General features: G+C 72.1%; 92 protein-coding genes, 1 tRNA gene and 1 pseudogene (1 of these 94 running past the window's edge). 41 read left to right on the top strand and 53 right to left on the bottom strand.

From position 1 onward, the window contains the following. The 6 genes from scy to ACGF2V_RS13720 all read left to right on the top strand — a co-directional run. Nucleotides 1–1,348 carry the final stretch of a polarized growth protein Scy gene (scy, locus tag ACGF2V_RS13745; protein ID WP_362705331.1) on the top strand. 2,564 nt of this gene lie to the left of the window's left edge, so 1,348 of the gene's 3,912 nt are visible here — the last part of the coding sequence; the start codon falls outside the window, past its left edge; its stop codon occupies nt 1,346–1,348. Between the two features lie 467 nt (nt 1,349–1,815). Next, nucleotides 1,816–2,754 (top strand): cellulose-binding protein, encoded by a 939-nt coding sequence (locus ACGF2V_RS13740; protein WP_362621818.1) that lies wholly within the window; start codon nt 1,816–1,818, stop codon nt 2,752–2,754. A 95-nt stretch (nt 2,755–2,849) separates the two neighbouring features. Further along, entirely contained in the window at nt 2,850–3,911 is a 1,062-nt protein-coding gene (locus ACGF2V_RS13735; protein ID WP_362705334.1) for an ATP-binding cassette domain-containing protein, read from the top strand. Nucleotides 3,912–3,916: 5 nt separating this feature from the next. Next, nucleotides 3,917–4,696, top strand: coding sequence for an ABC transporter permease subunit (locus ACGF2V_RS13730; RefSeq protein ID WP_362705337.1), 780 nt, complete (start codon nt 3,917–3,919; stop codon nt 4,694–4,696). A 236-nt stretch (nt 4,697–4,932) separates the two neighbouring features. Further along, entirely contained in the window at nt 4,933–6,117 is a 1,185-nt protein-coding gene (locus tag ACGF2V_RS13725; protein ID WP_362705340.1) for an ABC transporter ATP-binding protein, read from the top strand. Next, nucleotides 6,114–6,992, top strand: coding sequence for an ABC transporter permease subunit (locus ACGF2V_RS13720; RefSeq protein ID WP_362705343.1), 879 nt, complete (start codon nt 6,114–6,116; stop codon nt 6,990–6,992). Before ACGF2V_RS13725 ends, ACGF2V_RS13720 begins: the two co-directional genes overlap by 4 nt. Before the next feature lie 58 nt (nt 6,993–7,050). On the opposite strand, the gene ACGF2V_RS13715 is transcribed toward ACGF2V_RS13720, so the two are convergent. Next, nucleotides 7,051–7,380 (bottom strand): ATP/GTP-binding protein, encoded by a 330-nt coding sequence (locus ACGF2V_RS13715; RefSeq protein ID WP_362621827.1) that lies wholly within the window; start codon nt 7,378–7,380, stop codon nt 7,051–7,053. A 289-nt stretch (nt 7,381–7,669) separates the two neighbouring features. On the opposite strand from ACGF2V_RS13715, the gene ACGF2V_RS13710 reads away from it, so the two are divergent. Then, entirely contained in the window at nt 7,670–8,728 is a 1,059-nt protein-coding gene (locus ACGF2V_RS13710) for an LLM class flavin-dependent oxidoreductase (protein ID WP_362705346.1), read from the top strand. Nucleotides 8,729–8,860: 132 nt separating this feature from the next. Here ACGF2V_RS13710 and ACGF2V_RS13705 read toward each other — a convergent pair whose 3' ends face one another. Further along, entirely contained in the window at nt 8,861–9,253 is a 393-nt protein-coding gene (locus ACGF2V_RS13705; RefSeq protein ID WP_362621830.1) for an SCO5389 family protein, read from the bottom strand. A gap of 398 nt (nt 9,254–9,651) precedes the next feature. Here ACGF2V_RS13705 and nucS point away from each other — a divergent pair, with 398 nt between their 5' ends. Then, nucleotides 9,652–10,323: an endonuclease NucS gene (gene nucS, locus ACGF2V_RS13700; RefSeq protein ID WP_362621832.1), complete on the top strand. Its 672-nt coding sequence runs from the start codon at nt 9,652–9,654 to the stop codon at nt 10,321–10,323. 109 nt (nt 10,324–10,432) lie between these two features. Here the strand turns inward: nucS and ACGF2V_RS13695 are convergent, their stop codons facing one another. From ACGF2V_RS13695 to ACGF2V_RS13685, 3 genes are all read right to left on the bottom strand, one after another. Beyond that, a complete protein-coding gene (locus ACGF2V_RS13695) occupies nt 10,433–13,072 on the bottom strand; it encodes an ATP-binding protein (protein ID WP_362705350.1) in 2,640 nt (879 codons plus the stop codon). Between the two features lie 503 nt (nt 13,073–13,575). After that, on the bottom strand, nt 13,576–13,899 hold the full coding sequence (locus ACGF2V_RS13690; protein WP_362705353.1) for an STAS domain-containing protein: 324 nt from the start codon (nt 13,897–13,899) through the stop codon (nt 13,576–13,578). 228 nt (nt 13,900–14,127) lie between these two features. Continuing rightward, nucleotides 14,128–14,976 carry a 3-hydroxyacyl-CoA dehydrogenase family protein gene (locus ACGF2V_RS13685; RefSeq protein ID WP_362621837.1) on the bottom strand — a complete coding sequence of 283 codons (849 nt, stop codon included), beginning with the start codon at nt 14,974–14,976 and terminating at the stop codon, nt 14,128–14,130. Nucleotides 14,977–15,526: 550 nt separating this feature from the next. Here ACGF2V_RS13685 and ACGF2V_RS13680 point away from each other — a divergent pair. Then, nucleotides 15,527–16,099, top strand: a complete 573-nt coding sequence (locus tag ACGF2V_RS13680) for a cob(I)yrinic acid a,c-diamide adenosyltransferase (RefSeq protein WP_362621839.1) — start codon at nt 15,527–15,529, stop codon at nt 16,097–16,099. A gap of 228 nt (nt 16,100–16,327) precedes the next feature. On the opposite strand, the gene ACGF2V_RS13675 is transcribed toward ACGF2V_RS13680, so the two are convergent. Then, nucleotides 16,328–16,909 carry a hypothetical protein gene (locus tag ACGF2V_RS13675; RefSeq protein WP_362705356.1) on the bottom strand — a complete coding sequence of 194 codons (582 nt, stop codon included), beginning with the start codon at nt 16,907–16,909 and terminating at the stop codon, nt 16,328–16,330. 151 nt (nt 16,910–17,060) lie between these two features. Here ACGF2V_RS13675 and ACGF2V_RS13670 point away from each other — a divergent pair, with 151 nt between their 5' ends. The 3 genes and pseudogenes from ACGF2V_RS13670 to ACGF2V_RS13660 form a co-directional block, all read left to right on the top strand. Further along, complete coding sequence (locus ACGF2V_RS13670; protein ID WP_362705438.1) at nt 17,061–18,290, top strand: histidine kinase; 1,230 nt, start codon at nt 17,061–17,063, stop codon at nt 18,288–18,290. Then, nucleotides 18,287–18,937 (top strand): response regulator transcription factor, encoded by a 651-nt coding sequence (locus tag ACGF2V_RS13665; RefSeq protein WP_362621840.1) that lies wholly within the window; start codon nt 18,287–18,289, stop codon nt 18,935–18,937. The genes ACGF2V_RS13670 and ACGF2V_RS13665 overlap by 4 nt, the downstream gene beginning before the upstream one ends. Nucleotides 18,938–19,212: 275 nt before the next feature. Further along, nucleotides 19,213–19,728, top strand: a pseudogene (locus tag ACGF2V_RS13660) (cellulose binding domain-containing protein); the annotation flags it as partial. A 167-nt stretch (nt 19,729–19,895) separates the two neighbouring features. On the opposite strand, the gene ACGF2V_RS13655 reads toward ACGF2V_RS13660, so the two are convergent. The 25 genes from ACGF2V_RS13655 to ACGF2V_RS13535 form a co-directional block, all read right to left on the bottom strand. Further along, nucleotides 19,896–20,342, bottom strand: a complete 447-nt coding sequence (locus ACGF2V_RS13655) for a DUF2550 domain-containing protein (RefSeq protein ID WP_362621938.1) — start codon at nt 20,340–20,342, stop codon at nt 19,896–19,898. A gap of 140 nt (nt 20,343–20,482) precedes the next feature. Continuing rightward, nucleotides 20,483–20,857: a F0F1 ATP synthase subunit epsilon gene (locus ACGF2V_RS13650; protein ID WP_073789163.1), complete on the bottom strand. Its 375-nt coding sequence runs from the start codon at nt 20,855–20,857 to the stop codon at nt 20,483–20,485. 110 nt (nt 20,858–20,967) lie between these two features. Further along, nucleotides 20,968–22,410, bottom strand: a complete 1,443-nt coding sequence (gene atpD, locus ACGF2V_RS13645) for a F0F1 ATP synthase subunit beta (RefSeq protein WP_362621842.1) — start codon at nt 22,408–22,410, stop codon at nt 20,968–20,970. Further along, on the bottom strand, nt 22,410–23,324 hold the full coding sequence (locus tag ACGF2V_RS13640; protein WP_362621844.1) for a F0F1 ATP synthase subunit gamma: 915 nt from the start codon (nt 23,322–23,324) through the stop codon (nt 22,410–22,412). Before ACGF2V_RS13640 ends, atpD begins: the two co-directional genes overlap by 1 nt. Nucleotides 23,325–23,327: 3 nt before the next feature. Next, the gene (gene atpA / locus ACGF2V_RS13635; protein WP_351520206.1) at nt 23,328–24,899 is read right to left on the bottom strand and encodes a F0F1 ATP synthase subunit alpha; all 1,572 of its coding nucleotides are present in this window, start codon (nt 24,897–24,899) and stop codon (nt 23,328–23,330) included. A 138-nt stretch (nt 24,900–25,037) separates the two neighbouring features. Continuing rightward, entirely contained in the window at nt 25,038–25,853 is an 816-nt protein-coding gene (locus ACGF2V_RS13630; protein ID WP_362621846.1) for a F0F1 ATP synthase subunit delta, read from the bottom strand. After that, on the bottom strand, nt 25,850–26,395 hold the full coding sequence (locus tag ACGF2V_RS13625; RefSeq protein ID WP_389044137.1) for a F0F1 ATP synthase subunit B: 546 nt from the start codon (nt 26,393–26,395) through the stop codon (nt 25,850–25,852). The genes ACGF2V_RS13630 and ACGF2V_RS13625 overlap by 4 nt, the downstream gene beginning before the upstream one ends. A gap of 47 nt (nt 26,396–26,442) precedes the next feature. After that, nucleotides 26,443–26,670, bottom strand: coding sequence for an ATP synthase F0 subunit C (atpE, locus tag ACGF2V_RS13620; RefSeq protein WP_030386954.1), 228 nt, complete (start codon nt 26,668–26,670; stop codon nt 26,443–26,445). Between the two features lie 72 nt (nt 26,671–26,742). Beyond that, nucleotides 26,743–27,579, bottom strand: coding sequence for a F0F1 ATP synthase subunit A (atpB, locus tag ACGF2V_RS13615; protein WP_362705441.1), 837 nt, complete (start codon nt 27,577–27,579; stop codon nt 26,743–26,745). A 210-nt stretch (nt 27,580–27,789) separates the two neighbouring features. Next, complete coding sequence (locus ACGF2V_RS13610; protein ID WP_362705359.1) at nt 27,790–28,227, bottom strand: hypothetical protein; 438 nt, start codon at nt 28,225–28,227, stop codon at nt 27,790–27,792. Nucleotides 28,228–29,009: 782 nt separating this feature from the next. Next, the gene (locus ACGF2V_RS13605; protein WP_362621851.1) at nt 29,010–30,404 is read right to left on the bottom strand and encodes an MraY family glycosyltransferase; all 1,395 of its coding nucleotides are present in this window, start codon (nt 30,402–30,404) and stop codon (nt 29,010–29,012) included. Between the two features lie 174 nt (nt 30,405–30,578). Then, nucleotides 30,579–31,898: a serine hydroxymethyltransferase gene (gene glyA, locus ACGF2V_RS13600; RefSeq protein ID WP_362705362.1), complete on the bottom strand. Its 1,320-nt coding sequence runs from the start codon at nt 31,896–31,898 to the stop codon at nt 30,579–30,581. 252 nt (nt 31,899–32,150) lie between these two features. Further along, the gene (locus ACGF2V_RS13595; RefSeq protein WP_362621854.1) at nt 32,151–32,792 is read right to left on the bottom strand and encodes a protein-tyrosine-phosphatase; all 642 of its coding nucleotides are present in this window, start codon (nt 32,790–32,792) and stop codon (nt 32,151–32,153) included. Further along, nucleotides 32,789–33,436 carry an L-threonylcarbamoyladenylate synthase gene (locus ACGF2V_RS13590; protein WP_362621856.1) on the bottom strand — a complete coding sequence of 216 codons (648 nt, stop codon included), beginning with the start codon at nt 33,434–33,436 and terminating at the stop codon, nt 32,789–32,791. Before ACGF2V_RS13590 ends, ACGF2V_RS13595 begins: the two co-directional genes overlap by 4 nt. Nucleotides 33,437–33,566: 130 nt before the next feature. Continuing rightward, nucleotides 33,567–34,412, bottom strand: coding sequence for a peptide chain release factor N(5)-glutamine methyltransferase (gene prmC, locus ACGF2V_RS13585; protein ID WP_362705365.1), 846 nt, complete (start codon nt 34,410–34,412; stop codon nt 33,567–33,569). An 85-nt stretch (nt 34,413–34,497) separates the two neighbouring features. Continuing rightward, a complete protein-coding gene (prfA, locus tag ACGF2V_RS13580) occupies nt 34,498–35,574 on the bottom strand; it encodes a peptide chain release factor 1 (protein ID WP_362621859.1) in 1,077 nt (358 codons plus the stop codon). A 153-nt stretch (nt 35,575–35,727) separates the two neighbouring features. Further along, a complete protein-coding gene (gene rpmE / locus ACGF2V_RS13575) occupies nt 35,728–35,952 on the bottom strand; it encodes a 50S ribosomal protein L31 (protein WP_362621861.1) in 225 nt (74 codons plus the stop codon). Between the two features lie 227 nt (nt 35,953–36,179). Further along, complete coding sequence (locus ACGF2V_RS13570; protein ID WP_362705368.1) at nt 36,180–37,283, bottom strand: LCP family protein; 1,104 nt, start codon at nt 37,281–37,283, stop codon at nt 36,180–36,182. A gap of 440 nt (nt 37,284–37,723) precedes the next feature. After that, nucleotides 37,724–39,727, bottom strand: a complete 2,004-nt coding sequence (gene rho / locus ACGF2V_RS13565; RefSeq protein ID WP_362621865.1) for a transcription termination factor Rho — start codon at nt 39,725–39,727, stop codon at nt 37,724–37,726. 405 nt (nt 39,728–40,132) lie between these two features. Further along, entirely contained in the window at nt 40,133–41,050 is a 918-nt protein-coding gene (thrB, locus tag ACGF2V_RS13560; RefSeq protein ID WP_362705371.1) for a homoserine kinase, read from the bottom strand. A 461-nt stretch (nt 41,051–41,511) separates the two neighbouring features. After that, nucleotides 41,512–42,582: a threonine synthase gene (gene thrC, locus ACGF2V_RS13555; protein WP_362621870.1), complete on the bottom strand. Its 1,071-nt coding sequence runs from the start codon at nt 42,580–42,582 to the stop codon at nt 41,512–41,514. 6 nt (nt 42,583–42,588) lie between these two features. Continuing rightward, on the bottom strand, nt 42,589–43,917 hold the full coding sequence (locus tag ACGF2V_RS13550) for a homoserine dehydrogenase (RefSeq protein ID WP_362621872.1): 1,329 nt from the start codon (nt 43,915–43,917) through the stop codon (nt 42,589–42,591). Between the two features lie 95 nt (nt 43,918–44,012). Next, complete coding sequence (gene lysA, locus ACGF2V_RS13545; protein WP_362621873.1) at nt 44,013–45,404, bottom strand: diaminopimelate decarboxylase; 1,392 nt, start codon at nt 45,402–45,404, stop codon at nt 44,013–44,015. 27 nt (nt 45,405–45,431) lie between these two features. Further along, a complete protein-coding gene (gene nrtL, locus ACGF2V_RS13540; protein WP_362705374.1) occupies nt 45,432–46,661 on the bottom strand; it encodes an ArgS-related anticodon-binding protein NrtL in 1,230 nt (409 codons plus the stop codon). A gap of 70 nt (nt 46,662–46,731) precedes the next feature. Further along, nucleotides 46,732–47,151, bottom strand: coding sequence for a response regulator (locus tag ACGF2V_RS13535; protein WP_362621876.1), 420 nt, complete (start codon nt 47,149–47,151; stop codon nt 46,732–46,734). A 215-nt stretch (nt 47,152–47,366) separates the two neighbouring features. On the opposite strand from ACGF2V_RS13535, the gene ACGF2V_RS13530 reads away from it, so the two are divergent. Continuing rightward, a tRNA-Arg gene (locus tag ACGF2V_RS13530) sits at nt 47,367–47,438 on the top strand. A 454-nt stretch (nt 47,439–47,892) separates the two neighbouring features. On the opposite strand, the gene ACGF2V_RS13525 is transcribed toward ACGF2V_RS13530, so the two are convergent. After that, a complete protein-coding gene (locus ACGF2V_RS13525) occupies nt 47,893–48,351 on the bottom strand; it encodes an ATP-binding protein (RefSeq protein WP_362621878.1) in 459 nt (152 codons plus the stop codon). A 161-nt stretch (nt 48,352–48,512) separates the two neighbouring features. Between ACGF2V_RS13525 and ACGF2V_RS13520 the strand changes: the two genes are divergently transcribed. Continuing rightward, a complete protein-coding gene (locus ACGF2V_RS13520; RefSeq protein ID WP_362621880.1) occupies nt 48,513–49,385 on the top strand; it encodes a helix-turn-helix transcriptional regulator in 873 nt (290 codons plus the stop codon). Further along, nucleotides 49,382–49,627 carry a DUF397 domain-containing protein gene (locus ACGF2V_RS13515; RefSeq protein WP_362621882.1) on the top strand — a complete coding sequence of 82 codons (246 nt, stop codon included), beginning with the start codon at nt 49,382–49,384 and terminating at the stop codon, nt 49,625–49,627. The genes ACGF2V_RS13520 and ACGF2V_RS13515 overlap by 4 nt, the downstream gene beginning before the upstream one ends. Nucleotides 49,628–49,760: 133 nt before the next feature. On the opposite strand, the gene ACGF2V_RS13510 is transcribed toward ACGF2V_RS13515, so the two are convergent. From ACGF2V_RS13510 to ACGF2V_RS13500, 3 genes are all read right to left on the bottom strand, one after another. Then, nucleotides 49,761–51,443: a DUF6880 family protein gene (locus ACGF2V_RS13510; RefSeq protein ID WP_362705377.1), complete on the bottom strand. Its 1,683-nt coding sequence runs from the start codon at nt 51,441–51,443 to the stop codon at nt 49,761–49,763. A 178-nt stretch (nt 51,444–51,621) separates the two neighbouring features. Beyond that, nucleotides 51,622–51,999, bottom strand: coding sequence for a hypothetical protein (locus tag ACGF2V_RS13505; RefSeq protein ID WP_362621885.1), 378 nt, complete (start codon nt 51,997–51,999; stop codon nt 51,622–51,624). A gap of 265 nt (nt 52,000–52,264) precedes the next feature. Further along, nucleotides 52,265–53,356, bottom strand: a complete 1,092-nt coding sequence (locus ACGF2V_RS13500; protein ID WP_362621886.1) for a Ku protein — start codon at nt 53,354–53,356, stop codon at nt 52,265–52,267. A 111-nt stretch (nt 53,357–53,467) separates the two neighbouring features. Between ACGF2V_RS13500 and ligD the strand changes: the two genes are divergently transcribed. The 6 genes from ligD (at nt 53,468) to ACGF2V_RS13470 (ending at nt 65,047) form a co-directional block, all read left to right on the top strand. Beyond that, entirely contained in the window at nt 53,468–54,364 is an 897-nt protein-coding gene (ligD, locus tag ACGF2V_RS13495) for a non-homologous end-joining DNA ligase (protein ID WP_362621887.1), read from the top strand. A 611-nt stretch (nt 54,365–54,975) separates the two neighbouring features. Next, nucleotides 54,976–57,171 carry a PBS lyase gene (locus tag ACGF2V_RS13490; RefSeq protein WP_362705380.1) on the top strand — a complete coding sequence of 732 codons (2,196 nt, stop codon included), beginning with the start codon at nt 54,976–54,978 and terminating at the stop codon, nt 57,169–57,171. Continuing rightward, nucleotides 57,168–57,497: a zinc-ribbon domain-containing protein gene (locus ACGF2V_RS13485; RefSeq protein ID WP_362705383.1), complete on the top strand. Its 330-nt coding sequence runs from the start codon at nt 57,168–57,170 to the stop codon at nt 57,495–57,497. The genes ACGF2V_RS13490 and ACGF2V_RS13485 overlap by 4 nt, the downstream gene beginning before the upstream one ends. Before the next feature lie 321 nt (nt 57,498–57,818). After that, nucleotides 57,819–61,118 carry an ABC transporter permease gene (locus ACGF2V_RS13480; protein ID WP_362621940.1) on the top strand — a complete coding sequence of 1,100 codons (3,300 nt, stop codon included), beginning with the start codon at nt 57,819–57,821 and terminating at the stop codon, nt 61,116–61,118. 4 nt (nt 61,119–61,122) lie between these two features. After that, a complete protein-coding gene (locus ACGF2V_RS13475; RefSeq protein WP_362705386.1) occupies nt 61,123–63,879 on the top strand; it encodes an FtsX-like permease family protein in 2,757 nt (918 codons plus the stop codon). A gap of 211 nt (nt 63,880–64,090) precedes the next feature. Continuing rightward, nucleotides 64,091–65,047, top strand: coding sequence for an ABC transporter ATP-binding protein (locus tag ACGF2V_RS13470; RefSeq protein ID WP_362621893.1), 957 nt, complete (start codon nt 64,091–64,093; stop codon nt 65,045–65,047). Nucleotides 65,048–65,238: 191 nt separating this feature from the next. Here the strand turns inward: ACGF2V_RS13470 and ACGF2V_RS13465 are convergent, their stop codons facing one another. Beyond that, nucleotides 65,239–65,940, bottom strand: a complete 702-nt coding sequence (locus ACGF2V_RS13465; protein WP_362621895.1) for an ABC transporter ATP-binding protein — start codon at nt 65,938–65,940, stop codon at nt 65,239–65,241. A gap of 352 nt (nt 65,941–66,292) precedes the next feature. On the opposite strand from ACGF2V_RS13465, the gene ACGF2V_RS13460 reads away from it, so the two are divergent. The 6 genes from ACGF2V_RS13460 to ACGF2V_RS13435 all read left to right on the top strand — a co-directional run bounded on the left by ACGF2V_RS13460 (nt 66,293) and on the right by ACGF2V_RS13435 (nt 74,161). Further along, complete coding sequence (locus ACGF2V_RS13460) at nt 66,293–67,078, top strand: hypothetical protein (RefSeq protein ID WP_362621897.1); 786 nt, start codon at nt 66,293–66,295, stop codon at nt 67,076–67,078. Further along, nucleotides 67,075–68,607: a HAMP domain-containing sensor histidine kinase gene (locus tag ACGF2V_RS13455; RefSeq protein ID WP_362705388.1), complete on the top strand. Its 1,533-nt coding sequence runs from the start codon at nt 67,075–67,077 to the stop codon at nt 68,605–68,607. The genes ACGF2V_RS13460 and ACGF2V_RS13455 overlap by 4 nt, the downstream gene beginning before the upstream one ends. Nucleotides 68,608–68,897: 290 nt before the next feature. After that, entirely contained in the window at nt 68,898–70,319 is a 1,422-nt protein-coding gene (locus tag ACGF2V_RS13450; protein ID WP_362621900.1) for an FtsW/RodA/SpoVE family cell cycle protein, read from the top strand. Next, the gene (locus ACGF2V_RS13445) at nt 70,316–71,773 is read left to right on the top strand and encodes a penicillin-binding protein 2 (RefSeq protein ID WP_362621902.1); all 1,458 of its coding nucleotides are present in this window, start codon (nt 70,316–70,318) and stop codon (nt 71,771–71,773) included. The genes ACGF2V_RS13450 and ACGF2V_RS13445 overlap by 4 nt, the downstream gene beginning before the upstream one ends. Before the next feature lie 130 nt (nt 71,774–71,903). Continuing rightward, complete coding sequence (locus ACGF2V_RS13440) at nt 71,904–73,139, top strand: amidase (protein ID WP_362705443.1); 1,236 nt, start codon at nt 71,904–71,906, stop codon at nt 73,137–73,139. Between the two features lie 140 nt (nt 73,140–73,279). Then, entirely contained in the window at nt 73,280–74,161 is an 882-nt protein-coding gene (locus ACGF2V_RS13435; protein ID WP_362621904.1) for an alpha/beta fold hydrolase, read from the top strand. Between the two features lie 129 nt (nt 74,162–74,290). On the opposite strand, the gene ACGF2V_RS13430 is transcribed toward ACGF2V_RS13435, so the two are convergent. Then, nucleotides 74,291–75,409 (bottom strand): ferritin-like domain-containing protein, encoded by a 1,119-nt coding sequence (locus ACGF2V_RS13430; RefSeq protein ID WP_362621906.1) that lies wholly within the window; start codon nt 75,407–75,409, stop codon nt 74,291–74,293. Nucleotides 75,410–75,674: 265 nt separating this feature from the next. On the opposite strand from ACGF2V_RS13430, the gene ACGF2V_RS13425 reads away from it, so the two are divergent. From ACGF2V_RS13425 to ACGF2V_RS13405, 5 genes are all read left to right on the top strand, one after another. Continuing rightward, nucleotides 75,675–76,610: a diiron oxygenase gene (locus ACGF2V_RS13425; RefSeq protein ID WP_362621907.1), complete on the top strand. Its 936-nt coding sequence runs from the start codon at nt 75,675–75,677 to the stop codon at nt 76,608–76,610. 130 nt (nt 76,611–76,740) lie between these two features. After that, nucleotides 76,741–77,499 carry a TetR/AcrR family transcriptional regulator gene (locus tag ACGF2V_RS13420; protein ID WP_362621908.1) on the top strand — a complete coding sequence of 253 codons (759 nt, stop codon included), beginning with the start codon at nt 76,741–76,743 and terminating at the stop codon, nt 77,497–77,499. Nucleotides 77,500–77,778: 279 nt separating this feature from the next. Further along, nucleotides 77,779–78,045, top strand: a complete 267-nt coding sequence (locus tag ACGF2V_RS13415; protein ID WP_362621910.1) for a hypothetical protein — start codon at nt 77,779–77,781, stop codon at nt 78,043–78,045. A gap of 82 nt (nt 78,046–78,127) precedes the next feature. Continuing rightward, a complete protein-coding gene (locus ACGF2V_RS13410; protein ID WP_362621911.1) occupies nt 78,128–80,752 on the top strand; it encodes a PQQ-binding-like beta-propeller repeat protein in 2,625 nt (874 codons plus the stop codon). A gap of 189 nt (nt 80,753–80,941) precedes the next feature. Continuing rightward, nucleotides 80,942–82,141: an NlpC/P60 family protein gene (locus ACGF2V_RS13405; protein ID WP_362621913.1), complete on the top strand. Its 1,200-nt coding sequence runs from the start codon at nt 80,942–80,944 to the stop codon at nt 82,139–82,141. Between the two features lie 85 nt (nt 82,142–82,226). On the opposite strand, the gene ACGF2V_RS13400 is transcribed toward ACGF2V_RS13405, so the two are convergent. From ACGF2V_RS13400 to ACGF2V_RS13380, 5 genes are all read right to left on the bottom strand, one after another. Continuing rightward, nucleotides 82,227–83,474, bottom strand: coding sequence for a styrene monooxygenase/indole monooxygenase family protein (locus ACGF2V_RS13400; RefSeq protein ID WP_362705391.1), 1,248 nt, complete (start codon nt 83,472–83,474; stop codon nt 82,227–82,229). 66 nt (nt 83,475–83,540) lie between these two features. Continuing rightward, nucleotides 83,541–84,188, bottom strand: a complete 648-nt coding sequence (locus tag ACGF2V_RS13395) for an ATP/GTP-binding protein (protein ID WP_362621917.1) — start codon at nt 84,186–84,188, stop codon at nt 83,541–83,543. Then, nucleotides 84,169–84,579, bottom strand: coding sequence for a DUF742 domain-containing protein (locus ACGF2V_RS13390; protein ID WP_362621919.1), 411 nt, complete (start codon nt 84,577–84,579; stop codon nt 84,169–84,171). The genes ACGF2V_RS13395 and ACGF2V_RS13390 overlap by 20 nt, the downstream gene beginning before the upstream one ends. After that, nucleotides 84,563–85,054 (bottom strand): roadblock/LC7 domain-containing protein, encoded by a 492-nt coding sequence (locus ACGF2V_RS13385; RefSeq protein WP_362621921.1) that lies wholly within the window; start codon nt 85,052–85,054, stop codon nt 84,563–84,565. Before ACGF2V_RS13385 ends, ACGF2V_RS13390 begins: the two co-directional genes overlap by 17 nt. Continuing rightward, the gene (locus ACGF2V_RS13380; RefSeq protein ID WP_362705394.1) at nt 85,051–88,122 is read right to left on the bottom strand and encodes a nitrate- and nitrite sensing domain-containing protein; all 3,072 of its coding nucleotides are present in this window, start codon (nt 88,120–88,122) and stop codon (nt 85,051–85,053) included. The genes ACGF2V_RS13385 and ACGF2V_RS13380 overlap by 4 nt, the downstream gene beginning before the upstream one ends. A 366-nt stretch (nt 88,123–88,488) precedes the next feature. On the opposite strand from ACGF2V_RS13380, the gene ACGF2V_RS13375 reads away from it, so the two are divergent. After that, nucleotides 88,489–89,274 carry a hypothetical protein gene (locus ACGF2V_RS13375; protein WP_362705397.1) on the top strand — a complete coding sequence of 262 codons (786 nt, stop codon included), beginning with the start codon at nt 88,489–88,491 and terminating at the stop codon, nt 89,272–89,274. Between the two features lie 28 nt (nt 89,275–89,302). Here the strand turns inward: ACGF2V_RS13375 and ACGF2V_RS13370 are convergent, their stop codons facing one another. Then, nucleotides 89,303–89,800 carry a MarR family winged helix-turn-helix transcriptional regulator gene (locus ACGF2V_RS13370; RefSeq protein ID WP_389043730.1) on the bottom strand — a complete coding sequence of 166 codons (498 nt, stop codon included), beginning with the start codon at nt 89,798–89,800 and terminating at the stop codon, nt 89,303–89,305. Between the two features lie 225 nt (nt 89,801–90,025). Between ACGF2V_RS13370 and ACGF2V_RS13365 the strand changes: the two genes are divergently transcribed. Both ACGF2V_RS13365 and ACGF2V_RS13360 read left to right on the top strand, forming a co-directional pair. Continuing rightward, nucleotides 90,026–90,874, top strand: coding sequence for a lysozyme (locus ACGF2V_RS13365; RefSeq protein ID WP_362621929.1), 849 nt, complete (start codon nt 90,026–90,028; stop codon nt 90,872–90,874). Nucleotides 90,875–91,147: 273 nt separating this feature from the next. Continuing rightward, complete coding sequence (locus ACGF2V_RS13360; RefSeq protein WP_362621944.1) at nt 91,148–91,897, top strand: polysaccharide deacetylase family protein; 750 nt, start codon at nt 91,148–91,150, stop codon at nt 91,895–91,897. A gap of 184 nt (nt 91,898–92,081) precedes the next feature. Here the strand turns inward: ACGF2V_RS13360 and ACGF2V_RS13355 are convergent, their stop codons facing one another. Then, the gene (locus ACGF2V_RS13355) at nt 92,082–92,219 is read right to left on the bottom strand and encodes a hypothetical protein (RefSeq protein ID WP_362705400.1); all 138 of its coding nucleotides are present in this window, start codon (nt 92,217–92,219) and stop codon (nt 92,082–92,084) included. Nucleotides 92,220–92,562: 343 nt separating this feature from the next. Between ACGF2V_RS13355 and ACGF2V_RS13350 the strand changes: the two genes are divergently transcribed. The 5 genes from ACGF2V_RS13350 (at nt 92,563) to ACGF2V_RS13330 (ending at nt 99,786) form a co-directional block, all read left to right on the top strand. Further along, complete coding sequence (locus ACGF2V_RS13350; RefSeq protein WP_362705402.1) at nt 92,563–92,772, top strand: hypothetical protein; 210 nt, start codon at nt 92,563–92,565, stop codon at nt 92,770–92,772. Between the two features lie 249 nt (nt 92,773–93,021). Further along, entirely contained in the window at nt 93,022–93,714 is a 693-nt protein-coding gene (locus tag ACGF2V_RS13345) for a spermidine synthase (RefSeq protein ID WP_362629509.1), read from the top strand. A 221-nt stretch (nt 93,715–93,935) separates the two neighbouring features. Continuing rightward, nucleotides 93,936–94,673 carry a response regulator transcription factor gene (locus tag ACGF2V_RS13340; RefSeq protein ID WP_362705405.1) on the top strand — a complete coding sequence of 246 codons (738 nt, stop codon included), beginning with the start codon at nt 93,936–93,938 and terminating at the stop codon, nt 94,671–94,673. Continuing rightward, nucleotides 94,670–95,749 carry an ATP-binding protein gene (locus ACGF2V_RS13335; protein ID WP_362629515.1) on the top strand — a complete coding sequence of 360 codons (1,080 nt, stop codon included), beginning with the start codon at nt 94,670–94,672 and terminating at the stop codon, nt 95,747–95,749. Before ACGF2V_RS13340 ends, ACGF2V_RS13335 begins: the two co-directional genes overlap by 4 nt. 257 nt (nt 95,750–96,006) lie before the next feature. Then, complete coding sequence (locus tag ACGF2V_RS13330) at nt 96,007–99,786, top strand: multifunctional oxoglutarate decarboxylase/oxoglutarate dehydrogenase thiamine pyrophosphate-binding subunit/dihydrolipoyllysine-residue succinyltransferase subunit (RefSeq protein ID WP_362629518.1); 3,780 nt, start codon at nt 96,007–96,009, stop codon at nt 99,784–99,786. Between the two features lie 103 nt (nt 99,787–99,889). Here the strand turns inward: ACGF2V_RS13330 and fxsT are convergent, their stop codons facing one another. The 8 genes from fxsT to ACGF2V_RS13290 form a co-directional block, all read right to left on the bottom strand. After that, entirely contained in the window at nt 99,890–102,883 is a 2,994-nt protein-coding gene (fxsT, locus tag ACGF2V_RS13325) for an FxSxx-COOH system tetratricopeptide repeat protein (protein WP_362705407.1), read from the bottom strand. A gap of 69 nt (nt 102,884–102,952) precedes the next feature. After that, a complete protein-coding gene (locus tag ACGF2V_RS13320; protein WP_362705410.1) occupies nt 102,953–104,356 on the bottom strand; it encodes an aKG-HExxH-type peptide beta-hydroxylase in 1,404 nt (467 codons plus the stop codon). Next, nucleotides 104,353–105,564: an FxsB family cyclophane-forming radical SAM/SPASM peptide maturase gene (locus ACGF2V_RS13315; protein WP_362705446.1), complete on the bottom strand. Its 1,212-nt coding sequence runs from the start codon at nt 105,562–105,564 to the stop codon at nt 104,353–104,355. The genes ACGF2V_RS13320 and ACGF2V_RS13315 overlap by 4 nt, the downstream gene beginning before the upstream one ends. A gap of 192 nt (nt 105,565–105,756) precedes the next feature. Beyond that, a complete protein-coding gene (fxsA, locus tag ACGF2V_RS13310) occupies nt 105,757–105,942 on the bottom strand; it encodes an FxSxx-COOH cyclophane-containing RiPP peptide (protein WP_362629526.1) in 186 nt (61 codons plus the stop codon). 571 nt (nt 105,943–106,513) lie between these two features. Further along, nucleotides 106,514–110,017 (bottom strand): SAV_2336 N-terminal domain-related protein, encoded by a 3,504-nt coding sequence (locus ACGF2V_RS13305; RefSeq protein WP_392912092.1) that lies wholly within the window; start codon nt 110,015–110,017, stop codon nt 106,514–106,516. 149 nt (nt 110,018–110,166) lie between these two features. Beyond that, a complete protein-coding gene (locus ACGF2V_RS13300; RefSeq protein ID WP_362705416.1) occupies nt 110,167–111,249 on the bottom strand; it encodes a MoxR family ATPase in 1,083 nt (360 codons plus the stop codon). 127 nt (nt 111,250–111,376) lie between these two features. Next, on the bottom strand, nt 111,377–113,530 hold the full coding sequence (locus ACGF2V_RS13295; RefSeq protein ID WP_362705419.1) for a trypsin-like peptidase domain-containing protein: 2,154 nt from the start codon (nt 113,528–113,530) through the stop codon (nt 111,377–111,379). Further along, the gene (locus ACGF2V_RS13290) at nt 113,527–114,033 is read right to left on the bottom strand and encodes a CU044_2847 family protein (protein ID WP_362629539.1); all 507 of its coding nucleotides are present in this window, start codon (nt 114,031–114,033) and stop codon (nt 113,527–113,529) included. Before ACGF2V_RS13290 ends, ACGF2V_RS13295 begins: the two co-directional genes overlap by 4 nt. A 186-nt stretch (nt 114,034–114,219) precedes the next feature. Here ACGF2V_RS13290 and ACGF2V_RS13285 point away from each other — a divergent pair, with 186 nt between their 5' ends. Continuing rightward, the gene (locus tag ACGF2V_RS13285) at nt 114,220–114,402 is read left to right on the top strand and encodes a DUF6104 family protein (RefSeq protein WP_128381182.1); all 183 of its coding nucleotides are present in this window, start codon (nt 114,220–114,222) and stop codon (nt 114,400–114,402) included. 755 nt (nt 114,403–115,157) lie between these two features. Here ACGF2V_RS13285 and ACGF2V_RS13280 read toward each other — a convergent pair. Then, the coding region (locus tag ACGF2V_RS13280; protein WP_362618974.1) for a zinc ribbon domain-containing protein at nt 115,158–115,343 on the bottom strand (186 nt) is incomplete at its 5' end.

The following is a 115,343-nucleotide window of genomic DNA, read 5'->3' as shown; positions in this document are numbered from 1 at the left end:
CACCGTCGCGGAGGCGATCGCCGAGTCGGAGCGGCTGCGCGCGGACGCGGCGGAGTACAGCCAGCGGATGCGTACCGAGGCGTCCGACTCGCTGGCGTCGGCCGAGCAGGACGCGGCGCGCAGCCGGGCCGAGGCCCGCGAGGACGCCAACCGGATGCGCTCCGAGGCGGCGGCCCAGGCCGACCGGCTGGTGGGCGAGGCGACGAGCGAGGCCGAGCGGCTCCGTACCGAGTCCACGCAGCAGGCCACCGACCTCGTCGACCAGGCGACCCAGCAGGCCACGCAGCTGGTCGAGGACGCGACGGGACGGGCCACGCAACTGGTCGACGACGCGACCCAGCAGGCCACGCTCCTCGTCGACGAGGCGAAGCAGCGGGCGCAGCGGGTGACGGGCGAGGCGGCGGACGAGGCGGAGCGGCTGCGCGCGGAGGCGGCGGCCACCGTCGCATCGGCGCAGGAACACGCGGCGCGTACCCGCGAGGAGGCGGAGCGGGTACGCGCCGAGGCGGAGGCGGCGGCCGAGCAGATGCGCGAGGAAGCTCGCGCGGAGGCGGACCGGCTGCTCGACGAGGCGCGGGAGGCGGCGGCGAAGCGCCGCGCCGATGCCGCCGAGCAGGCGGACCAGCTCGTCGACAAGGCCCGGGAGGAGGCACTGCGCACCGCCACGGAGGCGGAGAAGCAGGCCGACACGATGGTCGGCGCGGCCCGCAAGGAAGCCGTGCGGATCACCTCGGAGGCGACCGTGGAGGGCAACTCCCTGGTGGAGCGGGCCCGTACGGACGCCGACGGGCTGCTGGTCGGCGCGCGCCGGGACGCCACGGCCATCCGGGAACGGGCCGAGGAGCTGCGGGCCCGGATCGAGGGCGAGATCGAGGAACTGCACGACCGGGCCCGGCGGGAGACCGCCGAGCAGATGAAGATGACGGGCGAGCGCGTCGACAAGCTGATGAAGGCGGCGACCGAGCAGCGGGAGGACGCCGAGGCCAAGGCCAAGGAGCTGTTGGCGAACGCGAATTCGGAGGCGAGCAAGGTCCGGATCGCCGCGGTGAAGCGGGCCGAGTCGCTGCTGAAGGAGGCCGAGCAGAAGAAGGCCACGCTGGTCCGCGAGGCCGAGAAGCTGCGGGCCGACGCCGAGGCCGAGGCCAAGCGCATGGTCGCCGAGGGCAAGCGCGACCTCGACGTGCTGGTGCGCCGACGCGAGGACATCAATACCGAGATCTCCCGCGTGCAGGACGTGCTGGAGGCCCTGGAATCGTTCGAGACGCCGTCGAGCGGCAAGGGTTCGGGCGGCGTCAAGGCCGGTGCCTCCGCGGGCTCCCGCTCGAACGGCAAGTCGTCCGGCGGCTAGGGCGTGTTTCGAAAGGAGCGTCGTCCGCCCGCAGGGCGGGGTCCCCGACCAGACGGGACTTTCGAAACACGCCCCAGACGGTGTCCTCGAATGGCGGCGTTCGGCCGGAGACCGGACTGTGCGGCGTGTGGCGCGTGCGACCACGAGCCGGCCGGAAGCCCTCGGACGGGGTCTCCGCCGCTCGAACGGAGCCCAGAACGCGTGGAGTTCTGGGCGGCGCGATGCGGCGGACGTCGTACGTCCCGGACTCCGGCCGCACGACGGCAGTGTGAAGACAGGGCCTGGCATGACGTCATGTCCGCGCTGAGAAAGGGAGGTTCGACCCTCCGAGTGGCAAACGTTACGGGGGCCGGCCACTCAAATGGGGCGTCATTCTCCAGATCAAACCTGCATCCACTCGATGACACGCCGTTCCGGCGCCTAGGATTCCCCCTAACACCTCACCGGTCTCTTTCGACAGGAACCCCATGAGCGACCCTTCCTCCCCCTTCGGCTTCGAGCTCGTGCGACGCGGATACGACCGCGGTCAGGTGGACGACCGCATCACCAAGCTCGTCGCCGACCGTGATAGCGCTCTCACCCGCATCACGTCTCTGGAAAAGCGCATCGAGGAGCTGCACCTCGAGACGCAGAACGCCCAGGCCCAGGTGAGCGACGCGGAGCCGTCGTACGCCGGTCTCGGCGCGCGTGTGGAGAAGATCCTCCGCCTGGCCGAGGAGGAGGCGAAGGACCTGCGCGAGGAGGCCCGTCGCGCCGCCGAGCAGCACCGCGAGCTCGCCGAGTCGGCCGCCCAGCAGGTGCGCAACGACGCCGAGGCGTTCGCCGCCGATCGCAAGGCGAAGGCCGAGGACGAGGGTGTGAGCATCGTCGAGAAGGCCAAGGGTGAGGCCAGCACGCTGCGCGCGGAGGCCCAGAAGGACGCCGCACAGAAGCGCGAGGAGGCGGACGCCCTCTTCGAGGAGACCCGCGCCAAGGCCGCCCAGGCCGCCGCGGACTTCGAGACCAACCTGGCCAAGCGCCGCGACCAGTCGGAGCGCGACCTCGCGTCCCGTCAGGCCAAGGCCGAGAAGCGCCTCGCCGAGATCGAGCACCGCGCCGAGCAGCTCCGCCTGGAGGCCGAGAAGCTCCGCACGGACGCCGAGCGCCGGGCCCGTCAGACGGTCGAGACCGCGCAGCGTCAGTCCGAGGACATCGTGGCCGACGCGAACGCGAAGGCCGACCGGATCCGCAGCGAATCGGAGCGCGAGCTGGCGGCGCTCACCAACCGCCGCGACTCGATCAACGCCCAGCTGACGAACGTCCGCGAGATGCTGGCGACGCTCACGGGTGCCGCGGTGGCCGCCGCGGGCTCCCCCTCCGACGAGGAATCGTCCGGCCGCGGCGTCCCGGCCCAGCAGACCCGCTGATCCGTACGCCCTCGACCGTACCTCCGCGTACGCCTGACGCGCCCGGTCCCACCACTCCGGTGGCGCCGGGCGCGTGGCCGTTCTAGCGTGAGCCCATGATCGAGCTCGATGGCCTCACCAAGCGCTTCGGGACCAAGGTCGCCGTCGACCGGCTCTCGTTCCAGGTGCGCCCGGGGATGGTGACGGGTTTTCTGGGGCCGAACGGGGCGGGCAAGTCGACCACGATGCGGATGATGCTCGGTCTCGACAACCCGACGAGCGGTTCGGTGCGCATCGACGGCAGGCACTACCGCGACCTCGACGAACCCCTGAAGCACGTCGGCGCGCTGCTGGACGCCAAGTCGATGCACGGCGGGCGCAGCGCGTACAACAACCTGCTCTGTCTCGCGCAGAGCAATCGCATCCCGGCGGGCCGGGTCGCCGAGGTGCTGGAGACCGTCGGTCTGACCGCCGTCGCGAAGAAGAAGTCGAGGGGGTTCTCGCTCGGCATGGGCCAGCGGCTCGGGATTGCGGCGGCGCTGCTCGGCGACCCCCAGGTGCTGCTCTTCGACGAACCCGTCAACGGACTCGACCCCGAGGGCATCCACTGGATCCGCAACCTGATGAAGGCGCTGGCAGGGGAGGGCCGGACCATCTTCGTCTCGTCGCACCTGATGAGCGAAATGGCCCTCACCGCCGAGCATCTGATCGTGATCGGTCAGGGCCGGCTGCTCGCCGACACCTCGATGGCCGATTTCATCCACCAGAACTCCCGGAGCTACGTACGGCTGCGCTCCCCCGAGCAGGAGCGGTTGCGGGACGTGCTGCAGGCGGAGGGGCTGGTCGTGGTCGAGGACGGGAGCGGCGTGCTGGAGATCGACGGCGCCACCACCGAGGCGCTGGGCGAGCTGGCCGCCCTGCACCGGATCGTGCTGCACGAGCTGAGCGCCCAGCGGGCCTCCCTGGAAGAGGCGTTCATGCGGATGACGGCGGATTCGGTGGAGTACCACGCGCGCTCGGAGCCGGGTGCCGCGCCACCGCCCCCGGGCCCTCGCTGGGGCGAGCAGTACGACCGGCCGACCGCCGACGCCCCCGGCCGCGGCCCCGCGCGCACCGAGGACATCCCCGACACGACCGGCCTCACCGGCACGGCCGGCCCGACCGGCAAGGAGGTCTGACGACGATGGCATCGGTACCCGCGGTCCTGACCTCCGAATGGACCAAGATCCGGACGGTCTCGTCGACCGTCTGGACGCTCATCGCCGCGTTCGGCGTCACCGTCGCGATGAGCGCGGCGATCTGCGCCCTGATGAACGCTCAGTTCGACAACCTCCCGCCCGCGGAGCGGGCCGTCTTCGACCCGACCCCGATCAGCTTCTCCGGCCTGACGCTTGGACAGCTCGCCATGGTCGTCTTCGGTGTTCTGGTGGTCGGTACGGAGTACGGCTCGGGCATGATCCGCACCTCGCTGGCGGCCGTGCCCCGGCGCGGCACGTTCCTCTTCAGCAAGATCGCGGTGGCCGGTGCGCTGGCGCTGGCGGTCGGCGCCGCCACCGCCTTCGTCTCGTTCTTCCTCGGTCAGGCCCTGCTCGGTGACCTCGGCACGACCATCGGAGCGCCCCATGTGCTGCGCGCGGTCGTCGGCGGCGGGCTGTACATGGGCCTGATCGGGATCTTCTCCATGGGCGTGGCGACGATACTGCGCAGTTCGATGCTGTCGCTGGGCATCCTGATGCCGTTCTTCTTCCTGGTCTCCCAGATCCTGTCGGTGGTGCCGGTCGCGAAAGAGGTCGCCCGCTACTTCCCGGACCAGGCCGGGCGCAAGATCATGCAGGTGGCTCCCGACGCCCTGAACGGCGACCCGAGCCCCTACGGGCCGTGGGGCGGGCTCGGCATCCTGGTGGCGTGGGTGGCGGCGGCGCTGGTGGGCGGGTATCTCCTGCTGAGGAGGCGCGACGCGTGAACGAGGGGCGGGACGCCCGTACCCGGGGAACGTGGTCCGACCCGGGGGGCGCCGCCCGCACCCTCAGGCGTGACGTCCGGTCCCCGCGGGCGTTCCGTCCGCACGGTCGCTCGGGCGACACCCGCCGGAACGACTTGGCCACGACCGTCAAGGGCTGGATATCCTCGTAACCCTTACGGGGGTGTGCGGCCGACGGCCCGGCCCCGACGACGGACAAAAGTCGATGGGGCTGAAGCATGATCGAGGCAGTCGGCCTGACCAAGCGTTACGGCGCTGTGACGGCCGTGCACGACCTTTCCTTCCAGGTGCGGCCCGGTACCGTCACCGGGTTCCTCGGCCCCAACGGGTCGGGCAAGTCCACCACCATGCGCATGATGCTGGGCCTGGACCGGCCGACCTCCGGTCACGTCACGATCGGCGGCCACCCCTTCCGCCACCTGCCGAACGCTCCGCGCCAGGTCGGCGCGCTGCTCGACGCGAAGGCGGTGCACGGCGGGCGCAGCGCCCGCAACCACCTCCTCTCGCTCGCCCAACTCGCGGGCATCCCGGCGGCGAGGGTCGACGAGGTGCTCGGGGTCGTCGGTCTGCACGAGGTCGCGCGGAAGCGGACCAAGGGCTTCTCCCTCGGGATGGGCCAGCGGCTCGGCATCGCGGCGGCGCTGCTCGGCGACCCCCAGGTGCTGCTCTTCGACGAACCCGTCAACGGACTCGACCCCGAGGGCATCCTCTGGGTCCGCAACCTGATGAAGGCGCTGGCAGCGGAGGGGCGCACGGTCTTCGTCTCGTCGCACCTGATGAGCGAAATGGCCCTCACCGCCGACCATCTGATCGTGATCGGACGGGGCCGGCTGCTCGCCGACATGAGCGTGAAGGACTTCATCGCCGCCAACTCCGCGGACTTCGCCCGGGTACGTGTCGCGGACGGGGCCCCGGAGCGGCGGGAGAAGCTCACCTCCTCGCTCATCGAGGCGGGCGGCCAGGTGCTGTCGGAGCCGGACGGGGCCCTGCGGATCACCGGCCTGGCACTGCCGAGGATCAGTGACGTGGCCCACGAGGCGGACGTCCGGCTGTGGGAGCTCTCGCCGCACCAGGCGTCGCTGGAGGAGGCGTACATGCGGATGACGCAGAGCGTCGTGGACTACCGTTCGACGGCGGACGAGAAGGCCGGGCTGCACCAGCTGGTGCCGGACGACGGACCCGAGCGGCAGCAGATCCCCGAGGTGCCGCAGCAGGGCTGGTACGCCCCGCCGCCGCCCGGACAGGACCTGTCCGCGACACCCGCCGGGAACGCGGGGACCACCGGGAGCGCCGAGACCGTGGCAGCTCCCGCCCCGGCCCAGGCCGCGCCCGCCGAGACCATGGCACCGGCGCCCGCGCCCACGGACCCGACCAGGAGCGAGACCAGCGAGGAAGCCCGATGACGACACCGCCGACGCCGACACCGCAGGCACCGGGCCGGCAGCAGACGCCCCTCCCCCGCCCGACCGCGCAGGAGGCACCGGCCGGGTTCTACGCCTCCCCGATCCCCATGCGGCCCGCCACCCTCACCGACGCGCTCGCCTCCGAGTGGACCAAGATCCGCTCGGTGCGCTCCACCATGTGGACGCTCGGCGTCATGCTCGCCCTGGTCCTCGGCCTCGGCGTACTGGTGGCCTTCATGGTCACGCTGACCGACTCCGATCTGGGCGACGTCCCGGAGCTCAGCTTCGGCTTCTTCGGGGTGCTCCTGGGCTCGATCTGCGTGATCACGCTCGGCGTGCTGACCATCACGTCCGAGTACGGGACGGGCCTGATCCGGCCGACGCTGACGGCCTGTCCCGACCGTTCCCGGGTGCTGACCGCCAAGGCGGCCGTCTTCTTCCTGCTCACCTTCGCCGTCACCACCGTGTCGGCCACGGCGGTCGGCGTGGTGCACACGGCGCTGCTGGACGGCAAGGAAGCGGACACGGACGACTGGCTGCGCGCCACGATCGGCGTCGGGCTCTACATCGCGCTGCTGGGGCTGCTCTCGCTCGCGGTCGGCGCACTCGTCCGGCACTCCGCGGGCGCCGTGACGATCATGATCGGTGTGGTGCTGCTGCCCCTGGTGCTGGGAATCTTCATGTTCTCGCGGTCCCTGACCGGCCTGCGCGAGGCATTCCTCGTGTACTCGATTCCCAGCCAGCTCAGCGTGCTCTACGACGCCTCGTTCACCGGCTCCGGCCCCGCCGGCTGGGACTCGCTGTGGATCATGCTCGGGGTGACGGCCGTGGCGATGGGCGCCGCCTACGCGACGCTGGAGCGCCGGGACGTCTGACCGGCCGACGGTCCGTGCGGCCCTCCGGGACAGGCACCCGGGGCCGGCGGGGGGACGGTCAGTAGCGGGGAGCGTTCCTGGACCGCTGCACCTGTGTGGTGCGGCGGTCCTTCGCGTTCCAGCACGCCTTGTGCCAGTGCCTGCGGTCGTCGATGCCGCCGTACTCGGACCAGGCCACCAAGTGCGGGACGCCGGGCGGGATCTCCTGGTCGCAGCCGGGGCAGCGGTACCGCTTGCCGGCCGCGCTCGCGCCGCTCACCGGGCGCACCGACCACTCCTCCCCGCGCCACTCCTCGACGCGTCCGCCGCCGCCGTAGCGTACCCCCGGCTCCGCTGCTCGCTCCTGGAAACTCTCGCCGCCTCGGGGGCGGTTGCGGCGCGGGGACACGTGACACCTCACAAACGGGCCGGGCGGCTTTCCTCCAGGGTCTGTCCGGAACCTCCTGTCTCCGCCCGAAAGGCGGGCGGTGAACTCCGGACAGGCCGTGCGGGACAGCCCTCAGCGTAGGCCCATTCGGCCCAGCCCTGCTCCCCGCGCCATGAGGGAACGTTCCGTCCGACTTTGGCGACTTGCCGGACAATCCGAACAACTTGCCGCTGCGCCGTGCCCTTGGCACGTGTCAGACGTTGTTGCCCATGGGGGAGAGACCACGTCGGCCGCAAGGAGGCAATTGGCGATGCGCGTGGGGACGTTCGTACTGGCAGCACAGTTTCCGGGACAGGGGCCGGGGGAGGCACTGCATCGCGCGATCCGGTCCGCCGAGGTCGCGGAGGAGTCCGGGCTCGACTCGGTCTGGCTGGCGGAGCACCATTTCGTGCCGTACGGGGTATGCCCGTCCGCCGTCACCCTGGCCGCGCTGCTGCTCGGCCGCACCCGCAGAATCCGGGTGGGTACGGCGGTGAGCGTGCTGCCGACCCAGCACCCGATCGCGCTGGGCGAACAGGCCGCGCTGCTCCATCTCACCAGCGGCGGCAGGTTCACGCTCGGCGTCGGCCGGGGCGGCCCCTGGGTGGACCTGGAGGTGTTCGGCGCGGGGCTGGAGGCGTACGAGAAGGGCTTCCCGGAGTCCTTGGACCTGCTGCTCGACTGGCTGACCCGGCCGAGGGTCGCGGGGAAGGGGCCGCGGTACGACTTTCGCGAGGTGGCGGTGGTCCCCCGGGCCGACGAACCGCTCGCCGGGTTCGACGGCGCCGCCCCCGGGGACGACGGGCCCGGGGGCCCCGAGGTGGTCGTCGCGTGCACCTCGCCCCGAACGGTACGACTCGCCGCGGACCGCGGGCTGCCGATGCTCCTCGGCATGCACTGCGGGGACGAGGAGAAGGCGGAGATGATCGCCCTGTGGCGCACCACCGCCCTGGCCGCGGGCCGTTCACCGGAGAGCGTCCGGGCGGCCGGGCACGTGTCCGCCGGGGTGGTCCAGATCGCCGACCGCGCCGAGGACGCGGTGGAGTCCCTCGTCAAGGCGATGCCCGGCTGGCTGCGGGTGGGACTGGGCGCCCATGTGACGGTCGACGGCCGGCACCGGGTGATGCGCGACCCGGTCGCGTACACGGAGCTGCTCTGCGCCCTTCATCCGGTGGGTCCGCCCCGGTCGGCCGCCGACCGGCTCGCCGCCACCGCCGAGCGGACGGGCATCACCCGCTTCGCGCTCCTCGTGGAGGGCTCCGGAGATCTGGCGGCCACGGAGGAGAACGTGGCGCGGCTGGGCACGGAGGTGCTGCCGCTCCTCGCCTGAGCCGCCGCGGGGTACGGCTGCCGCCCCGGTCCGGGTCGCACCTCCCGCGGCCCGCAACAGCACAGCGTCGTGCACGCGCTCAGGGCCTGCCCGACGGCTCATGGCCGGGCAGGCCCTGCCGCCGAACGGGCCTCAGCAGTCCCGGAGTTCGGGCGACTGGTTGAGCAACTGGCCTCTCACCGAAGTGAAGCGGGCCAGCCGCTCGTCGGCCGAGGCGTCCAGCGGAAACACCGCGACGCGGTGGCAGTTCTGGAATGCCAGACGCACCCCGAAGTGCCGTTGCAGAGCGCCGCGTATCGCATCACTCGCGAGCGCACGCAGCAGCTGACCACGAGCCTGCTCGTTGGGCGGCGGCGTCTGGTTGTCGGCGAACTCTCCGCCGTCGACCTCCAACTGAGCCACCAACGAGCTGATCATCTCCCACGCGTAGGGCAGGGAGGTTCGGACGCAGTCGACGAAATCGGCTTCGTCGACCTCGCCTCGCTCGGCCTGTTCCAACAGCGCCGGTGAGACGTCGAGCGACATGGGTTCTCCTCTCGCGGCCCCGGCACCGGGCCGGGGCCTTACGGGCAGAGCAAGGAGGAACGCGACGCAGCGTGCACACACGGCGACCTCCTGATTACACCGTAAGGGTGAGGTCCGGGCCGCACCAGGAGATTGGGAACACAACCGGCCAACAACGAAGGGGAGCAAAGAGGGGCAAGCCCGAAAAGAGCAGGTCCGGTCACGTCGGTTCCGGTCGCATCCAGTCCGGACAGGGGGCGGTCCGGACACGGACGGTCCGGTCGCATCCGGTCCGGACGGGGGCGGTCCGGTCATCTCCGGTCCTCACGTCCCCACCGGAAGCGGACACCTCCCGTCCGGTCGCGGGCGGACGGGGGAGAATCGCGTGGAGCGCCGGTCGTCGAGTAGCGTTGCCGACCATGCGTCTCGTCATCGCCCGCTGCTCCGTGGACTACGCCGGCCGGCTCACCGCCCACCTGCCCTCCGCTCCCCGCCTGATCCTCGTCAAGGCGGACGGGAGCGTGTCGATCCACGCCGACGACCGGGCGTACAAACCCCTCAACTGGATGTCGCCGCCCTGCACCCTCAAGGAGGGCACCGGCGACGCCACGGACGTCTGGACCGTGGTGAACAAGGCGGGCGAGAAACTGATCATCACGATGGAGGAGATCCTCCACGACTCGTCCCACGAACTGGGCGTCGACCCGGGCCTCATCAAGGACGGTGTCGAAGCACACCTCCAGGAGCTCCTCGCCGACCGGATCGAGACTCTCGGAGAGGGCTACACCCTGATCCGCCGCGAGTACTTCACCGCGATCGGCCCCGTCGACATCCTCTGCCGAGACGCCGACGGCGGGACCGTCGCCGTGGAGCTGAAGCGGCGTGGCGACATAGACGGCGTGGAGCAGCTGACCCGCTATCTGGAGCTGCTCAACCGCGACCCCCACCTGGCCCCGGTGAAGGGCGTCTTCGCGGCTCAGGAGATCAAGCCGCAGGCCAGGGTGCTGGCGACGGACCGCGGGATCGACTGCGTCGTCCTCGACTACGACGCGCTGCGCGGCATCGAGGACGACAAGCTGCGCCTGTTCTGACCGACCTGCCCCTTCCCGGATTCCTCCGCAGACCCCCGACGCCGGACGCGCCTCGCGCGTCCGGCGTCGGGGGTCTGTATGCCGGAGGTCTGCCGGCGTCCGGTGCGACTCAGACCACCGCCGGTCCCTCGTCCATCCCCTGCGCCGACGACCAGAGGCGCGACGACGGGAGGGAGGACGAGGACGGCCCGCTCGCCGAGTCGGAAGTGTCCTGCGGCGGGGACGGCGAGGGTTCCTCCGTGGGCGGATCCGTCGGTTCCGGGGAGTTGTCCTCCGTCTCGCTCGGGCTCGGGCTCACCGGCGGCGTCGGCGTGGCCGGCTTCGTGGGAACGCCCGGCCCGGTCGGAGTGCCCGGCGAGGAGGCTGCGTCGGTCGGCGTGCCCGACGAAGGGCTGCCGCTCGGCTCCGTGGCGCCGGGGGACGGCGTGCCGCTCCCGCTCGGCGCGACCCCGCTGCCGGACGGGCCCGGCGTCACCGTGCCGCCCCCGGACGTCTCGTCCCCGTAAGGGGATCCGTCCACCGGTCCGTCGTCCGAGGCCCCGTTCCCGCCGTCGTCGGGGCCCGCCGATTCCTCGGACGTGACGCCGGGATGGTTCCCCCGGGCGCCGCCGCCGTCGGACGTCACGCCCAGCACCACGACGGTGCCGAGCACGGCGGCGAGAAGCGCTGCCGCGCCCACCGCGACGACGTTGCGCCGGGCGCCTCCCAGCAGGGCGGAACGGCCCTTTTGCGCCCCGGCTCCCGGGGCGGTCGCGGAGTTGCTCCGCAGATGGATCACCGCGGTGGTGTCCACGCCGGAGCCCCGCGCCGGTTTCTGCGTCGCCGCGGTCACCGGTCCGGTGGGCAGCGGAGCCGTCTCCTCGTGCCGCGAGGCCGACGCCGACCGGCCCACCGGCACCGGGCCACCGGGCACCGGTCCCCCGGGGACGGGACCGGCCGACGGCGGCCGGCCGGGAACGGGAGCACCGGGCGGCGTCGCGCCGGACCGGTCCGCGACCAGGGCGAGCGCGCGCCGCCCGACCACCATGCCCGGCTTGTCGGCGAGCGCCCCGCGCATGCCGATCGATGTCTCCAGCTCCGTCCTGGCCCGGTCCGGATTCCCGGAGCAGAGCGCCAGGATTCCCAACTCGTGGTGGAAGTACGCCTCTTCGGCGATCTCACCGGCGAGCCTGGCCGCCTCCTGGCCGATCCGCAGGGCCTTCTCCCAGGCGCCCCAGTGCAGTCCCGCCGCGAAGGCCGGGGACGCGCTGCGGGCCAGCAGCACGGCCGCGTCGGCCTGCCCGTCTCCTTCTCCGCCGGGGACGAGCCGTGTCATGGCGGCGATGACCGCGTCGGCCTCGGCGGTGACCCGCGCCGGGGTGACCGAGGGGTGCCCGGCCCACCAGGCGTAGTGCCGGGCCGCGGTACGGCCCCGCTCGGCACGGTCGTCGCCGTAGCCCGCGGCCTCCAGTTGGGCGAGGGCCCCCGCGGCCAGGCGGTAGCGGGAACCGGCCGGGGAGAGCAGTCCGCAGCCGGCCAGTTCGCCGAGCGCGGCGTCCGCGTGGGTGTCCCCGACCAGGGCCGGAAGGTGCGCCTGATGCGGCACCTCGCCGCCGAGCGCGACCGCGAAGCGCAGGGTGTCGCGGGCGGCCCCGCTGAGCTCTGAGGCGAGCAGCGCGGCGGGCGCCGCGGCCTCGCCGAGGTTGGGCAGTGGAATGTGGACGCCGTCGGTCGCCTCGTCGTGTCCGAAGGGCGGTCGTGCGGACGGGCCTCCCATGCCGTCGTCCGGGTCCGAGGCACCGCGGGCGTCGGGGTCGGCGCGCAACTGGTCGCGTCGACGCAGCAGGGCGGCCGCCTGGACGAAGCGCAGCGGCAACCCCTCCGACTCGAACCAGAGGTCTCCCGCCCAGTTCTTCTCCTCATCGGTGAGCGGACGCTCGGCGACCCGTTCCAACAGCTCGACCGAGGAACTCCGGCCGAGACCGGGGAGGAAGACCTCTTCGACGTACGAGTCCGCGCCGGGCGCGGGGACGTCCGGGGTGGCCGCGAAGAGGAAGGCGCACTCCGGTGTGGCGTCGAGCAGTTCCTCCAGGGCGGCCCCGCCGAACTCCAGGTCGTCGAGCACGACGACGGCGCCGATGCCCCGGACGTGGTCGAGGAGCGCGGCGCGGTCGGGCCGGTGCAGCGGAGCGTCGTACACGGCCTCGAAGAGCGCGTACAGCAGGTCGGCGGCGGACCTGTTGTGGCCGAAGAGCCGTACGACACCGTCCGGCGCCAGACCGGCGCAGTCGGCGGCGACGGCGTTCAGCAGGGTGGTACGGCCGGAACCGGCCGGTCCGGTGAGCCGCACGGAGCGTCCGCGGGTCAGCAGCCGCACCAGCCGTTCCCGCTCCTCCGTGCGCTCCAGGAGGGGCGGCTGCGGGGCGGGCGGCCCCGGCGGCACGGGAGGCGCGGCGGCGCGCTCGCGGTCGGCGCGGTCGGCCGCGGTGCGCCGTACCGGGGGCGCGGGCTGCTCCCCCGGCGGGTACAGCTCGACCTCGCTGCCGTCGACCGGGTTGACGGTGAGGAGGTAGTCGCCCGATATGACGCGGACGACACGGGCCGGGTGCGATGTCTGCTGACCGTGGTCCGGGGCGGTGGAAATTCCCCTACCCGGACGGGGCGCGGCGCCCGGGGACGGGGCGGGGACGGGCTTTCGTCCGCCGGCCGTCCCGCCGGGGCCCTCGCCGTCCCGGCCGTACTCCTCCGGCCCCTGGTGTGTCGGGTCCATCGCCAAAGCCCCCAGACGCGTCGCGCACGGTTGTCCCTCCCGGCCTCGCACGCCCTGCTGTCGCCTCCGGTCCGGTGTCCGCCCGGTGGGTCCCGTGAATCGGCGGACGGGCCGACCCTAGACCGTCGCCCGGTGCCCGCGCACAGTCGGGGGTCCGGGCCGCCCGATGCGCACGTTCTCGTGCCGAATGTGACTCTTCGTTCGCACAGCATGGCCGGATTCGCACGCATCGAGTGCTCCAGTAACCGGGACCCCCGGACACCCGGGAACTCCGTGGACCGCGAACTTCAGGGAACGGGGCACTTCATGGACCGCGAGCCCCGTGGACCGGGAGCCCGTGGATCGCGAGCCCGTGGGCCGGGACGGATGCCCGACGCCCGTGAACAGGCCGACGCGGCAAGTGGTCCCGTACGTCCGGTCCCTCGCGGAGCCCCTCCGAAAGTGGAGGCCGTCCGGCGCGCAGGCCGTTCCCGTGCGGTCGTTCCGTACGGTCCGGGCCGGTGCTACACGCGCGGCAGGGAGTCCGCCGCGATTCCGCCCTCGACGGCCAGGATGCGGTGCAACCGCGTCGCGACCAGCAGGCGCTGCATCTGCGGCGGCACGCCCCGGAGCACCAGCCGTCGGCCCGCCCGCCCGGCCCGTCGGTGCGCGCCCATGATGACGCCGAGTCCGGTGGCGTCCCAGGAGTCCAGCTCGGTCAGGTCGAGCACCAGGTCGCCGGCTCCGTCGTCGAGGGCCGAGTGCAGGGCCGTACGGGCGTCCGCCGCGCTTCGGACGTCGAGGCGGCCCCCGACGACCAGTTCGGCGTGATCGCCCCTGATGTGCATATGCGCTCCCCGTGAATCTCCGTTGCAAAGTTTCGTCTGTCTGTTCTGTCTCTCCCACAACTGACTGTGACGGAGACAGGGAAGTTGCCGTCTGTAAGCGAACCGATACCGATTTCACTCCGCGGGGTGACTCCGGCTTGACACGACCCGGACGGGCCCGGAGGTTCCGAACGGCACCCACGGCCTCCGGGCCCGGCCGACGGCGGAACGGGCCCGGGGGCGAAAAGTTCAGTACGTGTAGAAGCCCTGCCCGCTCTTGCGGCCGATGTCACCGGCATCCACCATCCGGCGCATCAGCTCCGGTGCGGCGAACTTCTCGTCCTGCGACTCGGTGTAGATGTTGTTCGTGGCGTGGAGCAGGATGTCGACGCCGGTCAGGTCGGCCGTGGCGAGCGGGCCCATGGCGTGCCCGAAGCCCAGCTTGCAGGCGATGTCGATGTCCTCGGCCGAGGCGACGCCCGACTCGTACAGCTTGGCGGCCTCGACGACGAGCGCCGAGATCAGCCGGGTGGTGACGAAGCCGGCCACGTCCCGGTTGACGACGATGCAGGTCTTGCCGACGGACTCGGCGAACTCCCGTGCGGTGGCGAGGGTTTCGTCGCTCGTCTTGTAGCCGCGGACGAGTTCGCACAGCCCCATCATCGGGACCGGCGAGAAGAAGTGCACACCGACGACGCGCTCGGGGCGCTCCGTCACGGCCGCGATCTTGGTGATCGGGATCGCGGAGGTGTTGGAGGCGAGGACCGCGTCGGCCCGGACGATCTTGTCGAGGGAGCGGAAGATCTCGTGCTTGACGTCGAGCTTCTCGAAGACGGCCTCCACGACGACGTCCGCGTCGGCGACCGCGTCGAGGTCGGTGGTCGTGGTGATGCGGGCGAGCGCGGCCTCGGCGTCCGCCGCCTCCAGCTTCCCCTTGGAGACGAACTTCTCGTACGAGGCGCTGATGCCGTCCCGTCCGCGGGCCAGGGCCTCGTCGGTGACATCGCGCAGCACGACGTCCCAGCCCGCCTGGGCGGAGACCTGCGCGATGCCGGATCCCATGAGTCCGGCTCCGATGACGGCGAGCTTCCTGGCCACGTGTGCACCCCTCGGTTTCTGTTCGCCTCTGCAGCTGATCCCTGCACGGCACCGGTCATAACGGTTGTTCACATTGCTCTTCTGGCGGAGATTAGTACCCGTGAGAGGTCCTGTGACCGCGAAGAGATGCGCGTCACGTCTCACATGACGGACATCACACCGGCACCCGTCATCCGGCGGCCCGCGGGGCACAGTTGAGGGTCCTCGTGGTCCGCCGCGCAGCGGGCGCGCTCCCCGTCGGACAGCCACCCGGGCCCCGGCCCTCGCCCCGCCGCCCCGCCGCCTGCCGTGCGGCGCCCGGCACTTCCGCGGGCTCCCGGCTTCGCCCTGGCAGGGGCGGCCCCGTCCTGTCGGAGTCCCTCACGCGCGTCCCGTACGAGGAACGGTCCTGGCCCCGCCCTCGCACGGCCCGGACGCCGCACGACCCGGACGCCGCACGGCCCGGCCTGCGGCAGGACGACGGCAGCGCGAAGGCGGGACCTGGCACTGCCACCGGAACGGTTCACCGGCTCCCGGCAGACCTTTCCGCTCACCACACTAGGCTGGCCGCATGGTCAACCTGACACGGATCTACACCCGCACCGGCGACCGGGGCACCACGCACCTCGGTGACATGTCCCGGACCGCCAAGACCGATCTGCGGATCGCCGCGTACGCCGACACGAACGAGGCCAACGCCGTCATCGGCACGGCCATCGCGCTCGGCCGGTTGCCCGAGGACGTCGTGAAGGTCCTCGTCCGTGTGCAGAACGACCTGTTCGACGTGGGCGCGGACCTGTCGACCCCGGTCGTCGAGGACCCGAAGCACCCGCCGCTGCGGGTGGAGCAGAGCTACGTCGACAAGCTGGAGGCGGACTGCGACCGTTTCCTGGAGCCGCTGGACAAGCTGCGCAGCTTCATCCTGCCCGGCGGTACCCCGGGGGCGGCGCTCCTGCATCAGGCGTGCACGGTGGTCCGGCGCGCGGAACGGTCCACCTGGGCGGCGCTGGAGGTGCACGGCGAGACGATGAACGCGCTGACGGCGACGTATCTCAACCGGCTCTCGGACCTGCTGTTCATCCTCGCGAGGACGGCGAACAAGGAGGTCGGCGACGTGCTGTGGGTGCCGGGCGGGGAACGGTAGCCGCTCCGCCCCGCAGGTCGCCGTACGGGGCCCGGCGACCGGTACCCGCCCCGTACGGACCATACGGGCCGTGCGGGCACCGTCGTCGCGCTCGCACGGTCGGTCCACGGCCTCGCGCGGGTTCGCCGCCTGTGCGGCCGTTCCACCGCTGCTCGGGCCGGTTCCCCGCCTCTGCGGCGTTCACGGCCCCGCCACGGTTCACCGCTGCTCGGGGCTGTTCGGGCCGCTTCACCGCTTCTCGGCCGGCTCCCGTGGCGTCACCGCGCCCCGCTCCCCCGCGGGCTCCCGCTTCGGGAACAGCGTGTAGCTGCCCGCGACGGCCACGTTGATCCCGATCACGTACAGCATCGTCTGCTGCCACGAGCGCAGCGAGGTCACATCCCCGTCGCCGCCCACGTACCAGATCGCCGCCTGCAGCAACCCCAGCGCGGTCACCGCCGCGACCGTCCACCGCGCCGCGACCTTCCACTCGTGCACCGCGCGCGCCATCCCGTACTTCGGCGGCTTGACCGGCGGCGGGCCGCCCGCGAAGCGGTGGGCGACCCTCGCGTCGACCCAGCGGATCGTGGAGTGACCGAGGCCCACCGTGAAACCGATGTAGACCGCGGCCACTCCGTGCCGCGTGCCCGGCTCCGCCCCGTTCTTCAGGTCGATCGCCGCCACCACCAGCAAAACGAGCTCCAGCAGGGGTTCGCAGAGCAGCACGGCCGCTCCCAGACGCGGCTTCTTCGCCAGATACCTCAGCGCCAGCCCCACGGCCAGCAGCACCCAGAAGCCGACCTCGCAGAGCACGATCAACGTGACGATCACGCCCGTCTCCTTCCCGTCGGCCCCCAGTCTGCCGTTCGCGCCGCCCGGACTCGTCGTCGCCGGTGACGAACCTCGACTGCATCCTTTGATGTACACGCACATCGCCCACGGCACCGAGGTCCCCGCCCGGGCGGCCGTGTTGGATGGGAGGGTGTTCCCCTTCCTCCGTCCGCACCGCCACGACGTGCTCATCGCGGTCATCGGCCTCCTCAGCGGCCTGCTGATGTGGGTGCTGGGGCTGCACACGCAGGGCGCCCGGTCCTTCGTCGCCCCCTGGGTCGCCCTGCTGCCGCTCGCCGTCGTCTCGATGCTCGAACTCGTCCGCAGGACGGCTCCGCGGACGGGGCTGGTCATCGGCACACTCGCGCTGGTCGCGGACCAGTTGACGGTGGGGAACCTGGCGACCGTCGTGATGTTCACCGATCTGATGTACGCGGCGGTGCTGTACGGGACACCGTCCGCCGCCCGCCGGATCCCGGTGGCCACGTTCCTGATCACGGTCGCGGTCACGATCGGCCTCCTGGCATGGTTCCGCAATCCGGAGGCACTGTTCGTCGGAATCGTCACCGGTCTGATCTCGTTCGGTCCCGCGATCACCGGCGTCAGCGTCCGCAACCATCGCGACGCCGCCGAGACGGCCCGGCTGCGGGCCGAACAGACCGCGCTGCTCGCCGAGATGGACCGCACCCAGGCGGTGACCGCGGAACGCTCCCGGATGGCCCGCGAGCTGCACGACCTGGTGGCGAACCATCTCTCGGCGATCGCCATCCACTCCACCGCCGCGCTCTCCATCGACGACCCGGCCACCTCGCGCGAGGTGCTGGGGGTGATCCGCGAGAACAGCGTCGAGGGGCTCGACGAGATGCGCCGGCTGATCGGTCTGCTGCGCACCGGGGTCGCGGACGCGGAGCCGAGCGCCTCGCCGACCCTGAACTCGCTGGACGCGTTGGTGGAACAGGCCGGTACGAACGCCGGGACGAGCGGGCTGACCTGCACGTTCGAGGACACCCGCGAGGAGCGGGGGCCGGTGCCCGCGCCGGTCGAACTGGCCACCTACCGGATCGTCCAGGAGTCCCTGACGAACGCACTCAAGCACGCCGCGCCCGGCCCGGTCGTGGTGCGGCTCGGGCAGGTCGGACGGTCGCTCACGGTGGAGGTCAGCAGTGTGTTCGGGAACCGTTCCGGGCCGCGCGCGCCGGGATCGGGTGCCGGTCTCGTGGGGATGCGGGAACGGGTGGCTCTGCTGGGCGGAACGATCGAGGCGGGACCGGCGAACGACGGCGACGGCGGTGGCGGTGGCGGTGGCGGTGGCGGTGGCGGTGCGAGGATCTGGCGAGTGCGGGCCGAACTGCCCGTGGACGAAGGGAATGTGAAGGCATGACGATCCGGGTCGTGGTCGCCGAAGACCAGTCGGCCGTCCGCGCGGGGCTGGTGCTCATCCTGCGCAGCGCGCCGGACATCGAGGTCGTCGGCGAGGCCGGGGACGGCGAGGAGGCGGTGCGCCTGACCCGCGAGCTCCGGCCGGACCTGGTGCTGATGGACGTTCAGATGCCGCGCCTGGACGGGGTTTCCGCGACCCGGCAGGTGACAGGCGAAGGGCTGGCGGACGTGCTGGTGCTGACGACGTTCGACCTGGACGAGTACGTCTTCGGCGCGCTGCGGGCGGGGGCGGCGGGCTTCCTGCTGAAGAACGCCGAGGCGCGCGATCTGCTGGAAGCGGTACGCGCGGTGGCGCGCGGCGAGGGCCTGATCGCCCCGGCGGTGACCCGTCGCCTGATCGCGGAGTTCGCCGGTACGCGCCCCGCGCGGACCGCGGCCGCGCCCGATCCGTCGGTGCTCGACGCGCTGACCCGGCGGGAGCGGGAAGTACTGGGCTGCCTCGGCGAGGGGCTGTCGAACGCCGAGATCGCGGCACGGCTCTCGATGGCCGAGGCGACCGTGAAGACGCACGTCAGCAGGGTGCTGGGCAAGCTGGACCTACGGAGCCGACTCCAAGCTGCCGTGCTGGCACAGGAGTTGGGCATGTGAGAGCGTGACGTGACCTCTGGTCTGGCCCTCTTGACGATTGGTCCAGACCTTCCTGCTCTCGCCGCACAACACACTGCGGTGAGTGCGCCATGACAAAGCATGCTCGGGGCGGCGCAGGGTGTGCAGTCCACGGACCACCCCCGAATGTCCGGACCTCACCCGAGGAGCACCGTTGAGCACGGAAACCACCCCCCTACGCCGGACCCCACGCAGACTCGGGACCGGTGGAGCCACCGGATCGAGAGTGGTCGCGGGCCTCACCGCGCTGCTGCTCCGACTTCCCCTCGGGCACCTCGGTCGGCTCCGCCTGGGACGCCACGGTCACCGGCTCCAACAACCACTGGACCGCCAAGAACCTCGGCTGGAACGGCACGATCGCCCCCGGCGCCAGCGTCTCCTTCGGCTTCAACGGCACCGGCTCAGGCGCACCCACCGGCTGCAAGCTGAACGACAACCCCTGCGACGGCGGCAGCGTCCCCGGCGACAACGCCCCCTCCGCGCCTGGCACGCCCTCCGCGGGCAACATCACCGACACCTCGGCCAAGCTGAGCTGGTCCGCCGCGACCGACGACCAGGGCATCAAGAACTACGACGTGCTGCGCGACGGCGCGGTCGTCGCCACGGTCACCGGCACCACCCACACCGACACCGGCCTGACCGCGGGCACGGACTACTCGTACACCGTGCGGGCCCGTGACACCGCCGACCAGACCGGCCCGGTCAGCGCCTCGCTCAAGGTCCGCACCACCGGAGGGGGCGGCGAGACACCCGGCCCGGGTGACAAAATGTCTCCGCCTCCTTCGGAGGACGTGCACCGCGCGGGTCCGAAACGTCCCGACGTCCCACGACGGGCGAACCGGGGACGGCCGTCCCGGCCGGGCCGCACCCGTACCGGCCGACGCAGGAGCCACGCGCGCGAGGTGGCGCGGCCGTCGGGCGCCCGCCGGGAGCGACGGCCTCAAGCCACGTTGACGCGCTGGCCGGGCGGAGCCGCCTCCAGCCAGGCGAGAAAACCGGTCAGCGCGTCCTCGCTCATGGCCAGCTCCAGGCGGGTCCCCCGATGGAGACAGCCGAGCACCACGGCATCGGACAGGAGCGCCAGCTCCTCCTCGCCCTCGGGCATCCGGCGGGCGATCACCTCGATCGAGGAACGCTCCAGGATCCGGCGCGGACGGGGCGCGTACGAGAAGACCCGGAACCAGTCGACCTGGTCACCGCTGTAGCGCGCGACCCCGTACACCCAGCCCTTGCCCGAGAGATCGGGCTCCTCCGGCACGTTCCACCGCAGACTGCAGTCGAAGGTCCCGCCGGAACGCTGGATCAGCCTCCGGCGCAGGCCGAAGAAGAACAGTCCCATCAGGACCAGGGCGACGACCGCTCCGCCCACCCACAGCGCGAGGAACATCTCCACCGACCTCCTCGCGTCGTCGAGTAACGAATAGACCAGGACTTCACAGGCATCTGCATCGCCTCAGCCGCGGCACGGTCCGGAGGGGTCTCCAGGCCGTGCCGCGGCTGAGGGTAAAGCTACGTTGTCGCGGTGCGCTAGCGCACCGCCACCGCGCGCAGGCGCACTTCGGCGCGCCGCTCGGCAGCGGCGTCCGTCGCCTCCTTCGCACGCTCCAGCGCACGCTCGGCGCGCTGGACATCGATCTCGTCCGCCAGCTCCGCGATCTCCGCGAGCAGCGAGAGCTTGTCGTCCGCGAACGAGAGGAAACCGCCGTGCACCGCGGCGATCACGGTTCCGCCGTCGCTCGTGCGGATCGTCACCGGGCCCGATTCCAGCACACCCAGAAGCGGCTGGTGACCGGGCATGACGCCGATGTCGCCGGACGTGGTGCGCGCGACGACCAGGGTGGCCTCGCCGGACCAGACACTCCGGTCCGCGGCGACCAGCTCGACGTGCAGCTCAGCAGCCAAGGGTGGCTCCTCGGGTCACCACCCGGCCGCGTCGGCCGGGTGTTGGGTCAATTCTACGGGGCGTGGTGAGGGGGACGGGACGCGCCCGTCCCCCTCGGTGAGCCGTCGGCTCAGGAAACGCCGAGCTCCTTGGCGTTGGCCTTGAGGTCCTCCAGGCCACCGCACATGAAGAACGCCTGCTCCGGGAAGTGGTCGAACTCGCCGTCGCAGATCGCGTTGAACGCGGCGATCGACTCGTCGAGCGGGACGTCCGAACCGTCCACGCCGGTGAACTGCTTGGCGACGTGGGTGTTCTGCGACAGGAAGCGCTCGACGCGACGGGCACGGTGGACGACCAGCTTGTCCTCCTCGCCCAGCTCGTCGATACCGAGGATCGCGATGATGTCCTGGAGGTCCTTGTACTTCTGGAGGATCCCCTTGACGCGCATCGCGGCGTTGTAGTGGTCCGCGGCGATGTAACGCGGGTCCAGGATCCGGGACGTGGAGTCCAGCGGGTCCACGGCCGGGTAGATGCCCTTCTCGGAGATCGGACGGGAGAGAACCGTCGTCGCGTCGAGGTGGGCGAAGGTGGTGGCCGGGGCCGGGTCGGTCAGGTCGTCCGCGGGGACGTAGATCGCCTGCATCGAGGTGATCGAGTGACCACGCGTCGAGGTGATGCGCTCCTGGAGCAGACCCATCTCGTCGGCCAGGTTCGGCTGGTAACCCACCGCGGACGGCATACGGCCGAGCAGGGTGGACACCTCGGAGCCGGCCTGGGTGTACCGGAAGATGTTGTCGATGAAGAAGAGCACGTCCTGCTTCTGCACATCGCGGAAGTACTCCGCCATGGTCAGACCGGCCAGCGCCACACGAAGACGCGTGCCCGGCGGCTCGTCCATCTGACCGAAGACGAGCGCCGTCTTGTCGATGACGCCGGAGTCGGTCATCTCCTCGATGAGGTCGTTGCCCTCACGGGTACGCTCACCGACGCCTGCGAACACCGACACACCGTCGTGGTTGTTGGCGACGCGGTAGATCATCTCCTGGATCAGAACGGTCTTGCCGACACCGGCACCACCGAACAGACCGATCTTCCCACCCTTGACGTACGGGGTGAGGAGGTCGATGACCTTGACGCCGGTCTCGAACATCTCGGTCTTGGACTCGAGCTGGTCGAAGTTGGGCGCCTTGCGGTGGATCGCCCAGCGCTCGGTGACCTCGGCCTCGGCCTCGGGCTTGTTCAGGATCTCGCCAAGGGTGTTGAAGACCTTGCCCTTGGTGATGTCGCCGACCGGGACCGTGATGCCGTCGCCGGTGTCCGTCACCGGGGCCTGGCGGACCAGGCCGTCGGTGGGCTGCATGGAGATGGCACGGATCAGGCCGTCACCGAGGTGCTGCGCGACCTCGAGGGTCAGCGTCTTGAGCTTGCCCTCCTCGGCCGGGTCGGCGACCTGGACGGTCAGCGCGTTGTAGATGTCCGGCATCGCGTCGACGGGGAACTCCACGTCGACGACCGGGCCGATGACCCGGGCGACGCGGCCCGTGGCAACGGCCGTCTCAACTGTCGTCGTCATTACTTGTCACTCCCCGCGGTCGCGTCGGCCAGCGCACTGGCACCACCGACGATCTCGCTGATTTCCTGGGTGATTTCGGCCTGGCGGGCCGCGTTGGCGAGCCGGGAGAGCGTCTTGATGAGCTCACCGGCGTTGTCGGTCGCCGACTTCATCGCGCGGCGCCGGGCGGCGTGCTCGGAAGCAGCGGCCTGGAGCAACGCGTTGTAGATGCGGCTCTCGACGTACCGCGGAAGCAGGGCGTCGAGGACGTCCTCCGCCGACGGCTCGAACTCGAAGAGCGGCAGGATCTCGGCCTTGCCGTCCTTCTCCTCCTCGGCACCGAGGCTGAGCGGCAGCATCCGGTCGTCGACCGGGTTCTGCGTCATCATCGACACGAACTCCGTGAAGACGATGTGCAGCTCGTCGACGCCGCCCTCGGCGGTGTCCTTGGTGACCGCCTCGATGAGCGGGGCGGCGGCACGCTTGGCATCCGCGTAGGTCGGGCTGTCGGTGAAGCCCGTCCACGAATCCTCGACCTTGCGCTCGCGGAATCCGTAGTAGGCGACACCCTTGCGGCCGATCACGTACGTGACGACCTCCTTGCCCTCACCGCGCAGCCGCTCGGTCAGTCGCTCCGCGGCCTTAATGGCGTTGGAGGAGTAACCGCCGGCCAGACCGCGGTCGCTCGTGACGAGCAGGATCGCGGCCCGTGTCGGGGTCTCGGACTCGGTGGTCAGCGGGTGCTTGGTGGTGGAGCCGGTCGCCACCGCCGTCACCGCGCGGGTCAACTCGGTGGCGTACGGCGTCGACGCCGCCACCTGACGCTGCGCCTTGACGATGCGCGAGGCGGCGATCATCTCCATCGCCTTGGTGATCTTCTTCGTGGCGGTGACGGAGCGGATGCGGCGCTTGTAAACGCGAAGCTGAGCGCCCATCGATCAGCCCTCGCCCAGGAGCTTGCCGTCCGAGGTCTCGAACTGCTGCTTGAACGCGGCGACGGCGTCGGCGATCGCCTGCAGCGTGTCGTCGGACATCTTGGCGCCCTCGCGGATGCTGGTCAGGAGGTCCTTGCGCTCGCGGCGCAGGTAGTCCAGCAGCTCGGTCTCGAAGCGGCGGATGTCCTCGACCGGGACGTCGTCCATCTTGCCGTTGGTGCCGGCCCAGATGGAGACGACCTGCTCCTCGACCGGGAACGGGCTGTACTGCGGCTGCTTCAGCAGCTCGACCATGCGCTTACCGCGCTCCAGCGACGCCTTCGAGGCCGCGTCCAGGTCGGAACCGAAGGCGGCGAACGCCTCCAGCTCGCGGTACTGGGCGAGGTCCACACGGAGACGGCCGGAGACCTGGCGCATCGCCTTGTGCTGGGCGGAACCACCGACGCGGGAGACCGAGATACCGACGTTCAGGGCCGGACGCTGACCGGCGTTGAACAGGTCGGACTCCAGGAAGCACTGGCCGTCGGTGATGGAGATGACGTTGGTCGGGATGAACGCCGACACGTCGTTCGCCTTGGTCTCGACGATCGGGAGACCCGTCATCGAACCGGCGCCCATGTCGTCGGAGAGCTTCGCGCAACGCTCCAGCAGACGCGAGTGGAGGTAGAAGACGTCGCCCGGGTACGCCTCGCGGCCCGGCGGACGGCGCAGCAGAAGCGACACGGCGCGGTAGGCGTCGGCCTGCTTCGAGAGGTCGTCGAAGATGATCAGGACGTGCTTGCCCTGGTACATCCAGTGCTGACCGATGGCCGAACCGGTGTACGGCGCGAGGTACTTGAAGCCGGCCGGGTCGGACGCCGGGGCGGCGACGATGGTCGTGTACTCCAGCGCTCCGGCCTCTTCGAGGGCACCGCGCACGGAGGCGATGGTGGAGCCCTTCTGGCCGATGGCGACGTAGATGCAGCGGACCTGCTTGTTCACGTCGCCCGAGCGCCAGTTGTCGCGCTGGTTGATGATCGTGTCGACGGCCAGCGCGGTCTTGCCGGTCTGGCGGTCACCGATGATCAGCTGACGCTGGCCGCGGCCGATCGGCACCATGGCGTCGACGGCCTTGTAGCCGGTCTGCATCGGCTCGTGCACCGACTTGCGGACCATGACGCCAGGGGCCTGCAGTTCGAGGGCGCGGCGGCCGTCGGTCGCGATCTCGCCGAGACCGTCGATCGGGTTGCCGAGGGGGTCGACGACGCGGCCGAGGTAGCCCTCGCCGACGCCGACGGAGAGCACCTCGCCGGTGCGCTGCACCGACTGGCCCTCTTCGATCCCGTCGAACTCGCCGAGGATGATCGCACCGATCTCGCGCTCCTCGAGGTTGAGGGCGAGACCGAGGGTGCCGTCCTCGAACTTCAGCAGCTCGTTCGCCATGGCCGAGGGAAGACCCTCGACCTTCGCGATGCCGTCGCCGGCAACGCTGACCGTACCGACCTCCTCGCGCGAGGCCGCGTCCGGCTTGTACGACTGGACGAAGTTCTCCAGTGCGTCCCGGATCTCCTCCGGCCGGATCGTGAGCTCCGCCATCTGGGTTCCCTGCTCTCCTTGTTGGGCCCGAAGTTTCTTAAGGGGGTCTGGGGGCCGACCCCCAGGAATCTTCTGCAGTTTCTGCACGGCCCAACCGGGCCGCTGGTCTTGCTCTGGTTCTTTTGCTGCGTCGGCCGGTCAGCCGGCCATGCGGCGGCTCGCCTCGGCGAGACGGTCCGCGATGGTGCCGTTGATGATCTCCTCACCGACCCGCACCTCGATCCCGCCGAGGACCTCGGGGTCCACGTCGAGGTTCAGGTGCATGGGCCGGCCGTAGATCTTCGCCAGTGCCGCGCCGAGACGCTGCTTCTGCCGGTCGCTCAGCGGCACCGCCGAGATGACCACGGCGACCATGCGGTCCCGTCGCTCCGCGGCGAGCTTGGAGAGGGACTCGAGTCCCGCTTCCAGGCTACGTCCACGCGGCTGGGTGACGAGGCGCGTGATCACACGCTCGGTGGCCGGCCGGGTCCTGCCGCCGAGCAGGCTGCGCAGCAGCTGGCTCTTGGCGGTGGCGGACGCGGCACGGTCGGTGAGCGCCGCACGCAGGTCCTTGTCGGAGGCGACGATCCGGCCGAACCGGAACAGCTCGTCCTCGACGTCGTCGAGGTCTCCGCCGCGCTGGGCGGCGGTGAGGTCGGCGATGTTCGCCAGTTCCTCGACCGCGTCGACCAGGTCGCGCGACTGCGACCAGCGGGAGCGGACCATGCCGGAGACCAGGTCGACGGTCTCGCCGCCCACCTGACCGCCCAGCAGTCGTCCGACCAGCTCGGCCTTGGCCTCGCCGGCCTGCGACGGGTCGGTGAGGACCCGTCGCAGTGAGACCTCGCGCTGGAGCAGCGCCGTCACGGCGGCCAGCTCGTCGGCGAGCTTCGCCGCGTCGACCGACGTGCTGTCGGTCAGCGCGTCGAGACGCTCACGTGCCGCAGCCAGTGCCTCGCGGCTCGCGCCGTTCATCGGACGGCCTCGGCCTTCGCGTCGGCCTTCGCCTCGAGCTCGTCGAGGAAGCGGTCGACGGTGCCGCTCTGGCGGGCGTGGTCCTCCAGGGACTCCCCGACGAGCTTGCCGGCCAGTTCGACGGCGAGCGTGCCGACGTCCTGGCGCAGCGCCGCGGCCGCGGCCTTGCGGTCGGCCTCGATCTGGGCGTGACCGGCAGCGACGATCTCCTCACGCTGCCGCTGGCCCTCGGCCCGCATCTCCTGCAGGATCACGGCGCCCTGCTCCTGCGCCTCCTGGCGCAGACGAGCGGCTTCGTGGCGGGCCTCGGCGAGCTGAGCCTTGTACTGCTCGAGCACGCTCTGGGCCTCGGTCTGGGCCGCATCGGCCTTTTCGATACCGCCTTCGATGGCCTCGCGGCGCTCTTCCAGAACCTTGTTGATGTTCGGGAGGAGCTTCTTGGCGAGGAAGCCGAAGACGATGAGGAAGGCGATGAGGCCGATGACGAGCTCGGGGATCGGCGGGACGAGAGGGTTCTCCATCTCGGCCGCGACCGTAAGCATCTGGCTCACGTCATTGCCTTTCGTCGGAACGGACTAGTCGCGGTTCGTCAGCTGTACACGAACGGCATAACCAGACCGATCAGGGCCAGCGCCTCACAGAAGGCGAAGCCGAGGATCTGGTTGGCGCGGATGAGACCGGCAGCCTCGGGCTGACGGGCGAGAGCCTGCGTGCCGTTACCGAAGATGATGCCGACGCCGACGCCGGGGCCAATGGCGGCCAGGCCATAACCGACGGAGCTGAGCGAACCGGTGACGGCGGCAAGGGTCTGGGACATGCCAGTTCTTCCTTCTCTTTCACGGACCGGTGGGGGTTGGCCACCGGACGACTGGGGGTAGGGGAGGCGCGATCAGTGGTGCTCGGCGACGGCGCCCTGGATGAAGGCGCACGCCAGGAGCACGAAGACGTACGCCTGAACAGCCTGGATGAACAGCTCGAAGGCGGTCATCACGATGACCATCACGAACGAGACACCCGCGTAGGCGATACCGATGCCGTTCAGCAGGTACCAGCTGGCGATGGTGAAGAGGAGCAGCAGCGTGTGACCGGCGAACATGTTCGCGAAGAGTCGGACCGCGTGCGTGAAGGGCCGGACCAGGACGTTCGAGAAGAACTCGATGACCATGACCAGCGGAAGCACCGGGCCGAGCGACTTGTCGTAGCCCGTCAGGTTCTTGAAGCCGCCGACGAAGCCGTGGCGCTTGAAGGTGATGCTCATCCACAGGACGTAGACGATCAGTGCCAGACCGGCCGGGTACGCGATGATCGACGTCACCGGGAACTGGGCGAGCGGGATGATCGACCAGAGGTTCATCATCCACACGAAGAAGAAGATCGAGACCATCAGCGGGACGTACTTCTCGCCCTCGCGCTTGCCCAGCGTCTCGTAGACGATGCCGCGGCGCACGAAGTCGTAGCCGGCCTCGGCGACCATCTGCAGCTTGCCCGGAACGATCTTCGGCTTACGGAAGGCGGCCCAGAAGAAGCCGACGATGATGACCGTGCCGAGCAGCGCCAGCAGCATCGTCTTGTTGAAGTAGAAGTTGCTGTCCGCATCACCGAAGATCGGCTCGAACAGGAACGAATGCAAGCCGGGACCCGGGAAACCACAACCATCGAAGATGTGGCAATCGGTCTCGAAGGCGAGCACCTGTGTCGGGTCAGCACTCACCGCGGGCTCCTTCAGCGTGGCGCATAGGTACGGCAACCTCGTTGTGTCGGCGCGGCGCGCAGCCGCGGTTCGGCACTGGACTGGTGTTACGGATGTGTGAGCGGCAGTCAGGCATTGAGCCTCGCGATCGAGCAGGCGTCAGCTCACATGCCCGCGCCCGCAATGCCGCAGTTGGAACCGGACGATAGCAGGGTCTTGAACCCACGCTTATCCCGCCCCTACCCTTCACGACTTCGACCCGGCGTTCTCGGGCTTCCCGCTCTTGTCGGACTCGGGTTCGACGTAGAGGATCTTGGCCTTCATGTGCGCACGCGCCTGTGCGCCGATCCACACGAGAGTCGCCACGACCAGAGTGATCGCGAAGGACTTCGGGTTGAACACCGTGGTGTCCTTGAATGCGGCGACGAAGATGAACAGCAGGAGGAGCTGAGCCGTGTACAGCATCAGCCCCATCGCCTGGAAAAGCTGGGGCAGGGACCGGGCGGTCCGTTGCAGGACCACGAGTCCGACCCCCATGAAGAGGATCACCACGAGCGTCCCCACGACCGCGCCGAGGGCTCCCTTGCCGCCCGCGACACCGCCGCTGATCGCAGCGGCGACAGCGCCGACGACAGCGGTGGGTACGGCGGTCTGGAGGAGAGTCCGGGCGTCGTTGGACGGCATGGGGCAGCTCCGCTTGCAGGGGATGGGCAGTGTGTCGTCGTGGACGAGCGTAGGGCCCGGTCCGTGTCGATGACTCGGGCCGTCGGACCGTGGTACTCAAGTCCTTCAACTCCGTCACCGGGCCTAGTGAACGGTATCACAAACTATTTGATGAGGTCTTTACCAAGAGCTGTGCTTGGTGTCACACGTGAGAGTGAAATTGCGCGTGTGAGCGCTACGAGCGTCAAATCATCCTGTAATGAGCCGGTTCACGGCTGCGCGCAGAAGCAGCATTCCTACCATCAATCGCGGGGCGGCTACTTTCAGTCAACCTCAGCGCACCTCGATTCGCCTCCGCCGAGCCCACTCGGCAGGTCACGACCCCACCATGGTCGACCCGGGGCCGCGCGCGGGAACCTCGCCGAGCGGAACGGCGAACGCCGTGGTTGCAATGGCTGCTGCGGAAAGTTTGCGCACCCTTCCGTCTCCATCGATGAGCGGACAGGGACGACTCACCCCGGTCACGGGCAAGCCAACTCCCCCTCGGCGTAGGCGTTTCCAGCATGCGGTAATCAACAAGGCAGGAAGAATCCGCATCGAGCGCGGCTCGATGCGGCCTCAACCGCACCCGCTCCCTGCCGTCGGCGCACGCAGTGATTTTACTTACGCGAAGCTCCTCGGTGGGCGGCCTTCCGGGAGAAGGCGGTCGACGTCGCCCGGTGCACACAGGCGATATTCAGACGTTCCCAGTCGACGCCTGGCCAACGCCTGCGACTCTTGATGCGGCTGTGGCGAGACGCCCCTCAGCGGGAGCGTTCCTCCATGCGCGGGGGCGAAGGACACGGACGAGCGCCGAGCGCGGTCGCCCCGTTGGCGCCGGGCACACCCGCGGCGACGGCGGCGGACCGCTCGTGGCCGCGTCGGTCCGTCTCCCCCATCTGACCTTCCGGAAACCGCTGTTGGGTCTCGCCGGCCCCCGCGGACGCCTCTGCCGCCGACGCCTCCCCCGAGCGATCGCGGCGTCGGCGGTAGCGGGGCGGCAGGAAGCGTTCCGCCCAGTACGGCGCCCGGGGCGTGAACCGCGGCAACAACAGCAGGACGAGGCCCAGCGCGCTCATTCCCATGATCACCAGCACGATCCACAGGGACGCCGAATGCACGGAATATCCCACCGCCCCGAAGGCGATCAGCGCCGACCAGAAATACATGATCAGCACGGACCGGCTGTGCGAATGACCGATCTCCAGCAGCCGGTGGTGCAGGTGCCCGCGGTCCGCTGCGAACGGCGACTGGCCGTTCCAGGTGCGCCGCACGATCGCCAGCACCAGGTCCGCGGCCGGGATCGCGATGATGGTCAGCGGCAGCAGCAGCGGGATGAAGACCGGCAGCATCGCGTGGGTGGCCTCGCGCTCACTGCCCGCGAAGAGCTTCATCGTGTCCGGGTCGACCTGGCCGGTGACGGAGATCGCCCCGGCCGCCAGCACGAGCCCGATCAGCATGGATCCCGAGTCGCCCATGAAGATCCGGGCCGGGTGCATGTTGTGCGGCAGGAAGCCCAGGCACATGCCCATCAGAATCGCCGTGAACAGCGTCGCGGGGGCCGCCGCCTCGATCATGTGCCCGTACCAGAGCCGGTACGTGTACAGGAAGAACGCGGCCGAGGCGATGCACACCATGCCCGCCGCGAGGCCGTCCAGGCCGTCGACGAAGTTGACCGCGTTGATGGTGATGACGACCAGGGCGACCGTGAGCAGCGTGCCCTGCCACTGGGTGAGCGCGACCGTGCCGATGCCGGGGATCGGCAGCCACAGGATCGTCAGGCCCTGGAGCACCATCACGGCGGCGGCGATCATCTGTCCGCCGAGCTTGATCAGCGCGTCGATCTCGAACTTGTCGTCCAGGACCCCGATCAGCCAGATCAGCGCCGCCCCGGAGAGCAGCGCCCGTGGCTCGTCGGACTGCTGGAAGACCCAGTCGAGGTTGTGGAGATGGGCCGCGACGATCAGACCCGCGCACAGTCCCCCGAACATGGCGATGCCGCCGAGCCGGGGTGTCGGTTCCCGGTGCACGTCGCGCGCGCGGATCGCGGGCATCGCCCCGACCGCGATGGCGAACTTGCGCACCGGACCGGTCAGCAGATAGGTCACCGCAGCCGTCACGCAGAGCGTCAGCAAGTAATCACGCACGGGCTGCCCCACAGATTTCGCCGGCCATCTCAGTCCACACCTTAGACCGTCCGGAAGGACCGATTCCTGATCGAGGACACAGCGGGCTCATAGCCGAGGACACCGCGGACGGTTGCCGATGATTCCGTGTTCCGCCCTCCTCGTCGGCCCGTCCGGCCGCCGCCGGCCGCTCCCCCACCGGGCCGGTCAGCCCGGTCCGGGCGTTTCCAGGCCGGGGCCGGCGGCCCGCGCACCGGGCGGGTACGGCGGGTGCGCGCGGGCCAGCTCCCGGACCTCCGCGCGGACGTCCCCCGCCGCGCCCTCCTCGCGCACCGCCGCCCCGAACAGCTCCGCCAGCCGCGCCATGTCGGCGCCGCCCATGCCCTGGGTGGTCACCGCCGCCGTGCCGAGCCTGAGGCCGCGGGCGTCCCCGTACGGGAGCGCGCAGACGTCCAGGACCAGGCCCGCCGCCGCCAGCCGGTCCCGGGCGACCCGCCCGTCGACGCCCAGGGGTGCCGGGTCCGCGACGATCAGGTGGGTGTCCGTACCGCCCGTGACGACCTCGAAGCCCTCGGCCTCCAGACCTGCGGCCAGCACCCGGGCGTGCGCGACCACCTGGCGGGCGTACGCGGCGAAGGCCGGCGCGGCCGCCTCCCCGAACGCGACGGCCTTCGCGGCGATCGTGTGCATCTGCGCGCCGCCCTGGGTGAACGGGAACACCGCCCGGTCGATCCGCTCGGCCAGCTCGGCGCCGCACAGGATCATCCCGCCGCGCGGGCCGCGCAGCACCTTGTGCGTGGTCGCGCAGACCACGTCGGCGTACGGCACCGGGCTCGGCGCCGCTCCCCCGGCGATCAGCCCCATCGGGTGCGCGGCGTCGGCGATCAGATAGGCGCCCACCTCGTCGGCGATGTCCCGGAACAGCTCATGGTCCGGGTGCCGGGGGTAGGCGATCGAGCCGCTGACGATGGCCTTCGGGCGGTGCGCGCGGGCCAGGGTGCGCACCTGGGCGTAGTCGATCAGGCCGCTCTCGGAGTCCACTCCGTACCCGACGAACCGGAACCAGCGGCCGGAGAAGTTGGCGGGCGAGCCGTGCGTGAGGTGGCCGCCGTACGGGAGCCCCATCGCGAGCACCGTGTCGCCGGGCCGCAGCAGGGCGGCGTAGGCGGCGAGGACGGCGGAGGAACCGGAGTGGGGCTGGACGTTGGCGTGTTCGGCTCCGAAGAGGGCGGTGGCGCGGTGGCGGGCGATGCGTTCGGCGGCGTCGGCGTGCTCGCAGCCGCCGTGGTGGCGGGCGCCGGGGTAACCCTCGGCGTACTTGTTGGCGAGCGGTGAGCCGAGGGCGGCGAGGACCGCGGGCGAGGTGAAGTTCTCGGCGGCGATCAGCTGCAGGGTGCTCGACTGCCGGTCCAGCTCCGCGAGCAGCACGGCGGCGATCTCCGGGTCCTCCCGGAGCAGGGCGTCGGAGTCCTGCGGCAGGGCCGCACCGGCGGTGGAGGGGTGCGCGGCGGGAGTGGTGACCGGCATAGAGGAGCTCCGGGCCTGGAGTGGGTGCGCGGGCGTCAGCACCAATGTAGGCCCGTCAGGGGCCCTCCGCCCGCTGTGCGCCGCCCGCCGTACACCCGCGCGGGCTTCCCGGGCGCACGGCCGCGCGTACGGCCGTCGGAGCGGGGTGCAGCCGCGTCGGCCGGCGTGGCCGGTGCTCCCTGGGCGACGCATGGGACCGGTGCGGCAGGACACGGGACCGGCGCGCCGGTGAGCGGCCGGCACGCGGTGCGTTCAGTGCACGGCCGGTATGCCGGTCAGCGCGGTCACGACCGGGTCCAGGGCCTGGTTGATCTCGTCGCCGACGGACCGGAAGAACGTGATCGGGGCACCGTACGGGTCGTTCACCTCGTCGGCCTCGACGGTGGGCGCCAGCAGCCAGCCGCGCAGCGCGGCGGCGGCGCGCACCAGTGCACGGGCGCGCTCGACGACGCCCTCGTCGCGCGCGTCGGGCAGGGTGGCCGGGTCTATGGCCCGGACCAGGCGGGTGAACTCCTTGAGCGTGAAGGTCCGCAGCCCGGCCGAGTGTCCCATCGAGATGACCTGCGCCCGGTGGTCGCGGGTGGCGGTGAGCACCAGGTCGGCGCGGATCACGTGCTCGTCGAGGAGTTCCCGGCCGACGAAGCCCGTGGGGTCGGCGCCGAAGTCGGCGAGGACGATCTCGGCGTTGGCCTCCATGGGGGCGCCTTCGTGGCCCCAGGTGCCCGCGCTCTCCACGATCAGCCCGCCCAGCAGCGGATCGCCGAGGCGGTCCACCAGGGCGTGCCGGGTCAGCCGCTCGGTGATCGGCGAGCGGCAGACGTTGCCGGTGCTGACGTGGAGGATGCGGAAAGTGTCGGCCCGCCCCGCTATGCCACGCCCCTCAGGGGCGGTCAATTCGCCACCTCGAGGTCGGGTACCACCTTGCGGAGTTCCTCGACGGAGACCGCGCCGGCGCGCAGCAGTACGGGGACCTTGCCGGTCACGTCGACGATCGACGACGGCACGATGCCGGGCGTCGGTCCCCCGTCGAGGTAGACGGAGACGGAGTCGCCGAGCATCTCCTGGGCGGCGTCGCAGTTCTCGGGGGCGGGGTGGCCGGTGAGATTGGCGCTGGAGACGGCCATCGGGCCGAACTCGGTGAGCAGTTCGATGGCGACGGGGTGCAGCGGCATCCGGATGGCGACGGTGCCGCGGGTGTCCCCGAGGTCCCAGTGCAGTGACGGCTGGTGCCGGGCGACGAGCGTGAGGGCGCCCGGCCAGAAGGCGTCGACGAGCTCCCACGCCTGCTCGGAGAAGTCGGTGACCAGGCCGTGCAGGGTGTTCGGGGAGCCGATGAGCACGGGGGTGGGCATGTTGCGCCCCCGGCCCTTGGCGGCGAGCAGATCGGCGACGCCCTCGGAACTGAAGGCGTCCGCGCCGACGCCGTACACGGTGTCGGTGGGCAGCACGACCAGTTCGCCGCGGCGGACGGCCGAGACGGCCTCGCGCAGCCCCGTCGCACGGTCGGTCGCGTCGTTGCAGTCGTATCGCCGTGCCATCAGCCGGCCTCCTCAAGCATGTACGGATAGGGCGGGTACGGGGCGGGCGGGCGGGTACCACCGGTCACGGCACGGCCGTGCGCCCCGTGGTCGCCGGTCGCGGCCCGGCTCCGTGTGCGGGTGGCGCCGGTCACGGCATGGCCTTGCGGGCGGTGGCGAAGCGCGGCCGGTTGTTGAGATCGGGGTGGTCGGCCGCGTCGGCCCAGCCGCGTTCCTCGGCGAAGATCCACGGCACCTGGCCGCCCTGGGTGTCGGCGTGCTCGACGACGACGAGGCCGCCCGGGCGCAGCAGGCGGTGCGCGGTGCGTTCGATGCCGCGGATGGTGTCGAGGCCGTCTTCGCCGGAGAACAGGGCCATCTCCGGGTCGTGGTCGCGGGCCTCGGGGGCCACGTACTCCCATTCGGTGAGCGGGATGTACGGCGGGTTGGAGATGACCAGGTCGACCTGGCAGTCGAGCTCGGGAAGGGCGGTGAGGGCGTCGCCGTGGTGGACGGTCACCCTGGACCCCTCGGCGTTCTTCCTGGTCCACTTGAGGGCGTCGTCGGAGAGTTCCACGGCGTGCACCCGGGAGCGCGGCACCTCCTGGGCGATGGCCAGGGCGATGGCGCCCGATCCGCTGCACAGGTCGACGACGGTCGGCTCGACGACGTCCATCGCGCGCACGGCGTCTATCGCCCAGCCGACCACGGATTCGGTCTCGGGGCGGGGGACGAAGACCCCGGGCCCGACCTGGAGCTCCAGGTAGCGGAAGAAGGCGCGGCCGGTGATGTGCTGGAGCGGTTCGCGGGCCTCGCGGCGGGCGACGGCCTCCCAGTAGCGGGCGTCGAAGTCCGCGTCCGGCACACGGTGCAACTCGCCCCGCTTGACGCCGTGCACGAAGGCGGCGAGTTCCTCCGCGTCGAATCTCGGTGAGGGCACACCGGCGTCGGCCAGCCGCTGGGTGGCCTGGGCCACCTCGGCGAGCAGCAGGTTCATCGCGGTACTCCGTACGGGTTACGGGCGGGGCGGGCTTTGCTCGGACCGGCCGACGTCGTCGATGTGTCGACGCGTGCGGCCGGTCCTATGCCGCGGCGAGCTTCGCGGCGGAGTCGGCGTCGACACACGCCTGGATCACCGCGTCCAGGTCGCCGTCGAGCACCTGGTCCAGGTTGTACGCCTTGAAGCCGACGCGGTGGTCCGAGATCCGGTTCTCCGGGAAGTTGTACGTGCGGATCTTCTCGGAGCGGTCCACGGTGCGGACCTGGCTGCGACGGGCGTCGGCGGCCTCGGCCTCGGCCTTCTCCTGGGCGGCGGCGAGCAGGCGAGAGCGCAGGATGCGCATGGCCTGCTCCTTGTTCTGGAGCTGGCTCTTCTCGTTCTGGCAGGAGGCGACGACACCGGTCGGCAGGTGGGTGATGCGGACCGCGGAGTCCGTGGTGTTGACGGACTGGCCGCCGGGCCCGGAGGAGCGGTAGACGTCGATGCGGAGATCGTTCGCGTGGATCTCGATGTCGACCTCCTCGGCCTCGGGGGTGACGAGCACGCCGGCCGCGGAGGTGTGGATGCGCCCCTGGGACTCGGTGGAGGGCACGCGCTGCACGCGGTGCACGCCACCCTCGTACTTCAGACGGGCCCAGACGCCCTGGCCGGGCTCGGTGGCTCCGTTGCCGCCCTTGGTCTTCACCGCGACCTGCACGTCCTTGTAGCCGCCGAGTTCGGACTCGGTGGAGTCGATGATCTCGGTCTTCCAGCCGACGCGCTCGGCGTAGCGCAGGTACATCCGCAGCAGGTCACCGGCGAACAGGGCGGACTCGTCGCCTCCGGCGCCCGCCTTGATCTCCAGGAGCACGTCCTTGTCGTCGCTGGGGTCGCGCGGAACCAGCAGGAGGCGGAGCTTCTCGGTGAGCTCCTCGCGCTGCTGTTCCAGATCCTTGACCTCGGCGGCGAAGTCGGGGTCGTCGGCGGCCAGTTCGCGGGCGGTCTCGATGTCGTCGCCTGCCTGCTTCCAGGAGCGGTACGTGGCGACGATCGGAGTCAACTCGGCGTAGCGCTTGTTCAGCTTGCGCGCGTTGGCCTGGTCGGCGTGGACCGCCGGGTCCGCGAGCTTCTTCTCCAGATCGGCCTGTTCGCCGATCAGTTCCTCGACGGCCTCGAACATCTTCGGGCTCCTGGTTCCTTCACTCGGACGTGCCTGCTGGACGGCGTGCCGCCGTCCGGACGGGGGTACGGGGACGTGTCGCACCCCGAGCCGGAAAAGCGCCGGTCTCGGCGCCCCCGGGAAGAGGGCGCCGAGAACCGGCGCAGTGGCTCGCTACTTGCTGGCGGAGCCGGCAGCCTTGCCGAAGCGGGCCTCGAAGCGGGCCACGCGGCCACCGGTGTCGAGGATCTTCTGCTTGCCCGTGTAGAACGGGTGGCACTCGGAGCAGACTTCGGCGCGGATGCTGCCGCCGTCGATGGTGCTCCGGGTGGTGAACGACGCGCCGCAGGTGCAGCTGACCTGCGTCTCGACGTACGCGGGGTGGATGTCGCGCTTCAAGGGTTTCTCCTAGGTTCGGGAGGGCTCCGGGTCGAACGCGCGGGGTGCGTGTCCGTGAACCGGGGCCGACGGTCCAGTCTGCCAGGACCGGCCGCATCTCCCAAAACCGGGGGCGGCCCGCGCCTATTCCCGGGCCCGTTCCCCTGCCGCGGAGGCGACCGGGGACCATCGACCGTCACCTCGCGTCACGGGAGGTCACCGGCTTCGGCCCGCGTCACGGGCGCAGGTCAGCGGACGATGCCGCCCGCGGCTCCCTTGTCACCGGCCGACTTCTCGGTGGCGGAGGCCGGGATGGGCTTGTCCTGCTTGAGCGCGTCCCACACCTGCCGGGCGGACTCCTCCAGCGGTACGACGCGGTTCGGGTCGGCCGGGTCGTACTGGACGGGCATGGTCACCATGTGGACGTTCTCCGGGCTGAGCCCCTTGAGGCCGTTCGCGAAGGAGGCCAGCTGCTCGACCGAACCCAGCTCGGAGTCGGTGGTGACGGCCTTGGTGGCCGCGTCCGCGAGGTCGAACAGCTTCTTCGGGTCGGAGAAGATCCCGACGCTCTTGACCTGCTCCATCAGAGCCTTGATGAACGCCTGCTGGAGCTGGATGCGGCCGAGGTCACTGCCGTCGCCGACGCCCTTGCGGGTGCGCACGAGCGCCAGCGACTGCTCGCCGTTCAGCACGTGGGTGCCGGGGTCGAGGTCGAGGTGGCTCTTGGGGTCGTGGATCGCGGTGGTCGTGGTGATCTCCACGCCGCCCAGCTCGTCGACGAGCTTCTTGAAGCCGGTGAAGTCGACCTCCAGGTAGTGGTCCATGCGGATGCCGGACATGGCCTCGACGGTCTTGACCGCGCAGGCCGGCCCGCCGACCTCGTACGCCGTGTTGAACATCGCGCGCCGCTCACCCGCGACGGGCTGCCCGGTGGTGTCGCTGACGCAGTCCGGGCGGGTGACGAGGGTGTCGCGCGGGATGGAGACGACGGAGGCCGTCCGGTGGCCCTGGTCGATGTGCAGGACCATCGCGGTGTCGGAACGGGCCGTGCCCTCGTCGGTGCCGTACGCGGCGTTCGCGCCGGAGCGGGAGTCGGAACCGAGGACGAGGACGTCCTGGGAGCCGTTGTCGACGTCGTCGGGGCGGTCCTTGCCGAGCGCGGCGTTGATGTCGACGGCCTTGAGGTTGCCGTTGAGCTCGAAGTAGGCGAAGGCGAGTCCGCCGCCGCCGACGGCCACGGCCCCCGCCAGGGTCCAGGCGGCGATCACCGCTGCCCGGCGGCGGCGGGAAGGCTTCTTACGGCGTCTGCCGGTGGCACGTATTCGGATACCGCTCCCGTTCCGCCCGCTCATCCCTCTCCTTCTGTCCCGGCTCCTCGCGGCCACCCCCGGCAGCGGTGCGTGCGCACTGGTTCGTCCCGCTGTGACGACTTGTCACTACTTCACACGACTCGTACGACGTCGCGGTACTTCGTACGACGTCGCGGCATGGAGAAGGGTTGCACAGCGGCTCGTCACATCCGCGTGAGGAACAAGTCGCCGCAAAGGCCGCGTCCCGCGTTGGCGAACAGCTGGTGATCCCGCGCTCACCTGCGGTTTCTCGCCCGGCGCAGTCATCGCCACGGGCCCGGCCGTCATGTCCGTCGTGTGGCGAAGGTCTCGGATCGACCGAAAGCACCGGATCGCGCGCGGAGCGAGAAAGCCGCGCTCCGCGCGGGCGCGCGAAACAGGGCCGCCCCCGTCACCTCGGCGGTGGCGGGGGCGGCCCTGTGAGCCTGCCGGTACGGACGACGTCAGTCGTTGCCGTTGCCCGGAGCGGGCGTCGTCTTCTGGATCTGGAGCAGGAACTCCGCGTTGGACTGGGTCTTCTTCATCCGGTCCAGGAGGAGCTCGATCGCCTGCTGCTGGTCGAGCGCGTGCAGCACCCGGCGCAGCTTCCAGACGATGGCCAACTCCTCGCCGCCGAGCAGGATCTCCTCCTTGCGGGTGCTGGACGCGTCGACGTCCACCGCGGGGAAGATGCGCTTGTCCGAGAGCTTCCGGTCGAGCTTGAGCTCCATGTTGCCGGTGCCCTTGAACTCCTCGAAGATCACCTCGTCCATGCGCGAGCCGGTCTCGACGAGCGCGGTGGCCAGGATGGTCAGCGAACCGCCGTCCTCGATGTTGCGCGCGGCACCGAAGAAGCGCTTCGGCGGGTACAGCGCGGTCGAGTCGACACCACCGGACAGGATGCGTCCGGAGGCGGGGGCCGCGAGGTTGTACGCGCGGCCGAGACGGGTGATGGAGTCCAGCAGCACGACCACGTCGTGGCCCAGCTCGACGAGACGCTTGGCACGCTCGATGGCCAGCTCGGCGACGGTGGTGTGGTCCTCGGCCGGGCGGTCGAAGGTCGAGGAGATGACCTCGCCCTTCACCGACCGCTGCATGTCGGTGACCTCTTCCGGACGCTCGTCGACCAGGACGACCATCAGGTGGCACTCGGGGCTGTTGACGGTGATCGCGTTCGCGATCGCCTGGAGGATCATGGTCTTGCCGGTCTTCGGCGGGGCCACGATCAGACCGCGCTGGCCCTTGCCGATCGGCGCGACCAGGTCGATGATCCGCGTCGTCAGCACGTTGGAGTCGGTCTCCAGGCGGAGCCGGTCCTGCGGGTAGAGCGGGGTCAGCTTCTGGAACTCCGGTCGGCCGCGGCCGGATTCGGGCGCCATGCCGTTCACCGAGTCGAGGCGGACCAGGGCGTTGAACTTCTCGCGCCGCTCGCCGTCCTTGGGCTGACGCACCGCACCGGTGACGTGGTCGCCCTTGCGCAGGCCGTTCTTGCGGACCTGCGCGAGCGAGACGTACACGTCGTTCGGGCCGGGCAGGTAGCCGGAGGTCCGGATGAACGCGTAGTTGTCGAGGATGTCCAGGATGCCCGCGACGGGGATCAGGACGTCGTCCTCGGAGACCTGGACCTCGCCCGCGAAGTCGTCGCGGCCGCGGCGGCCGCGGCGGTCGCGGTATCGGCCCCGACGGCCGCGGCGGCCGCCCGCCTCGTCGTCGTAGCCGTCGTCCTGCTGGCCACCCTGGCGCTGCTGGCGCTGGCCGCCCTGCTGGCCCTGGCCGCCGCCCTGCCCCTGCTCGTCGCCCTTGCCGCGGCGGTCGCGCTGCCGGTCGCGGCGGTCCCCGCGCTCCTGGCGGTCGCCCCGCTCGGCGCGCTGCCCCCGGTCCTGGCGGTCGCCACGGCGGCCCTCGGCCGTGTCGGCGGCGGCCTCGGCGCGGTCCTCGCTCTTCGGCTCGGCGCTCTTGGGCTCGGCCTGCGTCTGGACCTTGGCCTCGACGGCCGGCTTGCTCTCCGCCTTGGGCTCCGGGCTGCCCGCCTGAGCGGTGGCCCGGCGCCGACGGCGTTCGCCCACGGGCTGCTCGTCGCTGGCCGGCTGGCCGGGGATGTCGATCTGCTGCTGGGCGGCGACGGCCTTCTCGGCGGGTGCGGCGGCCTCGCCGGTGCGCGCCTTGGACGTGGTGCGGCGCTTCGGCTTGGTCTCGGCGTCGGCGGCGGGCGCGGCGGCCTTGGGCGCGGCGTTGCCCGCCTGCGCCTCCTTGATGACCTCGATCAGCTGGCCCTTGCGCATCCGCGCGGTGCCCTTGATACCGAGGCCGGACGCGACCTGCTGCAGCTCGGCCAGGACCATGCCCTCAAGGCCGGTGCCGGAGCGGCGGCGCCGTGTGGTGGTGCCAGTGGCAGCACCTTCGGCGGGCGCGGCGCTGTCGACGGTCTTGTCGGCAGTCACGCCCATCAGATCGGTGGTGTCGCTCACGAAGGGTCCTTCCCTGGAGCGGACGTCGGCCTTCTGGCTCGGCGACCGGTTGTGCTGTCCGGCTGCGGCTCTTCTTGCGAACCGTGCCGGGGCGGTGGTCCGCCGGGTACGGCGGAGAAATGAAGGTGTGCGGGGGTCCGGCGCGAGCATCCCCCTGCTCGGCCCACTCCTGGACGAGCGAGGTGTGTCGTGCCGGTTCCGGAGCGTGCACGAAACTGCTCAGGCAGGCTGCTCAGGCAGTTTGGGGAGGCTCCCGGAGAAAAGGTGGTCCCGGAAAGGGACACGGAGCAACGCGCCTCGTGGACGTCGGTTGCAAGCTTGAGGTTAACACTACCGGCTCCAACAAACATTCCCCCTCTCGCTCACCGGCAATCACTTCTCGGCCACCTGGCCCTCATGTCGCTGCTACGGGGCGAGCGGAAGCACACTCGCGCCCGGGGCGTCGAGCGTGAGCCGATTGGCGGCCCAGCCCTCGCCCGCCAGCCGTGCGACCTTGTCGGCCGCACCGTCCTCGGCCAGTGCGAGCACGGTCGGCCCGGCACCGGAGATGACCGCGGGCACGCCGTCGGCGCGCAGCCGGTGCACGAGTTCGGCGCTCTGCGGCATCGCCGGGGCGCGGTACTCCTGGTGCAGCCGGTCCTCGGTAGCGGTGAACAGCAGCTCGGGGCGCCTGGTCAGGGCCTCGACGAGCAGCGCGGCGCGGCCGGCGTTGAAGGCGGCGTCGACGTGCGGGACCGTGCGCGGCAGCAGTCCGCGGGCGGTCTCGGTCAGCACCGGCCGGTCGGGGACGAAAACCACCGGAACGATGGAATCCGCGGGATCCATCCTGATCGCGTGGGCCGATCCGCCGTCCGTCCACGCGAGGGTGAAGCCGCCGAGCAGGCAGGCCGCGACGTTGTCCGGGTGACCCTCGATCTCGGTGGCGAGATCCAGCAGGGCGGCGTCGTCGAGCCGGGTGTCGCCGCCGGTCGTCACCGCACGGGCGGCGACGATGCCGGCGCAGATGGCCGCCGAGGAGGAGCCGAGGCCGCGCCCGTGCGGGATGCGGTTGGCGCAGACGATCTCCAGCCCGCGCGGCTGCCCGCCGAGCAGGTCGAAGGCCGTGCGCAGGGAGCGCACGAGGAGGTGCCTCTCGTCGCGCGGCAGGGTGTCGGCGCCCTCGCCCGCGATGTCGATGTGCAGTCCGGCGTCGGCCACGCGGACGACGACGTCGTCGTACAGCCCCAGCGAGAGGCCGAAGGCGTCGAAACCCGGGCCCAGGTTGGCGCTGGTCGCGGGGACGCGCACCCGGACGGCGGCGGCTCGGAAGGCGGGACCGGCCATCGGTTGGACGACTCTCCTTGTGAGGCGGGGGGTGGTGGTGAAGCGTTTTCTCGACGACGACGGACGTCGTGGCGGCGGGGAGTGGGTTCCGGGGAGTGGTTCCGAAAGACCGACGGCCACAACGACCCCTGCACCGCGGCATATGCGGCGGGCGGGTTGCTTACAGCTTATCGAAGGAAGGTTCTGTGGCGACATAGGGCGCACAGGAGGCGCACGATGCGTGTCGCCCGCCTCCTGCGCGCTCTCGTGTCCCGGAAAGGGGCGGCCGAGCTGGTGCCGTGACCGGCAAGGTGTACCCGGAAGGATCATCGTCCGGTCCGTGCTCACCTCGCCGGTGACCTGCGACGGCCGAGGACGGGCCCGTGCGGGGACGGCCGGGAGACGAGCCGATGGACCGGGGACGGGGCGGGGCCGGTCGCTGCCGTGCCCGCCCCGTCCCCCTGGTCCGTTGTCCGGCGGCTCTACGCGAGACCCAGCTTCTCGGCGGCGGTGGCCGCGTCGACCGGGACCGTGACCGGCTGCGGGGCGCCCGCGACGGCCCAGTCGGGGTCCTTGAGGCCGTTGCCGGTGACCGTGCAGACGATCTTCTGGCCGGGGTCGACCTTGCCCTGCTCCGCGGCCTTCAGCAGACCGGCGACCGAGGCGGCCGAGGCGGGCTCCACGAAGACGCCCTCCTGGGAGGCCAGCAGCCGGTAGGCGGACAGAATCTGGCGGTCCGTCACCTCGTCGATGAAACCACCCGATTCGTCCCGGGCGTTCAGTGCGAACTGCCAGGAGGCGGGGTTGCCGATCCGGATCGCGGTGGCGACGGTCGACGGGTCCTTGACCACCTCGCCGCGGACGATGGGCGCGGAACCCGACGCCTGGAAGCCCCACATGCGCGGGGTGTGCGTGGCCATGCCGTCCGCGGCGTACTCCTTGTAACCCTTCCAGTACGCGGTGATGTTGCCCGCGTTGCCGACCGGGAGGACGTGGACGTCCGGGGCGTCGCCAAGAGCGTCGACGATCTCGAACGCGGCGGTCTTCTGGCCCTCGATGCGGACCGGGTTGACCGAATTGACCAGCGCCACCGGGTAGTTGTCCGAAAGTGAGCGGGCCAGCGTCAGACAGTCGTCGAAATTGCCGTCCACCTGGAGGATCTTGGCACCGTGCACGAGCGCCTGCCCCATCTTGCCGAGCGCGATCTTGCCCCGCGGCACGAGGACGGCGCAGACCATGCCGGCCCGGACCGCGTACGCGGCGGCGGAGGCGGAAGTGTTGCCCGTGGAGGCGCAGATGACGGCGCGCGCGCCCTCCTCCTTGGCACGGGTGATCGCCATCGTCATCCCGCGGTCCTTGAACGACCCGGTGGGGTTGGCGCCCTCGACCTTGAGGTGCACCTCGCAGCCCGTGCGTTCGGAGAGGACCTGAGCGGGGACGAGCGGCGTACCGCCCTCACGAAGCGTGACGACCGGCGTCGCGTCCGTGACCGGGAGTCGGTCCCGGTACTCCTCGATGATGCCGCGCCACTGGTGGGTGCCCTTGCTGGTCATGGGTCCTTACTCCCCTTCAACACGCATGATGCTGGCGACACCGCGCACGGTGTCGAGCTTGCGCAGCGCCTCGACGGTCGCCGAGAGGGCGGCGTCGGGCGCGCGGTGGGTGACGACGACGAGGGACGCCTCGCCGCCGTCCTGCGCGGCGGCGACGTCGAGGCCGCTCGCGCTCCTGGCCTGCTGGCGGAGGGTGTCGATCGACACGCCCTTCTCGGCGAAGACCGTCGCGACCTGCGCGAGCACACCGGGCCGGTCGGCCACGTCGAGGCTGATGTGATAGCGCGTGACGATGTCACCCATGGAGCTGACCGGCAGCCGCGTGTACGCGGACTCGCCGGGGCCGGTGGTCTCGCCCAGCTTGTTGCGGCAGACGGCGACCAGGTCGCCGAGGACCGCGGACGCGGTCGGCGAGCCGCCCGCTCCGGGCCCGTAGAACATGAGCTGTCCGGCCGCCTCGGCCTCGACGAAGACCGCGTTGTACGCCTCGCGGACGGAGGCCAGTGGGTGGCTCAGCGGGATCATCGCGGGGTGCACCCGCGCGGTGACGGAGTTCCCGTCGGCGGCCCGCTCGCAGATCGCGAGGAGCTTGACGGTGCAGCCCATGCGGCGGGCGGAGGCCATGTCGGCGGCGGTGACCTCGGTGATGCCCTCGCGGTGCACGTCACCGATCCTGACCCGGGTGTGGAAGGCGATACCGGCCAGGATCGCGGCCTTGGCGGCGGCGTCGAAGCCCTCCACGTCGGCGGTCGGGTCGGCCTCCGCGTAGCCGAGCGCGGTGGCCTCGTCGAGCGCCTCGGAATATCCGGCGCCGCTGGTGTCCATCCGGTCGAGGATGAAGTTGGTGGTGCCGTTCACGATGCCGAGGACCCGGTTGACCTTGTCGCCCGCGAGTGACTCGCGCAGCGGCCGTACCAGCGGGATGGCCCCGGCCACGGCGGCCTCGTAGTAGAGGTCCTTGCCGTGCTTCTCGGCGGCGGCGTGCAGGGCCGCGCCGTCCTCGGCCAGCAGCGCCTTGTTCGCGGAGACGACGCTCGCCCCGTGCTCGAAGGCGGTGGTGATGAGCGTACGAGCGGGCTCGATGCCGCCGATGACCTCGATGGCGACGTCGATGTCGCCCCGTTTGACCAGGGCCGTCGCATCGGTGGTGATCAGTGCGGGATCGATTCCCTCGCGCACCTTGGAGGGTCGGCGGACGGCGACGCCGGCGAGCTCGACCGGCGCGCCGATGCGCGCGGCGAGGTCGTCGGCGTGCGTCGTCATGAGGCGCGCCACCTCTGAGCCGACCACTCCACAGCCCAGCAGCGCCACCTTCAGCGGACGCGTACGCATCATCCGACCTCGATTCCTCAACCTCTGATATCTGGACCAGTCTCACTCAACGGACGGGAGTTTCTGTCATACGTCCGGATCCTGAGACATATATTTCATCAGCCGACATCGAGACGCAGGAGATCTTCCTCCGTCTCACGCCTGACGATCACACGCGCCTCCCCGTCGCGCACGGCGACGACGGGCGGACGCAGGGCATGGTTGTAATTGCTCGCCATGGAGCGGCAGTACGCGCCGGTGGCGGGCACGGCGATCAGGTCGCCGGGCGCCAGGTCGCACGGCAGGAAAGCGTCCCTGACCACGATGTCGCCGCTCTCGCAGTGCTTGCCGACGACACGGACGAGCATCGGTTCGGCGTCGGAGGCGCGGGAGACGAGCGCGACGCTGTACTCGGCGTCGTACAGGGCGGTGCGGATGTTGTCCGACATGCCGCCGTCGACGCTGACGTACGTACGCAGCCCCTCCAGGGGCTTGATGGTGCCGACCTCGTACAGCGTGAACGCGGAGGGGCCGACGATGGCGCGCCCCGGCTCGACGGAGATCCGCGGGGTGGCGAGGCCGGCCGCCGCGCACTCGCGGGTGACGATGTCGCCGAGCGCCTTGGCGATCTCGTGCGGCTCGCGCGGGTCGTCGCCGGAGGTGTAGGCGATGCCCAGCCCGCCGCCCAGGTCGATCTCGGGCAGCTCGACGCCGTGCTCGTCGCGCACCTCGGCGAGCAGCTGCACCACACGCCGGGCGGACACCTCGAAGCCGGCCATGTCGAAGATCTGCGAGCCGATGTGCGAGTGGATACCGATGAGTTCGAGCCCGTCGAGGGCGAGCGCCCGGCGCACCGCCTCGGCGGCCTCTCCCCCGGCCAGCGCGATGCCGAACTTCTGGTCCTCGTGCGCGGTGGCGATGAACTCGTGCGTGTGCGCCTCGACGCCCACCGTCACCCGGATCTGCACGCGCTGCCGCGTACCGAGCCGCTGCGCGACGTGGGCGACGCGGGCGATCTCCTGGAACGAGTCGAGCACGATCCGCCCGACACCGGCGGTGACCGCCCGCTCGATCTCCGCGACGGTCTTGTTGTTGCCGTGGAAGGCGATGCGCTCGGCGGGCATTCCCGCGTCCAGCGCGCAGGTCAGCTCGCCGCCGGAGCAGACGTCGAGGTTGAGGCCCTCCTCCGCGAGCCAGCGCACGACGGCCCGCGAGAGGAACGCCTTTCCCGCGTAGAACACGTCGGCGTCCGGCCCGAAGGCGTGGGCCCAGGCCCGGCAGCGGGCCCGGAAGTCGCTCTCGTCGAGGACGTAGGCGGGGGTGCCGAACTCCTCGGCCAGCCGCGCCACGTCGATCCCGCCGACGGTGACGGCACCGTCCGCGTTCCGGACGACGGTACGGGACCAGACCTTGGCGTCCAGGGCGTTGAGGTCGGTGGGCGGGGCGGTGTAGTGCCCCTCCGGCAGGACGTCGGCGTGGCGGGGCCCGGCGGGGTGTGCGGAACGGCTCATCGTGCTTGCTCTGCTCTCTCGGGTCTCTCAGAGGACTTCGGGTGCGCTGATGCCGAGCAGGGACAGGCCGCCTGCCAACACCGTCCCGGCGGCTTCGGCGAGGGCGAGCCGGGAACGATGGGCGGCCGAGGGTTTCTCGTCACCGACGGGAAGCGGCGGGGCGCCGTCGTGGAAGTCGAAGAACGCCCGGGCGATGGCTTCGAGCTGCCGGGCGACCCGGTCGGGCTCCCGGTGCCGGGCGGCGGCGGCGAGCACGCCGGGGTGGTCGGCGAGCAGCGCGACGAGCGCGTCCGTGACGGCGCCGGCGCGGTCCGCGGACGCGGGGCGGATGCTGTCCCCGGGGCCCTCGCAGGCATCCCCCGAAGGGAGACGGGTCCGCGCGACGGCCTCTCCGCATCCGAGGCCGGGGCCCTCCTCGTACGCGTCGCCCGTGGCGGCGGGAAACGCGGGGCGCTCCCTCGAACTCTTCTCGCAGCCCGTGCCGACGCCCTCTTCATGCGCGTCGTACGCGGAGGTGAACCCCAGCCGCTCGTTCGCGTGGTACGCGGCGGTGAACCCGAGCTGCCGGGCGTTGCGGCTCAGGGCCCGCGTCCGCGCGTACGCGTAGCGCACCCGGAACAGCGGATTGCCCTCCCGCTGCGCGAGGAGCGCGTCACTGCCGGTGTCCTGCGGCCGGTCGTGCGGGGCGGCTCTCAGCAGCGCCCAGCGCGCGGCGTCGTTCCCGAGCCGCGCGAAGAGATCGCGGTCGGCGGCGGGCACCGGCATCACGTGCAACGCCTCGCCGCCCGCGGCCCGCGCACCCACGGTCGCCCCCTGGGCCCGGAGCAGCCGCTCGACGACCTCGGTGACGACCCGGGCGCGCGCCTCCTCGACGGGCGCGAACGAGACGGTCGTACCGGCGAGGGCGTGCCCGTACCCGTACTCGCTGCCGCCCGTCCCGATGTCCCGGACGAGCGCGCCCAGCCGGTCGGCACCACCCGGCAGGCTGAAGTTCAGGAAGCCGGGCCCCGTGACCTCGACCGTGCCGATGCCCGGCACGCCCCGCACCCGCTCCCGGATGATCTCGGCGACGTCCCTGGCCGGCAGCGCGGCGGGCCGTGCGAGCTGGAGGGCGACGGCACAGGCGTAGTCCCCACGCCCACCGGGCCTGGTCCGCTCCACCCGCACGCGCGCGGGCACGGGCGCGCGCAGAGCGTTCTCGTCGACCGCGCGACGCACGGCGTGCAGCACGGCCCTGGAGAGATCGGCGGGGGTCACGGGACAAGCGTATGGGAGGAAGGGGGGCAGCTCGCGACCTGGTTTCGCCATGCGGTCACCCTGCGGCTCTCTACGCCCTCCCCGCCCCCTGTCTGCCGTCGACTGCGGGCGGCTCCGCCCGGTTCGCCAACTTCCCCACGAGCCGCACCAGTTCGCTGGGCTCGAAGGGCTTCGCCAGGAACGCGTCCACCCCCGCGGCGACCCCGGTGTCCACCTCGTAGGGGGTGCAGGCGCTGATGATCGCCAGGGGCAGATGTCTGGTCCGCGGATCGGAACGCAATCTGGTGGCGGTCTGCAGACCGTCCAGCCGGGGCATGACGACATCGAGAGTGATCACATCGGGGCAGACCCGATGCACCAGATCCAGACACTCGACACCATCGGACGCGGTCACGACCTCGAAGCCCTCAAGCTCGAGATTGACCCTGATCAACTGCCGGATGACCTTGTTGTCGTCGACAACAAGCACGCGGCCACACGCGCCTGACACACTTCGAGGGTAGGTGCGGCGTAGGGGCTGCGTCCGGGTTTTGCCTATTTCCGCCCCCGGACGAGTGGTGCGAGCGTGGCCGGATGTGCGCCACCCCTCCCCCCTTCCCGCCCGCCGACCTGCACGGGCCCTCCTCAGAGCATGGAAATAGCTGTTCACGGACACCCCGCGGAAGCTGGTAGTGTTTCCCCCGTCGCCGAGCAACACGGCGAAACGCCCCCGTAGCTCAGGGGATAGAGCAACGGCCTCCGGAGCCGTGTGCGCAGGTTCGAATCCTGCCGGGGGCACCTCGAAAGAAGGTGCCGAGGCCCTGAACCGCAGAAAAGCGATTCAGGGCCTTCGTCATACCTGCCGACACGTATACCTGCCGACACGCACGGCCTCATCGGTCGCGACCGCTCGGTCCGGCAAGACGTCGGCCTCCCCGAGATGCGGGGGGAACCTCACGCTGGACGAACGCACCTGCGGTGAGCCGCGCGGTGGACGGCGCAGTCATGCGCCCACGATGGCGGCGTCCAGCACCCTGCGCCAGCGGCGACGCGCGTACGCCACGTCGGTGTGCGAGCACAGCTCCCGACCAGCCGATTCGAGAGGGTTCCCCGCGCCGCTCCGTTCCGCCTCCTGCCCCGAGCAAAGTCCCCGCTCCCCTGCCGGACCGGCCTCGGGGCAGGCTCCACGTGCGTGCCCCGGTCCGACGACGCGGCAGTCCGGCCGTACCGGCGGGGTGATGTACGGCGGCGGTCAGCGCGGCAGGTCCAGCTCCGCGACGACGGTCTTGCCGACGGGCTCCCGCTCGATCACGTCCCACCGGTCGGCGAGCGCCGCCACGAGGAACAGGCCCCGGCCGGTCTCGGCGAGCGGTGCAGGGGCCGGGTAGGGCGTGCGGGGGTTGCGGGGCCGAAGTTCACCGCAGGTGTCGGAGACCGCGATCCGGAGAAGGCCGCCGGACAGGGTCAGCACGACCTCGAAGTCCCTGCCTGGCACGCGCCCGTGCGTGGCGGCGTTGGCGGCGAGTTCGGCGACGAGCGCGGCGGCGGTGTCCGAGACGTGGCCGCCGTAGGGAAAACCCCAGGCATCGAGTTGATGCTGCGCGAGATGGCGGGCGAGGCGAGCGCCGCGCGGGGTCGAGCTGAACCGTTGGGTGAACACACGTACGGTAACCGGGACTTGATGGGCCGTGGGGGCGGCTGGTGGTGTCATGCGCCCAATGTGCCGGGTAATCATGGGCGTTCACCAGGCTCGACCTGCGTACGCTGGGTCAGCGTACGCACACACTCGGTGGACGGTACGCAGCACTGAGTGTGACGATGAGCGGCGTCAGAAGCGGCACGGCGGGGCGGGTGCGCGGGAGGTGCACAACGGTGGCCTACGAGAACACGGACGGCTGCACGGAAGCAGCGGCAGGCGGCGAGGCCGGAACCGGTTCCGAGCCGGAAGCCTCGGACAGTCTGCGCACCTTCGGCGCGTTCGTCCAGGCCCTACGGGAACACGCGGGTCTGAGCCGCGAGGAGTTCGGCCGCCTGGTGCGCTTCTCGAAGCACACGGTCGCCTCGATCGAGCAGGGCCGGCGCATGCCGGACGACGACTTCGTGGAACGGGCCGAGGCGGCGCTCGGCAACACGGGGGCGCTGCGGAAGGCGGCACCGCATCTGTCGCGGCAGGCGGGGCTGGCGAGTTGGTTCCGGCAGTGGGCGCGGCTGGAGCGGACGGCGGTCGCCTTGTACACGTACGAGTGCCGCATGATTCCAGGGTTGCTCCAGCCTGAACCATACGCTCGCGCGCTGTTCATGGATCAACTGCCGTCGCTGAGCGATGAACAGATCGAGGCACAATGGGCAGCTCGATCCGAGCGACAGTACCTTCTCGGCGACAGGGTGAACACGACGTTTGGGTTCATCATTGAGGAGCACCTGTTCCGGCGCCAGACAGGTGGCTCGGAAGTTACGCGAGGGCTCATCGACCACGTGCTGGAGGCTGCCGTTCTGCGTAATCTGGAGGTGCAGGTCATGCCGACGGTGATGCCGTCGCATGCCGGATTGGCCGGACCTATGCAACTGCTGGAGACACCAGACACCAAGTGGTTCGCCTACAACGAGGGTCAGCGTGGCGGGCTGTTCTTCTCCGACCCGAAAGAGGTCAGCGTGCTCCAACGGCGGTATGCCAGGATGCGTGCGCAGGCTCTCTCTTTGAAGGACTCGCTGAGCCTGTTGCGGCAGATGCGAGGAGCGCTATGAGCACGGAAGAACTGACCTGGTTCAAGAGCAGTTACAGCAGCGGCGACGGAGACAGTTGCGTCGAAGTCGCCGTTTCCTGGCACAAGTCGAGCCACAGCGGCTCACAGGGTGACAACTGCGTCGAGGTCGCGGCCTGTCCTTCCGCCGTCCATGTCCGCGACTCCAAGAACCTGAGCATCCCTGAGCTTGCCCTCTCGCCCACGGCTTGGGGGACCTTCGTCGCGTACGCCGCCCAGGGCTGACACTCACGCAACGGACGAGCGCCCCATGCCGGTTGGAATCCGGCGCGGGGCGTTCTGTCGTTCACTCGGTGGTAGGCGGCACCCGCTTGTGGCGGGGACGGGTGCGGGCGGTTGCGGCCCGCCCGCGCCCGGTTCAGAGGCCGTGTTCGTCCATCAGCCGCATCAGGTTGCGCTTGCGTTTCTGGGTGGTGCGCAGGGCGGTCACGTACGCGGTGAACTCGTCCGGCGTGTCCAGGCGGCGGTGGCAGTCGCGCATGCTCAGCAGCAGGCCGACGAGCTGTTCGTAGATCGCGTTGCCCGTCTGCCGGGTGAGCGGTTCGGCCAGGCGCAGGTAGACGTCGAGGGCGTCGGAGGGGCGGTCGGGGCGGGCGTGGTCGGCGAGGGCGAGCCACTGGCGGTCATGGGCGCCGGTTTCGGTGGCGGCCTGCCAGGCGGTGTCGATGTCCTTGTCGTCGAGCAGGGCGTCGACCAGGGCGGAACCGCTGTGGCGCCCCGGCTGTCGTTCGGCGTCCGCGCGCAGCAGGGCCAGTGCCCGCTCGCGCTCGGCCGGCCAGCCGTCGGCGGTCCGGGCGGCGGCGCGCAGGTGCTGGTAGGCCCGCAGGGTGCGGTGGGCGTCGAAGTGGGCGCGGCGCAGGGCGAGGGCGTCGGGGAGCCGGTCCGCCTGTGTGTAGCGGTCGGCGAGGTAGTCGACGAGGGCTGCGTCCAGGTCGGCGGCGTCCTCGGTGTCGCGGATGCCGCGTTCCGCCCACTCCAGGGCCTCGGCGGGCCGTCCCGCGGTGTCCAGTTCCCGGGCGACGACCAGGTGGGTGGAACCGTCCGGGGCGAGGTCGGCCGCGTGTACGGCGATCACCATGTCGATGTCGCCTCCCGCCTTGGCCAGGCGTTCCATCAGATACTTCTGCGCCCATCCGGTGCGGTTGGCCCGCCACGCCTCCACCGCGTGTCTCCGCAGCGCCGTCATTCCCCGTTCGCCGAGGACGTCCTCGTAGTCGAGCGGATCGATGTCCGTGAAGTCGCTGTCGTCGTGGAGCACGTGCTGGACGAGCCAGTGCGCGAGTTCCTCCGGGTCGGGGCCGACCGCGCGGCATGCGTCGTGGTGGGCGTCGGCAAGGGCTGCGCCGACCTGCCCGAGCCATCCGTCGGAGTCGTCGACGTTCTCCGCCGCCCGGCCCAGCAGCCTGATCGCCTCCCCCGCCAGGGTGATCGCGTCGGCGCCCCGGCCGGAGCCGGTCAGTTCCCTGATCGCGGACGCCGCCTGCCCGGCCTGGTCGGCGTAGGCACGGGCGGCGGCGTACTCGACGTATCCGTACTGGGTGAACGGACCGATGTCGAGCAGCTCACGGATCCGGGACCGGGCCCAGGCCAGGTCCCCTCGGCTGCTCGCGACCCGCAGCTCCAGACGGCGCCGGAACTGCCGGTCCTCGGCGATCCGGTCGCGTACGAGTTCGAGCAGTTCTTCCCTGGACAGGCCGGACAGCCAGGCGTCGAGGGTCTGTGCCCGGCTCCGGGCCGCCTTCCGCTGCTTCGGCAGGCTCGCCCGGTCGGCGAGCAGACTCAGGCCGAGTGCGACCAGGTGCTTGCAGAAGTTGCCTTCCTGGCCGTACGGGCAGTCGCACTCGCCGGACAGGCCGCGAGGTCCGTCCAGCGTCAGTTCCACCTCGTACCGCTCCGTGCCGTGGACGGTCGCGGTGGCCGAGACCTCACCGACCTCGATCCCGGACACCGCGTCGAGATATCCGGCCCCGCGCTCGAAGGAACGGGCGCCTGCCAGCGCCTTGAGGTTCGCCTCGGTGAGACTCTTCGCAACTCTTCCCACGCCTGCTCCGGCCCTGGTGCTCGTATCAGCTAATGGGTGTCAGCCTACGAGGGGCAGGGACGCAGGGGGTGTCTTTGGCCCCACGGGTGAAGCGGACCCGACCCGAGCGGCACCGCGACGTCGTGTCCGGGAGGCGACGGACGGGGCTCCTCGACCGGCTCGGGCCCGGCCGGCCGGGCTACGCACCCATCCCCTCCGGACCGCCGGAGCCGAGTTGTTCCGCCCGTAGCGCCAGGTCCTGGAGGACATCGGCGGAGGAGACATCCGTCTGACCGGAGTCGTGTACCTGGGCGAGCATCGCGAAGGCCAGGGTGAACGCGCCGACGAGCTGTTCCACCGCGCCGCCGACCTCGTGGCCGACGAGGGCCGCGACCTCTTCGATGGTGGCGTCCTCGGGGATCGTGATCCGGGGCATCGTCTCGTTCAGGAGCGCGGTCACCACGGACGAATCGGCCTCCACGTCGTCGCGGTCCCCGCTCTCTTCGAGCAGTCGGCGGATCTCGCCCGCCTCCGTGAGGATGCCCACCACGCGCTTCACCACTTCGCTCTGCTCCATGCCGTGAGCATAGGCGCGGAGGCACGCCGCGCGGGGGCGCTCGCCCGTATGACGTACGGAATGTCGGGGGCACGGTGCCGTCCTTGACCGCGTTCGGCGTACCGCTCCTGCTCCTCCGTTGCAGGCGCCCCCGCCGCCGCGACCGGTCGCCCCTGTCGTCCCTGTCGTCCCGCACGAGCGGGGCACGAAGGGGCGGCGGCCTTCACCGGTCCTCGTGACGGCCGTCCGACGGCCTTCACTACGGCTCTCCTGACAACCCTCGGGATCACGCGGAGGTGCGTTTGCGCGACGTCGTGTTCTTCGTGGCCGACTTGGTGCCGGACTTCGTGGTGGATTTCCTCGTCGGCGTCTTGGCGGTCGTCGACTTCTTCGCCGTCGACCGTGACGCGGTCTTCTTGGCGGGCGCCCGGCTCGTCGTGGACTTCGGCTGCTTCGCGGCGGCCTTCTTGGGGGGTGCCGCGGTCTTCTTCCTCGCTCCGGTGCCGCCCGCCTTCTTGCGACCGGTGAGCGAGGTGACCTCGGCCATGGAGCCCTCCGCCGGTTCCTCGCCCGGTTCCCGTTCCTCGGTGGGCGTCGCCTCGCCGCGGGCCTCCTTGGCCTCCCGGACGCTCTTCTCCAGGGCGGCGACCAGGTCGATGACCTTGCCGCCGGCAGCCCCCGCCTTCTCGGGTTCCAGGGTCCGGCCCTCGGCCTTCGCCGCGACGAGTTCCTCGACGGCCTCCCGGTAGTCGTCGTGGAGCGAGTCCATGTCGACCTCGCCGAGGGTTTCCATCAGCGTGTCCGCCAGGTCGAGTTCGGCATCGCGCACCGTGACGTCGGCCTCGGGCGCGACGCCCTCGGGGCTGCGGATCTCGTCCGGCCAGAGCAGGCCGTGCATGGCGATCACGTCGTCGACCACCCGCAGCATGCCGAGCCGTTCCCGCCCGCGCAGCGCGTATTTCGCCACGGCGACCTTCCGGCTCCGCTTCAGTGCCTCCCGGAGCAGGGTGTACGGCTTGGCCGCCGGTACTCCGTTGGCGCAGAGGTAGTACGCCGCGTCCATCTGGAGCGGGTCGATCGAGGTCGCGGGCACGAAGGCGACGATCTCGATCGTCTTGGCGGTGGGGAGCGGGAGCGCGTCGAGCTCCTCGTCCGTGATCGGGATCATCGAGCCGTCGGCGTCCTCGTACGCCTTGCCGATCTCGGCCGCGGAGACCTCCTCGCCGTCGAGCTCGCAGACCTTCCGGTACCGGATCCGGCCGGCGTCGGCGAGGTGGATCTGGCGGAACGAGATCGAGTGGCTCTCGGTCGCGTTGACCAGCTTGATCGGGATGCTGACCAGCCCGAAGGAGATGGCGCCGTTCCATATGGATCTCACTGTTCGCCCCTTGTGCGCATGAGGTCTGGATGGATGCGTTTGGGCGCGTACGAGTCGCACTCGATGCCCGTTCTGCACATGTATGCACAGAAATCATGTGACTCTTATCGTATGACGCCGATCACAGAGGTGGAGGGGCGAAGGCTCGCGCTCAGCAATCTCGACAAGGTGCTGTATCCGGCCACCGGAACGACCAAGGGCGAGGTGCTGCACTACTACGCGACCGCGGTGGCCCAGCCCCTGCTGGCCCATCTGCGCGACCGGCCCGTCTCCTTCCTGCGCTATCCCGACGGCCCCGACGGACAGTGCTTCTTCACCAAGAATCCGCCACCCGGTACGCCGTCCTGGGTACGGACCACTCCGGTGCCGCACCGCGAGGACGAGCAGGCGAGGCAGGTGGTCGTGGACGGCCTGGCCGCGCTGATGTGGGCGGCCAACCTCGTGGTGGAGTTCCACACCCCGCAGTGGCGCGCCGGGGCGCCCGGGACCGCCGACCGGATGGTGTTCGATCTGGACCCCGGTGCGCCCGCGACCGTGGTGGAGTGCTGTGCGGTGGCTCGGTGGCTGCGCGAGCGGCTGGCCGCGGACGGGCTCCTCGCCTGCGGGAAGACCTCCGGGTCGAAGGGGCTCCATCTCCTCGTGGCGGTGGAGCCGACTCCCGCCGAGCGGGTGTCGGCCTACGCGAAGAAGCTGGCCGTCGAGGCCCAGGAGGCGCTTCCCGACCTCGTGGTCCACCGGATGACGCGCGCGTTGCGGCCGGGGAAGGTGTTCATCGACTTCAGCCAGAACGCGGCGGCGAAGACGACCGCCACCCCCTACACCCTGCGCGCCCGCCCCGAGCCGACGGTCTCCGCGCCCGTCACCTGGGAGGAGATCGAGGGGTGCCGGTCGCCCGGAGAGCTCGTCTTCCGGGCCTGTGACATGGCGGCCAGGCTGGCGCGGTACGGCGATCTGCTCGGGCCGCTCGGCGACCCGGAACGGTCTCGGCCACTGCCGACGAGGGACTGAAGCGCTCTCCGGCCCCCGCCCGGCCGCTGCCTCCATGCCCCTGTCCCGCTTCTCCCGTCCCCCACCGCCTCCCCCTCTCTCTCCTGTGCCACTCCCCCGGCCCGTCCCCGCTCTCCCCTGTGCCACCCTCCACTGCCCGTCCCCGCTCTCTCCCGCCCCCGACTTGTTGTGGTTTTCTTGACCAGCCACGATCAAGCTCGCGCGGCGGCGGCGGAATGGAGACCTGCGGCGGACACGCACGCGACCGGGCCCAGTGGCAGCCGGACCGGCCGTTCGGCGCGACCGCAGGAGAGGAAGTGATCACGCGCATGCGCCCGCCGAACCCGGCGGCTCCGGTTTCCCGGACGGCCCGACGGGTAGCGGCCCGGCCGGCGGGGAGCGGACGGCCGACAGCCGCCGTTCACGGTCGGCGGCCGACGAACGGTCGGCGTTCGGGCGACCTGCGGTGACGTGCATTGGAGGAGATCGTTCCGCCCGGCGGTCCGATAGCGCATGACAAGAACTTTGTCATGTCCGTCAGGAAAAGAACGCATGCAGAGGGCACACGGTCGGACCGTGGTGCACACTCTGGCAAACACTGCTTGGTGTGAATCGCGTGGGGAGGCGAGGGCGTGTTCGCAGGGATCGACGAGGTCGACTGGGCCTCGATGGAGCATGCCTACGGGCCTGCCGATGACGTGCCGGCGATGCTACGGGGGCTCGCGTCCGACGATCCGGTGCTGCGCGAAGCGGCGCTGGACGGCATGTACGGGGCCGTGCACCACCAGGGTGAGGTGTACGCCTGCACGCTGGCCTGCATTCCTTTTCTCTTCGAGCTGGTCGTGGATCCGGGCATCCAGGACCGGGGCAGCATCGTGGAGCTGCTCACCAGCATCGGCGGCATCGATCTGGGCGAGGACGACGAGGACGAGATCGCCGAGGAGGAGATCGAGGGAGCGGCGAACTACGCGATGGCGGCGACCGCCGTCACCGCGGGGGCCGGGGTGTTCTGCGAGCTGATGGCCGACGAGGACCCGGGGGTGCGGCTCGCCGCGCCGCTCGCGCTCGCCGGACTGCACGCCCACCCGTCGCGGGTGCTCGCGCTGCTGCGGGAACGGCTGCCGGTGGAGCCGTCCGAGGAGGTACGGCTCGCGCTGGTCGAGGCGGCCGGGCGGGTCGCGCTGCGGCATCGTTCGCTGGCCGGGCAGGCTGCCGGCTGGCTCACCCGGCTGACCGGCGAGGGGTTCCCGCCGGGGCTGCGGCTCGCCGCACTGGCCCAGTTGGCACGGTGCGCGCCGGACGCGCTGCCGGGTGACGTCGTACGTATGGTGACGGGCCTGCTGCGGCAACTGCGCCAGACCCCCGCGTGGCGTTCCGCCCCGGCCGCGTACGGCACGGGCGAGACCCGGCCCGGCCCGGCGGCCGATGTGATCGCGGCCCTGGACGCGCCCGCCGAGGCGTCCGGCGCCGGGGAGCCGGGGTCGGAGGAGCGGGCCGTGCCCGCGGCCCGCCCGGGCCAGGCCCGGGCGCTGTCTGGCGAGGGGGTCGTGGCCCGCACCGCGCCCTGGACGGCGGATCTGCTGCGTACGCTCCACACCGGCCTCGACGACCGGGTCGCCGAGCGCACGGCGCTGCTGAGCGATCAGCTGCGCAGTCCCGACCACCAGCAGCGGATCGACGCGCTCCGGATGAGCAGCGCGCTGATCCGGGTCTGGCGGGGGTCCTACGACGAGCTGGTCCGCCTGGTCGGCGAACAGCTCGCCACGCCCGAGCCCCGGCTGTCCGGCACCGCCGCGCAGGTGCTGGAGGACCTCTTCGGGCTGGCCGCGCCCGCCGCCGACGCGTTGGCGGCGCGGGTCGCGGCGGACCCCTCGTCATGGGTACGGGACTGGCCGACCGGCCCGCCGGCGCTCGGCAGCGCGGTGAAGGCGCTGGCCCGGCTCGGCGACCCCCGTGCCGTACCGGCGCTGGCCACGGCCCTGGAGCGGCGCGAGATACCCCACGACGTGGGATTCACCATAGGCTTCCTGGGGACGGCGGCGGCCCCGTTGACGGAGGTGCTGCGCCGCAGGCTGGGTGAGGTCCGGCTGGACGAGGCGGCGTACGACCGGGCGAGCCCGCTGCTGATGGCCCTGACCGCGATACCCGCGGACGAGGCGGTGCCGGAGGTGTTGAGGGTGCTGCGCGGCGCTCCGGCGTACCGGGGCGAGTGGCTGCGTACGGCGGCTTTGCGGGCGCTCGGTTCGTTCGGCCCCGCCGCGCACGGCGCCGTGCCGGAACTGCGCGCGCTGCTGCACCGTCCCGGGGCCGTCCCGGCGGCGGAGGCGATCGAGGCGGCTTCGGCCCTGTGGGCGGTGAGCGGGGACGCCGACGCCGTTTTGCCGGCGCTGACCGAGGGGCTGCGGGCGAAGCGCGTCCACGAGGTGCGCGCCGCCGTGAACGCCGTGGCCGGGCTCGGGACGCGGGCGGCGGCGACCGTGCCCCGGCTCCGTGCGCTGCTCCACCACGAGGAGTTGTGGCTGCGGGTGGACGCGTCGGCCGCGTTGTGGGAGGTTTCGGGGCGGGCCGAGGAGTCCGTTCCGGTGCTGCTGGCGGCCTGGGAGCGCAGCCGTCAGTCCCGGGTCCGCGTGGCACGGTACCTGGCGCGGATGGGGGCCGCCGCGGGGCCGGAGGCGGCGGGCGTGCTGCGCGCCGAGCTCGCCTCCGTGCGCCGCCACAACGCGATGGACGGCACCTTCGGCAGCCACGACACGTACGAGGACGAACAACTGCTGGCGTTCTGTCGGCAGGCGCTCCTGGGCGAAACGGGGAAGGGACCCACGACGTGATCATTTTTGGTACGCGGGGATATCTGTACCAACTGGCCGTGCTGACGCTGGTCTGCGGCTGGTGCGGCAATCCGGCCGCGCACACGCTGCGCAAGCGGGTCACCAAGTTCACGCTGTTCTTCGTGCCGCTGTTCCCGTTCTCGACGAAGTTCGCCACGCAGTGCACGTTCTGCGGCGGCGAGCAGCAGATGGCGAAGGAGCAGGCGGAACAGTTGCTGGCACAGCACGTGGCCGCGCAGCAGGGCAACCCGTTCGGGCCGGCGCAGGGGCAGGGACACCCGGGGTACGCGCCGGGCGGGCCCGGCCGGAATCCGTACCAGAGTTGAGAGCGACCACCTGCCTCGCCCTTCCCTCCGCAAGGGTCCTTCCGGCCGCCGGCACACGCGGGTCGCCGTCAAGGGGTTCGGCCTGTCCGAGGAGCACGGGACGGCCTGGTGGAACCGCCTGACGTACGCGGCGGCGCCGTGGACCGACGCGCCGGAGTGTGCGCTCAACAGCCCGAACTCCGTTCATAGAACACCGACTTCCGGTCACAATCCGGTCAAGCCCGCTTCACCATCCCTTACCTCGCCGCGCCCGGTCTGACAACATCACCGGAAGGTCTGAGGCGACAGTGACAACAGAGGCTTGGGGGAAGCCGAGTGGCGATGTTCGGGGGGCGCTTCGCGGGGCGTTCGGGGCGTACCACGCTCGTCCTGGCGAGGGCGCGGGCGCATCGCCCGCTGATCGCCGCCGCGCTCGTCACCGTCCTGCTGACCACCTCCGTGCTGGCGGCCCTGGCCGCCTACTCGACCGCGATCGGCGACGCGGCCCTGCGCCACTCGCTGGCCGATCCGCGCAACGCCGCCGATGCCGCGCTGGTCGTCAAGGCCGAGGTGACGGCCGATCGTCGCCGGGCCGCCGACGCCGCCGTACGCGACGGAGCGCGCCGTACCTTCGACGGGCTGCCGGTGACCGTGCGGACGCTGGTGCGCTCCGGCCCGTACGCCCTGCCCGCAACCACCCGGGCCGCGGCCACCCGGCCCGACGACAAGCCCGACCTCACGCACTTCGCGGCGCTCGACTCCACGCAGGTGCGGCTCAGCAAGGGGCGCCTGCCCCGCGCGGGCGCGCCGGACGTCGAGGTGGCGATGCCCGAGACCGCCGCGCGGCGGCTGCGACTGGCACCGGGCGCCCGCCTCACCCTCACCGACCGGCTCGACGGGCCGCCCGTGCGGATCCTGGTCACCGGCGTGTACCGGCCCGCCGACCCGGCCTCCCCCTACTGGCTTCTGGACGAACTGGGCGGCCGGGGCGTACGGACGTCCTCCTTCACCACCTACGGCCCCCTGCTGACGACGCCCTTTGTCGTCACGGGCGGCCGGGTGAGCGGCGGAGGGTCGGGGTGGCTCGCCTCCGCCGACTTCGCCGGCCTCACCGCCGACCGCATCGACACCCTGCGCACCTCCGCACGCACCGGGCCGGCCCTGCTCAAGCTGCCCACCGGGGACGGCAGCAAGGGCGGTACGGTCGGCGGGACGACCGCGAGCACCGCCCTGCCCGAGGTCCTCGACCGGGTCGAGCGCTCCCTGCTCGTCTCCCGCTCCACCCTCCTGATCGTCGCCCTCCAGCTCGCCCTGCTCGCGGCCTGCGCGCTGCTGCTCGTGGCCCGGCTGCTCGCCGTCGAACGCACCGGCGAGACCCGGCTGCTGCGCGCCCGCGGCGCCTCCCGCCCCGCCCTCGCCGGCCTCGCCGCCCGGGAGGCGCTGCTGCTGGCCGGGCCCGCGCTGCTGATCGCCCCGCTGCTGGCGGGCCCGCTCGTCCGGCTGCTGGCCGGGCAGGGGGCGCTGGCCCGGCTCGGGCTGGAGCTTGAGGTGTCGGCCGGCGGACGGCTCGGCGTGTGGTTGACGGCGGCCGGGGTGGCGCTGGGGTGCGCGCTGGCGGTGACCCTGCCGGCGGTCGCGTCGACCGGATTCCGCACGTCCCGCGCCCGCGCCCTGCCCGCTCCGCTGCGGGCCGGGGCGGACCTGGGGCTGGTGGCGGTGGCCGGGGTCGCCTACTGGCAACTGGCCCGCCGCACGTCGGGCGCGGTGAGCGCGGACACGACCGGCGCCCTGGGCATCGACCCGCTGCTGGTCGCCGCACCCGCCCTCGCGCTGCTGGCGGGCGCGGTCCTGACCCTGCGTCTGCTGCCGCTGGCCGCCCGGATCGCCGAGCGCCGGGCGACGGGCGGGCGGGGGCTGGCCGCGGCGCTGGCCGGCTGGCAGCTCAGCCGCCGCCCGGGGCGCGGCGCCGGTCCCGTACTGCTGCTCGTCCTGGCCGTCGCGCTCGGCGTACTGGCGATCGGCCAGGGCTCCTCCTGGGAGCGCTCGCAGGACGACCAGGCCGACTTCGCGGCGGGCGCGCCGGTGCGGATCCTGGGCACCAGCGGCGACGAGCTCGGCCGCACGCAGGAATACGCGGCCGTGCCCCACGTGCGCGAGGCCGTCCCCGCCGTGCGGAAGACCCTGACGCTGTCCGGGCGGCGCACGGCGACGGTGCTGACACTGGACACCGCGAACGCGGCGGACACCGTCCTGCTGCGCCCCGACCTGGCGCCCGCCCCGATGAAGCGGCTGCTGGCGGAGCTGGGCCCGTCGGGTGAGACGGCGGGCGCGCGGGTGCCCGCCGGGGCGACCCGGCTGACGCTGACGGCGACCCTGCTCGGTTCGGTGCGGGACACCGAGAGCGCGGCGACCGTGACCCTGACGTTGGAGGACGGCCACGGCGTCCCCTACGCGTTGCCGTCCGGCGACCTCCCCGCCGACGGGCGTCCGCACACGCTGTCCGTCGATCTGCCGACAAACCACGGACCGTTGACGCTCACCGGGGTACAGCTCGTGCTGCCCGTGCCGTCCCTCCACGCCGAACAGCACACCCTGACCCTCGACGCCCTGACCGCGACAACCGCCGCCGGCACAGCCCAGCGTGTGCCCCTGCCGGCGTCCTGGACGGCGGACTGCGACACCAACGGGCAGGGCCCGTCCGACTCCAGCACCTCGCCGACCCGTCCGCGCGTCCGCCCCGCCGCGCGCCCGACCGTGGTGTACGGCACGGGCTACGTCCCGTCCTACCTGTCCTCGCTCAGCCCGTCACTGACGCTGCGCATGCAGGTGACACAGCCCAAGGCCACCGCGGTGGCCGCCCTCGTCACCGACCGCTTCCTCGCCTCGACCGGCGCCCGCCCCGGTCAGACGATGGACATCGCCTTCGACGGGCAGAACGTTCCCGTGCGGATCGTGCGCGCCCTGCGGGAGCTGCCGACGACCCGGGGCGGGGAGCAGGACGGCGACGGCGGCGCCGTTCTCCTCGATCTGCGCGCCGTGAACCGGGTCCTCCAGGCCCGCTACGGGGCCGCGGTCGCGCCCAACGAGTGGTGGCTGCGGCCGGACTCGCCCTCGGACACCGCGGGCATCGCCACCGCTCTGCGCGCCCGGCCCGAACTCGATCCCGGGCAGATCGTCGTGCGCGACGAGATCGCCGCCGAGCTGCGCGACGACCCGTTCGGGGCGGGCCCGGAGGCCGCGTTCACCGCAGCGGCCGGGGCGGCGGCCGTCCTGGCCGCGCTCGGGTTCGCGGTGAGCGCGGCCGGGGCGCTGCGGGAGCGGAACGCCGAGTTCGCGATCCTGCGTGCGCTGGGTGCCCCGCGCCGTCGGCTGGCCCGTGCCGTCGTGGCCGAGCAGGGCGTCCTGGTCGCGCTGGCGCTGGCCGTGGGCACGGGCCTGGGCATCGCCCTGACCCGCGCGGTGCTGCCGCTCATCGTCCTGACCGGCGAGGCCGCCCGCCCGGTGCCGGCTCTGCTGGTGGAACTGCCGCCGCTGCGGGTGGCCGCGCTGCTGACGGCCGTGGCCGCCGTCCCGGTCGTCGTCGTGGCGCTGCTGGCGGCGCGACAGGCCGATCCGGTGCGGGTGCTGCGGGAAGGGGAGTGACGTGATGATCCCGTTCAGGCGTGGGGAGCGTGCCGCCGCCCCCTGGGTCCGCACCCGTCTGCGGTCGGCCCCCGGGGCCGCGCTCGCCCTCGCGCTGCTGGTGGCGGTGACCGCCTGCCTGGCCGCCGCGTTCCCGCGCGCGGTGGAGCGGGACGAGGACGCGGGCCTGCGCCGCTCCGTCGAACAGACGCCCCATTCCCGCAGCGTCGTCCGTCTGTCCGCCCCGGCGCCCATGACGGTGGAAATGTCGCAGGGCCAGCGCGAGCAACTCATGCGCCCCGACACCATGAAGAGCGACTACGACAGCATCCTCGGCACGGTCCGGCGCCCCTTCGTCCCCGACCTCGGCCAGTCGTCGTACGGCGTGACCACTTCCGTGAACCACGAGGTGTCCGACCCCTGGCTGCCCCGGCCGAGCGGGCTGCCCGCCCGGGTCGCCCTCGTCGCGCAGGCGGGCCTGGCCGACCACGCCCGGCTGCGCGAGGGCCGTCTGCCACGCGCGTCCGGCACGGTCACCGCGACGACGCCCGAGGTGGAGGCGGCGGTGAGCGCGGACACCGCCAAGAGCCTGCGCATCAAGGTCGGATCGGTCCTGCACATCCCCAGCGCGGACCAGAGCACGCTCACCGTCCGGGTCACCGGCATCGTCGCCCCGCGCGACCGGGACGGCGCCTACTGGTCGGCGGAGCCCCTGCTGCGCACGCCCGCGCTGACGCCGATATCGCCCGCCGACCAGGACTCGCCCCGGTACTGGCTCGGCACCCTGCTGCTGGCACCCGAGGCCGCCCCCGTGCTCCTGCGCGTCGAGGAGCTGCCCCACCGCTACTGGCGACTGGCCCCCGCCCCGGACACCCTGCGCCACCGTGACCTGGGCGCGCTCGAATCCGCGATCGCGGCCCTGGAGTCGGGCCCCAGTCTCCAGCAGGCGCGCGAGGCCGCCGACCTCCTCATGGAGGCCGCCACCGACCTCGACGACGTGCTCACCTCCTACTCCCGCCTGCACTCCGGCATCTCCCCGCTGATCTCGATCGCGGCGTTCGGCAGCGCTACGGTCGCCGTCGTCGTGCTGGTGATGGCGGGCGGCCTGGCCGCCGACCGCCGCCGCACCGAACTGGCCCTGCTGCGCGCCCGCGGAGCCTCGTTGCCGGGTCTCACCGCCCGCCTGCTCGCGGAGACGGCGGTGGTCGCCGTCCCGGCCGGGGCGCTCGGCCTGGCCGTGGCGATGTGGGCCCTCCCCGGCGCCCGGGCCCTGCCCGCGGTACTGGCCGCCCTCGCGGTCACGGTCGTCGCCTGCGCCACCCTTCCGCTGCGCGCGGCGGCCGCCCACCGGCAGGTCCGCTTCCCCGCGCTCCGCCAGGACGTGACGTCCGTACGACCGTCCCGGCGACGCACGGTCGCCGAGCTGACGCTGGTGACGGTGGCCGCCGCCGCGGTGGTGACCCTGCGCCGGCAGGGCACGTCCGGCGGGCCCGGCGATCAGCTGATCGCGGCGGCGCCCGTGCTGGTGGGGGTGATCGCCGCGCTGCTGCTGGTCCGCCTCTACCCCCTCCCCCTGCGTGGCCTGGCCGGCCCGGCCGGGCGGCTGCGCGGCGTGGTGAGCCATCTGTCCCTGGCCCGGGCCGGCCGCAGTTCCGCGTCCGCGGTGCTGCCGCTGCTCGCCCTGCTCACCGCCCTCACCACGGCCTCGTTCGGCGGCTCGGTCCTGGCAAGCATCGGCGAGGCCCGGGACCACGCGGCGCTCCTCGCCGTCGGAGCCGACGCCCGATTGAGGTCGACGGTGGATTCCCTGCCCGCGGGGCTGACCGACCGGGTGCGCCGGGTCTCCGGCGTGCGGGAGGTGACGGCGGTGAGCGTCACCTACCAGGCGAAGCCGAACGACGGACGTCAGGCCGTGCCGGTGGTGGGCGTGGATCCCGGCGGCTACGCGGAGCTGACGAGGCGGACGGGACTCGGTGCCTTCTCCGAAGGAGTCCTCAAGAAGGGCCGGGGCGACCTGGGGGCCGGCGCCGTACTGCCCGCCGTGGCCTCCCCGAGCGTGGCGGACGCCCACGGCTCGGCTCCGTTCCCCCTCAGCATGGAGGACGGCCGCAGGGTCACCGTCCGCATCGTCCTCGTCCGGGACAGCACTCCGGCCGTGATGGGCGCCGACTTCCTGGTGGTGGACCGCGCCGGTCTCGGCGCCGCGGCCAGGCCGACGACGCTGCTGGTGACGGGCCCGGAAGCGGACGGCCGCGCCCTGCGCGAAGCGGCCGGGGACGCGGTGTCGGTCCGCCTCCGCGCCGACGAGAGGGCCCGGTACGTCGACTCCCCCCTCCAGTCCGGCGTGGAGCACCTCTACACGGCCGCGGTGGCAACAGGCGCCGGCTACGCCGTGCTCGCGCTGCTCCTGTCACTCCTGCGCGCCGCTCCCGAGCGCATCGCGCTGCTCGCCCGCCTGCGCACCATGGGCCTCACCCGTGCGCAGGGCCGCCGCCTGCTCGTCCTGGAGTCCCTGCCCCAGGCCGTGCTCGCCGCGGCGGGCGGCGTCGTGACCGGCTGGGCCGCGATCCGCCTGCTTTCCCCCGGCATGGACCTGACCGCAGTGGCCCTGCCGCCCTCGGTCGCTCCCCCGGATCAGACCCCGCTGCACGCCGACGCCTGGTCGCTGACGGTGCCGGCGCTGGCCGTGGTGGCGGTGACGGTGGGAATCGCCGGCGTACAGGCGTGGTGGGCGGGGAGAAGAGGAGCGGTGCGGGAGTTGAGAGCGGGTGACACGAGGTGAGAAGAGCAGCGCACCCCGCCCCCGGCGGCCTTGGCGCCACGGCCGGGGGGCTCCGGCGACCGGGGCCCCCGCCCCCGGCGGACTCGGCGGCCCCGGCCCCGGACCTCGGCGGACTCGGCGGTCCCGGCCTCCACCCTGGCGGCCCCGCCCGCACGCGGCCGCCCCGGCGCGCGCCCGGCCGGTCGCGGCCCCTCATCGACCAAGGAGCCCGATGACGACGAATCCCACCCTCGCCGAACTGGCCGACAAGGCGACCGCCACCCGCGATCGGCCCGCCTACGGCCACGACGCCCTCATCACCTGCGACCGTCTGGTCCGCGTCTTCTCGGCGGACGGTGTGGAGGTGCAGGCGCTCCAGGGCCTCGACCTGCTCGTCCGCAAGGGCGAACTCATGGCCCTGGTGGGCGCCTCGGGCAGCGGCAAGTCCACCCTGATGAACATCCTGGCCGGCCTGGACACCCCCACCGCCGGGGCGGCCGAGGTAGCCGGCCACAACCTGCTGGCCATGACCGCGAAGGACCGCCTGTACTACCGGCGCAAGGTGGTCGGCTTCATCTGGCAGCAGACCTCCCGCAACCTGCTGCCGTACCTCACCGCGGCCCAGAACGTCGCCCTGCCCCTCCAGCTGGCGGGCGGGCGGCGCCGCGCCCGGGCCCGCGCCGAACGCGCCCTGGAACTCATGGAGTTGCTCCAGGTCGCCGACTGCCGGGACCGCCGCCCGCATGAGATGTCCGGCGGTCAGCAGCAGCGGGTCGCCATCGCCGTGGCCCTCGCCTGCGACCCGGCGGTGGTGTTCGCCGACGAACCCACCGGCGAGCTCGACTCCCACACCGCCCAGCAGATCTTCGCCGCCTTCCGCACGGCGAACGAGGAGCTGGGCACCACGATCGTCATCGTCACCCACGACCGTGCCGTGGCCACCGAGGTCCGCCGCACGGTCGCCATCCGCGACGGCCGCACCTCCACGGAGGTCCTGCGCCGCAGCGAGGTCGACGAGACCACCGGCCACGAGACGCTGGTGGCCCGCGAGTACGCGATGCTCGACCGGGCCGGCCGCCTCCAGTTGCCCGCCGATTACACGAGGGCGCTGGGCATGCGCGACCGAGTGGCACTGGAGCTGGAGGAGGACCACATCACCGTATGGCCGGACGACAGCGGGCAGAGCTGATCGTCGGCCGCGGCCGAACAGCAGGTACCCGGGCCGCTCGCCACATCGACGCGCCCTGCCCCCGGCTGTCCCCGGTCCCCGCCGCCTACCCGGCACCGGCCTCACGGCCGACCGACGACGACCCCGATCCACGTGACGAGGAGCAGGTCGGGGCCCGTCTTCGACGCAGGGCCGACAGGCGACGGCTCGGCCTACCGCTCCCTCTCGTCCCGTATCTCCCCGTCGCGCAGTTCCAGCACCCGGTCGGCCAGGTCGAGCAGCGTCGCGTCATGCGTGGCCACCAGGGCGGTGACCTGCTCGCTGCGCACGACCGCCCGCAGCAGTTCCATCACGGCATGGCCGGTCTCCGCGTCCAGTTGCCCGGTGGGCTCGTCGGCGATCAGCAATGAGGGGTTGTTGGCCAGGGCGCGGGCGATGGCGACCCGCTGCTGCTGGCCGCCGGAGAGCTCGCCGGGCCGCTGGGCCGCGTGGTCGGCGAGGCCCACCAGGGACAGCAGCAGCTCGACCCGCTCCTCGCGCTCCCGTACGTCGGCCCGGCGCATGCGCATCGGCACGCCCACGTTCTCCGCGGCCGTCAGGATCGGGATGAGGCCGAAGGACTGGAAGACGAAGCCGATCCGGTCCCGGCGCAGCGCCAGCAGGCCGTCCTCGCCGAGTTCCGACAGGTCCAGGCCGTCCACGGTGACCCGGCCCCGGTCCGGTGCGTCGAGTCCCCCGACGATGTTCAGCAGGGTGGTCTTCCCGGAGCCCGAGCGCCCCTTGAGCGCAACGAGCTCGCCGCGGGGGATGTCGAAGGAGACGCCGCGCAGGGCATGGACGGCGGCGGCTCCCTGACCGTACGACTTGTGGACGTTCTCGACGCGCACCATGGTCCCCGTGACCACCTGACTCATGTGTCCTCCCTTGATCCCCCGTGGGCCGGTCGTCAGTATCGCGGCCTTCCGCCCGGCCCTCAATGCTTCTCCGGCCATTCGCCGCTGCTACGGCCCTCGGCCCTTCGCCCGAGGCGGGACACATCCGGCGGGCCTCCGCACCCGTCCGTGCGAACCCCGAGCCCGTCCGTACGAACCCGTCACCGTCACGCGCCGAACACGGGCGTGGCCCGCGCGTGACGGCGCCGGCCGGAACCGCCTGTACCGCACCGGTATACGGCCAGTACTGAATAAGGATGAACGACTTCCTTCCGAATAAGGTCTATGGGGCATGTGCCCGAGGGGGGCATGTGCCCAGGGAAGGGAGCGTGACATGCGTCCGCGTCGCCGCGTTCGGTGCCGTGCGGCGTCGGCCCTCGGGGCCGCCGCGGGCGCCGTGCTGCTGGCCGGCTGCGGTGCGGGCGGCGAGCTGCGGAGCACGGGACCGGTGCCGCACGCCGTCGGGCCCGCCCGGCTCTGGCCCGAGCTGCCGCCCGCCTCCGCAGCGCCGTACGACTACGGCGAGGGCGAGACCGCACGCATCCCGGGGATCGAGGTGCCGGACGGCGATGTGCACCGGCTGGACCCGGTCGCGGTGACGCGGGCCGGGCTGAAGGCGCACTCCAACCGGTCCAGCGGCGCGACGGACCTCCCCGCCGACACCGTCCGCCGCATCAATGCCTGCCCCCGCGAGCCGGCCACCTGCCCGGTGCTGCGCCCCTATTTCCGTGATCTGACGGGGGACGGCAAGGACGAGATGGTGCTCGGCATCCGGTTGCCCGGCCAGCAGATCTCCGTGCGCGTCTACAAGCCGGAGGCGGGCGGTCTGACCCGGATCCTGTCCACCTCCGACGCCGTGATCAGCATCGAGCTGGCCGGGCGGGACCTGATCATGCGGGTGCCGTCGGCCATCCGGGGGTACGAGTACCGCACCGCCTGGTCCTGGGACGACCGGCAGCGCGCCATGCTGCCGACACGGGACGAGATCCTGCGGATGCCCTCGCCCCGTGCACCGCGATCCCCTGTCGAGACCGACCGGCCGAGCCCGGTCCCGGTCCCGGACGCCTCGTCGGCCCCGGCCTCCACCCCGTCCGTCGGCGTCTCCGCGGAGCGGCGATGAGGCCGTACGGCCTCCGGCGGGGCACGGCGGCCCGGCGTCACGGGTGCGACGGACGGTCCGGTACCGGGCGGCGGCGATGGTGGGTCCCGGCCTGGACGGCGACGCTCACCTGGAAGTCGGCCGTCTTCATCACGGTGATGTGCTGCGCCCTCGCCGCCCTGCTCAGCGTGCTGGTGCACGGGGAGGTGACCCGCACGACCGTTGCCGAGGCCCGCGAGAAGGCACTGCTCCAGCTGTCGCAGGTCACGACCGCGTACGAAGCGGGCGAGGCCCTGCCGCCGGGCTCGGGTGTCGATCCGCCGGGGCTGCCCCCGGCCCTGCGCGCGCTGGCCGTCCAAGGAGAGCGCGGCACGCTGGTCGGCGACCGCGACGGGCGTCCCGCCATGTGGGCAGCGGCCCCGGCCGACGGCGGGGCCCTGGCCACGGCGGTCGACTACAGCCAGGGCGTCCGCACGATCAACGCGCTCGACCGGGCGATCGTCGGCTCCTCGCTGCTGGCCACCGGCGCCACCCTGCTCGTCGGCGCGTTCGCCGTCACCCGGGTGACCCGGCGGCTGCACCAGACGGCCCAGGTGGCCCGCCGGATCAGCGCGGGCGACCTCGACGCCCGGGTCGACGACCCGCGCACCGCGCACCCCTCGCGTCCGCAGGACGAGGTGGCGATCGTCGCGGGTGCGCTGGACACGATGGCGTCCACCCTCCAGCGCAAGCTGTTGGCCGAGCAGCGTTTCACCGCCGACGTGGCGCACGAGCTGCGCACCCCGCTCACCGGCCTGACGGCCGCCGCCGAACTGCTGCCGCCCGGGCGGCCGTCCGAAATGGTGCGCGACCGGGTCAGGGCGATGCGGTCCCTGACGGAGGACCTGCTGGAGATCTCACGGCTCGACGCCCGTACGGAACAGGTCGAACTCGACGTGTTCGAACTCGCGCCGCTCATCGAGCGCGTGGTGCGCGCGTCCGGAACAAAGACCGAGGTCCGCTACGGGAAGACCGCGACGGGGGCGGGCGCGGGCACGGCTGCCGGGGCGGCTCGGCGGCGGGAGCACACGCCCGCGCGGCCGCCCGCGCCGGTACGGGTCGAGACCGACAGACGGCGGGTCGAGCGGGTGCTGGGCAATCTGATCGCCAACGCGCACCGGCACGGCCGGCCCCCGGTGCTGCTGACGGTGGACGGTCCGACGGTGACCGTGCGCGATCACGGACCGGGCTTCCCGGATTACCTGCTGGACGGCGGCCCGCAACGGTTCCGTACCGAGAGCGGCGGCAAGGGGCACGGACTGGGGCTGACCATCGCCGTCGCGCAGGCCGCGGTGATCGGCGCGGAGCTGACCTTCGCCAACGCCCCGGACGGCGGCGGGGCGGTGGCCCGACTGACGCTTCCGGAGTACGTGGGGCCGGACGACGACGGGACGTGCGTCCGACCGCCGGAGGGCGAAGGGGCGGACCGCGTACGGCCACCGGACGCCGACGGGACCGCACGCGCGCGGCGACCGGACGACGCGGCGGCACAGGGCGGCAACCCGGGCTGACATGCCCCCGCCGATGCGCCCCGGTCGCCATGCCCGTCCCCATGCCCCGACCGGCGTGCCCCGGCCGGCGTGCCTCGGCTGACAGTGTCGGCCATGAGAACCGGCACCAGGACTGCGCTGACAGTGTCGGCCACGAGGGTCGGCACACCAGGACTGATACGACGTCGGACGCGACGTCGGACACGCCCCGGCCGACGTCCCGCCAGGACATGTCCCCAGGACATGCCCGGCATGACATACCCGCTATGACATAAGGGAAATAGTCCCCGCCTCTTGCTACGTTGCGTGGCATGACCGTAACGACGGCGGACACACCCCCGCCCGCTCTGCGTCTGCCCAAGCGGCGCGGAGTCGAGTTGCTGCTCCTCAGCGGTGCCGTTCTCGTCCCGGTCTACGGCTACGCGGCCGTCGGGCTGGCCAGGAACGGCGCCGTCCCGCCCGACGTGGCCGGCTACGGCGGCGGGCTCGGGCTGCTCGCCCTCCTCGCCCATCTCGCGGTCCGCTTCCGCGCCCCGTACGCCGATCCGCTGCTCCTGCCCATCGCCGTACTGCTCAACGGGCTGGGGCTGGTGCTGATCTACCGGCTCGACCTGGAGACCCCGAAGGACCAGGCCGCCCCCACCCAGCTGGTCTGGTCCACGCTCGGTGTGGCGCTCTTCATCGTCGTGGTCGTCTTCCTGCGCGACCACCGGGTGCTCCAGCGCTACGCCTATCTTTCGGTCGCCACCGCACTGGTCCTGCTGATCCTGCCGATCTTCTTCCCCGCGGTGAACGGGGCCAAGATCTGGATCCGGGTCGGCGGATTCTCCTTCCAGCCCGGCGAGTTCGCCAAGATCCTGCTCGCCGTCTTCTTCGCCGCGTATCTCGCCGCGAACCGCAACGCCCTCGCCTTCACCGGCCGCCGGATCTGGAAGCTCCAGTTCCCCACCGGCCGGGTTCTCGGCCCGATCGTGGCGATCTGGGTGCTCAGCGTCGGCGTACTGGTCCTGGAGCGCGACCTCGGCACCTCGCTGCTCTTCTTCGGCCTGTTCGTGATCATGCTGTACGTGGCGACCGGCCGGACCGGCTGGATCGCGGTGGGCCTGCTGCTGGCCGCGGTGGGCGCGTTCGTCGTCGGCTCCCTCGAACCGCATGTGCACAGCAGGGTCCAGGACTGGCTCGACCCGTTCGCCACCATCGCCGCCGGCCGCGGGCCCAGCCAACTGGCCCAGTCGCTGTTCGCGTTCGCCGCGGGCGGGATGCTCGGCACCGGGCTGGGGCTCGGCCACTCCGTCCTCATCGGCTTCGCCGCCAAGTCCGACTTCATCCTGGCGACGGCGGGCGAGGAACTCGGACTGACCGGGCTGACCGCGATCTTCCTGCTCTACGCGCTGCTCGTGGCCCGCGGCTACCGGGCCGGGCTGGCCCTGCGCGACCCGTTCGGGCAGCTGCTGTCGATCGGTCTCGCCTCGATCCTGGCCTTCCAGGTGTTCGTGATCGCGGGCGGCGTGATGGGGCTGATCCCGCTGACCGGCATGGCGATGCCGTTCCTCGCGCAGGGCGGATCGTCCGTCGTCACCAACTGGATCATCGTGGCGCTGCTGATCCGGCTCAGCGACCAGGCCCGCCGGCCTCAGCCCGCCCACGCGGAGACCGGAGTCATCGCGCCGGAACCGAAGGGCGCGGCACCGAGACCGAAAGGCATGACGCCGAAACCGAAGGACGTGCCGTGATCCGCTGCATCCGCCGGGCCGCCGCCCTCTGTCTGCTGCTGCTCGTGGCCCTGCTCCTGAACGCCGCGCGCATCCAGGTCTTCCAGGCCGACAGCCTGGACCACAACCCCGCCAACCGCCGTCTCACCATCGCCCGTTACGGCCAGCCGCGCGGCGACATCCTGGTCGGCGGGACGTCCGTCACCGGCTCCAGGAACACCGGCGAGCAGCTCGCGTACGAACGCACGTACCGCGACGGCCCGCTGTACGCGCCGGTGACCGGCTACGCCTCGCAGACGTACGGCACCACCCTGATCGAGCACGCCGAGGACGGCATCCTGTCCGGCACCGACTCGGCGCTCGCCCCGTTCCCGCTGTGGAACGAGCTCACCCGGAGCCAGCAGCCCGGCGGCCACGTGGTCACCACGATCGACGCCTCGATGCAGCGCGCCGCCTACGAGGGACTCGACGGACGACGGGGGGCGGTCGCCGCCGTCGAGCCCTCGACCGGCAGGATCCTGGCCCTGGTCTCGACCCCTTCGTACGATCCCGGGCTGATCTCCGGCACCGGTCCGTCCGTCACCGACACCTGGCGGCGGCTGAACGCGGACCAGCGCCTGCCGATGCTCAACCGGGCGATCCGGCAGACCTATCCGCCGGGCTCCACCTTCAAGATCGTGACCGCGGCGGCGGCGCTCGACGCGAACGTGGTCACCGATCCCGACGCCGCGACCGACACTCCTTCGCCGTACGTGCTGCCCGGTACGCGGACCACGCTCCCCAACGAGGCGGAGGGCTGCGAGAACGCCTCGCTGGCCGAGGCGGTCCGGGTCTCCTGCAACACCGTGATGGCGGAACTGGGGGTGCAGGTCGGTCTGGAGGGCATGGTCGAGGCGGCACGGCGGTTCGGCTTCGACGACCCCGGGCTGCGGATCCCGTCCGGGGTGGCGAAGAGCAATTTCGACACCGAGATGAGCGACGACCAGCTGGCCCTGTCGTCGATCGGGCAGTTCGACACGACGGCGACCCCGCTCCAGATGGCGATGGTCGCCTCGGCGGTGGCGAACGGCGGCGACCTCAAGCACCCGTATCTGGTGGACCGTACGACCACGAGGAGCGGCGCGGTCGTCCACCGGTACGGGCCGCGCACCTACCGGCGGGCCATGAACCCGCGCACAGCGACACTGCTGCGGGGCATGATGGTCGACGTCGTGGAACGGGGCACCGGTTCCAACGCCGCGATCGACGGCGTGACCGTCGGTGGCAAGACCGGCACCGCACAGCACGGCATCGACAACTCGGGCCTCCCCTATGCCTGGTTCATCTCCTGGGCACAGGCACCGGACGCGGGCGGCCCGGCCGTCGCGGTCGCCGTGGTCGTGGAGGACGCCGCCGCCCACCGGGCCGACATCAGCGGTGGCGGCAGCGCCGCCCCGATCGCGCGTGCCGTGATGGAAGCCGCCCTGCGAGACTGACCGTGTGGCGGATGCGGGGGGGGGTGGCCAGATGACGGACACGGGCGGTACGGGCGCCCATGTGACGGACACGGGCGGTACGGACGGACGCGCGGGCGTCCACCTGACGGGCCCGGGCGATACGGGCGCCGTGGTCTCGGCCCTGGAACGGATCGGGCGGGACGACCCGCGTCTGTCCGCGTTCGTCGAGGTGTGGCACGAGCACGCGGTCGCGGACGCGGAACGCGCCTCCGCGCTCCCGCTGGGCGCCCTGCCGTTCGCCGTCAAGGGACGGGCCGGCGTCCGTTCGTACGCGGCCCGACGGCTGATCGCGGCCGGTGCGGTGCCGGTCGGCGCGACCTCACTGCCCGGGCCCGGCACGCCCTGGCAGACGTGGGGGCTGGGCGCCCACGGCCGTACGGTCAACCCGTGGCGGGCCGACCGCACCCCGGGCGGTTCCTCGGCGGGCTCGGCGGTCGCGGTCGCGGCGGACATGGTGCCGCTGGCCACCGGGAGCGACGGGGCGGGCTCGGTCCGGATCCCGGCGGCGTGGTGCGGGGTGTTCGGTCTGAAGACGACGAACGGTCTGCTGCCCTCGCCCGATCGGACCGGGCTCGCCGCCGCCGGGGTGCTGACGCGTTCGGCGGCCGGGGCCCTGACGTACCTGCGCTACGTGCTGGAGGCGTACCCGGGCCATGGCCCGGCGGGCCTGCCGACCGTTCCAAAGGGCCTGTCCGGCGTCCCGGACGGGCACCGCCACCACGCTCCCGGCGCGGACCGGCCGGGAGCGCCCGCCCTCCCGGTCCCGGCCGTCTTCAGCCCGGACCTGGGGTACGCGGACGTCGATCCGGAGGTCGGGGCGGTGGTCCGGCGCGCCGTGGAACGCCTCGTGGTGGCCGGTGTGGTGCGGCTGGTGGACCGTACGTGCGAGCTGCTCGACCCCCGGGAGGCGTGGCAGGCCGTCCGGGGCGGGGAGTCGTCCCCGTACGCCCGGGAGGTCCGGCGCGAGAACGACCACCGGCTCGACGCGCTGTTCAGCCGCGTGCCCCTGCTGCTCACGCCGACCACCCCGAACCGTCCGCACGGCCACGACGGTCCCGGCGAGGTCTACTCGACGGCCCTGACGTGGGCGTTCAACCTCAGCGGGCATCCCGCCGCGAGCGTGCCGACCGGCTTCACCTCGGACGGCTGTCCGGTGGGTCTGCAGTTGGTCGCGGCACACGGGACGGACGTCTCGCTGGTCGAAACGGCCCGTGCGGTGGAGGAGGCGCGTCTCGTCGAACGCCTGCCGGGGCTCGCGGAAGACGAAGGAACCACCGCTCCGCGAACGCGTCGCCCGGCGCCGATCCTTCCAGGCTGCGCCGGGCGGCCTCGCGGGGGGCGGTGAGGGGCGGGGGCGGATTCGTCAAGGCCGCCGTCCTTCCGGGCCCGGCGGACGGCGTACATCCATTATGGCCCCGGAGAAGGCCCCTTTCCGTCGTACCGTCGGATGATCTCTCGCCGTTTTTCGCGCCCTACCGTGGTCGCATGACTGTTCTTCACTTACACGACCACGGTGGCGGCTCCGACGGCGGGCCGGTCCTTCTTCTCCTGCACGCCGCCTCGCGCTCCCTCGCCGACTGGGACGCCGTGGTGCCGCACCTCGGCCCCGGTCACCGGGTGCTCGCCGTCGACCTGCCCGGGCACGGCCTCAGCACCGCCTCGTCGTGGTCGTTCGACACGGTGCTGGACGACCTGGACGAGACGCTGAACGCCCGGGGGATCGTGGGCCCGGTGGTCCCGGTCGGGCACTCGCTGGGCGGGATGGTGGCGGCCTCGTACGCCGCCGAACGACCGGACCGCGTGCCGGGAGCGGTGAACCTGGACGGCTTCTGGTGGGGCACGCCCGCGCAGTACCCGGGGATGGACCCGGACGAGGTGGCGCGACGGCTGGCCGACATCGGGGCCATGGCACGGGCCTCGGCGGGGCTGCCGATGCCCGCGCAGTACGTGGAGCAGCAGGCCGCGTACAGCGTGGGTCTGGGCATTCCGTACGAGCGGGCGGAGGCGTCGTTCCGCGCATCGGTGCGCGAACTCCCGGACGGGCGCTGGCAGCTGCTGCCAGAGCGGGAGTGCGCCCTGGAGATGCTGGATGCCATGGACGCCGTCGACCTCTTCGCGCTGTTCCGCCGCGTGCGCTGTCCGCTGCTGCTGGTCCGGGCCCTGCACCGGGTGCCGGCGACCCCCGGCACGGAGTGGCTGGACGAGCTGATGGAGGCGTACGGGCACGGCCTGGCCCGGGATCTGGCGGAGCTGGCGGCCGAACGGGCGGGCGTCACCGTCGAGGGCATCGAGGCGACGCACGCAATGCTGCTGGAGGCCCCCGAGCGGGTGGCGGAGCTGGTACGGGGGTTCGTCGCGCGGCTCTGAGCCGGTGAGCCCGGGTTCGGTGGCTCCGGGTTCAGTGGCCCCGGGTTCGGTGGCCCCGGGCGCCCACCGAACCCACGCGTTCCGCGGTGCGGGCCCACCCCCGGCCGGCACCCGGAGGTCCCGCCCTCGCTACTCCCCCGGCGTGCTCGACGCGCCGTGCGCCACCGCCTCCTCGACCTCGGCGACCCGGGCGCTCTCCTCCGCCGCGAAGCGTTCCCGGTCCAGCCGCTCGGCCAGTTCCTCGTCCTGGGTCATCAACAGGTCCAGGTCGGTGTCGCCGAGTTCGAGGACGCCCATGTCGACGTACGCCTGCTGGAGCCGTTCGCCCCACAGCCCGATGTCCTTGACGCACGGCACGATCCGGCTGAACAGCAGCCTGCGGAAGAGCTGGAGGAACGGCGAACGCTCGGACAGTTCGTGCGCCTCCTCCTTGCCCACGCCGAAGTTCTCCAGCACCTCGACGCCCCGGAGCCGGTCCCGCATCAGGTAGCAGCCCTCGATGACGAACTCCTCGCGCTCGCGGCGCTCGGCATCGCTCAGTTGCTTGTAGTAGTCGCGCAGTGCCATCCGCCCGAAAGCGACGTGGCGGGCCTCGTCCTGCATGACGTAGGCGAGGATCTGCTTGGGCAGCGGCTTGTCCGTGGTGTCGCGGATCATGCCGAACGCGGCCAGGGCGAGCCCTTCGATGAGGACCTGCATGCCGAGGTACGGCATGTCCCAGCGGGAGTCGCGCAGGGTGTCGCCCAGCAGCGCCTGGAGGTTGTCGTTGACCGGGTAGAGCATCCCGATCTTCTCGTGCAGGAACCGGCCGTATATCTCTGCGTGCCGGGCCTCGTCCATGGCCTGGGTCGCGGAGTAGAACTTCGCGTCGAGGTCGGGTACGGACTCCACGATCCTGGCCGCGCAGACCATGGCGCCCTGTTCACCGTGGAGGAACTGGCTGAACTGCCATGAGGCGTAGTGCTTGCGCAGTTCGCCCCGGTCCTTGTCGGTCATCTTCGCCCAGTGGGGCGTGTCGTACAGGGTCAGGGTGTCGTCGGGCGCGCCGAGCGGGTCGAAGGGGTCGACCTCCAGGGACCAGTCGATGCGCTTGTTGCCGTCCCACTGCTTGTCCTTGCCCTTCTGGTAGAGGGCGAGCAGGCGTTCACGACCGTCGTCGTAGTCCCAGCTGAAGCGGGCGGCGCCGGTGGCGGGCACCTGCCACAGCGGCGCGTCGGGGGCGGTGGTGTACAGGTCGAGCGTCGACATGGACGGCTCCTCACGCCTCGCGTACGTAATCCGTCACGTTCCTTGCCTGTCGCATCGGTTGGCAGGTTCACACGCTGATAGACACCGGGTCAACAAGTTGCGCGCAAGGGATTGACGACTTTGCTGACAAGCAGTCTCATAAGGAGTGACCGCCGGTAACCGCGCCGATCGCGCCTGCCACGATCGCCCTTGCCGCCCCCACCTTCCCCCTCACCCTCATTGTCACCTTCATCCCTCTTGTCGTCCTTGTGCGAGGTGCCCAGCCATGACACCAGTGACCGAACGTGACGTGCGGCTGCGCCGCGATGCGATGGGCCCGCTCCGGGACCGCGAACAGATCGCCGCGCGCCTGCTCGAATCCTCGGCCAAGCACTCCTTCGACCCCGACGAGGAGCTCGACTGGGGCTCGCCGCCCGAGGACGGCACGTGGCACTGGCCGCCCGAGCTCGTCTCGCTCTACGACACCTCGCTGTGGCGGCGGATGTCCCAGGAGCAGCGGCTCGACCTGTCCCGGCACGAGGCGGCGTCGCTGGCCTCGCTCGGCATCTGGTTCGAGATCATCCTCATGCAACTGCTGGTCCGGCACATCTACGACCGGCCATTGACCAGCGACCACGTCCGCTACGCGCTCACCGAGATAGCCGACGAGTGCCGGCACTCGATGATGTTCGGCCGCATGATCAAGTGGAGCGGGGCGCCGGATTATCCCGTACCGCGCGTCTACCACAACCTCGCGCGGGTGCTGAAGGCCGTCTCCACCACCCCCGGCTCGTTCGCGGCGACCCTGCTCGGCGAGGAGATCCTCGACTGGATGCAGCGCCTCACGTTCCCGGACGAGCGCGTCCAGCCGCTGGTGCGCGGCGTGACCCGTATCCATGTGGTCGAGGAGGCCCGGCACGTCCGGTACGCCCGCGAGGAACTGCGCCGCCAGATGGTGACCGCGCCGCGCTGGGAACGCGAACTGACCCGGCTCAGCTGCGGCGAGGCGGCCCGCGTCTTCTCCGTCTGCTTCGTCAATCCTCAGGTGTACGAGAACGTCGGCCTGGACCGCCGCGAGGCCGTCGCCCAGGTGAGGGCGAGCCGCCACCGGGCGGAGATCATGCAGAGCGGCGCGAAACGGCTGACGGACTTCTTCGACGACATCGGGATGCTGAACGGGGTGGGCCGCAGGCTCTGGCGGAGTTCGGGCCTGCTGGCGTGAGCCGGGAGGTGCGCGGCGGACCGCGACGGGAGCGGGTCGGCCCTCGTGGGGCCGGCCCCGCTTGGACCGACCCGCACATGGGGGCGGCGTCGCACCCCTCCCTGTGCCGGTCGGTCTTAGGCTTCCTCGTATGACCTCTGCCTCTGCCGCCGCCCCGCCGCATCGCGCGTACCGAAGGCTCAGCGTCGAGGAACGCCGCGCGCAACTCCTCGCCGCGGCGCTCACCTTGTTCGCCCACCGCGCGCCCGACGAGGTGTCGCTCGACGAGGTGGCGGTGGTCGCCGGGGTCTCCCGACCGCTGGTGTACCGCTACTTCCCGGGTGGACGCCAGCAGTTGTACGAGGCGGCTCTGCGGTCCGCCGCCGAGAAGCTGATCCTGTGCTTCAACGAACCGCCCGTGGGCCCGCCCACCGAACGGGTGCTGCGGGTGCTGGACCGCTATCTGACCTTCGTGGACGAGCACGACACCGGGTTCAGCGCGCTGCTGCGGGGCGGCAGCGTCGTCGAGACCTCCCGTACGACGGCGATCGTCGACGAGGTGCGACGGGCAGCGGCCGAACAGATCCTGCTGCACCTGGGCCGGGGCGGTGAGGGGCCGGCGCCCGGGCCCCGGCTGCGGATGATGGTGCGCACCTGGATCGCGGCCGTCGAGGCGGCGTCGTTGATCTGGCTGGACGAGGGCAAGCGGCCCGCCGCGGCCGATCTGCGCGACTGGCTGGTGGACCAACTGATCGGGCTGCTGGCCACGACGGCGGCGACGGACCCGGACACCGCGGCGGCGGTGGCGGCGCTCCTGCCGCTGGAGAACGCGGCGGGCCCGGCCGGGCGGCTCGCCGAACGGCTGATCCCGGTGGTCGGCGGGGCCGCCCACCTGCTGCCCGAGCACTGAGCGGCCACTCCCGGCGCATCGGGGCGCCCCGTGGGCCGGCCGGCTGTGCCCGGCTCCGGGCGTCGGGCGTCGGGCGTCGGGCGTCGGGCGTCGGGACAGTCGACCGTGCCTGAAGCTGCCGGGCCTCGGAACAAAGGGGCCTCGGGACATAGGGGCCTCGGGACATCGAGGATTCCGGCATCGAGTCTTCCTGGCATCGGAGCATCCGGACATCGGGGCATCCGGACATCGGGGGCGCCGCAGCGCTGCGCGAACCGGCCGGTGGGCGAGACTGGGGTGGTGCGAAGCGAGAACACACCCTTCACCGGCGGCCCGCTGGACGGGCGGGCCCTGCCCGTCCTGGTCGGCCCGACCGGCCATCCCCCCAAGTGGTACGAGGTCCCGGTGCCGGACGCCGACGGCGGTCCCGCCACCGTGCACGCGTACCGCAGGGCGCCGGCCGGTCACACCAAACGGCTGGGAATCCAACGCGGCTGGGTGTACGAGTACGTCCCCGAGGGCCGGGTGCGGCACAGCCCCAAGTGGCCCTGGTCGAAGCCGAAATGAGGGGACGGGCCCGGTCCGGACCGGGGCGGCGGTCTAAGATCGACCCTCTGGTGCAGGGCACGGTCAGCAAGGGGGGTGCGCCATGGAGGCGCCGCGTCAGGACGATCCACGTCGCATCGGACCGTACGCCGTGCTGGCACGACTCCGGGAGACCGCGAGCACCGTGCAATACCTCGCGCGCAGAACGCCCCCTGATGGTTCCGAGCCGGCCGCCGGCCCCGCGGAACCACCCGTCGTGGTCACCGCCGCCCGTTCCGAACTCGCCGTACTGCCCGCCTTCCGGCGCCGGTTCCAGGCGGAGGCCCGTACGGCGGCCCTGCTGACCGAGGACCGGGACCAGGACCGGCCCGATTCCGGCGCGCCCGCCGACGGCACGGACGGCGAACTGCCGTGGACGGCCGCGCCCTACGTGCCCGCCCTGACACTCGCCGAGGCCATCGAGGTCTCGGGCCCGCTCCCAGAGCGCGCCGTGCGCGTCCTCGGGGCCGGCCTCGCCGCGGCCCTCTCCCGGGCCCACGCCACCGGGGGTGTGCTCCAGGGGCTGGCGCCCCGGACGGTGCTGCTGACGGAGGACGGCCCCCGGCTCACGGCGTTCGGCCCCCTGGGCGCCGCGGCCGCCGCCGAGGCCCGGCCCGGCGGGCAGTTGTCGGTACGGCTCGGCTACCTCACCCCCGAGCAGGTCGAGGGCGAGGACCCCGGACCAGCCTCCGATCTCTTCGTACTCGGTCTGCTGCTGGCGTACGCGGCGACCGGCACGACCCCGCTCGCCGACGGCCCGGCCGCCGAGGGCGCCGAGCGCATCGCTCGCACGGACCCCGAACTCGGCGCGGTTCCGGAGGAGTTGCGCGGCCTGATCGCTCGTTGCCTGGCGAAGGACCCGGCCGACCGGCCCAGCGCGGCGACGGTCTCCTCCGAACTGGCCCCGGAAGGCACGGCGGACCTGACAGAGACCGGCTGGCTGCCGGAGCACCTGGTGGCCGCGGTGCGGGAACAGGGGTTGTACGTACAGGGGTTGGGCACTACCGGTCACGCACCGGAGCCACCGGCGGACGAACCGTCGCCGGGGACCGCCCCCGCCCCGGCCGCGGAGGCCCGCACCCCCGCGGAACCCCGTACCACGGACACCGGCGCCGCGGACACCGGTACCGCGCAGCTCGGGAACATCGCGCGTCGCGTACCGACGACGGACCGGTCCACCACCCGGCTGTCCGTCCCCCCGGAGCTCACCGCTGCCCCAGGAGCCCCCGCCCCCGCGCCGGCCACCGCGACCGCACCGCGCCTCCCTTCGCCGCCTCTCCCGCTGCCTGCCCCGGCGGCATCCCCCACCGCGTCCCCCGCGTCCCCCGCGTCCCCCGCGTCCCCCGCGTCGTCCTCCTCGCCCGCCCGGGCCGGGGTCGACCGGCGCGGCCTGTTCATCGGCCTCGCGGCCGGTGTCGCGGGGCTGGCGGTCGGTGGCGGCGGGGCGTTCGCGCTGGCGTCCGGCGACGGAGGAACGGACGACCCCGAACCCGCGCCGAGCCGGAGCGGGCCCACCGTGGCGGGGCTTGCGCCGCGCCCCCGTTGGGTGTACCGGCATCCGGCGGCCGAGCCGGCCCCGCTCACCGCCGCCCTCTGGAACGACCGGCTGCTGGTACTGACCGGCGACGACGGGGCGACCGCTGTCGACCTGCGCACCGGGCGCCGGGCCTGGTCGAGCCCGGAGGCGGCCAAGGGCCACACCGTGCTGCCGGCCGGGAAGGACCTCTGTTTCGTCGCCGCCCCGACGGAGTTCCTGTGGCTGTCCGCGAAGAACGGAAAGGCCGTGCACCGGGAGGGCCACGCGAAACGGGTCCCCGGGGCTCCCGACCTCGCGGTCACGGGGGTCGTGGGCGCGTCCGGCCCCGTGGTGTGGTTCACCGGCTCGCACAAGGTCACCGTCAAGGCCCCGCCCCCGAAGAAGGGCAAGAAGCGCGGCAAGGACCGGCAGGTCGTCAGGTCGTACCTGTTCGCCCATGACATCGTGCGCCGCACGGAGTTGTGGCGCACCCCGGTGCCGACCGGGCGCGGCCCCGCCGCCCCCGCGTACCGGGTGATCGCGGTCCGGGAGAACGACGTCGTCGTACGCCAGACCCCGGCCACGCTCACCCCCGCCGACCTCAAGGCGGCCAAGGGGAAGGCCGTCTTCCGGAGCTTCGACCGGAAGACCGGGAAGCAGCTGTGGGCCAGGGCGATCGGCATGGTCGCACCGGCCGGAGCGGCCACGGGCGACGAGCAGGGGCTGCTGTACGCGGCGGTCGGCAACGGCCTCCAGGCGTTCGAGACCCCCACGGGCAGGCCGAAGTGGACGCTGAACGGCACCAGTGGCACCGCGTACGGCACCCCGGTCGTCAGCGGAACGCTGCTGCACATCACCAGCCTCGCCCAGGAGGTGGGCGCGGTCGAACGGGCGACGGGCAGGCTCCGCTGGCGGCGCTCGACGGAGGCCGTGCCCGGCACCGCCGCGCCCGCGGTGACGGTCAGCACGACCGGCAGGACGCTGCTGACCTCGGACATGTCCCAGGTCACCGCCTTCGCCGCGCAGGACGGGCGACGGCTGTGGAAGTTCCAGGACATCGGCGCCCAGGACCCGGCGGGTCCGACGGTCACCGCCCCGTACCGGGTCCTGGCCACCGACGGCACCGCGATCGTCCAGCGGGAGCGGATCTTCTACGCGTTCCCCGTCGCCTGAGGGCCGGCGCCCCCGGAAGGCGGCGTACCAGCGCGTCGGCACGCACCGGTGGACCGCCCTCCGGGTGAACCGGTAGGCCGCCACACCGCACGGGTCCTTGCATTTCCTCGATATCGAGTGGCCGTATTGATCCGTTACGCCCACTTACGGGGTAGTTTCGCGATTCACCCCGTCACCGGAGGTGATGTCGTGTCAGGTGGATTCCTGCGTGCGGTGTGCACCGCGGCCCTCTCCACACTCGTCGTGGCCTCGTCCGCGACCGCGGCCCAGGCGGCCCCGGGCCCCGGCGCCGCCGGCACCGCGAGACCGTCCGGCGACCCCAGGACGCCGGTACCGGCCCCGACACCCGGTCAGGGGAGCGTCGCGCACCTCCTCAGCGAGCTGCAGAAGCTGTACCAGCGGGCCGAGGAGGCCACCGAGGCGTACAACGGCACCGCCGCAGAGCTGAAGAAGCGCACGACGCAGGCGAAGAAGCTCGACGCCTCCCTCGCCACCGCACGGGCGTCGCTGGCCGAAAGCCGCGAGGAGGCGGGGCGGCTGGCCCGGGAGCAGTACCAGGGCCGGTCCGGCCTCTCCCCGTACGTGCGGCTGCTGCTGGCCCGCGACCCCGAGCACTTCCTGGACCAGGAGCACGTGGTCCGGCGCATCGCGGCCGGACGGGCGGCGACGGTGAAACGGCTCACGGCGGCCGAGAAGCACGCCGACGAACTCGCGGCCGAATCCCGCAAGGTACTGAACCGGCAGAAGGTCCTGACCGCGCAGCGCAAGGAGCAGCGGGACACCGTGCGGTCCCGCCTCGCGGCCGTCGAGAAGAAGCTGGCCACGCTCTCCGCCGCCCGGCTCGCCGAACTGTCCCGGCTGGAGCAGCGGGGCACCGAGCGGGCCCAAAAGGCCCTGGTCGCGTCCGGAGCGCTGTCCTCCTCCAGCAGACTGCCGTCCTCGGCGGGCGGCGACGCGGTGCGGTACGCGATCGAGCAGGTGGGCAAGCCGTACGTGTGGGGCGCGGAGGGCCCCGACTCGTTCGACTGCTCCGGTCTCACCTCGCGGGCGTGGGCGAAGGCCGGCCGCGCCATCCCCCGGACCTCGCAGGAACAGTGGCGGCAGTTGCACAAGGTGCCCGTGAACGCGCTGCGCCCGGGCGACCTGGTGCTCTACTTCCCGAAGGCCACCCATGTGGCGCTGTACATCGGCAACGGCCTGGTGGTGCAGGCCCCCCGGCCCGGAACGCGAGTGAAGGTGTCGCCACTGGCGTCCAATCCGCTGCTGGGCGCCGTACGGCCGGACCCGGGGAACGCGCCGCTGGCCGCGTACGCGCCACCGCCGCTCCCGCAGGGTGCGACCGCGGGCTCGGACACCGGCTACGGCTCGTCCTCCGCGCCCCCGGCATAGGAGTCGCCACGACGGGGACGCCCCGCACGGCGGCCGGGACGGGCCCGTCGCCGATCCGGCGGGCGCCGGGCCCGCGCCGTCGCGGTCAGACCGCCGAAGCGACGCCCTGGACCTCGGCCAGGTAGGCGTTGGCCTTCTCCGGGTCGAAGTAGAAGTTCTCGAAGTCCGCCGGGTTGTTGTAAGCGTTGGCGAAGCGGTTGGCGACCGCCTGGAACCGGTTGCCCGCGCCGATCAGGTTCAGCACGTGCTCCGGCGGTACGCCGAGCATCGCGTTGGTCCACTTCACGACGTGCCGCGCGGTCTCCCAGTAGCGGTCGAACGTGGCCTGCATCCAGGTCTCGTCGAACGGCCGGTCGCCGTGCTCAAGGATCGATTTCAGGTACGAGTTGGCGCACTTGGAGGCGGAGTTGGAGCCCTGGCCGGTGATCGGGTCGTTGGCGACGACGACGTCCGCGACCCCGAGCACCAGGCCGCCGCTGGGCAGTCGCCCGATCGGCTTGCGGACGGTCGGGGCGTAACGGCCGGCCAACGTGCCGTTGACGTCGGTCAGTTCGACCTTGGTGGCGCGGGCGTACTCCCACGGCACGTACCGCTCCATGAGCTCCAGCGTCTTGGCGAGGTGCTCGGAGGGGTCCTTGATGCCCTGGAACACATCGATCGGGCCGCCGGGGACGCCCTCCCAGAAGAGGATGTCGGCGCGGCCGGACGTGGTCAGCGTCGGCATCACGAAGAGCTCGCCGACGCCGGGGACCAGGTTGCAGCGGACCGCGTCGAACTCGGGGTGCTCGGGGCGCGGGCCCATGCCGTGGACATAGGCGACGGACAGGGCGCGCTGCGGGGCGTCGAACGGCGAACGCGAGGCGTCACGGGCGAACATGGAGACCAGCTCGCCCTTGCCGGCCGAGACCAGCACCAGGTCATAGGTGCGGGAGAAGTAGTCCAGGTCGGAGACGGCCGCGCCGTGGATGACGAGCTGACCGCCGCGCTGGGCGAACGTCTCCATCCAGCCGGCCATTTTGACGCGCTGGTCGACGGACTGGGCGAACGCGTCCAGCTTGCCGACCCAGTCGACGGCGCGCGAGGAGTCGGGGGCGGCGACCGAGAGACCGAGGCCCGCGATGCGCGGTGCCTGCGACTCCCAGAAGTCGAGCTGGTAGTCGCGCTCGTACTGGAGCGCCGTGTGGAACATGACTTGCGTCGACATGACCCGGCCGGAGCGGATCTCGTCGGCGGTGCGGTTGGACATCAGGGTGACTTCATACCCCTCGGCCTGGAGTCCGAGGGCGAGCTGGAGGCCGGACTGCCCGGCCCCGACTATGAGTATTCTCCGCATCGCGGTTCTCCGATGTTCTGCGTGTCTGTGCACGGAAGGGCCGGCCGGTGCGAGCGGGCCGTCCCGTCAGGGGGTGGCGTCCAGGGCGTGGCCGACGAGGGCGAGCAGCGACTCGACGACGGTGATCCTGCTACGCGCGTCCATGATCACAACAGGCACGTGCGGAGGGATGGTCAGGGCCTCCCGGACGTCCTCCGCGTCGAACTCCGGTGTCCCCTCGAAGTGGTTGACGGCGACGATGTACGGCAGGCCGCAGCTCTCGAAGTAGTCGAGCGCGGGGAAGCAGTCGGCGAGGCGGCGGGTGTCGGCGAGCACGATCGCGCCGATCGCCCCGCGCACCAGGTCGTCCCACATGAACCAGAAGCGCTGCTGGCCCGGGGTGCCGAAGACGTACAGCACGAGGTCGTCGGCGAGCGTGATGCGGCCGAAGTCCATCGCCACGGTCGTGGTGAGCTTGTCGGGCGTCGCGGTGAGGTCGTCGGTTTCCTCACTGGCCTGGGTCATCATGGCTTCGGTCTTCAGTGGGGTGATCTCGGAGACCGCCCCCACGAAGGTGGTCTTGCCCACGCCGAAACCGCCTGCGACCACGATCTTGGTGGCGATGGGTGCCCGGGTGTGGTCCAACTGCCAGGACTGCGGCGCTTCCTCGGCCTGGTCCACGGCGCCCGGCCGGCGCGGGGCGAAGAGCGACGCCTCAGAGACGACGGAGTCCATCGAGCACCCTTTCGAGCAGTGCGCGGTCGGGCTGCTCGGCGTCGTGGCCGGTCCCGTACACGCGGATCTTTCCCTGGTCGGCCAGGTCGCTGAGCAGGACCCGGACCACACCGAGCGGGATCTTCAGCAGGGCGGAGATCTCCGCGACCGTACGCATCCTGCGGCAGAGCTCGACGATGGCCTGGAGCTCCGGCATGAGGCGCGGCTGCCTGCCGTTGGTCAGCTCGCGGCGCTCCTCGGGGGCTTCGAGTGCGGCCACGAACGTCTCGACGAGCAGGACGTGACCGAAGCGGGTGCGCCCACGCGTGAGCGAGTACGGGCGGACCCGCGCGGGCTTTCGGTCGGCCCCGCGGACCGGGAGCCCGGGGGCGGGGTCAGCGGCGGGCGTCACTGGTGCTCTCCATCGATTTGCGCAGCTCGCTGCGGAGTTCGGGGGTGAGTACGTGTCCGGCTCGGCCGACGAACAGCGCCATGTGGTAGGCGATGACGCTCATGTCGCAGTCCGGGGTGGCGTGCACACCGAGCAGCGAGCCGTCGCTGATCGACATGACGAAGACGCTGCCCTCGTCCATGGCGATCATGGTCTGCTTGACTCCGCCACCGTCCATCAGCTTCGCGGCGCCCTGGGTGAGACTGCCGATGCCGGACACGATGGTCGCCAGGTCGGCGCTGGATCCCTTGGGTCCGTCCTGCCCGCCGGCGGCCTGGGAGTTCAGGTGGCCGGGGTCGGAGGAGAGCAGCATGAGTCCGTCGGACGACACGACGGTGACCGAGTGGACCCCTGGCACCTCCTCCACCAGATTACTCAGCAACCAGTGAAGGTTCCGGGCCTCGGTGCTCAGCCCGAATGTGCTGGGCGCAGTCAACTGCGTGCCTCCTCGACTGTGTCCCCCGTCTCATCGGTGCGGTCGTCGGTCCGGTCGGCCGGTCCGCTGTGGTCGGTGTGCGGGGTGCGCCCGGCGGGTCCGGCGACCCCGGGCAACGACCCGGTCGTCGTGGACGCCGCGATTTCCGCCTCGACATCGCGGCGGCCTTCCTTGGCTCCCTGGTGGAAGCCGCCGAGCCGACGGCGCAGTGCTTCCTTGTCGAGGCCGCCCTTGCGCTCGGTGGTCTGTGCCGTGCCGGGCCTGACGACCCTCGGGGTGCGCTTGGGCAGCCCCTTGTCCGTGACGGTCTCCTGATGCGGCTGCGGCTGCTCCGGCTGCCGAGGGGGCGGCACGGTCTCGGCGGCGGGTGTCGGGGCGGGAGCCGCGTGCGGCTCGGAGGTGCCCGTCGGGTCGTACGGCTCCGGGGCTCCGTCGGCGGTGCGCTCGTGCCGGTCGGGCCCGATGGCGTACGCGTCCGGGCCCGAGGCGGCCGGAGCGGGGACGGGGGCGGGAGTGGCGGCATCGGCGCCGGTGGCGTACGGGTCGGTCCCGACGCCGTACGGGTCGGTGACGGTGAGGTACGGATCGGGCGCCGTGGTCGCGGGTTCGGCCGCGGCCTTCGGAGGCGAAGGGAGCCGGACCTGCATCGTGATCTCGGACTCGGACTCGGGCTCGGGCTCGGGCGCCGGAGCGGGAAGCGCCGGGCCGGGGACGGTGTGATCCCCCGAGGCCATGGGGTGGTCCGCGGGGTGTTCCGCAGCGTTGTCGGTGGCGTGGTCGGGGCCGGACGCGGGTTCGGCCGCGCGGATGGCGCGCTCGGCGGCGGCGATCAGCGGGTCGTCGGCCTGCGGGCCGGGCGTGGTACGTCCGGGCAGTGCGTTGGAGTTGGCCTCGGCGACCGATCCGGGCAGGTTGAGCCCCGGACCGTCCCCGGCGACCTTCACCGGCGTCGTGGCGATGGGCGGTGCTTTTGGCAGCAGGGACGTGGGCAGCACGGCGACCGCGGTGGTCCCGTTGCCCGTGTGGTCGCGCAGTTGGACCCGTACGCCGTGGCGCGCGGCCAGCAGGGCGGTGACGTGGAGACCGAGCCCCGCGTCGGGCGCCCCCTCGTCGTCCTGTCCCGTCGAGTCGAACAGGGCGGGGTCGGCGAGCCGGGTGTTGAGTTCGGCCATCCGCTCGGCCGACATCCCGATGCCCTCGTCCTGGACGGAGAGCATCACCTCGCCGGTCTCCAGCAGCCAGCCGGAGAGCTGGACCTGGGATTCCGGGGGCGAGAAGGAGGTCGCGTTCTCCAGGAGTTCGGCGAGGAGGTGGCTGAGGTCATCGGCGGCGAAACCGGCGATCTGGGCGTGCGGCGGCAGGGACTGGATGGTGACCCGCTCGTACCGCTCGATCTCGGAGACGGACGCACGGGCCACGTCCACCAGCGGGATCGGGCCCGCGTGCCCGTGCCCGTGCTCGGCACCCGCGAGAACCAGCATGTTCTCGCTGTGCCGGCGCATGACCGTGGCCATGTGGTCGAGCTTGAAGAGAGTGGACAGCCGTTCCGGGTCCTGCTCCCGCTCCTCCAGGCTCTCGATGACACCGAGCTGGCGCTCGACGAGACCGAGCGTGCGCAGCGACAGGTTGACGAACGTGTGGTCGACCGTGTTCTTCAGCCGCTCCAGCTGGGCGGTCAGATCCGTCGCGAGTGCCTGGAGTTCGGCACGCTGCCGGGTGAGCGCCTCGCGTTCGGTGATCAGCTCCGCCCGTTCCGCCTGGAGGCTCCCGACCCGACCGTCGTGCTCGCCGAGCAGGGCCTGGAGCCTGCCGTGGAGGGCGTTGACGGACCGTACGACCTGGGCGAACTCGTCGTTGCGGCCGGTGTAGCGGATGGGCTCGGCGGTGGCGGGCTCGGCCGCGAGGCGGGCGGCGCCGATCCGCAGGACGGCGAGCGGCTGGGTGAGGGTGCGGGCCACGGCCGTCGAGACACCGACCGCGATCAGCAGGCACCCGCCGAGCAGCGCGATCCGCAGTTCGAGCGCGGTGACATCGTCGTCACGGAGCTGTTCGAGGCGCCGGACCTGTTCGGTGCCGAGGGCGGATTCGACCCCGCGCATCCGGTCGACCCGTGCGGACAGCGCCTCGTCGACCTTCTTGGCGCTGGTCCGCTGCTCGGAATCGGACAGCTCGGGCCGGTCGGTGAGGGAGTCGAGGTACTTCTCCGCGCCGGCCACCTCGGGGCCGGTGACCGTGGTGGACAGCTTGTCGCGGGTCGCGGAGCCCGCGCTCTGGTCGAAGTCGGCGAGCGAGGCGAGTTCGGCGACCCGGGCCTGCTGGGCGGCGGCGCTCAGCTCGTCACGGGTACGGTCGTCCTTGCCGCCGCCCCCGTCCTGGCTCTGCGCGGGCAGGCCGGTGATCGGGTCGAACTGCGCGCTCGTGGCCGCCCGGGGTACGGAGAGCGCGGCGACCAGCAGTCCGCGGGTGGCGGACGCCTGCTCGGTGGCCCGGCCGAGGGCGAGCGGGGCGCGGGTGGCGTCGGCGGCGCGCGGCGGGGTCTTCTCCGCGAGTTCCGCGGCCACGTCCTGGAGCTTGGCGATGATCTCCGAGTACGCCTGGTGGGCCTCCAGCACCGTGCCCTTGCCACTGAGCACGTCACGACGCAGGGACGGGATGGTGGCGAGGTCGCGGCGCAGCGCGGCGGGGGCGGCTGCCCTGATCTCGTTCACCTGCAGGTCGACGCGGACGGCGGAGTCGCTCTTCTTCCCGGAACGCCCGGCACGGCCGGCCGCGACACGGGCGACGGTCTCGTCGCGTTCGTCCGCGAGGGCGTGGGCGAGCACGATCGCCTGCTGGTTCAACTCGGCGAGGGTGACCAGCCGCTGCGACTCGTTCAGGTCCGCGGAGGCACTGAGGATCGCCGGGGCGCCCGCGGCGATGACGGTGATGCCGACGAACGCGACACCGGCCACCAACCGGCTGCGTACGCGTACGGCTCGTCGGGTGCTCGCGCTCTCGGCGGGCGCCTGAGGCGTCACCCCGGAACCGTTGTTCTTGCCGCCCTTGCTCCGAGGCCGCTTCTTCTGCACCGGTGCTCGCAATCTTGACTCGTCCGCCCTTGAAGCAGAGGTGACGCGCGGTCACGTGTGAGCGAGCGCCCCGACCCCTGGTACGGCTTCTGACCATTCCAGTGCTTTTGAGAAGGGGGCGCGCATCAACCGCTCCGCCACCCGAACGAGTGAACATCACTCCAGAGTTGACGAACAAGTCTGCCCCGTAAGCACCTCGGCCACACCTGACCCGTCGGCTGGATCTTCGGTCCAGGCTTTGGCAGGATGCCCGCCCGCACCCGGCACGGAGGCCCCCCTTCCGCTCGGCCCACCCCCCTGGCCTGCTGATGCAGACCATTTTCGGCCATACACAGGGCCCGTGAAGACGTCAGGCAGACTGACCGCATGCGCATCGAACTCACCACCGTCGCCGGCTGCGCCGACCGCCCGAACGAGGACTGGGCCGCCACCGCCCTGCCCGCTTCCGGCCAGGGCGGAACGCTGGTCCTGCTCGACGGGGTGACCCCACCGTACGGCGATGACGGGTGCGTTCACTCCGTCCCCTGGCTCACCGCGCGACTGGGCGGCTCACTGCTCGAACTGTCCGGTTCGCGTCCAGACCTGAGCCTCCAGGAGGTCCTGGCCGAGTCCATTCGGCGCACGGCCGAGGCCCACGGCCTCTCGTGTGACCTTTCTCACGCGCGGACACCGCAGGCGACGGTCGTCGTGGCGCGCTGGGGCGAACAGGAGATCGAGTACTTGGTGCTCTCCGATTCCGTGCTGTTGTTCGGTATGTCCGACGGAACCGTACGCCCTCTCGTCGACGACCGCCTGGATCGGCTACCGCCGGGCTCGCTGGCCGACGAGGCGACCGTGGACGCGCGGCTCCGGAACAAGGAGGGGGGCTTCTTCACCGCGGCGGCCGACCCCTCGGTGGCGGCCCGCGCGGTCACCGGACGCGCCCCGCTCGCCGACGTACGCATGGTGGCGGCGCTCACCGACGGCGCGGCCCGCTGGACCGAGATGTTCCGCGAGGGCGACTGGGCGGACTGCCTCGCGGTGCTCCGCAAGGAAGGTCCTCAGGCCCTGATCGATCAGGTCAGGGCGCTGGAGCACGCGGACACGGAACGCGTGCGCCTGCGCCGCTCCAAGAAGCACGACGACGCGACGGCGATCTGTGTGACGCTGTGACGGCGCACCGGCCGAACGCAGAGCGGTCTCAGCCCTCGGCGCGGGCGTTCAAGTGGTGCAGCAGCCGGGCCAGTTCGGCGACCTCCTCACGGTCCCAGTCGGCGAGCTTGCGTACGTAACGGTCACGGCGGGCGTCGCGGACGCTGCGGTAGCGGGCCAGCCCCTCGTCGGTGAGGTGGACGAGGGAGGCCCGCCCGTCGGCGGGATCGGGCTCACGCGCCACCAGTCCGAGGTTCTCCAGGGCGCGCAGTTGACGGCTCACGGTCGCCTTGCCGACGCCGAAATAGGCCGCGAGGTCGGTGGCCCGCTGCCGCCCGGCCGATTCCAGCCGTACGAGCAGCCCGTAAGCGGCGGGCTCCAGTTCGGGATGGACCTCGCGCGCCATCTCGCCGGAGTTGGCCCGTGCCCGACGCAGGAAGACGGCCAACTCCCGCTCCAGGGCGAGGAACGCGTGGTCCACACCACTTTCACCGGTCGCGCCGCGTTCACTACCGCTTTCGCTCCCGTGCACGTCAACTCCCCTCATGAGCTTTTCCGTCGCTGAAAGTTTCTTCCGCCGCCGGTCATAGCCGCAGCTCGACCAGTATTTCGCAGGTTTAGACCACCGACAGCGCGCGGGCCCTCTTCCGAAGCACGGGTCTACGTGCGTAGCGTCATGCCTGGCATGTCCACACCATGACATGCCGACCGTGGGTGCACCCCGGCACCCCTGGGTCAGCACGCCCCCCACCAACGCCTCGGAGGCAGTCACATGCCGGTGCTCAGATCCGGATCCGGAACGTCTGGCCGCTCACGCTTCGCCGTGGCCGGAACCCTGCTCGCAGCTCTTTCCCTTCTCCTCACCCTGCCCGGCGCGGCGAGCGCCGCGGGCTCCCCCGACGCCGCCCGCAAGCCCGCCCGCGGCACGGCCACGATGGGCATGGGCGTCGTCGCCCATGACGGCCAGGGCGGACTGCCGCTCAACACCCTCGCCGTGCAGACCGAGGGTGTGGACGTCAGCGGCCACCAGGGCAACGTCGACTGGGCGACGCTCTGGAACAGCGGCGTGAAGTGGGCCTACGTCAAGGCAACCGAGGGCACGTACTTCACGAACCCGTACTTCGCGCAGCAGTACAACGGTTCGTACAACATCGGCATGATCCGGGGCGCGTACCACTTCGCCACCCCGAACACCACGAGCGGGGCCACGCAGGCCAACTACTTCGTGGACCACGGGGGCGGCTGGTCGCGGGACGGCAAGACCCTGCCCGGCGTGCTCGACATCGAGTGGAACCCGTACGGCGACCAGTGCTACGGCAAGAGCCAGTCGGCCATGGTGTCCTGGATCCGCGACTTCGTGAACACGTACAAGGCGCGCACCGGACGCGACGCGGTCATCTACACCGCGACGAGCTGGTGGAAGACCTGCACCGGCAACAACGCGAGCTTCGGCACCACCAACCCGCTGTGGGTGGCCCGCTACAACAGCACGGTCGGCGAACTCCCGGCCGGCTGGAGCTACTACACGATGTGGCAGTACACCGAGTCCGGCCCGTACGTGGGCGACCACAACCGCTTCAACGGCGCCTACGACCGTCTGCAGGCGCTCGCGAACGGCTGAGCCGTACTCACCGCGAGCCGCCGTCCAACGCACCCGGCACGGCGCACCGAGCCGCTGAGCCGTGCTCACCGCGCCCGTCCGGCGCGCTCGCGCACCGCCCCCTACCGCCCCCGGCCGCGCCCCTGGTGATCAACCGTCACCGGGGGCTCGGCCTTTTCCGCGCCTCCCCCGCCCCCGTATACACACGACGTATACACCATATGTATAGTCCTTTCGGCCGCGCATCGTGTGCCCGGCCGAGCCGTGGAGGAGTGACCCGCCTTGTTCTTAAAGATGAAGTCGACCGGTACGGGGTTGACCGCCGCCCTTGTGACGGCACTCACCCTGACGCTCACCGGCTGCTCGGACACCACCGCGCCCGCGGACGCCCGCGCCGACGCGGGCTCCGACGCCAAGGGCTCCTTCGGCCGCGTGGACTGCCGAAAGGCGAAGTGCATAGCCCTGACCTTCGACGCGGGGCCGGGCGAGGACACGCCGCACCTGCTGGACATCCTCAAGGAGAAGAAGGTGCCCGCGACCTTCTTCCTGCTGGGCAAGCACCACGTCAAGAAGCACCCGGACACCGTGCGCAGGATCGCCGCCGAGGGCCACGAGGTGGCCAACCACACCTGGACGCACAAGATCCTGACGGAGCAGAAGCCGGCCCGAATACGGACGGAGCTGGAGAAGACCCAGAACGCGATAGCCGGGATAACCGGCAGGCAGCCACGCCTGATGCGTCCGCCGCAGGGCCGCACCGACGACACCGTCTCAAAGATCAGCAAGGAGCTGGGGCTGGCTCAGGTGCTGTGGAGCGCCACCGCCAAGGACTACTCCACGACCGACTCGGCGCTGATCGAGAGGCGCATCCTGGACCAGGCGAGCAAGGACGGCATCATCCTGCTGCACGACATCTACGAGGGAACGGTGCCCGCCGTGCCCGGCATCGTCGACACGCTGAAGAAGCGGGGCTACACCTTCGTCACCGTTCCCCAGCTCATGGCTCCCGCCGAGCCGGTCCCGGGGACGGTCTACCGCCCCTGACCGGCGTCCGGCCCCCGGTCCCGCCCCGGTACGGCTGCTCCGCGGGCGCCCGCCGCCGAGCGGGGACAACCCCCGCGGCGCCCCGTATACGCACCCGGCGGAACGGCCCGCCCACCCGTCGCCGGGAGGGCGGGCCGTCCGTACCGGCCGCGTACGTGCCGCCACGTCCGTCACGCCGTGGCGGCTACGCCGCGGCCGGGATCCTCTCCTCGGGCCGGGCGGCGGAGGCGGGCGCGAGGGCGATCTCCAGCACCTGGCGGACGTCCGTCACCGGGTGGGACCTCCAGCGCGTCCGGGACCCCGGAGTCAGGTTGAGCTGCATCGACTCAATGCTTCTGAGCCCGCCATTGTTCCCCGCTCGGTGTTCGCCGTGAGCGATCAGACGGGCCGCCGTCCGGCGCCACCCGCGGCGCACGTGGCCGCGCTCGGCGTCCTCGCCGCGTCTTCCGACTGGCGGGCGCACTGGACTGCAAGGTGCTCGACCGCCCCTCGATTGCTCCGAGGGAGACCCGGTCACTCCCCGGGGGCATCCGGTCGGCACACCTCCCAGGAGTTCCGCGACCGCGTGACCGGTCCGGGCGACCCCTCGCACCGACAGGCCCGTTGGCGGGTGCCCCTCGCGGCCTGAGAGGATCCCGGAACCATACGGATACGCAGGGGGAAGCATGGCTGTTCTGGTACTGGTCGGGATCCTGCTGTTCGCCGTCGGCGGGTGCGTGTGCGTCGTGTGGGCGGACCGCGGCGGACCGCGTTGGGTCCGCGCCGTGGCACACGTGACGCTTGCCGCGGGCGAGTTGGTACGCCGCTCCCAGAAGGGCGGCCGGCGCGGGGGGCTGAGCCAGGGCGACGACGACGGCGGTGGCGGTGGCGACTGAGCGGAGGGACGGAGGTCACCGGCTCCGACCCGGGCCCGGGCCGCCCGGGCCGCGCTCACCGCGATCCCCCGCTCCCGTGCCGCGCGGCAGCGGCCGGCGGACCACGCCCAGCAGCAGCGCCAGTGGGTGCACGCGACCCCGGACCCGCACGGCGACACCCGGACCGGACCGGCGGCCGGGTGGCCGCGGGCCGTGCCGACCGGCCAGGATGGCGGGGACCCCGTCCGTCCTCCACCGGAGATCCGCACCATGCCCGACACCCTCGGCCCCGACATCCACGCCCCCGTCACGCTCGACCGCCGCGAAGGCCCGTACGGCGAGGTGGTGCTGCGGGGACGCGGCGACGACTTCGAGATCATCGCCAACGGGTGCTTCCTCATGGACACCTCGGACGGACGTTCCGAGCGACTGCTGATCGACGCCGCGCTGGCCGCGCTGCCCGCCGACCGCCCGGACCCCGCGGTGCTCATCGGCGGGCTCGGCGTCGGCTTCTCGCTCGTCCGGGCCGCCGCCGAACCACGCTGGGGGCGGATCGCCGTCGTCGAGCGGGAGCAGGCGATCGTGGACTGGCACCTGAAGGGCCCGCTGGCCCGTATCTCCGGCGGGGCGCTCGCCGATCCGCGGACCGAGATCCTGACGCGGGACCTCGTCGCGTACCTCCGGACGACTACGGACCGTTATGACGCGCTGTGCCTGGACATCGACAACGGACCGGACTGGACGGTCACCGAGGACAACACGAGCCTGTACTCCCCCGCCGGTCTGGCGGACTGCCGGGAGCGGCTGACGCCGGGCGGAGTGCTCGCGGTGTGGTCCGCCCAGCCTTCCGCCGACTTCGAACAGGCCCTGCGGAATGCCGGATTCAGCGGTGTACGTACGGAAGAGGTCCGCGTTGCCCGAGGTGTTCCCGACGTGGTGCATCTCGCGATCCGGACGGTCTGAGGAACTCACCGGTCCCGCTCGGCCCCGGACACCCGGGGGTCAAGCATCACAAGGCCGACACTCCGCCACTCCGCCCCGCCCCGGCCGTTACACCCTGCGTAGCCGAGAACCGCCCGCTGCCTTTACGCTGCTGACCGGTGACGGGATCACCCACGAAATCCACTGGCGAAGACCGCGCGTCCCGGGGAATGACCCCCGTGAGGACGGGCAGGGGCGGGGCGATGGAACACACACACACCACCCACAACGGCGTCGCGGCCACCCCGGGCGCTCAGCGCCGGGTGCTGGTGGTCGAGGACGACGCCACGATCGTCGAAGCCATTTCCGCCCGGCTGCGGGCCGAGGGCTTCCTGGTGCAGACGGCGCTCGACGGGCCCGCGGCCGTGGACGCGGCCGAGGCGTGGCAGCCCGATCTCATGGTCCTCGACGTCATGCTCCCCGGTTTCGACGGCCTGGAGGTCTGCCGCCGGGTGCAGGCCCAGCGGCCGGTGCCGGTGCTGATGCTGACCGCCAGGGACGACGAGACCGACATGCTGGTCGGGCTCGGCGTCGGCGCCGACGACTACATGACCAAGCCGTTCTCGATGCGCGAGCTCGCGGCCCGGGTGCACGTCCTGCTGCGCCGGGTCGAGCGGGCGGCGCTTGCCGCGGTCACGCCGCGCAGCGGCATCCTGCGGCTCGGCGAGCTGGAGATCGACCACGCGCAGCGCCGGGTCCGGGTGCGCACCGAGGACGTCCACCTCACACCGACCGAGTTCGACCTGCTTGTGTGCCTGGCGAACACACCGCGCGCGGTGCTCTCCCGGGAGCAGTTGCTGGCCGAGGTCTGGGACTGGGCGGACGCCTCCGGCACCCGTACCGTCGACAGCCACATCAAGGCGCTGCGCCGGAAGATCGGCGCGGAGCGGATCCGTACCGTGCACGGTGTCGGCTACGCCCTGGAGACCCCGGCCCCATGACCCGGCCCGGTTCCGGACTGCGCCCCTTCTCGATCAAGGCCAAGCTGGGCACGCTCGTGGTGGTCTCGGTGTTCATCACCACCGGGCTGCTGATGGTGGCCCTGCGGACCAGGACCGAGCTCCGGTTCATCACGGTGTTCTCCGTGATCGCGACCTTGTTGATCACCCAGTTCGTGGCCCACGGCCTGACGGCGCCGCTGGACGAGATGACGACCGTGGCCCGGTCGATCTCGCACGGCGACTACACCAGACGGGTGAGCGGCGCCGGCCGGCGCGACGAGCTCGGCGACCTGGCGCAGACGATCAACCGCATGGCGGACGACCTGGAGGCCGTCGACCGGCACCGCAAGGAACTGGTGGCGAACGTCTCGCACGAGTTGCGCACGCCGATCGCGGCGTTGCGGGCGGTGCTGGAGAACGTCGTGGACGGGGTGTCCTCGGCCGATCCGGAGACGATGCGTACGGCGCTGAAGCAGACCGAGCGGCTCGGCAGGCTGGTGGAGACGCTGCTGGACCTGTCCCGGCTGGACAACGGAGTGGTCACGCTGAAGGCGAGCCGCTTCGAGGTGTGGCCGTATCTGTCGGGGGTGCTGAAGGAGGCGAACAGCTTCGCCGCCGCGCACGGCCGACTGTCCTCCGGTTCCGGGCGCCACGGCCGCAAGGACGTGGCCCTGGCCCTGGACGTGTCGCCGCCCGAGCTGACCGCGTACGCGGACACGGAACGGCTGCACCAGGTGGTGGCCAATCTGATCGACAACGCTGTCAAGCACAGCCCGCCGCACGGCCGGGTCCAGGTGCGGGCCCGGCGCGGCGAGGGACCGGAGTCCCTGGACCTGGAGGTGCTGGACGAGGGACCGGGCATCCCGGAGTCGGAGCGGTACCGCGTCTTCGAGCGTTTCAACCGCGGCGAGGTCTCCTCGCCGCACGGCCCCGGAAGCGACGGCGGTACGGGGCTGGGCCTGGCGATCGCCCGCTGGGCGGTGGATCTGCACGGCGGGCGCATCGGAGTGGCCGAATCCGCTCGCGGATGCCGCATTCGCGTCACCCTTCCAGGGGTACAAACGCCACGAGGTTGACATATGGTTCGAACCGGAAGGGCGCGTTCTGTGCGCTCCCTTTCAGGGGTACGGTCCAGGGGGCCGTAGCCGCGGCCCTGCGTACCCGTAGTGCAGCGGAACCAGGTTCGTTTCCCGCCAATCCCTGCGCCGAAACCCGCCTTTCGATGTGACTTGCGCGACGAAGGGCGGCCCGGCCTGCATGGAGCGGCCCCGGAGGCGTAGCCTTGTTTTCCGCTGTCCATCACCTTGTGAAGCGGAAGAGGGCGGTTGCCGCCGTGTCGTCTCAGTCCCCCAGTAACTCGAGCATCTCGACCGATCAAGCCGCCCCGGGTACCGACCCGGCCGCCGCTTTCGGCCCCAACGAGTGGCTCGTCGACGAGATCTACCAGCAGTACCTCCAGGACCCGAATTCGGTCGATCGTGCCTGGTGGGACTTCTTCGCCGACTACAAGCCGGGCGCGTCCGGCACGGCGGACAAGCCCGTTCCCGGCATCCCGGCCGCCACCGCACCGGCCGCCGCACCTCAGGCCGCCCCGGCCCCGGCTCCCGCCGCGAAGGCTCCGGCAGCCCCCCCGGCCCCGGCTCCCGCGCCGACCGCCCCGCCCGCGCCCGCGAAGGCCGCCCCGGCCCCTGTCGCGAAGGCCCCGGCCAAGCCGGCCGCCGCGCCGGCCACCGAGGCCCCCGAAGGCCCGGAGTACGTGACGCTGCGCGGCCCGTCGGCCGCCGTCGCGAAGAACATGAACGCCTCGCTGGAGCTGCCGACGGCCACGTCCGTGCGCGCCGTCCCGGTGAAGCTGCTCTTCGACAACCGCATCGTCATCAACAACCACCTCAAGCGCGCCCGGGGCGGGAAGATCTCCTTCACGCACCTCATCGGGTACGCGATGGTGCAGGCCCTCAAGGCCATGCCGTCGATGAACCACTCCTTCACGGTGAAGGACGGCAAGCCGACCCTGGTCAAGCCCGAGCACGTCAACCTCGGTCTGGCGATCGACCTGGTCAAGCCGAACGGCGACCGCCAGCTCGTCGTCGCGGCCATCAAGAAGGCCGAGACGCTCAACTTCTTCGAGTTCTGGCAGGCGTACGAGGACATCGTCCGCCGCGCCCGCAGCGGCAAGCTCGGCATGGACGACTTCACCGGCGTCACCGCCTCCCTGACCAACCCCGGCGGCATCGGCACCGTCCACTCGGTGCCCCGCCTGATGCCCGGACAGGGCCTCATCATGGGCGTCGGCGCGATGGAGTACCCGGCCGAGTTCCAGGGCACCTCCCAGGACACCCTGAACAAGCTGGGCATCTCCAAGGTCATGACCCTGACCTCGACGTACGACCACCGCGTCATCCAGGGCGCCGCGTCCGGCGAGTTCCTGCGCATCGTCTCCCAGCTCCTGCTCGGCGAGAGCGACTTCTACGACGAGATCTTCAAGTCGCTGCGCATCCCCTACGAGCCGGTCCGCTGGCTCAAGGACATCGACGCCTCGCACGACAACGACGTGACCAAGGCGGCGCGGGTCTTCGAGCTGATCCACTCCTACCGGGTCCGCGGCCACGTCATGGCCGACACCGACCCGCTGGAGTACCGCCAGCGCAAGCACCCCGACCTGGACATCACCGAGCACGGCCTCACCCTGTGGGACCTGGAGCGGGACTTCGCGGTCGGCGGTTTCGCCGGCAAGTCGCTGATGAAGCTCCGCGACATCCTCGGTGTGCTGCGCGAGTCGTACTGCCGCACCACCGGCATCGAGTTCATGCACATCCAGGACCCGAAGCAGCGCAAGTGGATCCAGGACCGGGTCGAGCGCACGAGCACTCCGCAGCCGGAGCGCGAGGAGCAGCTGCGCATCCTGCGCCGCCTGAACGCCGCCGAGGCGTTCGAGACGTTCCTGCAGACCAAGTACGTCGGTCAGAAGCGGTTCTCGCTGGAGGGCGGCGAGTCCGTCATCCCGCTGCTGGACGCGGTCATCGACTCCGCCGCCGAGGCCCGCCTCGACGAGGTCGTCATCGGCATGGCCCACCGCGGCCGGCTGAACGTGCTGGCGAACATCGTCGGCAAGTCGTACGCACAGATCTTCCGCGAGTTCGAGGGCAACCTCGACCCCCGGTCGATGCACGGCTCCGGCGACGTGAAGTACCACCTGGGCGCCGAGGGCACCTTCACCGGTCTGGACGGCGAGCAGATCAAGGTCTCGCTGGCCGCCAACCCCTCGCACCTGGAGGCGGTGGACCCGGTCCTGGAGGGCATCGTCCGCGCCAAGCAGGACGTCATCAACAAGGGCGGCACGGACTTCACGGTCCTGCCCATCGCGCTCCACGGCGACGCGGCCTTCGCGGGCCAGGGCGTCGTCGCCGAGACGCTCAACATGTCGCAGCTTCGCGGCTACCGCACCGGCGGCACCGTGCACGTGGTGATCAACAACCAGGTCGGCTTCACCGCCGCCCCGGAGTCCTCGCGCTCCTCCATGTACGCCACGGACGTGGCCCGCATGATCGAGGCGCCGATCATCCACGTCAACGGCGACGACCCCGAGGCCGTGGTCCGGGTCGCCCGGATGGCCTTCGAGTTCCGGCAGGCGTTCAACAAGGACGTCGTCATCGACCTCATCTGCTACCGCCGCCGCGGTCACAACGAGGGCGACAACCCGGAGTTCACCAACCCGCAGATGTACACCCTGATCGACAAGAAGCGCTCGGTGCGCAAGCTCTACACCGAGTCCCTCATCGGTCGCGGCGACATCACCCTGGAAGAGGCCGAGCAGGCGCTCCAGGACTTCCAGGGCCAGTTGGAGAAGGTCTTCGCGGAGGTCCGCGAGGCCACCTCGCTCCCGGCTCCGGTGCACACCACCGAGGCGCAGCCCGAGTTCCCGGTCGCCGTGAACACCGCGGTCACCTCGGAGGTCGTGAAGGTCATCGCGGAGTCCCAGGTCGACATCCCCGAGGGGATCACCGTCCACCCGCGCCTGCTCCCGCAGATGCAGCGCCGCGCGGCCTCGGTGGAGAACGGCACGATCGACTGGGGCATGGGCGAAACCCTGGCCATCGGTTCGCTGCTGATGGAGGGCACCCCGGTCCGGCTCGCCGGCCAGGACTCCCGACGCGGCACCTTCGGCCAGCGTCACGCGGTCCTCGTCGACCAGGTGACCGGCGAGGACTACACCCCGCTGCTCTACCTCGCCGACGACCAGGCCCGTTACAACGTCTACGACTCGCTGCTCAGCGAGTACGCGGCGATGGGCTTCGAGTACGGCTACTCGCTGACCCGCCCGGAGTCGCTGGTCATCTGGGAGGCCCAGTTCGGTGACTTCGTCAACGGTGCCCAGACCGTCGTCGACGAATTCATCTCCTCGGCCGAGCAGAAGTGGGGCCAGACCTCCGGCGTCACCCTGCTGCTGCCGCACGGCTACGAGGGTCAGGGCCCGGACCACTCGTCCGCCCGCCCGGAGCGCTTCCTCCAGCTGTGCGCGCAGAACAACATGACGGTGGCCATGCCGACCCTGCCGTCGAACTACTTCCACCTCCTGCGGTGGCAGGTGCACAACCCGCACCACAAGCCGCTGGTCGTCTTCACCCCGAAGTCGATGCTCCGCCTCAAGGCGGCCGCGTCGAAGGCGGAGGAGTTCACCACCGGCGGCTTCCGCCCGGTGATCGGCGACGACACGGTGAAGCCGGAGGAGGTCCGCAAGGTCGTCTTCTGTGCGGGCAAGGTCTACTACGACCTGGAGGCCGAGCGCGCGAAGCGTGGCGTCACGGACACCGCGTTCATCCGCCTGGAGCGCCTGTACCCGCTGCCGGGTGCCGAGATCCAGGCCGAGATCGCCAAGTACCCGAACGCCGAGAAGTACCTCTGGGCGCAGGAGGAGCCGGCGAACCAGGGTGCCTGGCCGTTCATCGCCCTGAACCTGATCGACCACCTGGACCTGGCCGTCGGTGCCGACGTCCCGCACGGTGAGCGCCTGCGCCGCATCTCGCGGCCGCACAGCTCCTCCCCGGCGGTCGGCTCGGCCAAGCGCCACCAGGCCGAGCAGGCGCAGCTGATCGCCGAGGTCTTCGAAGCCTGACCGGCTGTCGTACGGACGAGGGGCCCGGTCCCGCGACTCGATCGCGGGACCGGGCCCCCGGCGTGTGCGTCGGCGCGCCCGGACCGGACCGGACCGGCGTCGTTCAGATCATCTGCGGTTCGAAGTCCCAGTACGGGCGGTTGCGGGAGCGGGCCGAGACCGTGTGGACGTGCTGGGGGCCCAGGGTGGTCTCCAGGTCTCCCAGCGCCTCCGTCTCGACCTTGTCCGCCCGCTGCCGTTCCCGCAGGCCGCGCAGGTCCGCGGCGTGGGCGATCCGGGCGGACAGGGTCAGCGGATGCGTCCGGCCGAGGACCTCCACGGCCCGGGTGACGACCGATTCCGTGAGGGCGGCGGCGGACTCCGGGTCCCCCACCAGGTTGCGCAGCGCCGATGCGTTGATCGCGCAGCCCAGTGTCCAGGGGTGGTTCTCGCCCACGGTCCGGGTGAGGTCGGCGAGCGCTTCCTCCAGGAGGGTGTGCGCGTGGTCCCGCTCCCCCACGTTGCGCAGGATCAGCGCGTGGTTGGCCCGGGTCCCCGCCACATAGGGGTGCTGGTCGCCGAGCATGGCCACGTAGCCGGCGACGACCCGTTCGCTTATGGCCCTGGCCTGGTCGATGTCGGCGTGCTCGCGGGCGAAGAAGCTCTGGCCGGCCGCGAACATCATCGTCAGCGGGTCGTTCTCGCCCAGGACGCGTTCGGCCCGTTCCAGCACCCGGGTGAAGAGTTCCCCGGCCCTGCCGCGGTCCCCCGAACGGTACTGGCAGAGCGCGAGGTTGTGTTCGGCACGCAGGGTCTGCGGGTTGTCCGCCCCCATGACCAGCCGGTGCACCCGTACGCTCTGGTTCTGGAGCGACAGGGCTTCGCCGTACCTGCCGAGCAGCCGCAGGTCGGTGGCGTAGTTGATCTCCGAGTAGAGCGTCCAGCTGTGGCGCGGGCGCAGCAGCCGGCGCCGGGCGTCCAGGGTGTGCCGGTTGAGTTCCAGCGACTCCTCGTACCGGCCCAGCAGGCGCAGCGAGACGGCCAGGTTGTTCTGCGCGTTGAGAGTGCGTGAGTCCTGGGCGCCCAGGAGCTCGCGGTAGGCACCGAGGATCCAGGCGGAGATCTCCATGGCCTCGTCGTAGCGTCCCAGTCCCCTCAGGTCGGCGGCGAGACCACCGGCGGCGCGCAGGTGTTCCAGGTCCTGGGGGCCGCGTTCGGCGCGCAGGTGGTCGACCGCGGCCCGTTCGATGGCCTCCGTCTCCGCGTACTCGCCCACGGCTCGCAGCAGGTTGGCGTAGTGGTACCGGAGGTCCCAGAGCCTGGGATGGTCCTCGCCGAGGAGTTCCCGCCAGGTGTCCATGGCGCGTGCGCCGAGCTTGATGCCGGCCCGGTACTCCCCGGAGAGGTACATGTAGCGCAGGCAGTTGAGCACCAGGGTGTGCACCGCCGGGTCGGTGCTCCTGAGCACGTCGGCCCATTTCAGGTGCGGGGTGAGCTCGGCGTAGGCGGGCCACAGCCGGGTGTCGTTGGGGCGGCCGGGGTCGGCCGCGGCGAGGGCCCGGCGGACCACGTCGATGAACTCCCGGCGGTCCCTCTCCGGCATGTCCTTGCCGATGATCTGGTGGACCATGCGGTGCATGTAGAGGGCTTCGCCGGACGACGCCTCCTCACCGGCCGTCTCATGGGACTCCAGCCGGACCACGGAGTACTGACGGAGCTGGGCGATCGCCCTGTTCCACAGCAACGGGTCGTTCATCAGGCCGGAGAGCTGTTCGGGCAGTTCGCCGGCCGGCATCTCCCTCAGCAGCCGCACGGGGATGGAGCCCGGTGCGAAGAAGCTGCACAGGCGCAGCAGGTCGACGGACTCCGGGACGGTGTCCCGGAGCTTGTTCAGCAGTATCGACCAGGCGGTCTGGAAGGCGAGCGGGAAGTCCGCGGAGACCTTGACGACGTCCTGGTCGATGCCGTCTTCGAGGAGTCCGATGTACTCCTGCACCGACATGTCGGAGTCGCCCAGCCAGCCGGCGGTCTGGTCGAGGAGCAGCGGCAGGTCCTCCAGTGCCTCGGCGAGTTGGTCGGCCTCGGCCGGGGTCAGGCGCGGGGCGCGGCGGCGGATGAACGCGACCGACTCGTCGCGGGCGTAGACGGGGACCTCGACGAGGTTGCTGTTGTGCTCGCGCCACTCCGGGTTGCGGGAGGTGATCAGGACGTGGCCGGGGCCGGTCGGCAGCAGGTCCCAGATGTGTTCGGGTTCGTCGGCGCCGTCCAGGACGAGGAGCCAGTGGGAGTACGGTTCGCCGCGGCGCAGGGCGTCGCGTACCGCGCGCAGCCGCTCGCCGTACTCGGCGCCCGTGGACAGGCCTAGTTCGGGGGCGAGTTCGGCGAGTTTCTGGCGGTAGAGGGCGCGGCGGTCGGCGGGCACCCACCAGACGGCGTCGTACTCGGAGCTGAAGCGGTAGACGTACTCGGCCGCCAACTGGGTCTTGCCGACGCCGGGCATGCCGTGCAGCGTCACGACCCCCGCGCCGGGTCCGGCGTCCTGGAGGGTCCGGTACGTCCTGCTGAGGAGTTCGTCGCGGCCGGTGAACCGGGTGTTGCGCCGCGGCACCCCGCCCCACACCTCCGGGGTGTCCGCCGGATACCGGGGCCCCGGCCTGGCCTCGACCGCCTCCGGCAGCGGGTCGGTGGGCAGCCCCAGGCGTACGAGGAGCCGTCGTTCGGCCTCGTCGGCGCCGACGTTGGTCAGATCGGCCGCGCCGAAGACCGACGTGGCACCAGGCAACGCGGAGGTGGTCACGCGCACGGCGGCGAAGCGGTCGGGGTCCGGGGCGACGACCTCGCGCAGGGCCCTGTTCCACTCCGCGGTGCTGCGGGGGCCGAGCTGGAAGTACCAGTCGCTGAGGATCAGCAGCACGTCGCCGCGCGACAGCGTCAGATCCCGCAGGGACTCCTCCAGCGCCGCCTCCACCGGGGGGTCCCAGCGCTGTTGGACGACGGTGGCACCACGCCGCTCCAGACGGTCCGCGATCCACGCCGCCCAGGCGCGGTTGAAACCGGCGAAACTGATGGTGACGGCATGCGCCCCGATCGCCCCAACTCCATTACCCGTTGCGGGCATTCGACCATCTCCCTGCCTCGGTACAGGACCTGTCAACATACACCGGAGCCTGAACGCTCCGGCCGGATTTCACGGTGACTCCCACGGATGACGCGGGCCGTTCCTCTGTTGCCATATCACCTTGGCGGTGGCCACGTACGCCTCTGCGCGCGCCGAATGACCCGCGGGAGGCGGACAATCGTCCAGTCGGTGGTAGAGCGAGATCATCTCGTCGACGAGCATGCGGCCCTCGCGGGTCAGCGCCGCCGATGCGGCCAGCACCGGCAGTACGGCCCCGACCTGTTCGCGGCAGCGGGCGTGTTCGGTCCAGGCGAGGTCCCGGTGGGTGACACGGCGGGCTTCGAGCGCGAGCCGCTGCCAGTGGGCGGCGAGCGCGATGTGCGAGTAGGCGCCCTGGAGAAGGCCGTCGAAGGGTCTGGGGTCGGGGCGCCAGGGCGCGAAGTGGCGCGGTGTCGCGTCCTCGTGGTGCAGCGGTACGAGTGCGGCGAGCGCGGACAGTTTGGTGTGCTGGAGTTCGTGGACGAGGGTGGCGGCGAAGTGGGCGGGGGTGGCCGGTCTGCTGCTGAGGACGGCCCCGAACGCGTCGCGCCTGGTGGCGCTGGAGTGTGCCGCTCCCTCGCCCGCGGGTCCCGAGCCGGGCGGTCGGCCGAGCGGCACCAGGCAGCGCAGCAGGACGGCCGTTTCGGTCAGCCGGTGCTCGCCGCCCGTGCGGAGCAGGTACGGCACCCGCGACCAGGACTCGGCCCACGCCTTGCGCTCGTGGTCGTCGAGGTGGGGCGCGGCGCGCAGCCCGTGGTGGCGCAGACCGCCGTGGTCGGTGCGGTACGGGTCGACGTCGTCCAGGGGCACGGGGGCGGCGCCGGGCCGTACGGGGGGCAGGGCGAGGACCGGGAGCCAGCGCGGGTCGGTCGCACCGGTCGTCGCGTCGTGGTGGACATGGATGGCGAGCGACGCGCCCCAGGAGACGTGACGTGCCGTCAACTTTTTTTCATCGAAGGAGAGTTCCACCGGTCCGGACGGCGCGCGCAGGGCTCCCAGGGTAGGGAGGGACAGGAGTTCGTCGTGGGCGGTGAGCCGGGTCGAGAACGCGGTTTTGGCGCGGATCGCCGCCGCTGCGGCCAGGGCACTCAAGTGGTCGAGATCGGCCCGGAGTTCGGCGCCGGGGGCCGGGCTGGAGAGGCCACGCAGGCAGCGTTGCGCCCAGGGGCCGACCAGGGGGTGGAGCAGGACGGCGCGCACGGCGGCCCGGTCGGCGCGTTCCGCCGTCTCCAGCAGTGCCCAGTCCTGCCGCAGCCGGTCGAGGACCCGGCGCGGGCGGATCGCGGCGGGAGCGTCCTCGGCCGCGTCGAGCAGGGCGCGGACGAGGAGCAGCCGACGGGTGTCCTGGTCGCGCGCGAGGGTGTGCAGGGTGCCGGGGTCGCCTTCCGTACGGCCGAGCCGGCGTAACGCGTGGTCCGGGAGTGGGGGGCTCATCGGTGTGCTCCTGCGGTCGCTTCGGACAGCCGGTGCGCGATGTGGCGCACCAGCCGTTCGAGATCGGCACAGTAGACGGACGGGTTGGCGAAGCCGTTGTCCGCGCGGTAGCGGTGTGCGTAGTGGCCGCCGCCGCAGACGGTCAGCAGCGGGCAGGCGCGGCAGGCGGGGGCGAGCGCGTCGGCTCCCGCCTGGCGGGCGGCGACGCCCGGGTGGCGCAGGGCGTCGTCGAAGGTGTGGCGGAAGACGTCGAGACCGGTGGCGGCGGCGGTGTCGTAGGCGGACTTGAGGGAGTCGACCTGTTCGATCGTCCCGTCGGTCTCGACCACGATCGCGTCGACGGGGTCGAGACCGAGGGATTCGGTGGCGCCGGGCAGGCCCAGCAACAGGGCCACGCACTCCTCGAACAGCCGGACCCTGGTCTCGCGCCGCCCGGCCCGCCACCAACGGTCGAAGACGGTGACGAGCCAGTCGCCGTACGGGGTCGGCCGGCCCGGACCGGGGGCGGCGGGGGGCGTTGCGGTGGCGGGCAGGCCCGGTGGGGGGTTCGTCCAGTTGCCGTGCGGCAGCAGCAGGTCGAGGGCCGGCGGGCGCAGGGACAGCAGCGACTCGTACGTCTCGACGGGGTCGGTGCGGGGGTCGACGACGGTGAGGATGCCCGCGTAGGCGTCGGGGTGGCGGTCGGCGAGGAGCCTGGCGCCGCGTGACGCGGCGGGCCAGGAGGGGCGTCCGGCGTGGTCGACGCGCAGGGTGTTGTGGGCGGCCAGACCGCCGTCGAGGCTGATGCCGACGCTGATGCCGTGCCGGGCGAGCACGGCGACGCGGGCGTCGGTGAGCAGGGTGGCGTTGGTCTGCACGGTGGCGTGCACGGAGCAGTCCGCCGGTGTGAGGTCACGGACGCGGTCGGCGAGGGCGGCGAGGCGGTCGGCCCCCGCGAGGAGGGGTTCGCCGCCGTGCAGGACGAGAGCGATGCCGCGCAGCCCGTGGGTCGCCGCGTGTTCGGCGATCCGGTCGGCGGTGCGGTCCAGTACGGCGGGTGCGGCGGCGGCCGGCCGGGTGCGCCAGGTCCGGTCGGGGCCCTCGTAGAGGTAGCAGTAGCGGCAGGCCAGGTTGCACCGGCCGTGCACTTTGACGATGAACTGACGGAACGGGAAGGGCCCTCGGCCCGCCGCGACGGTGTTCGCGCACCGGCCGGGGCACCCCGTCACCTGTCGAGACACTCCGGCACCCCCGTGCTGCGTGGCGCGGGGACGGCCCCCGCTGCCGGCCCGGGACGGGTCCGCCCGCACGGCTGCACGGGCGGACCCGTCCCGGGCCACGACGTCCGGTCCGGCCGGGCCCCGGGCCGGATCCGTGCGGCCGGGACTCCGGCCCGCGAGGCGGCGGGGCGGCCGGACGCCTCAGAAGGCGCTGGTGAATCCCCACAGCGTTTCCCGCGGCTGTCCGGCCCGTCCGCGCAGATCCGCGACCACCTCGCGGAGCACGGGGTGGTCCAGCGTCCGCAGCGCTTCCAGGTCGAGTTCCAGCAGCTCGGGCAGCGCGCCGCCCGGACCACCGGACACCCCCTCGGATGCCGTGTCGTCCATGCCGCGGGGCGTGCCGTCGGCCGTCGGGTCGGACGTCCCGGCGCCGGGCCCCGTGTTTTCCGTCGGCTCGTTCATCATGCCTCCCCGTGTCCCCGTGGTTCCTCGTGTTCCGCGTTCCCTGCGCTTCGTGGTTCCCCGCGTCCGCGTACCCGTGTTCCCGGCGCATGTGCTTGCGCGGCGAACCCGCCGGTGATCCGTTCGTCGCCGAGCGTCCCGTGGAGTCCGTGTTCCCGGGAACGGTGCGGGTGCCCGCGTCGCGGCGGTGTCCCTCCGCCGCGGCTCTCGCCGAGGCGGCCACCCGTCGCCGTCGTACCCCGTTCGTGCCGTCGGCGCCGATGCGGCACGACGTGCCCGCACGGGCTGCTTCTGTACCGATGCCCCGCACGGCCCGGCCTACGCCTTCCTGGGCAGGCCGACGACCGATGTCCGCCGTACGCCGGTCGCGGACGGTGCGAAGGGCGACGGCCGGAGGGCGGCTGTCCCAGTGCTGCGACGGGAAAGGTTTGCCGGGAACCTTTCCGGTCGCAGCCCTGGCGGCGGTCGCCCCAGGGTCGGCGGGCGACCGCCGGGCTCAGCGTTCCAGCTCCGCCAGCCGCGCCGCCGTCTCCTCGCCCGCCGCGCCGCCGCCGTCCGGCAGTCCGCGCCATTGCTGACGGGCCGACCGGTACGCCTCCCGGGCGGCCCGGGGGCGGGCCGCCCTCTCGTACGTCGTCCCGCGCCAGTGGTGGGCCGTGGCACACAACTCGACGGCCTGGCGCCGCTGTTGCGGGTGGGCCGACTCCTCAGCCGCCGTACCGGCCGCCTCGGCCGCGCCCCGGAACGCCTCGGCCGCCTCGTCGAGCCGGGTGGGGCGCCCCAGCACCCGGGCCGCGTCGAGACGGGCCAGGCCCAGTTCCAGCCGGCACTCCGCCGCGGTCAGCGGTTCGGTCGCCTCCCGGGCGGCGAGCCCGAAGAGGTGCTCGGCCTCCCGCAGGTCGACCCGGTCCTCCATGGCGCGGTGCCGCAGCATCAGCGCGCGGGCCAGCATCAGCAGCCGTTCGGCCTGGCGCGCGTCCCCCGCCGCCGTCTCCCTGTGACAGTCGCGCAGCACCCTCACCGCCGAGCCGATGTGCGCCCGCCCGTCCGGCAGGCGGGCCCGGCGCAGCAGGGTGCCTCCCCACTCGGCGAGCAGATCGGCGTGGGCCTGCGAGTCGCGCGGTACGCCGCGCGCGGCGCGGGCGAACCGGTCGGCCGCCTCGACGAGTTCGTCCGGGTCCCCCGTGTGTGCGTAGCGGGCGACGTGCACCCGGGCGGCCCGGGTGAGGAGCGAGGCGCGCACCCGCTGCTCCCGGACGGTTTCCAAGGCGTGCTCGACCAGCGTCGCCGCCTCGTCCGGCTCCGCGCCGGAGCCGAGCAGCGCGTCCACCAGGTCCAGCACGATGCGCGCCTCGGTGCCCAGGGTGTGCCGGCCGTCGCCCTGCCCGAACGCCGTGCGCAGGGAGCGGGCCGCCTGGGCGGCGTACACCTGCGACTGTTCGGTGTCGAGCGTGGCCCGGGAGAGTTTGAGCAGCGTACGGCCGTGCGCCAGCGGCAGGGCGGCGGGCCGGTTCTCCTGGTCGGGCCAGGCGTCGGCGAACGCCTCCAGCATGCCGCACGCGGCCTGGAGCGAGGAGGTGTCACCGTCGAGCCGCCACTGCGCCTCCAGGGCCCGGACCCGTTCCAGGGTGAGTCCGAGGGCCTCGGCCGGTTCCAGTCCCGGGGCCGAGCACGCGGCCGTGTACTCCCGGTCGGCGCGGCGCAGGAGTTCCAGGGCGCCGCGCCGGTCGCCGCGCGCCCGCCGGTCGTCGGCCGCGGCGTGCAACACCTTGGCCAGGGCGGCGCGTTCGTGCAAGGCGCCGGGGTGCGCGGCGGCCCGTTCGGCGGCGTGCTCGGCCTCGCGGAGCAGCTCGGCGTCGCCCTGGACCTCCCACAGGCGCAGGACACAGCGCGCATACTCCGCCCACAGCGCGGGGTCGGCGCCCGGCCCGCTCTCCCGCTCGGTGGCGCCGCGCAGCAGCTGCACGGCGTCGATCAGGTACTGGACCATGCCGTCCGATTCGAAGTGCCGCAGCAGGACGCGGGCGCTCTGCACCGCCGCGTCGGGTGTCCGCGGGACGGCATCGCGCCGGTTCGGGTCGGTGTCGACGACGAACTGCTCGGGCAGCGGCATGAAACGCTCCAGTACGCGGACCGCGACCTCGGCGAACGGGTGGGGGACGCGTGGCCCGTCGCTCCCGCCGTTCTCGTCCCCTTCCACGGCCCCGTCGCCGAACCCGTTCTCCTGTCCGGTCCGGTCCCCGGGCGGTTTCGTGGTGCGGGTGAGCCGCACCGGTCCGTGTCCGCCTTCGCCGAGCTGGGCGAACGCCAGGGCGGGGAAGTTCGGCCCGCCCCTGCCGAACCGCTGCTCGATGTACTGCGAGCAGTGCTTGAGCACGAGCAGCGCCTCGTCCCGGCCGAGCGGGCCCAGCAGCGCCTCGCGGACGCCGGGCGCGAACGCGTACCACTGACCGGCGGCCTCGCCGCCCGTCCCGGTGTCGTTCTCGCCCCTCGCCCGTGACAGCAGTCCGCTCAGCAGCACCTCGGCCAGTTCCGAGGGACCGGAGTTCGGCAGCATGGTGCGCTGCACCAGTTGCATCACCGGCAGATACAGCGGGGCTGCCGCGAGGTACACGGCCAGTTGCCCGGCGGCCGGGGAGGCCGTCGAGCGGAAGCGGCTGACGAGCTGGAGCGAGGACAGCCCGTCGCCGGGGCGCTGCACGGCCGCCGGGGGCTGGTCGGCCCGCACCCAGCCGACGGCACCGGACACCTGTCCCGCGCCGGTGCCCGAGAGCAGCTTCGCCCAGGCTGCCAACGCCCCTTCCACGGGCGGGAGAACGGGTACGGGGAGGGCGCCCGGGTGCACGGCGGGGCCCGCTCCAGCGTGCTCCGTGACCTTGAGGGCGGTGGCGCCGACCGGCCCGTCGCCCCGGGACAGGGAACCGTAGGTCACCGGCAGCCGGGTCCGGTTCCACATCCGCTGCGGCAGGGGCTGGAGCACGGCCGTCGGCCCTTGACCGGCCAGGTGGTGCAGCAGCCGGTGGGCCCGTCCGCTGCGCCAGAGCGGGCCGGCGCAGTCGCTGACCAGGAGGGTGACGCGGCGGCCGGTGGGGTCGCTCAGCCGGTCCGCGGAGCTCAGCGGCGCCGCGGCCGGGTCGGGGCTGCGGCTCACCACGGCGGCCCCGTCCGGCCCCTGGTGCAGATAGCGCGTCCAGACGTCCCGAAAGGCCCCCAACTGCCCGAACAACTGCTGGAGTTCGCCGAAGAGCCGGTCCCACACCAGCATCGACGACGAGGCGTCCATGACGCACTGGAGCAGCGACTCGCCCCGGGACGCGCCACGGAACACCGGAATGATCAGCCCGCCGGCCCGGGCGCTGCGTTCGGCGGTCTCCGTCTCGTCGAGGGTGTGACGCATCGGGGGCGCGGCGGGGCGGTAGCGCTGCAACGGCCGTAACGCCCGCTGGAGTCCGAGGGGCGCGGGAAGGGCGGGCGCGGCGGGCACACCGAGAGTGAGCGTCCTCGTCCGGCCACCGGGAGCGCGAAGGGTTCCGCGCCCGGGCGGGCGGTCGCCGCCGCGGTCCGGGGCGCGGGGCGTGGTGGGAGGCACGGGGTGGAGCGGGACCCGGCGGTCCGCGTCCCCGGGGTCGTGCCGGTCCCCGGGCCCGCCCCCGTCCGGCAGGGGGTGGGCTTCGGTGCGCTCCGGTACGGGCGGGCCGGGACGCCGCTCCGGCCGGTCCTCCCGGTCCGGGCCGACGGGCAGCGCCGGTGCGGCACGGTCGCCGCCGCCGTCCGGCGCGTCCGGGTGGCGTGTCCAGCGGGCCAGCCAGAGGGCGTCGCAGATCTGCTCGGCGTCGGGGTCGAGCCCGGCCCCGCGCAGCCGGGCGACGAACGCGGACAGCAGCCCGCCGCCGCCGTCCGGACGCGGCGCCTCGCCCGGCGGCGACGCACCGCGCGGAAGGGGCACGGCGTCGAACGGTGACGCTCCGTCCGGCTGCGCCTCGCCGTCCGACGACGACATGTCGTGCGGTCGCGACGCCTCGTGTGCCGCCGCGCCCTCGCAGCCCTCCGCCAGGTCATCGAAGCCCTCCGCCGGGCCCCGGGGACCGTCGTCGGGGCCTCGCCCCTCGCTCTGCGGTCCGTGCCGCGCCCCGCCCCCGGACATCGGCATCACCTCGGCCGGTCGAGTCGCTGGATGAGCAGGTCGGCGAGGCGGTCCCGGCTCGCGGGCGCCGCCGCGTCGGTGAGGTAGATCGCGTTCAACAACTGGTCGGTGGCCAGGAGTTCGCTGCGGGAACGCTCCAGGAAGTGGGCGATGAGATCGTCCCCGGCGCGTGCCGCCTCGTCGCCGAGATGGGCACGTACGAAGGTGGCGAGACGCTGGTGGTCGGGGCGTCCCAGCTCCAGGTGGACGCAGCGACGCATCAGGGGCGCCGGGAAGTCCCGTTCGCCGTTGCTGGTGAGGACCACGAACGGGAAGGCCCGGCACTGGACCCGGCCGCCCTTCACCTTCACCTTGTTCCCGTCGTCGTCGAGGACCTCCGCCTCGCCGTCGGGCAGCCGGTCCACGATCCGTTCCAGCTCGGGAATGCCGAACTCGCCCTCCTCCAACACGTTGAGCAGGTCGTTCGGCAGATCGATGTCACTCTTGTCGAGTTCGTCGATGAGCACGACCCGCGGCCGGTCCGAGGGCATGAGCGCGGTCCCGAGCGGACCGAGCCGGATGTAGCTGCCGACGTCCTCCCCCGACCCGGCGCCGGACGCCCCGGCCGCCGCGCGGTGCGCGGCGATCTGCACGTCCTGGAGCCGGGCGATCGCGTCGTAGCGGTACAGCCCGTCCTGGAGCGTCGAGCGGCTGACGACGGGCCAGCGAAGGACCCGTCCCAGCCCCAGTTCGTGGGCGACGGAGTGGGCGAGGGTGCTCTTTCCGGCGCCGGGACTTCCGGTCACCAGCAACGGGCGCCGCAGATAGAGCGCCGCGTTGATCATCTCCAGCTCCTCGGCGCCCGGACGGTGGAGTTCGGCGATGTGCCGGTGGCCGCCCAGACGGCGGTCCGCCGATCCGTCCGGGTCCGATCCGTCCCGTCCGTCCGGCCCGTCCCCGCTTTCTCCGTCACCTCCGCCGCGCCCGTCGGCGACCGGGGCGCCACGGCCCGCGAAGTCCCGCCAGGGCGGCGGGGGCGGCAACCGGTCGATGCCCTCGTGCGGCTCGCCGGCCCCTCGGTAGATGAGCCACTCGCTGGGTTCACTCATAGCGTGTTCCTCGTCGTCACTCGTCCGCCAGGGGCAGCCGTCGAACGTGCTTCACGGTAGCGATCCGGAGCACACCCCGTAAGGGGCCGGGCGGCTCCCGTCACGCCTCCGGAGGGTGGACCACCCCTCACGGCGCCTCGAAGTAGAGTTCCGATCCGGGCAGTTGATGACGCGGGTCGTCATAGAGCAGGGCGACCCCGTCCGACCAGAACGCCTCGGCATGCCCCGCATGCACCCCTCTCCTCAACTCGTGCACCTTCTTCGGAAGCCGGTCGGCCATGCGGGCCTCGGCGACGGCGTCGGCTGCGCGCCGGTGGAAGTCGGTGCAGACCGCGGTCCGTTCGTCCGCCCGGCGCCGCCGCCACAGAGCCAGCCCGTACCCCGCGTCGAGCACCCGTCCCAGGCCGGTCGTGCTCTGCGGGCCGGGCAGGTCGCCGTACCGGCACAACACCGGGACGGTCTCGTACGCCAGTTGGCACATCGCCTCCACCACCGGTACGGGTACCCGCATCCCGTCCTCGCAGTCGACGACGGCGGCCCGCATCGGGGCGGTCATGGCGCGGTTCCAGCGGGCCTCGCGCTCGGCCGGCCCGCCGTCGGTCCGCGCAGCGCCACGGTCCGTCCCGACCATGCCGCCGGCGTTCTCCACCGGGCCCCGGTCGAGGGGGCGGACGACCACCGGGCGGAGCACCCCGAGCGGCCGACCGTCGGGCCGCAGCCGCCATTCGTCGACCCCCAGCCCCATGAGGGCCGGGTCGAGCGCCACGTGGAGACCTGCCGGGTCGTCCGGTTCGTCGCACCGGCGGAACGCCTCCGCGAGCGGGCTCGCGAGGCGGTCGGGCAGTGCGTGCAGCGCGGTGCCCCGGCTGTCCTCGGCGACCGGCCGGAGGTCCCCGGGCCTCGGCACGACCGCGACCCGCCAGTCGTAGAGGTCCGGCTCCCAGTGCCGCGGCTCCAGGCGCAGCAGGACGAACGGGGCGTCGTGCGGCCTGGCCGGTTCGGGCGTCGGCGCGGGCGCACGGGGACGTTCGTGGCCGGTGGCCGGCCGTTCGTTGTGCCGGAGCCCGACGAGTTCATGACGGAACTTGCGGGAGAGGCGGTCGTCCGCCACCCGCTTCACCCATCGCCACAGGGCCGCCTCGGCGTCCGGCGTGGACGGGAGCACGTAGGGGCGTTCGGCCAAGAGGGCGCTCATGCAGTACCTCAGGACCAGTTCCAGCGCGCCGTCACCGCCCGGGGCGTCGTACAGCGTGCCGAGGCCGTCGCGCCAGGCGCGCGGGGCCGCGTGGTGCTCGCGCGGATGGGTGTCCGGAAGCTGGTCCAGGAGGTCGAGGAGGCCGCGGGTGCTGAGCGGCGGCGGGAGTTCGGCGAGCCGTCCGAGCAGGTCGATGCGTTGCTGAGGGCTGAGGGCGAGCCCCGCCCCGGCGCCCAGCTCCCGCTGGAGGTCGGCCCACGTCCGCTCGGTGCCGACCGGGCTGGTGTGCCGGTCGGCGTGGTAGCGGTCGTGGGCGTGGAACACCGCGTGGTACGGGTCGTCGGCCTCGCCGGCCACCGCCCCCGGCGGCACGGGCAGGGTGCGCAGCCGCTCGACGCCGATCGAGGTGCCGCCCGTGGTGCCGTCGGAGCGGGACTTGAGCACGCCGACGACCTCGCCGCGCGCCAGGTCCACCACCGGTCCGCCGGACAGGCCGGGGTACATCCGGTCGCCGTCGAGCCGCATCTGTTCGTCGTCCTCGGCCCAGTCCCCGAACGTGCCCATCACCTGGCACCGCCCGCTGAACCGGGTCAGCTGCCCGGATCCGCCGTCGGTCCAGCCGGTGTAGAGGACCGAGCCGCCGCCGAACATGCCCGCCGGGCGCTCGGTGACGTACACGCAGGGGTGCTCGACGGGGCGCAGCAGGCGGATCAGCGCGAGGTCGGGGGCGGGCCAGCCGCCCGGCGCGACGCCCCGTGTGCCGCCGGGGACGGGTGCCGCGTGCCGGTCCTCGGGCATGGCGGCGACCACGGCGCCTTCGACCGCCGTCTCGGCGCCGCCCGGGTCCGGCTTGAACACCACGCCCACCTGACGCCCCTCCCCCGCCATCGCCACGTGCGCGCACGTGAGAACCCAGCTCGGGGCGACGAAGAAGCCGCTCCCCAGAAAGCCCCGGTCGGACCCGTCAGGGGCATACCCGGGCCCCTGACGGTGGATGCGCACGGTCGCCGCCATCACGAGGCCCGTCAGCGCACGGTACGTGCTCTCGGAACCGCCCCCTGCGCCCCTGCCCGGCGGCTGGGTCATGAGCGGTTTCCGCCGTCCGGCCCGGTGGCGCCCGGATGCACCGGTGCGCCGGTGGACGCACTGGGAGGCGCCCCGCCACCCGTATCCCCTGAGGCCCCTCCCGCTCCCTGCGCGCCACCCTGCGCCGGGCTCGCCGGATCGACGGGCGGGCCCCCGCCGTTCCACGTCAGCGTGACCGTGATCGCGCCCTTGGCCTCACCGTCCGCGAGGAGACCGACGACCTTGCCCGCCTTCGCGGTGAGCTCGATACCGAACTCGACGCTCACCTCGTCGGGCCGCACCGCCCGCAGCGGCTCGGCCAGCGAACGCGCGACGCTGGTCACGACGGCATTGAGGCTCTCGACACGGGCCTGCACCTGCTCTGCGAAGTCCGCGTAACCGATGTCCGTGAACGCCGGGCCCCGCGCCGGTCGTGTCAGCTCCTCCGCCCCCGAGACACGCGCCCAGACCGGTGTGCCGTCCGGCATCTCGATGCGCGTGATGCGAGCCTCGCTCTCGGCCATGAAAACCCCCCGATTTCCCAACTACCCGCAGGCTAACGGCAGTACGCGACCCACGCGAGGTCCATGGACCATGACGCCGGGGCGCCGCCCGACGGTTCTGGCGGGGCTCGCGCCGCTCCCGCGGACCTCCGCCGACAGCGCGCTCCCGGCCGTCGCGGGGCTGTCACCAGGCATTAGGCTTGCCGCATGTACTTCACCGACCGCGGTATCGAGGAACTGGAGAAGCGCCGGGGCGAGGAAGAGATCACTTTCGAGTGGCTCGCCGAGCAGCTTCGTACGTTCGTCGACCTCAATCCCGACTTCGAGGTGCCGGTCGAGCGCCTCGCCACCTGGCTGGCCCGCCTCGACGACGAGGACGACGACGAGTAGGCCGACACGCGAGCGGGGCGGACGGCCGGGACGAGCGACCGGGGCGGACGACCGAGCACGCACGGACGGGGGCGCGTAGTCGGGGACGAGCAGCCGGGCCGCGCCCAACCGCCGGACCGACGCGGGGCGCCGGGCGCCGGGCGCCGGGCGCCGGGGCACTGTTGGGCGTGGACGGCCGATCGGTGCCGGACGGCGTCAGGAGACCGGGCGGACCCGTCCGCCGGAACCCGCCGCACCCTCTGCGTGACGCGCCGGGCCCTTTGGCCTCCCGCCGAACCGGTCGCACGTGAGGCCCGAGTGCCCGCGAGCCATCAGCAGGCCCCGCGCGAAGGCCCGACCGCCGCCGCGGCGCCCCACAGGACGAGCGGCAGCCCCGCCGCCGGTTGGGCGCCGCCCAGCACACGGGCTCCCGGGCCGCATGCGTACCCGGGTGCGGAGAAGGCCGCTCCCGGGTGCGGAGAAGGCCGCTCCCGACCGCGTCGAGCCCGGTCATCACCCTCTCGCGTTGCCACGCGGCTGGCGAGGCAGCGGCCAGAGCCTTGCTTCCGGCTCCTGCGACTCGACTTGTCGGATCGCGCGCCCGTCGGTGTCCGGCTCGAAGTGGAACCAGTCGCCGTCCTCGTCCCAAAAGCAGCGAAGCCGGCGCGTCACTGGTTCACCGCGTCGAAGGGCTCGTCGTGCCAGCGCCAGCCGGCGGTGCCGCCGTCGTCGTGGATGTGCAGCTTGACGCTCTCCCTCCTGAAGGAGGGAGATTCTTACGGCTCGCGCCGTGAGACTTCCTGTTTCATCGCCGACTGCCCGCCCGGAGTTCTCCGTTGAGGTCTTACACCAGCTCCACAGGCCGATACCGCCCGTCCGGCGGCCAGCAGGTTGCGTGCGGCGTTCACGTCCCGGTCGTGGGTCGTGCCGCAGGCGCACGTCCAGGTCCGGACGTGCAGCGG

The organism is Streptomyces sp. NPDC047982, assembly GCF_043204165.1.
Lineage (GTDB): Bacteria > Actinomycetota > Actinomycetes > Streptomycetales > Streptomycetaceae > Streptomyces.
This window is presented reverse-complemented; position numbering and strand designations above follow the sequence as displayed.

Coding starts and splice junctions, on each gene's coding strand:
- ACGF2V_RS13550 (WP_362621872.1), bottom strand. CDS start 43,917: ATGATGCGTACGCGTCCGCTGAAGGTGGCGCTGCTGGGCTGTGGAGTG.
- ACGF2V_RS13290 (WP_362629539.1), bottom strand. CDS start 114,033: ATGGCCGAGAGCGAGGCTCGCATCACGCGCATCGAGATGCCGGACGGC.
- ACGF2V_RS13375 (WP_362705397.1), top strand. CDS start 88,489: ATGCGCATCGAACTCACCACCGTCGCCGGCTGCGCCGACCGCCCGAAC.
- ACGF2V_RS13470 (WP_362621893.1), top strand. CDS start 64,091: ATGACGACGAATCCCACCCTCGCCGAACTGGCCGACAAGGCGACCGCC.
- ACGF2V_RS13435 (WP_362621904.1), top strand. CDS start 73,280: ATGACTGTTCTTCACTTACACGACCACGGTGGCGGCTCCGACGGCGGG.
- ACGF2V_RS13740 (WP_362621818.1), top strand. CDS start 1,816: ATGAGCGACCCTTCCTCCCCCTTCGGCTTCGAGCTCGTGCGACGCGGA.
- ACGF2V_RS13305 (WP_392912092.1), bottom strand. CDS start 110,017: ATGTCGTCGTCGGACGGCGAGGCGCAGCCGGACGGAGCGTCACCGTTC.
- ACGF2V_RS13425 (WP_362621907.1), top strand. CDS start 75,675: ATGACACCAGTGACCGAACGTGACGTGCGGCTGCGCCGCGATGCGATG.
- ACGF2V_RS13395 (WP_362621917.1), bottom strand. CDS start 84,188: ATGGACTCCGTCGTCTCTGAGGCGTCGCTCTTCGCCCCGCGCCGGCCG.
- ACGF2V_RS13505 (WP_362621885.1), bottom strand. CDS start 51,999: ATGGAGCAGAGCGAAGTGGTGAAGCGCGTGGTGGGCATCCTCACGGAG.
- ACGF2V_RS13465 (WP_362621895.1), bottom strand. CDS start 65,940: ATGAGTCAGGTGGTCACGGGGACCATGGTGCGCGTCGAGAACGTCCAC.
- ligD (WP_362621887.1), top strand. CDS start 53,468: ATGACGCCGATCACAGAGGTGGAGGGGCGAAGGCTCGCGCTCAGCAAT.
- ACGF2V_RS13710 (WP_362705346.1), top strand. CDS start 7,670: ATGCGCGTGGGGACGTTCGTACTGGCAGCACAGTTTCCGGGACAGGGG.
- ACGF2V_RS13335 (WP_362629515.1), top strand. CDS start 94,670: ATGACCCGGCCCGGTTCCGGACTGCGCCCCTTCTCGATCAAGGCCAAG.
- ACGF2V_RS13355 (WP_362705400.1), bottom strand. CDS start 92,219: ATGCAGCTCAACCTGACTCCGGGGTCCCGGACGCGCTGGAGGTCCCAC.
- ACGF2V_RS13300 (WP_362705416.1), bottom strand. CDS start 111,249: ATGAGTGAACCCAGCGAGTGGCTCATCTACCGAGGGGCCGGCGAGCCG.
- prfA (WP_362621859.1), bottom strand. CDS start 35,574: ATGTTCGAGGCCGTCGAGGAACTGATCGGCGAACAGGCCGATCTGGAG.
- ACGF2V_RS13730 (WP_362705337.1), top strand. CDS start 3,917: ATGGCATCGGTACCCGCGGTCCTGACCTCCGAATGGACCAAGATCCGG.
- prmC (WP_362705365.1), bottom strand. CDS start 34,412: ATGAACCTGCTGCTCGCCGAGGTGGCCCAGGCCACCCAGCGGCTGGCC.
- ACGF2V_RS13360 (WP_362621944.1), top strand. CDS start 91,148: ATGAAGTCGACCGGTACGGGGTTGACCGCCGCCCTTGTGACGGCACTC.
- ACGF2V_RS13705 (WP_362621830.1), bottom strand. CDS start 9,253: ATGTCGCTCGACGTCTCACCGGCGCTGTTGGAACAGGCCGAGCGAGGC.
- ACGF2V_RS13420 (WP_362621908.1), top strand. CDS start 76,741: ATGACCTCTGCCTCTGCCGCCGCCCCGCCGCATCGCGCGTACCGAAGG.
- ACGF2V_RS13295 (WP_362705419.1), bottom strand. CDS start 113,530: ATGACCCAGCCGCCGGGCAGGGGCGCAGGGGGCGGTTCCGAGAGCACG.
- ACGF2V_RS13455 (WP_362705388.1), top strand. CDS start 67,075: ATGAGGCCGTACGGCCTCCGGCGGGGCACGGCGGCCCGGCGTCACGGG.
- lysA (WP_362621873.1), bottom strand. CDS start 45,404: ATGAGCCGTTCCGCACACCCCGCCGGGCCCCGCCACGCCGACGTCCTG.
- ACGF2V_RS13350 (WP_362705402.1), top strand. CDS start 92,563: ATGGCTGTTCTGGTACTGGTCGGGATCCTGCTGTTCGCCGTCGGCGGG.
- ACGF2V_RS13725 (WP_362705340.1), top strand. CDS start 4,933: ATGATCGAGGCAGTCGGCCTGACCAAGCGTTACGGCGCTGTGACGGCC.
- ACGF2V_RS13655 (WP_362621938.1), bottom strand. CDS start 20,342: ATGTTCCTCGCGCTGTGGGTGGGCGGAGCGGTCGTCGCCCTGGTCCTG.
- ACGF2V_RS13720 (WP_362705343.1), top strand. CDS start 6,114: ATGACGACACCGCCGACGCCGACACCGCAGGCACCGGGCCGGCAGCAG.
- ACGF2V_RS13735 (WP_362705334.1), top strand. CDS start 2,850: ATGATCGAGCTCGATGGCCTCACCAAGCGCTTCGGGACCAAGGTCGCC.
- ACGF2V_RS13450 (WP_362621900.1), top strand. CDS start 68,898: ATGACCGTAACGACGGCGGACACACCCCCGCCCGCTCTGCGTCTGCCC.
- ACGF2V_RS13625 (WP_389044137.1), bottom strand. CDS start 26,395: ATGCTTACGGTCGCGGCCGAGATGGAGAACCCTCTCGTCCCGCCGATC.
- ACGF2V_RS13690 (WP_362705353.1), bottom strand. CDS start 13,899: ATGCACATCAGGGGCGATCACGCCGAACTGGTCGTCGGGGGCCGCCTC.
- ACGF2V_RS13570 (WP_362705368.1), bottom strand. CDS start 37,283: ATGAGCGGGCGGAACGGGAGCGGTATCCGAATACGTGCCACCGGCAGA.
- ACGF2V_RS13460 (WP_362621897.1), top strand. CDS start 66,293: ATGCGTCCGCGTCGCCGCGTTCGGTGCCGTGCGGCGTCGGCCCTCGGG.
- thrC (WP_362621870.1), bottom strand. CDS start 42,582: ATGACCAGCAAGGGCACCCACCAGTGGCGCGGCATCATCGAGGAGTAC.
- fxsT (WP_362705407.1), bottom strand. CDS start 102,883: ATGCCCGCAACGGGTAATGGAGTTGGGGCGATCGGGGCGCATGCCGTC.
- ACGF2V_RS13515 (WP_362621882.1), top strand. CDS start 49,382: ATGAGCACGGAAGAACTGACCTGGTTCAAGAGCAGTTACAGCAGCGGC.
- atpE (WP_030386954.1), bottom strand. CDS start 26,670: ATGTCCCAGACCCTTGCCGCCGTCACCGGTTCGCTCAGCTCCGTCGGT.
- atpA (WP_351520206.1), bottom strand. CDS start 24,899: ATGGCGGAGCTCACGATCCGGCCGGAGGAGATCCGGGACGCACTGGAG.
- nucS (WP_362621832.1), top strand. CDS start 9,652: ATGCGTCTCGTCATCGCCCGCTGCTCCGTGGACTACGCCGGCCGGCTC.
- ACGF2V_RS13665 (WP_362621840.1), top strand. CDS start 18,287: ATGACGATCCGGGTCGTGGTCGCCGAAGACCAGTCGGCCGTCCGCGCG.
- ACGF2V_RS13695 (WP_362705350.1), bottom strand. CDS start 13,072: ATGGACCCGACACACCAGGGGCCGGAGGAGTACGGCCGGGACGGCGAG.
- ACGF2V_RS13680 (WP_362621839.1), top strand. CDS start 15,527: ATGGTCAACCTGACACGGATCTACACCCGCACCGGCGACCGGGGCACC.
- ACGF2V_RS13525 (WP_362621878.1), bottom strand. CDS start 48,351: ATGACACCACCAGCCGCCCCCACGGCCCATCAAGTCCCGGTTACCGTA.
- ACGF2V_RS13640 (WP_362621844.1), bottom strand. CDS start 23,324: ATGGGCGCTCAGCTTCGCGTTTACAAGCGCCGCATCCGCTCCGTCACC.
- ACGF2V_RS13590 (WP_362621856.1), bottom strand. CDS start 33,436: ATGGCACGGCGATACGACTGCAACGACGCGACCGACCGTGCGACGGGG.
- ACGF2V_RS13430 (WP_362621906.1), bottom strand. CDS start 75,409: ATGTCGACGCTCGACCTGTACACCACCGCCCCCGACGCGCCGCTGTGG.
- ACGF2V_RS13475 (WP_362705386.1), top strand. CDS start 61,123: ATGATCCCGTTCAGGCGTGGGGAGCGTGCCGCCGCCCCCTGGGTCCGC.
- glyA (WP_362705362.1), bottom strand. CDS start 31,898: ATGCCGGTCACCACTCCCGCCGCGCACCCCTCCACCGCCGGTGCGGCC.
- ACGF2V_RS13610 (WP_362705359.1), bottom strand. CDS start 28,227: ATGCCGTCCAACGACGCCCGGACTCTCCTCCAGACCGCCGTACCCACC.
- ACGF2V_RS13320 (WP_362705410.1), bottom strand. CDS start 104,356: ATGAGCCCCCCACTCCCGGACCACGCGTTACGCCGGCTCGGCCGTACG.
- ACGF2V_RS13345 (WP_362629509.1), top strand. CDS start 93,022: ATGCCCGACACCCTCGGCCCCGACATCCACGCCCCCGTCACGCTCGAC.
- atpD (WP_362621842.1), bottom strand. CDS start 22,410: ATGACGACGACAGTTGAGACGGCCGTTGCCACGGGCCGCGTCGCCCGG.
- fxsA (WP_362629526.1), bottom strand. CDS start 105,942: ATGGACGACACGGCATCCGAGGGGGTGTCCGGTGGTCCGGGCGGCGCG.
- ACGF2V_RS13340 (WP_362705405.1), top strand. CDS start 93,936: ATGGAACACACACACACCACCCACAACGGCGTCGCGGCCACCCCGGGC.
- ACGF2V_RS13285 (WP_128381182.1), top strand. CDS start 114,220: ATGTACTTCACCGACCGCGGTATCGAGGAACTGGAGAAGCGCCGGGGC.
- ACGF2V_RS13365 (WP_362621929.1), top strand. CDS start 90,026: ATGCCGGTGCTCAGATCCGGATCCGGAACGTCTGGCCGCTCACGCTTC.
- ACGF2V_RS13400 (WP_362705391.1), bottom strand. CDS start 83,474: ATGCGGAGAATACTCATAGTCGGGGCCGGGCAGTCCGGCCTCCAGCTC.
- ACGF2V_RS13630 (WP_362621846.1), bottom strand. CDS start 25,853: ATGAACGGCGCGAGCCGCGAGGCACTGGCTGCGGCACGTGAGCGTCTC.
- ACGF2V_RS13410 (WP_362621911.1), top strand. CDS start 78,128: ATGGAGGCGCCGCGTCAGGACGATCCACGTCGCATCGGACCGTACGCC.
- thrB (WP_362705371.1), bottom strand. CDS start 41,050: ATGGCCGGTCCCGCCTTCCGAGCCGCCGCCGTCCGGGTGCGCGTCCCC.
- ACGF2V_RS13480 (WP_362621940.1), top strand. CDS start 57,819: ATGTTCGGGGGGCGCTTCGCGGGGCGTTCGGGGCGTACCACGCTCGTC.
- ACGF2V_RS13370 (WP_389043730.1), bottom strand. CDS start 89,800: ATGAGGGGAGTTGACGTGCACGGGAGCGAAAGCGGTAGTGAACGCGGC.